73 protein-coding genes, 3 rRNA genes and 1 riboswitch are annotated in these 97,095 nt (G+C 47.8%); of the genes, 4 read left to right on the top strand and 72 right to left on the bottom strand.

Annotated elements, in window-relative coordinates:
* Positions 1–218: ribosomal RNA gene (locus tag BM358_RS24645) — 16S ribosomal RNA — on the bottom strand; the annotation flags it as partial.
* 609 nt (positions 219–827) lie between these two features.
* On the opposite strand from BM358_RS24645, the gene BM358_RS24640 reads away from it, so the two are divergent.
* Entirely contained in the window at positions 828–1,862 is a 1,035-nt protein-coding gene (locus BM358_RS24640) for an alpha/beta hydrolase (protein WP_028542498.1), read from the top strand.
* A gap of 108 nt (positions 1,863–1,970) precedes the next feature.
* Here the strand turns inward: BM358_RS24640 and BM358_RS24635 are convergent, their stop codons facing one another.
* The 45 genes from BM358_RS24635 to pth all read right to left on the bottom strand — a co-directional run bounded on the left by BM358_RS24635 (position 1,971) and on the right by pth (position 72,975).
* Complete coding sequence (locus BM358_RS24635) at positions 1,971–25,697, bottom strand: non-ribosomal peptide synthase/polyketide synthase (RefSeq protein ID WP_028542499.1); 23,727 nt, start codon at positions 25,695–25,697, stop codon at positions 1,971–1,973.
* 93 nt (positions 25,698–25,790) lie between these two features.
* Positions 25,791–26,198 carry a 3-hydroxyacyl-ACP dehydratase FabZ family protein gene (locus BM358_RS24630; RefSeq protein ID WP_025721676.1) on the bottom strand — a complete coding sequence of 136 codons (408 nt, stop codon included), beginning with the start codon at positions 26,196–26,198 and terminating at the stop codon, positions 25,791–25,793.
* Between the two features lie 4 nt (positions 26,199–26,202).
* Entirely contained in the window at positions 26,203–27,444 is a 1,242-nt protein-coding gene (gene fabF / locus BM358_RS24625; RefSeq protein ID WP_028542501.1) for a beta-ketoacyl-ACP synthase II, read from the bottom strand.
* 23 nt (positions 27,445–27,467) lie between these two features.
* Positions 27,468–29,168 (bottom strand): thiamine pyrophosphate-binding protein, encoded by a 1,701-nt coding sequence (locus tag BM358_RS24620; protein WP_028542502.1) that lies wholly within the window; start codon positions 29,166–29,168, stop codon positions 27,468–27,470.
* The gene (locus BM358_RS24615; RefSeq protein ID WP_028542503.1) at positions 29,165–30,388 is read right to left on the bottom strand and encodes an aldehyde dehydrogenase family protein; all 1,224 of its coding nucleotides are present in this window, start codon (positions 30,386–30,388) and stop codon (positions 29,165–29,167) included. The genes BM358_RS24620 and BM358_RS24615 overlap by 4 nt, the downstream gene beginning before the upstream one ends.
* A gap of 44 nt (positions 30,389–30,432) precedes the next feature.
* Positions 30,433–31,893: a class I adenylate-forming enzyme family protein gene (locus tag BM358_RS24610; protein WP_028542504.1), complete on the bottom strand. Its 1,461-nt coding sequence runs from the start codon at positions 31,891–31,893 to the stop codon at positions 30,433–30,435.
* A 12-nt stretch (positions 31,894–31,905) separates the two neighbouring features.
* Positions 31,906–32,676, bottom strand: a complete 771-nt coding sequence (gene fabI, locus BM358_RS24605) for an enoyl-ACP reductase FabI (RefSeq protein ID WP_013308164.1) — start codon at positions 32,674–32,676, stop codon at positions 31,906–31,908.
* A gap of 466 nt (positions 32,677–33,142) precedes the next feature.
* Positions 33,143–33,676: a hypothetical protein gene (locus BM358_RS24600; RefSeq protein ID WP_025719307.1), complete on the bottom strand. Its 534-nt coding sequence runs from the start codon at positions 33,674–33,676 to the stop codon at positions 33,143–33,145.
* Positions 33,677–33,970: 294 nt separating this feature from the next.
* Positions 33,971–35,308: a TrkH family potassium uptake protein gene (locus BM358_RS24595; RefSeq protein WP_023986461.1), complete on the bottom strand. Its 1,338-nt coding sequence runs from the start codon at positions 35,306–35,308 to the stop codon at positions 33,971–33,973.
* Between the two features lie 90 nt (positions 35,309–35,398).
* Positions 35,399–36,919, bottom strand: coding sequence for a lysine--tRNA ligase (gene lysS, locus BM358_RS24590; RefSeq protein ID WP_023986460.1), 1,521 nt, complete (start codon positions 36,917–36,919; stop codon positions 35,399–35,401).
* Between the two features lie 110 nt (positions 36,920–37,029).
* On the bottom strand, positions 37,030–37,506 hold the full coding sequence (gene greA / locus BM358_RS24585; RefSeq protein ID WP_013308160.1) for a transcription elongation factor GreA: 477 nt from the start codon (positions 37,504–37,506) through the stop codon (positions 37,030–37,032).
* 214 nt (positions 37,507–37,720) lie between these two features.
* Complete coding sequence (dusB, locus tag BM358_RS24580) at positions 37,721–38,749, bottom strand: tRNA dihydrouridine synthase DusB (RefSeq protein WP_023986459.1); 1,029 nt, start codon at positions 38,747–38,749, stop codon at positions 37,721–37,723.
* A gap of 45 nt (positions 38,750–38,794) precedes the next feature.
* Positions 38,795–38,995 (bottom strand): helix-turn-helix domain-containing protein, encoded by a 201-nt coding sequence (locus BM358_RS24575; RefSeq protein ID WP_177235837.1) that lies wholly within the window; start codon positions 38,993–38,995, stop codon positions 38,795–38,797.
* Positions 38,947–39,495: a 2-amino-4-hydroxy-6-hydroxymethyldihydropteridine diphosphokinase gene (gene folK, locus BM358_RS24570; protein ID WP_023986458.1), complete on the bottom strand. Its 549-nt coding sequence runs from the start codon at positions 39,493–39,495 to the stop codon at positions 38,947–38,949. Before folK ends, BM358_RS24575 begins: the two co-directional genes overlap by 49 nt.
* Before the next feature lie 9 nt (positions 39,496–39,504).
* Positions 39,505–39,867: a dihydroneopterin aldolase gene (gene folB, locus BM358_RS24565; protein ID WP_023986457.1), complete on the bottom strand. Its 363-nt coding sequence runs from the start codon at positions 39,865–39,867 to the stop codon at positions 39,505–39,507.
* 457 nt (positions 39,868–40,324) lie between these two features.
* A complete protein-coding gene (gene folP, locus BM358_RS24560) occupies positions 40,325–41,191 on the bottom strand; it encodes a dihydropteroate synthase (protein ID WP_023986456.1) in 867 nt (288 codons plus the stop codon).
* The gene (locus BM358_RS24555; RefSeq protein ID WP_028542505.1) at positions 41,188–42,084 is read right to left on the bottom strand and encodes an aminotransferase class IV; all 897 of its coding nucleotides are present in this window, start codon (positions 42,082–42,084) and stop codon (positions 41,188–41,190) included. Before BM358_RS24555 ends, folP begins: the two co-directional genes overlap by 4 nt.
* Positions 42,085–42,087: 3 nt before the next feature.
* Positions 42,088–42,663, bottom strand: a complete 576-nt coding sequence (gene pabA / locus BM358_RS24550) for an aminodeoxychorismate/anthranilate synthase component II (RefSeq protein WP_013308153.1) — start codon at positions 42,661–42,663, stop codon at positions 42,088–42,090.
* A 5-nt stretch (positions 42,664–42,668) separates the two neighbouring features.
* Positions 42,669–44,291 (bottom strand): anthranilate synthase component I family protein, encoded by a 1,623-nt coding sequence (locus BM358_RS24545; RefSeq protein WP_028542506.1) that lies wholly within the window; start codon positions 44,289–44,291, stop codon positions 42,669–42,671.
* 126 nt (positions 44,292–44,417) lie between these two features.
* Positions 44,418–45,356: a cysteine synthase A gene (cysK, locus tag BM358_RS24540; RefSeq protein WP_028542507.1), complete on the bottom strand. Its 939-nt coding sequence runs from the start codon at positions 45,354–45,356 to the stop codon at positions 44,418–44,420.
* 239 nt (positions 45,357–45,595) lie between these two features.
* Entirely contained in the window at positions 45,596–46,540 is a 945-nt protein-coding gene (locus BM358_RS24535; protein WP_028542508.1) for a peptidyl-prolyl cis-trans isomerase, read from the bottom strand.
* A 20-nt stretch (positions 46,541–46,560) separates the two neighbouring features.
* Positions 46,561–47,445 (bottom strand): Hsp33 family molecular chaperone HslO, encoded by an 885-nt coding sequence (hslO, locus tag BM358_RS24530; protein WP_028542509.1) that lies wholly within the window; start codon positions 47,443–47,445, stop codon positions 46,561–46,563.
* 219 nt (positions 47,446–47,664) lie between these two features.
* Complete coding sequence (locus BM358_RS24525) at positions 47,665–48,432, bottom strand: type III pantothenate kinase (protein ID WP_023986451.1); 768 nt, start codon at positions 48,430–48,432, stop codon at positions 47,665–47,667.
* Positions 48,433–48,438: 6 nt separating this feature from the next.
* Positions 48,439–49,329 (bottom strand): carboxylating nicotinate-nucleotide diphosphorylase, encoded by an 891-nt coding sequence (gene nadC, locus BM358_RS24520; RefSeq protein WP_023986450.1) that lies wholly within the window; start codon positions 49,327–49,329, stop codon positions 48,439–48,441.
* Entirely contained in the window at positions 49,319–50,932 is a 1,614-nt protein-coding gene (gene nadB / locus BM358_RS24515; RefSeq protein WP_028542510.1) for an L-aspartate oxidase, read from the bottom strand. The genes nadC and nadB overlap by 11 nt, the downstream gene beginning before the upstream one ends.
* A gap of 277 nt (positions 50,933–51,209) precedes the next feature.
* On the bottom strand, positions 51,210–53,249 hold the full coding sequence (gene ftsH / locus BM358_RS24510) for an ATP-dependent zinc metalloprotease FtsH (protein ID WP_028542511.1): 2,040 nt from the start codon (positions 53,247–53,249) through the stop codon (positions 51,210–51,212).
* A 97-nt stretch (positions 53,250–53,346) separates the two neighbouring features.
* Entirely contained in the window at positions 53,347–53,886 is a 540-nt protein-coding gene (hpt, locus tag BM358_RS24505; protein ID WP_023986447.1) for a hypoxanthine phosphoribosyltransferase, read from the bottom strand.
* A gap of 47 nt (positions 53,887–53,933) precedes the next feature.
* Positions 53,934–55,382 carry a tRNA lysidine(34) synthetase TilS gene (gene tilS, locus BM358_RS24500; RefSeq protein ID WP_028542512.1) on the bottom strand — a complete coding sequence of 483 codons (1,449 nt, stop codon included), beginning with the start codon at positions 55,380–55,382 and terminating at the stop codon, positions 53,934–53,936.
* Between the two features lie 66 nt (positions 55,383–55,448).
* A complete protein-coding gene (locus BM358_RS24495) occupies positions 55,449–56,387 on the bottom strand; it encodes a protein kinase domain-containing protein (RefSeq protein WP_023986445.1) in 939 nt (312 codons plus the stop codon).
* Positions 56,371–57,120 (bottom strand): vWA domain-containing protein, encoded by a 750-nt coding sequence (locus tag BM358_RS24490; protein ID WP_023986444.1) that lies wholly within the window; start codon positions 57,118–57,120, stop codon positions 56,371–56,373. Before BM358_RS24490 ends, BM358_RS24495 begins: the two co-directional genes overlap by 17 nt.
* Positions 57,121–57,246: 126 nt before the next feature.
* Positions 57,247–59,754 (bottom strand): stage II sporulation protein E, encoded by a 2,508-nt coding sequence (gene spoIIE, locus BM358_RS24485; RefSeq protein WP_028542513.1) that lies wholly within the window; start codon positions 59,752–59,754, stop codon positions 57,247–57,249.
* A gap of 292 nt (positions 59,755–60,046) precedes the next feature.
* A complete protein-coding gene (locus BM358_RS24480) occupies positions 60,047–60,253 on the bottom strand; it encodes a hypothetical protein (protein ID WP_028542514.1) in 207 nt (68 codons plus the stop codon).
* 6 nt (positions 60,254–60,259) lie between these two features.
* Positions 60,260–60,784 (bottom strand): S1 domain-containing RNA-binding protein, encoded by a 525-nt coding sequence (locus BM358_RS24475; RefSeq protein ID WP_014279051.1) that lies wholly within the window; start codon positions 60,782–60,784, stop codon positions 60,260–60,262.
* Between the two features lie 123 nt (positions 60,785–60,907).
* Positions 60,908–61,237 (bottom strand): FtsB family cell division protein, encoded by a 330-nt coding sequence (locus BM358_RS24470; RefSeq protein ID WP_013308137.1) that lies wholly within the window; start codon positions 61,235–61,237, stop codon positions 60,908–60,910.
* A gap of 4 nt (positions 61,238–61,241) precedes the next feature.
* The gene (yabQ, locus tag BM358_RS24465) at positions 61,242–61,820 is read right to left on the bottom strand and encodes a spore cortex biosynthesis protein YabQ (protein ID WP_023986441.1); all 579 of its coding nucleotides are present in this window, start codon (positions 61,818–61,820) and stop codon (positions 61,242–61,244) included.
* Positions 61,817–62,101: a sporulation protein YabP gene (gene yabP / locus BM358_RS24460; RefSeq protein ID WP_013368685.1), complete on the bottom strand. Its 285-nt coding sequence runs from the start codon at positions 62,099–62,101 to the stop codon at positions 61,817–61,819. Before yabP ends, yabQ begins: the two co-directional genes overlap by 4 nt.
* 179 nt (positions 62,102–62,280) lie before the next feature.
* Positions 62,281–62,559 (bottom strand): RNA-binding S4 domain-containing protein, encoded by a 279-nt coding sequence (locus BM358_RS24455; protein WP_016818913.1) that lies wholly within the window; start codon positions 62,557–62,559, stop codon positions 62,281–62,283.
* Positions 62,559–62,831, bottom strand: a complete 273-nt coding sequence (locus tag BM358_RS24450; protein WP_007428028.1) for an HU family DNA-binding protein — start codon at positions 62,829–62,831, stop codon at positions 62,559–62,561. Before BM358_RS24450 ends, BM358_RS24455 begins: the two co-directional genes overlap by 1 nt.
* A 333-nt stretch (positions 62,832–63,164) precedes the next feature.
* Entirely contained in the window at positions 63,165–64,664 is a 1,500-nt protein-coding gene (gene mazG / locus BM358_RS24445; protein ID WP_028542515.1) for a bifunctional methyltransferase/pyrophosphohydrolase YabN, read from the bottom strand.
* A 159-nt stretch (positions 64,665–64,823) separates the two neighbouring features.
* Positions 64,824–66,482 carry a putative polysaccharide biosynthesis protein gene (locus BM358_RS24440; RefSeq protein ID WP_028542516.1) on the bottom strand — a complete coding sequence of 553 codons (1,659 nt, stop codon included), beginning with the start codon at positions 66,480–66,482 and terminating at the stop codon, positions 64,824–64,826.
* Between the two features lie 141 nt (positions 66,483–66,623).
* The gene (gene spoVT / locus BM358_RS24435) at positions 66,624–67,166 is read right to left on the bottom strand and encodes a stage V sporulation protein T (RefSeq protein ID WP_023986438.1); all 543 of its coding nucleotides are present in this window, start codon (positions 67,164–67,166) and stop codon (positions 66,624–66,626) included.
* A 167-nt stretch (positions 67,167–67,333) separates the two neighbouring features.
* On the bottom strand, positions 67,334–68,452 hold the full coding sequence (locus BM358_RS24430; protein WP_023986437.1) for a peptidylprolyl isomerase: 1,119 nt from the start codon (positions 68,450–68,452) through the stop codon (positions 67,334–67,336).
* Entirely contained in the window at positions 68,436–71,963 is a 3,528-nt protein-coding gene (mfd, locus tag BM358_RS24425; RefSeq protein WP_028542517.1) for a transcription-repair coupling factor, read from the bottom strand. Before mfd ends, BM358_RS24430 begins: the two co-directional genes overlap by 17 nt.
* A gap of 134 nt (positions 71,964–72,097) precedes the next feature.
* Complete coding sequence (locus BM358_RS24420) at positions 72,098–72,328, bottom strand: anti-sigma-F factor Fin (RefSeq protein ID WP_013308128.1); 231 nt, start codon at positions 72,326–72,328, stop codon at positions 72,098–72,100.
* A gap of 86 nt (positions 72,329–72,414) precedes the next feature.
* The gene (gene pth / locus BM358_RS24415; protein WP_023986435.1) at positions 72,415–72,975 is read right to left on the bottom strand and encodes an aminoacyl-tRNA hydrolase; all 561 of its coding nucleotides are present in this window, start codon (positions 72,973–72,975) and stop codon (positions 72,415–72,417) included.
* 74 nt (positions 72,976–73,049) lie between these two features.
* On the opposite strand from pth, the gene BM358_RS27230 reads away from it, so the two are divergent.
* The gene (locus tag BM358_RS27230; RefSeq protein WP_023986434.1) at positions 73,050–73,250 is read left to right on the top strand and encodes a hypothetical protein; all 201 of its coding nucleotides are present in this window, start codon (positions 73,050–73,052) and stop codon (positions 73,248–73,250) included.
* Between the two features lie 68 nt (positions 73,251–73,318).
* Here the strand turns inward: BM358_RS27230 and BM358_RS24405 are convergent, their stop codons facing one another.
* The 13 genes from BM358_RS24405 to BM358_RS24345 form a co-directional block, all read right to left on the bottom strand.
* Positions 73,319–74,272 carry a ribose-phosphate diphosphokinase gene (locus tag BM358_RS24405; protein WP_013308125.1) on the bottom strand — a complete coding sequence of 318 codons (954 nt, stop codon included), beginning with the start codon at positions 74,270–74,272 and terminating at the stop codon, positions 73,319–73,321.
* A gap of 59 nt (positions 74,273–74,331) precedes the next feature.
* Positions 74,332–75,729, bottom strand: coding sequence for a bifunctional UDP-N-acetylglucosamine diphosphorylase/glucosamine-1-phosphate N-acetyltransferase GlmU (gene glmU / locus BM358_RS24400; protein WP_081819233.1), 1,398 nt, complete (start codon positions 75,727–75,729; stop codon positions 74,332–74,334).
* 345 nt (positions 75,730–76,074) lie between these two features.
* Positions 76,075–76,362, bottom strand: coding sequence for a septation regulator SpoVG (spoVG, locus tag BM358_RS24395; RefSeq protein WP_007428016.1), 288 nt, complete (start codon positions 76,360–76,362; stop codon positions 76,075–76,077).
* A 175-nt stretch (positions 76,363–76,537) separates the two neighbouring features.
* On the bottom strand, positions 76,538–77,365 hold the full coding sequence (gene purR / locus BM358_RS24390; protein ID WP_013308122.1) for a pur operon repressor: 828 nt from the start codon (positions 77,363–77,365) through the stop codon (positions 76,538–76,540).
* A 181-nt stretch (positions 77,366–77,546) separates the two neighbouring features.
* Positions 77,547–78,401, bottom strand: coding sequence for a 4-(cytidine 5'-diphospho)-2-C-methyl-D-erythritol kinase (gene ispE, locus BM358_RS24385; protein WP_013308121.1), 855 nt, complete (start codon positions 78,399–78,401; stop codon positions 77,547–77,549).
* A gap of 144 nt (positions 78,402–78,545) precedes the next feature.
* Positions 78,546–78,725: a small, acid-soluble spore protein, alpha/beta type gene (locus tag BM358_RS24380; protein WP_007428013.1), complete on the bottom strand. Its 180-nt coding sequence runs from the start codon at positions 78,723–78,725 to the stop codon at positions 78,546–78,548.
* A gap of 162 nt (positions 78,726–78,887) precedes the next feature.
* Positions 78,888–79,169 carry a biofilm formation stimulator Veg gene (veg, locus tag BM358_RS24375; protein ID WP_013308120.1) on the bottom strand — a complete coding sequence of 94 codons (282 nt, stop codon included), beginning with the start codon at positions 79,167–79,169 and terminating at the stop codon, positions 78,888–78,890.
* Between the two features lie 201 nt (positions 79,170–79,370).
* Entirely contained in the window at positions 79,371–80,267 is an 897-nt protein-coding gene (gene yabG / locus BM358_RS24370) for a sporulation peptidase YabG (protein ID WP_023986432.1), read from the bottom strand.
* Positions 80,268–80,322: 55 nt separating this feature from the next.
* Complete coding sequence (gene rsmA / locus BM358_RS24365; RefSeq protein ID WP_023986431.1) at positions 80,323–81,207, bottom strand: 16S rRNA (adenine(1518)-N(6)/adenine(1519)-N(6))-dimethyltransferase RsmA; 885 nt, start codon at positions 81,205–81,207, stop codon at positions 80,323–80,325.
* Positions 81,208–81,214: 7 nt separating this feature from the next.
* A complete protein-coding gene (gene rnmV / locus BM358_RS24360) occupies positions 81,215–81,760 on the bottom strand; it encodes a ribonuclease M5 (protein ID WP_013308117.1) in 546 nt (181 codons plus the stop codon).
* Positions 81,761–81,906: 146 nt separating this feature from the next.
* A complete protein-coding gene (locus tag BM358_RS24355) occupies positions 81,907–83,055 on the bottom strand; it encodes a 3D domain-containing protein (protein WP_028542519.1) in 1,149 nt (382 codons plus the stop codon).
* Between the two features lie 271 nt (positions 83,056–83,326).
* Positions 83,327–83,609, bottom strand: a riboswitch (cyclic di-AMP (ydaO/yuaA leader).
* Positions 83,610–83,810: 201 nt separating this feature from the next.
* The gene (locus BM358_RS24350) at positions 83,811–84,581 is read right to left on the bottom strand and encodes a TatD family hydrolase (RefSeq protein WP_023986429.1); all 771 of its coding nucleotides are present in this window, start codon (positions 84,579–84,581) and stop codon (positions 83,811–83,813) included.
* 42 nt (positions 84,582–84,623) lie between these two features.
* A complete protein-coding gene (locus tag BM358_RS24345) occupies positions 84,624–85,907 on the bottom strand; it encodes an HD domain-containing protein (protein WP_023986428.1) in 1,284 nt (427 codons plus the stop codon).
* 331 nt (positions 85,908–86,238) lie between these two features.
* Here BM358_RS24345 and BM358_RS24340 point away from each other — a divergent pair, with 331 nt between their 5' ends.
* Positions 86,239–86,493 carry an AbrB/MazE/SpoVT family DNA-binding domain-containing protein gene (locus BM358_RS24340; RefSeq protein WP_007428005.1) on the top strand — a complete coding sequence of 85 codons (255 nt, stop codon included), beginning with the start codon at positions 86,239–86,241 and terminating at the stop codon, positions 86,491–86,493.
* 124 nt (positions 86,494–86,617) lie between these two features.
* Here BM358_RS24340 and rsmI read toward each other — a convergent pair whose 3' ends face one another.
* The 10 genes from rsmI to BM358_RS24290 all read right to left on the bottom strand — a co-directional run bounded on the left by rsmI (position 86,618) and on the right by BM358_RS24290 (position 94,635).
* Entirely contained in the window at positions 86,618–87,499 is an 882-nt protein-coding gene (rsmI, locus tag BM358_RS24335) for a 16S rRNA (cytidine(1402)-2'-O)-methyltransferase (protein ID WP_023986427.1), read from the bottom strand.
* Positions 87,496–88,251, bottom strand: coding sequence for a tRNA1(Val) (adenine(37)-N6)-methyltransferase (locus tag BM358_RS24330; RefSeq protein WP_023986426.1), 756 nt, complete (start codon positions 88,249–88,251; stop codon positions 87,496–87,498). Before BM358_RS24330 ends, rsmI begins: the two co-directional genes overlap by 4 nt.
* Before the next feature lie 90 nt (positions 88,252–88,341).
* Positions 88,342–88,716, bottom strand: coding sequence for a DNA replication initiation control protein YabA (yabA, locus tag BM358_RS24325; protein ID WP_025722558.1), 375 nt, complete (start codon positions 88,714–88,716; stop codon positions 88,342–88,344).
* A 27-nt stretch (positions 88,717–88,743) separates the two neighbouring features.
* Positions 88,744–89,544, bottom strand: coding sequence for a PSP1 domain-containing protein (locus BM358_RS24320; RefSeq protein ID WP_013308110.1), 801 nt, complete (start codon positions 89,542–89,544; stop codon positions 88,744–88,746).
* A 138-nt stretch (positions 89,545–89,682) separates the two neighbouring features.
* On the bottom strand, positions 89,683–90,678 hold the full coding sequence (gene holB / locus BM358_RS24315; protein WP_023986424.1) for a DNA polymerase III subunit delta': 996 nt from the start codon (positions 90,676–90,678) through the stop codon (positions 89,683–89,685).
* Positions 90,679–90,925: 247 nt separating this feature from the next.
* A complete protein-coding gene (locus BM358_RS24310; RefSeq protein WP_013308108.1) occupies positions 90,926–91,369 on the bottom strand; it encodes a YaaR family protein in 444 nt (147 codons plus the stop codon).
* A gap of 197 nt (positions 91,370–91,566) precedes the next feature.
* Positions 91,567–91,896 carry a cyclic-di-AMP receptor gene (locus BM358_RS24305; protein ID WP_007427998.1) on the bottom strand — a complete coding sequence of 110 codons (330 nt, stop codon included), beginning with the start codon at positions 91,894–91,896 and terminating at the stop codon, positions 91,567–91,569.
* 74 nt (positions 91,897–91,970) lie between these two features.
* A complete protein-coding gene (gene tmk, locus BM358_RS24300) occupies positions 91,971–92,618 on the bottom strand; it encodes a dTMP kinase (protein WP_013308107.1) in 648 nt (215 codons plus the stop codon).
* Positions 92,619–92,721: 103 nt separating this feature from the next.
* Positions 92,722–94,305, bottom strand: a complete 1,584-nt coding sequence (locus tag BM358_RS24295; RefSeq protein ID WP_028542520.1) for an aminotransferase class I/II-fold pyridoxal phosphate-dependent enzyme — start codon at positions 94,303–94,305, stop codon at positions 92,722–92,724.
* Positions 94,306–94,449: 144 nt separating this feature from the next.
* Positions 94,450–94,635, bottom strand: a complete 186-nt coding sequence (locus BM358_RS24290; RefSeq protein WP_023986422.1) for a sigma factor G inhibitor Gin — start codon at positions 94,633–94,635, stop codon at positions 94,450–94,452.
* A gap of 400 nt (positions 94,636–95,035) precedes the next feature.
* On the opposite strand from BM358_RS24290, the gene BM358_RS24285 reads away from it, so the two are divergent.
* Positions 95,036–95,563: a hypothetical protein gene (locus BM358_RS24285; protein WP_023986421.1), complete on the top strand. Its 528-nt coding sequence runs from the start codon at positions 95,036–95,038 to the stop codon at positions 95,561–95,563.
* Between the two features lie 373 nt (positions 95,564–95,936).
* Here the strand turns inward: BM358_RS24285 and BM358_RS24280 are convergent, their stop codons facing one another.
* The 3 genes from BM358_RS24280 to BM358_RS24270 all read right to left on the bottom strand — a co-directional run.
* Complete coding sequence (locus tag BM358_RS24280) at positions 95,937–96,356, bottom strand: hypothetical protein (protein ID WP_013308104.1); 420 nt, start codon at positions 96,354–96,356, stop codon at positions 95,937–95,939.
* 234 nt (positions 96,357–96,590) lie between these two features.
* A 5S ribosomal RNA gene (rrf, locus tag BM358_RS24275) occupies positions 96,591–96,707 on the bottom strand.
* Between the two features lie 152 nt (positions 96,708–96,859).
* Positions 96,860–97,095: ribosomal RNA gene (locus BM358_RS24270) — 23S ribosomal RNA — on the bottom strand; the annotation flags it as partial.

The raw sequence follows: 97,095 nt of genomic DNA, 5'->3' as shown, positions 1-97,095 counted from the left end.
CCGTCTTTCCTCCTTCTCCCATGCAGGAAAAGGATGTATCGGGTATTAGCTACCGTTTCCGGTAGTTATCCCTGTCTTGTGGGCAGGTTGCCTACGTGTTACTCACCCGTCCGCCGCTAGGTTGATTAGAAGCAAGCTTCTAATCAACCCCGCTCGACTTGCATGTATTAGGCACGCCGCCAGCGTTCGTCCTGAGCCAGGATCAAACTCTCCATTAAAGACCAACCGAAGTTGGTTTATAGAAAAGAGCGATAAGCTCATTTTGAAACTGACGAGATAAAAATATCTCTTGTTTGATTTTGCGAACAAAATCGTTTACTCACTCGTTGTTCAGTTTTCAAAGATCAAACATTCTTTTTCGGTCGATTCAGTTTATCACTTCATCAACTCTTATATCATATCATCTCCGAACCAACTTTGCAAGCACTTTTTTAAATCTTTTTTTGTAACACTCGCTCGCAATATTGTATTTCTTGGCCGGAATTAGAGTATACCACTCCGCATATTTAAATGCAACCGTTTTTTAATAAATTGTTTTTACTATCATTATTGTTGTAATGACATCCTGTGTACTCTGTACTTTTGCTAAATGGACTTAGTTATCTGCATCCAAGAACGACGTGAGATCCATTCAATGATCTCGAATACGCGTGTTGCTCATTACAACTCAAGTGCATATTCTGCTTTTTCTTTAATATTGATGATTTGACAAAGAAAGGATGGGTAAAAAAGATAAGGAGCTAGCAACAAACCATGCGATAGCAGCTTTGTTTCACGCAACTTTAGGTAATGATTAATTATAACTGTATAGAGGAGTAGATTTACTAATGAAGCAACGAAGGCGAACATGGACGAGAATTGTGTTTCTTATCATCTCTTGCTTACTGCTTTTCGTGATCTCAGGATTTGTGTATGAGTGGATTGCATCCAAAAAGGATAAATCACAATACCCACCTCCGGGGGAATTGGTCGATGCCGGGGGTTATCGACTCCATATTCGTAAACTCGGTAACGGCTCTCCAACAATATTGCTTGAATCAGGGAGCGGGGAAAGTAGCCTGTCATGGAGAGATATTCCCGAAAAACTGTCATCATTCGCCACTGTTGTATCCTATGACCGGGCAGGCTATGCCTGGAGCGAGGAGGCTGCTACTCCACGAACCGGGGAAAACATCGTTCGAGAGCTTCATGTCGCCTTAAAAAACGCAGACATCCAAGCTCCTTATATTCTGGTAGGCCATTCCCTTGGAGGGATGTACTCAAGACTGTACGCGCAGACATACAAAGACGAAGTGGCAGGATTGGTTCTGGTGGATGCCAGGCCTGAAAATGACGCTCGCCGGACAAATGAGATCTATGCCAAGGAACGGCCTAAAGTCAATCCCTCCCCGTTAATATCCATTCTCCTAGAAAAGTCAGGGGCTTTTCGCCTGTTCCCCAATTTAATGCTAACGGGTCGGGTCGAATATCAAGATAGAAAATCTTTTGTGAATATTGTCGCTTCCTCTAAATACTTTCGATCTGTTGCGGAGGAGGGTGATCTAGCAAGCACTACCGAAGATGCCATACGGGGACAGCATCTGGGTAACCTCCCTGTACGTGTAATTGCCCGGGGCATTCAACAAGATTTGACTCAGTTCGGTATTAGTAAACGCGGAAATGATCAGATCGAACAAAGCTGGCAAATGGGACAGCGCGAGATGCTTAACATCTCTACAAACAGCAAATTTATTGTTGCCAAGAAGAGCGAGCATATGATCATCCATGATCAACCGGAGCTTGTCATCCAAGTCATCCGTGAACTCATCATCGACACAAGACACTTTCAGTCAACCATGTCTAAAGCATACACAGATGATTAGGGACTTTATATGTTAAACAGCATAAAAAAATAAAAGACGCCCGAGTTCCTTCTATATAAAGGAATCCGGGCGTCTTTGCTGCCTAACACTTATTATGCTTGATTGAGCTTAGGACAAAATGGGCTTATTTTTAGATGGGGCCTCTGCGACCTTGCCAAGTATCTGTCTCAGTACTTTAGCATTTTCCCCAATAAAACCGGAATCAAGCAGCACATCATGCGTTCCGATGACTTCGTATTCTTTGTATTGACCAAGTGTCGCCTGTTGCCATAACAATTTATCTAATGATGTATCCGGACCAATACTATCATCCTCTGCAATTAGAGCATGGATATTCGCATGAACTTCACCTGAGTTAATAAGCTCATCGCGGTAGACGGAGTAAACCAACATTTTGTCCATGACTCGCTCCCTGTCCACTGGATCGGCGAGGAATGCTTTGTACTGGTCCCTAATGCTGTCCAGTACCATCTCGACAATCTCTTCAAGCTCCTCCGGTGTCGATTCATCCTTGGACATCTTTCTCATAGCATCTACCATAATAAGGTCGCTAACATGGTGACCTCGGCTTTCCATGGCTTTAGCTACCTCGAAGGCGAGATTTCCTCCAAGTGAGTATCCCAGGAATATATACGGACCCTCTGCTTGAATATCCACGATGGCATCGATGTATCGATCCAGCATATCTTGACCCTGGAAACGATCGCCGATAAATTCCATCCCGTACACCTCGCAAAGCCCTTCCAGCTCCTTGGCCATCTCATAGTACCCCAGAGAGTGGCCTACCCGTGGAGGGAAGCAAAACACTTTGAGCGTTCCTTTCCCTGGGAAGCGGATAATTTCCATTTCCTCTTCATTAGCAGCAGTTGTTGCCTGCAGCTTGGAAATTTCATGCGCCATTTCTTCCACAGTCGGCAGATTAAACACGACTTGGAGTGGGAGCTGGACGCCCATACCGGACGAGATCCTTTGGATCAAGCCCAATACTTTCAGGGAATGGCCCCCAAGTTCGAAGAAATGATCCCTGATCCCGATTTCCTGTACGCCGAGCACCTCGGACCAAATTTGAGCGAGCTCTACTTCTGTCTGCGTACGCGGCGCGATATACTCCGCTGTGCTCCGCAGAAGTGTTTCCGGTGCCGGTAGCGCTTTGCGATCCAATTTGCCATTCGGATTCAGCGGCATTTGTGCCAACTGTACGAAAGCAGTCGGAATCATGTAGCTTGGCAGCTCGCTGGCCAGTGCCTCGCGTAGTACGCCGGCTGCAAGCCCCTCTTCGGCCACAAAGTATGCACAAAGCTGAGTACTTCCAGTAGAATCAGCCAGTGCAAGAACAACCGCTTCCTGCACAGATGGCACTTTCAAAATTTGTGCTTCCACTTCTCCCAACTCAATGCGGTAACCCCGGATTTTTACCTGATGATCGATCCGTCCCAAATACTCAATATTCCCGTCTGGCAGCCATCGGGCCAAATCGCCCGTTCGGTAAATTCGCGCTCCCGGTTTGTACGGGTGAGGAATGAACTTCTCTGCCGTCAGGTCCGGCTGGTTGAAATACCCCCGCGCTACCCCTTCGCCCGCAATGCAGAGTTCTCCCGGTACCCCCACAGGTGATACCTGAGAAGCGCTGTCCATCATCCATACTTGGACGTTAGCGTACGGTTTGCCGATCGGCACATGCGTTAGGGCCGCAGTCTCAAGGTTCGTTGTATACCGAGTCGCATATACGGCTGCTTCCGTAGGACCGTAGATGTTTTCCAGTACTGCGTAAGGAGATACTTTATAATACTCTTCCACAAGTTTGGCAGGCAGCGTCTCGCCGCAGGCAAACAGGTATTTCAGAGTAAGGAATCCTTGGGTGCCGCTTTCTTTCAAGTATTGAACGAGCACACTGAGCATCGACGGCACCAAATTGAGATGCGTGATACGGTTCGTATCCACGGCCCCTAGCAGTGCCATCGGGTCTTTGTCCACGCCTTGTGGCAGGATCACGAGAGCCCCCTCTCCAAAGAACCAGCAGAACAGCTCCGGCACGGAGAAGTCAAAGGTAAATGTCGTTTTGAGCAGGAAACGGTCGCCTGCCAACATCGGATATTCAGCTTCCAACTGACTCAGCGTATGGACGGCAGCGCGATGTTCAATCATTACCCCTTTCGGCTTGCCGGTTGAACCTGACGTGTAAATGATATACGCCAGATGCTCCGGCCCCGCAATTGGCTCCAGATTCGAGCTATCCGCATGATACGCCTGCGGATCATCAAGTGCCAGGATCGTGCCAGTGAACGGAAAACGATCTTTGAGATGGTTCTTCGTCAGCAGAAGCTTCGCTCCCGAATCCTCCAGCATGTGGCGAATACGATCTTCTGGAAACTCCGGATCAATCGGTACATAGGCCCCGCCAGCTTTTAGAATGGCATGAATGCCAATGATCATCTCAAGCGAACGCTCGACCATGATGCCGACTGGTTGGTCCGGTCTGACCCCTTGGGCACGCAGCGTACGTGCAAGGCGGTTCGCCTGCTGATGAAGTTCTCCATAGGTAAGCTCCGTTTCACCGTAAATAAGTGCTGTACAATCCGGTGTGAGTGCTGCTTTTTCCTCAAATATACCGTGAAGGGTCTGCTCACGCGGATAAGGAGCTGCTGTATCGCCCCACACCTCTATAATCTGCGATTTCTCTTCTGGCGTGATCAGCTCCAGCTCATCAATACGGATAGCAGGTTGAACAGCAACGCTTGTCAGAATTCTCGTCAAGTGTCCTTGAATTCGTTCCACGCTCTCCCGATCATAGACGCGGGCATTGTAACGGTACAAGAACTCTAGATTACGACCCGGTAGCACAATGAGGTTAAAATCATAATTCGTCTGTTCAAACATCTGAACATCCGTAATTTTGTATTCAGCCTCTTCACTGGCAATTTTCTCTTCCAAATGCTCTTCTACCGGGTAATTTTCGAACACCATAATATGAGAAATCAAATCTTGCTTTTGTTCGCTCTGTGCTTGAATCTCATAGAGCGGATAGGAATCATAAGCATGTCCTGCCAAATATAATTCCTGCTGTCTTTTCATCACATGGGAGAACGAATCGCTTCCCTCGGCCTGTACCCGAACCGGAACTGTATTAATGAAGAGACCGATCATGCTTTCAATACCCGGAATCTCGGCAGGTCTTCCCGATACCACACTTCCGAAGACGATATCCTGGCTTCTATTGTAGCGCTGCAGCACGATTCCCCAGGCTGCTTGCATCAGCGTATTCATCGTCACCTGATGCTGTTTGGCCACCTGTTCCAGGCGATCGGTCAGTTCCGCATCCAACGTGAATACCAGCTTCTCCGACACGTAGGCTTCTGCTTTTGCCGATGGCTGTGTGATGGCTTGTGGCAGCTTCGTCTGCTGCTCGTAGCCTTCTAGGTACCCTCTCCAGTAAGAGGATGCCTCTTCCTCGCCTTGCTTCTCCAACCATTGAATATACTGGCTGTACGATACAGCTGCAGGAAGCTCAGGTTCCCTTTGCTCACGCAGAACCCCATACGTCTCAAACACTTCCTGGAGCACAAGCGGCATACACCAGCCATCCAAAATGATGTGATGAGAGCTCCACAGCAAATGGTAAGCCTCTTCTGCTGTACGTAGAATAGCAACACGCAGCAATGCTTCTTCAGCAAGATTAAAGCCTCTTGCTTTGTCCTGAGCAGTATAAGCTGCAAGACGCGCTTGAATTTCATCGGCTTCCAGCTCGTGCAGATCCTCGTATACGAAGTCACATGCTCTTTCTTTGAACACAATCTGAATAGGGAAATCGCCCCACCCGGCATGGAAATTGGTTCTCAATATGGCATGCCGTTTCATCAGATATTTTAAGCTGCGTTTGAAATCCTCAGGATAGAATGCTCCCTGAATTTCAAACTTGGCCTGCTCAAAGTAGACTTCCGAATGAGGCTCCAGCAAGCTGTGGAACAACATTCCTTTTTGCATCGGCGTCAGTTTATACATATTTTCAATACTGCCGATATGCCGTGTCTGCTCTTCTAACTCCTCGATTTTTTCCAAGCTGATATCTTTGAGGAGTACATCGCTTGGTGTAAGTTCTGTTCTTTTCTTACTTACGCAATGTCCAATGACTTCGCTGAGACGGTTCTTCAGAATGTCAACAAACTTAGCCACAGACTCCCCGTGGAACTGATGACGGTTATAGCTGACCGAAAGTTGAAGCTGTCCTTCGGCAATCAGTCCATTAATGTTCAATGTCTGATGCTGCACCATCTGCTCACTGACCTCAGGTCCTACTGAGTAAGGCGATACTTCCATCGTCCCTCCTGCAAGATCCTGGTCGAACTGTCCCAAGTAGTTGAAGGTAATCTCAGGTTCAGCCGAGAAGGAGGACACACCAGAACCGCCGTTTAAATATTTCAAAATACCATATCCGACACCTTTGTTCGGGATACGACGCAAGCCTTCCTTAATGTGCTTGATTCTGGCGCCGATCTCCAATTCCCCTCCCATCTCAAGGGCGACAGGGTATTGACTTGTAAACCAGCCTATTGTGCGAGTAATATCCAGTTCCGGCACAATAGGCTCCCGCCCATGTCCCTCCAGAAGGATGCCTACACGTTCGATTCCCGTCCACTCGTGAACAGCCATACCCAGAGCCGTCAGGAGCAGATCGTTAACCTCCGTATTGTAAGTGCGGTTCGCTTCTTTCAGGAACTGCTCTGTCTCTTCTGGTGACCATCTCACCGTGACAGCCTCACTGTCTTTGATGAGAAGAGCGCCGTCTACCTTGTCTTTTGGAAGAGGGGCAAAGCCATCTCCCTCTACCTCTGCCCAATAGCTGCGTTCTTGTTCAGCCGCCGGGCTGTTTGCAAATTGTGTGATTCCCTCAACCCATGCACGGTACGAATCCGTCTTCTGTGGAAGCTTGACCGCTTCTCCACGTACTGCCTGCTCGTAGCCTTCCTGCAGGTCCTCAAAGAGAATACGCCAGGATACGCCATCCACAGCCAGATGATGAATAACGATCAACAGATGTTCGCCTTCCACACAGCGGAACAGACCCAGTCTAAAGAGAGGTCCATCCTCCAGAGAGATGCTACGCTGAATGGCTTCCGCACCTGCTTCTATCGCTGAAGCGGGGTCTGTTTCATCCCGCAGGTCATGGATTTGGAGACTATAGAGTTCTCCCTCACCCACGCTCCGGTTCCAGGCCTCCAACCCCTGCTCTCCTTGGCGGAGCACCAGTCGTAAAGCATCATGATGCTCTGCAATTTTCCGAACAACCTCGGCGAGCGCATCGGTATTGAAGCCATCCCGTCGGTACAACATGACCGACTGATTAAAGTGATGCAGATCCATAGACTGTTCATGGAAGAATCTGTGCTGGGCAGGCCCCAGTCTTACCGCTCCGTGTACCTCGCTTTGATCCGCAATTCGGCTGACCACACTAACGCGCTGCGCCAACTCTGCAATTGTCGGATAACCGAACAAATCCTTCATTTCAAGCTTATAGCCTGCTTGGAGAAGCCTTGAGGATACTTGAATGGATTTGATCGAGTCACCTCCAAGCTCAAAGAAATTATCATGTATGCCGACAAGCGGCACGCCGAGTACACCTTGCCAGATTGAAGCCAAAATGTTCTCCACATCCGTCCGCGGAGCGGTAAAGTCTGCTCCCGCCTTTATACCCGAGTTCGGTTCAGGCAGTGCCTTGCGATCCAGCTTGCCATTCGGTGTCAGAGGCATCACGTCCAGTTGGACGAAGTAAGACGGAATCATATATGCAGGCAGTCCGGCAGACAGTTCGTCTCTCAGCTCGCTGACAGACATTTCGCGATCAGCTACGAAGTAAGCACACAGCGATTTCTGCCCATGAGCATCTGCCCACGCAACAACGAGAGCTTCCTCGACAAGTGGAATGTCCAGCAGCTTGGCCTCAATCTCACCAAGCTCAATACGATAGCCCCGTATTTTAACTTGATGGTCAATGCGTCCAATGTACTCAATGTCTCCATTAGGAAGGCGACGAGCCAAATCCCCAGTGCGATACATATTTCCTTCCGAAGCGAACGGATTTCTAATGAATTTATCTGCGGTAAGCTCAGGACGGTTCAGATATCCACGGGCTACCCCGTCCCCGGCGATGTACATTTCGCCCTCCACGCCTAACGGTACGAGACGAAGCTGATCATCCAGAATATGGATGAATATGTTGTCGGACGGCAACCCAATCGGTACGGATTCCCGTGTATCCTTCGCAGGATCGTACAGGTGAATCATGCAGCCGACGACGGTTTCGGTCGGACCGTATTCATTGTAGATTTTGATGTTGCCACCAAAGAGGTCGGTAATCGTTTTGGACAAATGTGTGGTCAGATTTTCTCCGCCCACAATGAGTTGCTGAATACGACTTTCCGCTGGAATGGTCATGTCTTTTATCAGACTGAGATGCGTTGGCGTCAGCTTGAGAATATCGACCGCATTTTCGCGCAAAATATGCTGAACAACCTCCGCTTTATCTATACCATCATAAATCCGCACTATTCCTCCGTTTATTAACGGAGTAAACATTGATGTCATCGTCAAGTCAAACGAAATGGATGAATACAACGGGAAATCCGTTGGTTTCCCAGCACAATAGACCTTATTGGCCCACCAGATGTAGTTCACGATCCCTTTGTGGTTAATCATGGTTCCCTTCGGATTTCCGGTTGTACCCGAGGTATAGATTAAGTACACCAGATCGTTTCCTCCAACAGGAATATTGGGATTATCCACCTCGGTTCCGTAGATGTGCGGGGAATCCAATTCCATAACCGTTCCCTCAAAAGAGGCCAACTTAGTCAGGTGGCTCTGTGTGAGCAGAATTTCAGCGCCAGAATCCTTCAGAATATACTGAATCCGCTCCTGCGGATATTCAGGATCAATAGGTACATAGGCTCCACCCGCTTTGAGTACACCCATGATGGCGACAAGCAGCTCTACAGACCGATCTGCCAACAGACCTACCACTTGTTCACTCCGTAGTCCTTGGTCTATCAAGGTGGAAGCTAGTCTGTTCGCCTGCTCGTTCAGCTCCCGATACGTGATCTGGATGTCGCCGTTTACTGCCGCAATCTTATCCGGCGTACGGACCACCTGTTCCTCAAACAAGGTGTGCAGCCCCTGATCACTTGGATAGGTATGGGCCTTGCCGCCCCAGTCAAGCAGGTTCATCCGTTCCTCAGATGTTACAATCTCCAGTTCCTGTATCGTCGCCTGCGGACGAGCAGCCACCTGGTCGAGCATCTGCAACAAGTGTCCTCCGATTCGTGCAATGCTTTCTTGCTCGTAAACCGAAGCATTATAGCGAATGCAGACCTTGATGTCTTCGCCTGGGATTACAACCAGGTTAAAGTCATAGTTGGTTTGTTCAAACATGGTGAAGTTGGCGACTTCGAGATTGTCCTCCGTTTGATTCCCCGATTGCTCCACCTGCTCGTCGAGCGGGTAATTTTCAAAGATCATAATATGAGAAATCAGGTCCTGCTTTTGGGTTGTTTTCCCCTGAATCTCATACAGTGGATAGGTGTCGTAGGCACGACCAGCCAATGACTGTGCCTGTGTACGTTTCATCACCTCGACAAAGGCTTCGTCTTTGGATGACTGTATACGGATAGGTACTGTATTAATGAACAGACCCACCATATTTTCGATCCCTGCAATCTCAGCAGGTCTACCCGACACAACGCCGCCGAAAACGACATCCGAGCTGGCATTATAACGTTGGAGAATCAGTCCCCAAGCTGTCTGCATGAGTGTGTTGACTGTCACGTGATTGCGCTTCGCAACAACATCCATTTTACCGGTCAAGGATGCACCCAGATGGAGAACATGCTCATTCAGAACATAGCCCGCCTCTTTGGCTTGAGATTTCGTTTTACCTTCCGGCAATACAGTATTCCCGTCATAATCTTCGAGATATTGGCTCCAATACGTTGAAGCTTCTTGATCATCCTGTGCATCAAGCCACTCGATATAACGACTATAGGGCTGAGCTGGCGGCAGGACAGGCTGTATTTGCTGTTTCTTGGCAGAATAATAATCGAACAGCTCCTGTGTAATGATCGGGATACACCAGCCATCCATGACAATATGGTGGAAGCTCCACAATACAAGACAGCTTTGATCCTTCTGCAAGACGGTCACTCGCATCAGCGGATCTTCTGACAAGCTGAACCCCTTAACCATATCTTCAGCAATATAAGCCTTGATTCGGGCTTCTTGTTCCTGCATAGATGCGTCGCGCAAATCTACGTAGTGCAGAGGGATTAACCGTTGCTTAAAGACAACTTGCAGCGGTACATCAGCAATGTTGTTGTAAAAGCCGGTACGTAGTATGGCATGTCGTTGCACCAAAGCCTGGAAGCTCTCGAAGAAGATATCTACATCGAAGCTACCACGCAGCTCAAACGTTGCCTGTTCAAAGTATGAAGAGGAGTCCGGCTCCAGCAGGCTGTGAAACAGCATTCCCTTCTGCATTGGCGTCAGCTTGTACACATCCTCAATCTCTCCGATATGAGCCGTCTGCGCCGTGAGTCGATCAAGCTGCTCCAATGTTAATCCTTGGAACAGAACATCACTTGGTGTAAGCTGTGTACGCTCCTGAGCTACACAATGACGGATGACCTCACTAAGGCTTGACTGTAATAATTCAGCAAAATGACTCACCGTCTCCTTACGATACTGCCTGCTGCTGTACGTAATCGTCAGTGATAGCTGGCCTTCGGCAATCATGCCATTCACATCCAGAGCATATTGCTGTGGTGTGAGATCGCTGAGCGCTTTACCAATTGAATGTGTGGATAGGCTAAGGGCATTACCCTCCAAATCCTGATCAAACTGCCCAAGATAATTGAAGGAAATTTCCGGCTCCACGCCGAATCCGACACTTTTCTCCGGTGCCATATACTTCAGAAGACCGTAGCCGATTCCTTTATGCGGAACCTCTCGCAAATTCTCCTTGATGCGCTTGATTCGCGCAGATACTTCCTGTCTGCCTTGCAGGTTCAGCAGAACTGGATACTGGGTTGTGAACCAACCCACGGTACGGGTAATATCCAGGTCTGGTACGATTATTTCCCGTCCATGTCCTTCAAGATTGACCAAAATCTGCTCCATGCCTGTCCAGCGCTGAATGGCTGCCCCCAGAGCAGTCAAGAGCAAGTCATTCGTCTCCGTATGATACGCCCGGTTCGCTTGTCGCAACAGCAGGTCAGTTTCCTGCGCAGACCACGTTACCGTAACCGATTCAGTATCCCGAATGGTGCCCGGCTTCTGATCCTCATCCTTCGGCAGTGGAGCCAAAATCGCCTCCTCGATCAGCTGCCAGTATGCACGCTCCTTGTCCAGAGCAGGCCCTGCTGCATACTTCGTCGCTTGCTCAGACCATACAAGATACGAATCGGTCTTTTGTGGAAGGACGATTGCTTGTCCATTCCATGCCTGCTCGTACCCCGCTGCAATGTCCTCAAACAGGATGCGCCAGGATACGCCGTCAACCAAGAGGTGATGAATGACAATCAACAAATGATCGCCATCGTCACAATGGAACAGGCCTAGCTTGAACAGTGGGCCACCTTCCAAGTCAAAGCTTGCCTGAATGGCATCGGCTTGGGCCTGAACCGCAGCTGTCTGGTCTTCCGCCTGCCGCATATCGGCAATGTCCAATGTGTAGAGCTCGCCTTCGTCCGTTCCCCGATTCCAAGCTGCGTATCCAGCTTCTGTAGGCCGGAAAACCATGCGCAGCGCGTCATGATGGATCGCAATTTGGTCCATTGTCAACCGGAGTGCAGCCTCATCAAAGCCGTCTTTCCGATAGAGCATGACGGCATGATTATAATGGTGCGGCTCCGCTGTATGGCGTTCAAAGAACCAACGCTGAATTGGCATTAACTCTGCTGCACCTTTAATTTCGCCCTGTTCCGCTATACGTCCAGCTGCCTTAAGATACGGGCTTAGCTCGGCAATTGTCGGATATTTAAAGAGATCCTTCATCTCTAATTTATATCCAGCTTGGAACAATCTCGAGGACACTTGAATCGCCTTGATGGAGTCACCACCCAGATCGAAGAAATGATCATGGATGCCGACCTGCTGCGCTCCCAGCACACCTTGCCATACGGAAGCCAAAGCTTCCTCAGCTGCGTTTCTCGGCGCTTCATAAACCGCCCCAGTCTGCACATTGGCCTCTGGAGCCGGAAGCGCTTTGCGATCCAGCTTGCCATTGGGTGTCAAAGGCATCTGTTCCAATTGCATAAAGTAAGATGGAATCATATAAGTCGGCAGTTCGGCAGCCAAGGCTTTTCTCAACTCGCCTACCGTCAGCATCTGATCGGCAGTGAAATAGCCGACAAGCACTTTTTGTCCACTTCCATCCTCCCGGGCGAGCACAACGGCCTCCCTTACAGACGGAGCATGGAGCAGCTTCGCTTCCACTTCGCCCAGCTCAATACGGTAACCACGGATTTTAACCTGATGGTCAATGCGTCCCAAATACTCCATGCTTCCATCCGGCAACCAGCGTGCCAAGTCACCCGAGCGGTACATGCGCTCGCCCGCTTCAAACGGATGAGCGACAAACTTCTCTTCCGTCAATTCCGGTCGGTTCAGATAGCCTCGCGCCAGACCTACGCCCGCCACATAGAGTTCACCCGGAATGCCAATCGGCTGTGGACGGCGTTGTTCATCCAAAATGTACGCTCGCAGTGTCGGAATCGTGGTGCCGATATTGCTGCGACCCTGTTCAATTTCCAACTCTGTAATTTCCTTGTAGGTTACATGCACGGTCGTTTCGGTAATGCCGTACATGTTAATGAGCTGCACTTGCGGATACTTCGTTCTCCAGTCCTTGAGCAGGGCCGGGGCTAATGCCTCTCCACCGAAGATAATCATACGGAGGCTCAGTTCTACCGCCTGATGACAGAGCTCTTCCTGTAGCAACTGGTAGAAGTACGTCGGTGTCTGGTTCAAAACGGTGACCTTCTGATCCTTAAGCAATTGCAAGAAACGATCTGGACTCTTCGCGGTAAGCGATGGAACGATGACCAACCGTCCTCCGTTCAGCAATGCTCCGTACATTTCCCATACAGAGAAGTCAAAACAGAATGAATGGAACAGTGTCCACGTATCCTGAGGACCAAAGTCAAACATATTTTTATCATTAAAGAGCAAGCGAACTACATTTTTATGCTCGATCAGCGTTCCCTTTGGCTTGCCTGTCGTGCCCGATGTGTAGATGACGTAGGCAAGATGCTCCGGTCCGGCTGCAGGCTGCAGGTTTGAGACATCTTCCTTATAGGAAGCCGTTTTATCCAGACTTACGATGTCCCCAGCGAAGGAGACACGTTGCTCCAGATGCGCTTGTGTCAGCAGTAGCTTGGCTCCCGAATCCTCAAGCATAAAGCGAATGCGGTCCTCTGGATATTCAGGGTCTACAGGGACATAGGCCCCGCCTGCCTTCAAGATGGCTAAAATTCCAACCACCATTTCAAGAGAACGATCCGCCATGATTCCAGCCAAACCGTCTGGTTGCAAACCACGTTCCCTCAGCGTTCTGGCAAGTCCATTGGCCCGCTCGTTCAGCTCGCTGTAGGACAGGGCTGTATTTTCACATACGACTGCCACTGCATTCGGAGTACGTGCAGCCTGTTCCTCGAACAGCGCATGGATCGTCTTGTCACGAGGATAATCTGCCTTGGCTTCGTCCGGCGCTTTCATCAGCCTTGATTTTTCCTGAGGTGTCACGATATCAAGGGATGACAACGGCATTCCCGGATTGGAGACGGCTTCCCGAATAAGCTGTACAAAGTGGCCTGCCATCCGCTGGGCAGTCTCTTGTTTGTAGATCGCAGTCGCGTACTCAAGCGTGCAGTTCAATACCCCGTCTGCTTCACTCACGGTCAGCGTGAGATCGAACTTGGCAGCCGGATGTACATTATCGTAAGGAGTGAAGCGCAATCCTTCTATTTCTTGTTCTCCCTGCTCGATATTTTGCAGGACAAACATGGTATCAAATAGCGGGTTACGGCTCAAATCACGCTGAAGCTCCAGCTTTTCTACCAGCTCCTCGAACGGGTAATCCTGGTTTTCATAGGCCCGCAGCGCTGTTTCCTTCACTTCCTGCAGATAAGCCTCGAAAGGCTTCTCTCCTTCTGGATAAGTACGAAGTGCCACTGTGCCGACGAACATACCGATGAGGCCTTCGAGTGTCGCATGGGATCTTCCTGCCACAGGTGAACCGACAATGACATCTTCCTGACCTGTGTACTTGTGCAAGAGCGCTGTATAGGCTGCCAACAGTACCATGAACAGAGTGGAACCCGTTCGGGTAGCCAGCTCCTGAAGTGAAGCACTCAGAGAAGAATCAATTTGGAAGTCGATTCGATCGCCCGCAAAGCTTCGCACCGCAGGACGAACTTCATCCCCTGGCAAATCCAGCACTGGCAAGCTTCCGCGGAAAGCATCCAGCCAGTAAGCTTCCTGGGCCTTAAGACGCTCGCTTCCGAGCTGCTCTTGCTGCCATACAGCATAGTCTGTGTACTGGATCTGTAGTTCAGGGAATACGTCCTCCTCTTGGTAGAAGCGGAGAAACTCTTCTATGAGAATATTCATAGAAACCCCATCTGAGACAATATGATGCATGTCAAACAATAGTAAATGGCGCTCATGTGCAATTCGAATAAGGCCGACCCGCAGCAATGGAGCTACACCTAAATCAAAAGGACGGACAAACTGCTGAAGGGTAGCTCCTGCCTCTTCCTCGCTCAACTCCGCATATTCCACAGTAAACGGAACATCCGTCAGGAGCTGCTGTACAGGTTCACCGTTCACGGTCACAAAACGAGTACGCAGCGAACCATGACGATGAATTAGACGACGGAATGCCTGCTCTAGCCGTTCCCGATCCAAAGCTCCCTCAACGGTAAGGATACCCGGCATATTGTAGCTCAGCTCTCCACCTTCCAGCTGACTTAGAATAAACAGTCGTTTTTGGGCCGAGGACAATGGATAATGCTCTCTTGCTCCCGCTGTAGGAATTTCTTCGAAATTCAGCGGTGTATAGCCCTCAATGGCACGAGCCAATCCTTCAATAGTAGGAGACTCGAACACTGCTCTCAGACTAATCTCGCGATTCATTTCCTTGCGAATTCGTGAGACTAGCAGGGCTGCACGCAGTGAATGACCTCCAAAATGGAAGAAATTATCCTTCACTCCCGCGCTCTCTACACCCAGCACCTCTTGCCAGATTTCGGCTAATTGAATTTCCACAGGTGTCCTTGGAGCCTCAGATGAAGCCGCTGCCCATCCACGCTCGCCCTGCAGCGCTTTTCGATCGATTTTTCCGTTCGACGTCAGAGGCATATCCTCCAGTTGTATGAAGCGGGAAGGGACCATATATCCAGGTAATATCTCCGACAGGACGGCCCGAAGCTCGGATACCTCAAGTTTCTGAGCAGCTACGAAATAAGCGACTAGATCTTTGTAGCCGTCATCGCCCTCTACAGCCATGGCTACGACTTCCTGAACGGACGGCACTCTGAGCATTTGTGCTTCTACCTCGCCTAGCTCGATACGGTAGCCGCGGATTTTGACTTGATGATCTATTCGGCCTAAGTACTCGATGGTTCCATTCGGTAACCAGCGAACCAGGTCACCCGTCCGATACATACGCTCTCCTGGAGCAAACGGATTGTCCACGAACTTCTCATCCATTAACTCAGGCCGGTTATGATACCCCCGTGCTAATCCGATACTCGAAATGCATAGCTCTCCAGCTACACCGACAGGTTGCAATCTAAAATGGTCATCCAAGATGTACACACTATGGTTAGCAATAGGTCGTCCAATAGATACAATATCCGTTGCTTCCTCACTGTCCGGGACAGACCAGATTGTGGTGCATACGGAGTCCTCCGTTGGGCCATAGCCATTAGAGTAACGTACATGCTTCCTCCACTCTTCGATCAACTCGACCGATGCGGCCGATCCAGCGGTTAGCAGGCACCGCAGTGTTGGCAAACGCTCTGGATCAAGGTGGATAGCGTAAGCGGGTGGCAAAGTCGCTACCGTAATCCCCTTATCGTTCATGAACTGCTCGAACAGGGCATGATCTAAAATATCTTCTGTAGAAGGGATGCACAGAACACCCCCATGGCTCAGCGCCGTTAAAATTTCCGAAACCGATGCATCAAACGACAGGCTTGCAAACTGAACGATCCGATCCTGCGGTGTAACTTCGAAGTGTGCCCCATATACGTTTGAAAGATTTGGTAGTCCCCGATGCTCGACTAATACGCCCTTAGGCTGACCGGTCGTACCTGAAGTATAGATCACGTAAGCCAGATCATCCGGGCCAGCAGTATCCTCCAAATTCGAGGTGTCGGCATCATAGGTCGATGATTCATCCAGCAGCAAAACATTTTCCGTCCATCCGAGATGCTCCAAGAAATGGGCCTGTGTAAGGATTAGCTTCGCCCCGGAATCTTCAAGCATGTAACTGATTCGTTCTTTCGGATACTCTGGATCGATTGGAACATAGGCACCCCCGGCTTTCATAATGCCGTAGATCCCAACGATCATTTCGAGCGACCGTTCAGCAATCAGTCCCACCAGATCTCCCGTCTTGATTCCCTGAGTACGGAGCCTTCTGGCCAGTCCATTGGCTTTTGCATTGAGCTCGGCATAGGTCAAACTCTCGTCCTCGAACCAAATGGCAGTCGCATCCGGCGTTCGTCCCGCCTGTTCCTCCAATAGCCCGTGGAACGTGTTACAGTGCTCGTAAATGCCTTTTGTATTTCCCCATACGTTCAGAATCTGTTCTCTCTCCTGCGGCGTGACTAATTCTAGTGCATCCACGGAAATAACAGGGTTCTCTACAATTTGTTCCATAAGGTGAACCAGATGGCCCTTGATTTGCCCAATTGTCACTTGGTCATAAACAAGTGCATTGTACTGGAACAGCAATCTCATCTCTTCGCCAGGGAGGACAATTAAATTAAAATCATAATTCGTTTGCTCAAGAAGCTCCGCTTCCTCAATCTCAAAGGCAGCCTCGCCACCACCCAGACGCTCTACCTCCTCCTCCACAGGATAGTTCTCAAACACCATAATATGGGAGATTAGATCCTGCTTCTGATCCGTCTGAGCCTGAATCTCAAACAACGGGTAGGTGTCATACATATGAGAAGCCATATATTGTTCCTGCTGCTGCTTCATCAGAACGGTGAAGGGGAGATTCTCCTCTGTCTTCACACGAACGGGAATCGTATTGATGAACAAACCGATCATCCGGTCAATGCCCGGAATTTCTGCTGGTCGGCCTGATACTACACTTCCGTACACGACATCCCGGCTACCGTTATAGCGTTGAAGCGCAATGCCCCAGAGGGACTGCAGCAATATATTCATCGTGACATGAGCATCCCTAGCCACCTTTTCAAGGCGCTCAGTCAATTCCCTGCTGAGAGGATAATTCAGCTTTTCTGCTACATAGCCTTCTCCCTTACTTGCTCCACCGACTTGAGGTAAAAGCGTCTGCTGCTCGTAACCGGCCAGATATCGGCTCCAATAGTTGGACGCAACTGCTTCATCCTGCTGTTCCAGCCATTCGATATATCGACTGTACGGATGGACCTCTGCCAGCTGCGGCTCTCTTCCTTCCAGGAGGGCAAAATAGTGTTCAAATACCTCCTGCGTAATTAACGGAACACACCAGCCATCCATGACGATGTGGTGAAAGCTCCATAAGAGGCGGAAGCTCTCTTCATCTGTTTGTAAAATGGATACACGGAGAAGCTCGTCTTCAGCTAGGTTGAAGCCCTGTGCTTTGTCCTTAGCACCAAATGTCTTCAGGTAAGCTTCGCGCTGCGATGCATTCATCTCACGCAGGTCTTCGTACACCAATTTAGCGCCTCTGTGTCGAAATACAACCTGCAAAGGCTCGCTGCCCCATCCGCTGTAAAAGTTCGTGCGCAGGATGGCATGACGCTCCACCACGGCATCCAGACTGTGTCCGAATGCAGTCGGATCAAAGCTACCCTTAAAGTCAAAGGCAGCCTGCTCAAAATAAGCACCTGTATGCGGCTCAAACATATCATGGAACAGCATGCCCTTCTGCATCGGCGTCAGACTATATACATTCTCAATATCGCCTATGTGGCTGGTCTGCTTAGAAAGCTCCTCCAGATCGGCAATGCTTAGACCCTTCGCAAGCACGTCGCTTGGTGTCAATACGGTTTTTTCTTGGGTTACGCAATGCTGGAGAAGCTCTCGCAGGCTTTCTTCAATATATCCAGCGAGCTGTTCCATCGTAGATAACTTATACTGTTTTCCGTTATAAGTAATCGTCAGAGTCAGGGCTCCGTCCGTCACCATGCCATTGATATCTAGCGTATAGGCTGGTTCCTCCAACAAGCTTTGGGCGCTTCCGGTCGGATAAGGAGAAATCTGCAACGAGCTGCCTTGCAAATCCTGATCAAATTGCCCCAAATAGTTAAAAGAAATCTCAGGCTGCAAGCTGAAGCTGTCTTCATCCAACTGACTTGCCATCGTTTTAAGCAACCCGTAGCCAATACCTTTGTTCGGAATTCGGCGCAGCCCTTCTTTCACAGACTTGATCAAGGAGGCCACTTCTGGGTCATCCCCCAAGTCTAAAATCACCGGGTATTGACTTGTAAACCAGCCGACGGTACGGGTGATGTCGATATTCGGTATAATCGGCTCACGACCGTGTCCTTCCAGATTCACAGCAACCTTTCCGATGCCAGACCATTTGGATACCGCCATGCCCAGAGCAGTCAATAGCAGATCATTCGTCTCTGTTTGATAAGCACGATGGGCTTTTCTCAACAATTGGTCGGTTTCTTCTATAGTCCATTGTGCTGTTATTACTTTGCTATCCTGTAAAAGAAGGCTTTCCACAGCCTCATCCTTCGGCAACTGTTCGAGTGGCTGATTCTCCAGCTCCCTCCAATACGCCCGATGAGTCTCCATTTCAGGACCTTCCGAATAACGAGCAAGGGCGTCTCCCCAGTCACGGAAGGAATCCGTCTTCTGCGGGAATGTCAGCGCTTGTCCTTGAATCACCTGCTCATAGCCTGCTGCAATATCCTCGAACAAAATCCGCCAGGATACTCCGTCCACCACCAAATGGTGGATCACGATCAGAAGATGGTCTCCATCCTGACAATGGAAAAGTCCTAACTTCAGCAGCGGACCTTCTGCCAGATTGATACTGCGCTGAATGTCATCCGACAGCGATGTAATGGCTGCAGCCGGATCGGATTCATTCCGTAAATCAGCGGTGAACAGGCTATAAAGCTCTCCTTCTTCAAGATCACGATTCCAAGCTTCGTAGCCATGCTCTGTCTGACGGAAAACCATGCGAAGGGCGTCATGATGCTCAGCGAGTTTTCTTAGCACCTGATGCAAGGCCTTTTCCTCAAATCCCTGTTCACGATACAGCATAACCGCTTGATTGAAGTGATGAGGCTCTGCCTGCTTCCGTCCAAAGAACCACTGTTGGACTGGAGTCAAGCGAGTCGTTCCACGCACAACTCCCTGTTCAGCCATATGCACAGCCGTTTGTATTTCAGCGCCTAGCTCGGCAATGGTTGGCGATTTGAACAGCTGTTTCATCTCTAACCGATAGCCGGCCTGCAGTAACCGTGACGACACCTGAATAGCTTTTATGGAGTCTCCACCCAATTCAAAGAAATTGTCATGGATACCCACCTGTTCGGCACCCAGTACCCCTTGCCAGACAGATGCCAAAGCTTCTTCAGCCGGTGTACGAGGAGCTGTATACTTCCGTCCTGTATGCGCGCCTACTTGAGGAGCCGGCAGAGACCTCCGGTCCACTTTTCCGTTTGACGTTAATGGCATACGGTCCATCTGGATAAAGTAGGATGGAATCATATAGCCCGGAAGTACCTGCGATAGGGAAAGACGTACTTCGCCTGCCGTGAGCGTACGATCCGCCACATAATAAGCGCAAAGCTGCTTCTCTCCAAGCTCATCCGCGCGAACGACCACTACGGCGTCGATTACCGACTCCACCTTGGCCAGTTGGGCCTCGATTTCAGGGAGTTCGATGCGGTAACCACGTATTTTGACCTGCTCATCAATTCTTCCTTTAAACTCCAAATTCCCATCTGGAAGCCAGCGTACCAAATCCCCAGTTCGGTAGCAGGGTTCTCCGTCCTTAACAGGACTAGGAACAAATTTCTCTGCTGTGAGATCAGGACGATTGAGATATCCGCGTGCTACACCTTCACCGCCGACAATGAGTTCACCCCAAGCACCAATAGGCTGTAATTGCAGCGATCCATTGACCACATAAGCGGTCGAATTACTAATTGGGCGACCAATCGGCACACCCCCTTCGGCACGACCTGGAATCTTGTAGGTGGTGGAGAAGGTCGTATTCTCTGTCGGACCATAGCAATTGATAGGGACAAGATCAGGATTAGCCTCAATTACACGATTCATATGAGATAGAGACAGTACGTCACCGCCGACTAACAATGCTTTTAGCCCTCTGAACAGGTACTCATCCTGCAGGGAAAGCTGATTGAAAAGGGGTGAAGTAAGCCACAATGTTGTAATCCCGTACTTGGCAATAGCCGCTTTGAGCCTATCAGCAATCAGAATGTCGTCATTCTCTACGAAATAGAGCTGCCCACCGTTAAGCAACGCTCCCCATATCTCAAATGTAGAAGCATCAAAGGCCACGGCTCCTGTTTGCAAAATTCGTGTGGATTCATTCAGCTCCACATAGTTGGTCTCTTTGACCAGACGGACCACGTTCCGGTGTTCAACCATAACGCCCTTCGGTCTACCCGTCGTACCCGATGTATAGATGACATAAGCAAGCCCCTGCGATCCCTGAGCCGTCTCCGGCTGGGCAGGCTCAGCAGCATAAGCCTCTTCACTGCTAAGATCGACAATTGGTATACCGTAGTCTACACTTATAAGCTCGCCCTTTTGCACCAATAATAGCTTGGCGTCGGAATCATCAAGCATATAACGTACCCGATCTTCCGGGTAATCAGGATCAATCGGCACATAGGCTCCACCTGCCTGAAGCACCGCGAGCATACCAATGACCATCTCAATGCTTCGTCCGCCCATCACGGCCACAGGCTGCTCCCTCAACGTTCCCAAACGACGCAGTGTTTGGGCCAGTCGGCTCGCCTTGTCTTCCAATTCAAGGTACGTTAGCTGGACATCGCCGAATACAAGCGCCGTCTGCTCTGGTGTACGCTTGACTTGTTCTGCGAACAGCTCATGAATGGTCTTGTCCCTTGGATAAGGAGCCGATGTCGCATTAAATACTTCAACGATCTGTACTTTCTCCTCCGGTGTGATCATTTCAATCTCGGCCAGTTGCAACTGAGGATTGGCCGAGACTGCGTGCAGAACCCGGAGCAAGTGCGTTGCAAGTCGCTCTACACTTTCACGCCGATATAAAGCCGTACTATACTCGAGGCCAAAGGCTAATTTTGATCCCTTCTCCTCTACATTGAGGGACAGGTCAAACTTGGCTGTGACGGTGTCCATCAAGTAAGGAGTAAAGTGCACTCCGTCCATATCCTGCTCTTCCTGCTCGGTATTTTGTAATACCAATAAGGTGTCAAAGAGCGGATTGCGGCTGACATCACGTCCTACGCCCAGCTTTTCGACCAATTTTTCAAAAGGGTAATCCTGATGCTCAAACGCCTTGAGCGCCGTTTCCTTGATTTCCAGAAGATAATCCTGAAAGGTTTTATCTCCTGCCGGGTAGCTGCGCAAGGCCAGTGTGTTGACAAACATTCCGATGATGCCCTCAAGCTCAGCCTGCGGTCTTCCGGCTACTGGAGAACCTACGACGATGTCCTCCTGTCCTGTATATTTGTGCAGTAGTACCGAATAAGCGGCCAGCAATACCATATACAGTGTAGTACCTGTACGGGATGCAAGCTCTTGTATCGCCTTATTTCCAGACTCATCCAATGTAAAATCAATTCGGCTACCCTCGAAGCTCCGAACTGAAGGTCGTTGGAAGTCTGTAGGCAAATCCAATACCGGCAACTCTCCTTCAAAGGATTGCAGCCAATATTTCTCAAGATCTTGCCATTGGTTCTCTGACTGTTCTCGTTGCCATACGGCATAATCCTTGTATTGGATGTGCAGTTCTGGTAGCTGTTCTCCTTGATACAAATGAGTAAGTTCCTGTATCAATATTTGAATAGAAACCCCATCTGAAATGATGTGATGCATATCAAACAGCAACAGATGACGCTCCTCCTGGAGCTTCACCAAGCTAACACGCAGTAATGGAGCCTGGCTCAGATCAAAGGCACGAATAAAGTTGTGAATGAGCGTATCCGTCTCCTCCACCGAAGCCTCTGTATAGTTCAACGCGAACGGCACATTCCTATGCACACGCTGAACAAGCTCTCCATCCTGCATATAAAAGCCGGTTCTTAGGGATTCATGACGCTGGATCAGTGCCTGGAACGCGGACTCCAGCCGCGTGCGATCCAACGGTCCATCCACTGTGAAGGCCCCTGGCATATTGTAGCTAAGCTCTCCCCCATCCATCTGTCTCAGCACGTATAACCGCTTTTGCGCTGAGGACACTGGGTAAGCTTCGCTTTCCGTTGCCTGTGGGATGGATTCGTACAGGGTCGGGATGTGTTTTTTCACAAGTTGCGCCAAGGATTCGACCGTAGGTGACTGAAACACCTCACGCAGCGAAATGCTACATCCCAATTCTTTGTGAATCCGTGAAACGAGCACTGTTGCCCGCAAAGAGTGACCACCAATTTCAAAGAAATTATCTCTGACACCGACGCGGGCAACTCCCAAGATATCTTGCCAGATGAGTACCATCTGAGCTTCCACAGCAGTTCTCGGAGCCAAATAAGCCTCGCCGGATTGTACGCTGCTTTCAGGAGCCGGCAACGCACGGCGATCCAGTTTGCCATTTGGCGTAAGCGGCATTTGCTCCAGCCGGACAAAATAAGAAGGAATCATGTAAGCGGGGAGTTCCGCTGCCAGCTGAGACCGCAATTCCCCCGGCGAAAGATCACTGGAGGCTACATAGTAGGCGCACAGCAATTTTTGGCCCTGTTCGTCATCCCGTGCGAGGACAATCGTTTCTCGTACGTTCGGAGCCTTGAGAATTTGGGCTTCTACCTCGCCAAGCTCAATTCGGTAGCCGCGAATTTTGACCTGATGGTCGATCCGTCCCAAATATTCAATATTGCCATCAGGCAACCAACGAGCAAGATCCCCAGTTCGGTACAGCCGCTCTCCCGCCCGATACGGATGCTCAACGAATTTCTCAGACGTCAAATCCGGCCGATTCAAATACCCACGGGCAAGACCGTCCCCTGCAATGTATAGCTCTCCCGGAACCCCAACAGGCTGCAGCCGTCTTTGCTCATCGAGAATATAAGCGCTAAGTGTGGGGATCGTTCTGCCAATATTGCTTTTCCCCGCTTCAATCTCATGTTCCGTGATTTCCTTGTAGGTGACATGGACTGTTGTTTCCGTAATTCCGTACATATTAATCAGCTGCACATCAGGATACTTGACCCGCCAGTTTCTCAGAAGAGATGGACTTAAGGCCTCTCCACCAAAAATGATTTTTCTAAGGCCAAGCTCTGTCGAAGAGTGCGTTAACTCTTCCTGTAGCACCTGATAAAAATACGTTGGCGTCTGATTTAAAATGGTGACTTGGTTGCCTTTCAACAACTCCAGGAAAGCTGCTGGGCTCTTGGCTGTGAGAGATGGAACAATCACCAATTTCCCTCCGTAAAGAAGCGCTCCGTACATCTCCCAAACGGAGAAATCGAAGCAGAACGAATGGAATAGCGTCCACGTATCCTGAGAGCTGAAATCAAATAGATTTTTATCGTTAAAGAGCAGTCGAACTACATTTTTGTGTTCAATCAGCGTGCCCTTTGGCTTGCCGGTCGTACCCGACGTGTAGATAACATAGGCTAGATGGCTTGGTCCCGAAATACTCTCCAGATTGGAAGCATCTCCTGTATACGTTGTAGCTTCGTCCAAACTTACAAGCTTTCCGTCAAAAGTGGTGCTCTCCCATAGATGACTTTGGGTGAGCAACAGACGGACCCCTGAATCCTCCAGCATATAATGGATACGTTCCTCGGGATAATCAGGGTCAATCGGTACATAGGCACCACCTGCTTTCAAAATGGCCAACATCCCAATGACCATCTCCAAGGAACGGTCAGCCATAATCCCTACGAGCGTATCTGCAACTACTCCCTCGGAGCGCAAATATCTCGCAAGCTGGTTAGCCTGCTCGTTTAGAGCTAGGTATGTAATGCTCTGCTCGTCCATCTGAACGGCTACGTGATCTGGCGTGCGCTCGGCTTGTTCCTCGAATAAGCCATGGATGGTCTTCTCACGTGGATAATCGACTGCAGCGCCTTCCGAAAGAGCCAAAATGGATTGCTCTTCTGGTTCACCCAATAAGTTTACCTCTGCGATAGAAAGCTGAGGTGAATGAATGATCTGCTCGGCGATCGTAAGCAACTGGGAAACCATGTCCTTAACTTCACTGCGTTCAAACAGCTCCGTCCGATAATCGACATCCAGTACCAGTTCGCCTTCATCCAGGATCTCCACGATATGAAGCACGAAATCGTTCACTTCGTCCCCGCAGAAATCATAATCCGTCAAAATGCGCACATCATCCAAATCAACCCAATTGATAAGACGATATTCCATTGAAACGCCAAAAAGCCGCTGAATATCCTTGTTACCATGCATTTCTCTAAGATCCTGAATTAACTGATTGTACGGATACTTCTGATGCCGCAGGACTGACATCTGATCTCTGGCTACATCCTGCAGGAAGCTCAACACATCCATATCCTTTTTGACGTATGTTCTGGCAGCAGCGGTGCTGACAAACATACCTATCTTTTGCTTCTCTTTTTTGTTCCCCCGGTTAGCGAACGAAGTGCCAATCACCACATCCGGCTGATTCGTCATTTTGTGTATGTAGATATACATCGCACCCATGAAGAACTGGAACAAAGAAATCCTGTTCTGTTGGCAAAATGCTTGCAGCTCGTGATATAGCACTTCTGGTACGGTAAAATGCTCCCGAACGGCGTGGGTGCTTAAAGATAACGGATTATATGACTTCCAACCCGTAAGCTCAGGCAAATCAGAAAATTTATCCAGCCAGTAAGCCTTATCCTTTTGGTATCTGTCAGAAAGTTCGTATGCATTCTCATCTGCAATATATTGAATATACGAGCAATCGTCGCCCAGCTTCGGTTCATTTCCTTGAATTAACTCCATGTAAAATGTTGTCAGCTGATTGCCATAGACCACCATTGATATTCCGTCAGAAATAATATGGTGCATCTTGATATTAATCCAATACTCTTCCTCGCTAATCTTCACAATTAAAAACTGGAAGAGCTCAGATTCCAGCAGGGGCAAAGGTTTGCTTTTGTGTTGCTCAAGTAAGGCTTCCACCTCAGATACACTTTCATAGTGGCTAAGATCCAGGCACTCCAGCTGTCTCTCTTCATAAGGAACGACGTACTGCTGAGGCACTCCATCCACTGAGGTAATACGGATGCGGAACGCATCATACTGTTTGATAATCAAATTAATGGACTGCATAAAGGCAGCAATATTGATGTGCCCCTTCATCTTAGCTGTACCGGAAAGCTGTGACACTGACGTATCTGGGTAGAGTAATTCGGTATACCATATACGCTTCTGCGCATTTGTTAAATCATATAACTGCATGTCATTCATCTCATTCACTCCTATTCCATGATGTGAATATCCTCCCGCTGCACCTGGCAGTCAGGAGGACAAAAGGACAGTTTAAAGTGCGCTTCCACCCTGTCATTGATCCAGTGAAACAATTTCTTCCGCCTCAACCACCAATCGATCCCCTACGGAAGCCCGACCGCTTCCAAGAATATAGCCCCGCCGACGCTTGATCACTTCAAAATAAAGATCAATTCGGTCCCCAGGCTTGGCCAAGCTGTGGAATCGAATTCCATTGAGGTTAGTCAGGTATGAAATTCCTTTTTTATCAATCGCAGCGAATGCCGCTAATTGTGCAAGCGACTCCACAATCAACATAGGAGGCATGTATGGGTTAGTGTCAGTAATGAACCACTCACTCCAGGTGACAAGCTTGTATCCCTTCGCCCATTGCGACGTTTCGTACCCGGTCACGCCATCCAACAGAAGAAATGGGTACCGGTGCGGAAGCACATCCGGGATATGGATTAGCTCTTCGCTCACAGGCTTATTCCCCTTCCCACTTGCGAACAGCAAGGCAGACGTTGTGCCCTCCGAAACCAAATGAATTGCTAATCGCCGCGCGGACCTCGCGTTCCTGATATACATGCGGCACAAAATTCAATTCAGGAGCTTCAGGATTGTAGCAATTGAGTGTCGGTGGTACTTTGCTGTGAATCATACTCTGCACAGTCGCAATTAATTCGACTGCCCCTGCACCGCCCATTAAATGGCCAGTCATGGATTTAATAGACGATATCGCCAATTGGGGGGCATGCTCCCCGAATACTTTTTGAATAGCGTTAATCTCCATACGGTCATTAAATGGCGTACTCGTACCGTGGGCATTGACATAGTCGATTTCCTGCGGTGTCAAGCCGCCATCCTGCAGTGCGATGTTGATCGCTTCTGCCGGGCCGGAGCCAGAGGGATCTGGAGCCGTGATATGATACGCATCAGTTGTGCATCCGTAACCCACAACTTCGGCCAGAATGGTGGCTCCGCGGTTCAAAGCATACTCCAACTCCTCCAGCACCAAAACTCCTGCTCCTCCACCGATGACGAATCCATCGCGATCCACATCAAACGGACGACTAGCCTTCTGCGGCTCTTCATTACGTCTGGAGAGAGCATGGATATTCGCAAAAGATGCCAGATCAAGCTGACTAAAATTGGCTTCTGCTCCACCAGCAACCACAACATCAGCCGTGCCGTACTGGATCGTACGTAATGCCTCACCAATGGCATTACTTCCTGTGGCACAAGCCGTAACCACAGCAAAAGAAGGCCCCTTGGCTCCAATAGCAATGGAGATTTCACCAGGTGCTGAATTAATCATCATCGAGGAAACAAAATAAGGAGAAACTCTTTTGGGACCAAGCTTTGTTAATTTCCCATAGTTCTCCTCTATAACGTCGAGGCCGCCTGCTCCAGAGCCGACAATAACCCCCACGCGACTTGCATTCCGCTCATCAATCACTAATTTTGATTGCTCCACTGCCTGCCGGGCAGCCGCCAAAGCAAACTGAGTGAACTGTGCGACTTTATTAGCTTCCTTCTTGCTCATATATTGCAATGGGTCAAAGCCCGTAACCTGTGCACCGATCTTTGTCGGAATGTCCGCTGTATCGAAAGCAGTGACAGGTCCGATTCCGCTTTTTCCTTCCAACAGTGAATTCCAGAAATCCGTAAGATTAAGCCCGACCGGCGTTACGACTCCCTGTCCAGTCACTACAACACGTCTTCTCACTGTATCCACGTCCTTCGTTGAAATTAATTCTTGGAAGCCTGTTGCTCGTAGAGAGGAAAGTCGCCATACACATGACTGATTTTTTCATGCACATCCGCAAGATCAGCATATACCTCGACGACCACAAGCTTGTTCTCCTGATACTTTTGCCAAGCAAGCTGAAGCTGTTCCCGTGCCTCTCCCTTACTCCGAATTGCAAGGCTTTCCACAAACTCATACTGAGGAATTTGAATTCCTGTCTTGGCCGCCTCAGAAACAAACGGGAGGGACCGCCCTGTGAGATGTTTATAATTCATCTGATTCTGCAACCAACCATAGCCACCATTATTGAGTACGATATAGATTAACGGTATTTGATACTCCACCGCCGTCATAAAATCCGAACAGAAGAGATTGAACGCACCGTCACCTACAAGTGCCACTACTGGACGTTGTGTCGCCACGCTTGCTCCCAGAGCAGCCGCCGCACCGAATCCAAGACTCGTTTGATCACTAGGAACAATCGAAAGAGAACCGTGGGCAAAGCGAAAATATGGATAAAAATAGGACCACATATCCTGCAATCCATTCTCTTGAAGAAGCACCAGATTTTCAGGGAACTCCGTCTGAATCATGTCCAACAGCTCAGGAACGTGGATTCCAGGGGTCTTTTTCAGCTCTTCCAGATAAATAGCCCTGTGAGAAAAAGCCTCCTGTTTACAACTCCCAATCGTTTCAAGCCACACTCCATCAGGCTCCTGCCCACGTCGTTCAAGCCACTGCTCCACCGCTGCATATCCATCACCGAGCACCTTGATACCCTTGTATTCGTGTGCAAAATCCTCCAGATTTACATTAACTTGAATCAAAGGTGTATCCTGTAGCAAAATATCCCACTCGAAGGTAGCCGTTTCTTCCAATCGACTGCCCAGTGTGATCACCACATCAGATTCCTTCCAGATTTGTCTTAGACTGAGATCTGTATAGAGTCCCGCAACACCACAGAAGAGTTCGTGGTCTTCATCAACTACACCCCGTCCCGAGGCGGTTGCGAACAAGGCCGCTCCATGTTGGTTAGCGAACCGCTCAATCACATCACCTGTACCTGACTTCATGCCGCCTCCGACTAGAATGAGTGGTCTGCGGGCGTTCTCAATAATTCCCCACGATGCATCCAACTCCCGACGAGACGGAGAGCACGACAGCTTTTCTGGTGGGGTAAACTGAAGCCCTGTTGGCACAGGCTGGTCCATCAGGTTTTCAGGGAGTTCGATATAGACAGGACCCGGTGCTCCATTGATAGCCAAAAAGGCAGCCCGCTCCATCGCCCATACAAGCCGATCCACATGCTCGACACGATAAGCCCATTTTACGAGTGGCTTCACGAGTGAGATTTGATCGGCTTCCTGAAAGGATCGGGTACCCAGCTTGTCTCCGCCAGTGCCAAGCGCCAAAAGCAGGAGCGGAGCGCCCAGGTTCTTGGCCTCCAGTAGCCCTGTGAGTGTATTACTGAGCGCAGGGCCTTTCCCCACAACGCATACGGACATCTGGTTAGTGGTGAGCGCATAACCTGCTGCCATGAACACAGCATTGCGTTGATCCTTGCACAGAATAAAATCCATACCGGATGAGGGGAGTGACGATACGATTTTGAGATCATCACTTGGTAATCCAAAGAGATGCTGAACCCCAGCCGATTTTAAGTAGCCAATGATGGCATCCCAAGGGAATAAACTCGCAGTCATACCAAACTCCTCTTTTCCGACAAATATTCTGCGACAATTTCTGAAATCAAGATCGGCTTCGAAATGAGCTTGAAATCGTAAAAAATATAGTTCGACATCGTGCCATAGCCACCAAAAGGCTTATTGCCTTGATCCACATCCTCAAGCGTCTGATTAATGGTCAGCGTGTGCTTCTTTCGCAGAACGTCCGCCAGGTGACTAGACCCGTATAAGCTGCAACCCATTGCTCGTTCACTGAAATAACTGGAGGAAATACGCTTGATCAGCTGCTCGTCGTCTCGGTAGCTAACCACGTTGAAGACCGGTGAAAAATACTCAATAATCTCCAAATCCTGATCTAGCTCGCTATATACAACCGTTGGCTCCATCTTTTTCGTACGGAAATCAATGCCACCGCCGTAGATAATAAACTTATCGTTCGTATTAAAATATTCAGAAACTGAGTTCAGCGCATCTTTATAGAAAATAGGGGAATAGTTTGCGTTCGGATCATCGTTGGCTCCAAACACAAGTTGGTCAAGCCGCATAATCAGCAGGTTTTTGAAGCTCTCTGTCACATCTTGATGTACCAGAATGATGTCGGGTCCCAGGCAGTCCTGTCCTGAGTTGAACAGTCTCATTCGGATTACATCGGTAACCGCCAGTTCCAGATCAGCATCGGGTCCGATGACGAAAGGATTGATCCCTTGTCCATAGAAGATGTAGAGTTGGTCTTTTCGGATTTGTTTTTTGATCTTCTCCGCATTGACATAGCTCCCGGTGAACACCACAATATCAGCTGGCATAACCGAATTTTCCATAAAAACCCTTTGACTGACCTTACGAATATAGATGGGTAATCCGTGTACAGCCTGAAGCTTTTCATGCAGCATGTTGACGTACTCGTTTACGTGAGAAGAAGGGCGAAAGTCTATATTTTCAACGTACAGGGACGGAATCAAGAGGTATAATGCATAGGAGTACAAAATGACGTTGGAAGGCATGAATACAGCCATAGATCGTTGCCAGCTTGGCTGATAGGTCTGCACTTCTTGCAGAGCACCTTGAAGTGTGAGGATCGTGGAGTCAATTTCTGCATTGGCGGCCCGATAGGATGAAAATTGCGTGAGAATATCCATCACTTCCTGCCGATTTTCAATCAAATAATTGAGGCATTTCAGAATAGATTCATGCCTTTTCAGAAACAGTGTGTTTTCTGCCAGTTCTGGATTTATACTCATGGCACATTCTCCCTTTCCTGTATGCAGTTTTGGTATATATCTTGTTATGCTTTGCGAGAAGCAGCTTTCTCTAGAGCAACACGCTCCATCTCCAGACGATCTACTTTTCCATTGCGATTTAAAGGAAAATGATCGAGCGGAAGCAAAAGATCGGGAAACATGTATGAAGGGAGTACCTGACTCATCTCTTTGCGGAGCACAGGCACGACCTGTGAGGAATCACTTTCGATGAATGCGACAAGCAATGTCCCTTTAGCCTCATCCTCCAAGGTGATCACGCAGGATCGGTAACCTAGCGAACCAATCCGATCCTCAATATAGACAGGAGATACCATATAGCCCATCCGGTTGACCGTCTTACCGCTGCGACCAATGACATACAGCATTCCGTCATCCAGATAGCCCAGATCCCCCGTCTTGAACCAGCCGTCCTGTAGAACCGATTGCGTCAAGTCTGGACGATTCAAGTAACCTTCCATGCGTCCAGCACTGTGTATCCACACTTCGCCTACGATACCATCCGCCTGCTGGTTGCCTGTAGAATCTAGTATTTTCAGATCCACACCAGGTAATGGTAGACCACAACCCTTCGGACATTCTAGCGTCCCCAGTGTAACGTTGCCCAGTTCAGAAAGGCCGTAACCATTCAGGAGGGGCTGTCCAAATATGTTGTTAAATTTCTCTTCAAGGTCTTGGGTAAGTGGGGAACCGCCTACGCACCACATGCGTACCGGAGCTTCCTTGACCATTTCCAGTTGTTCGGGTTTTCGGTTTAGCATACGCAACAAGGTGTAAAAAGCAGAGGGGTTAGCGTCTACGACCGTCGCCCGGTCTTTCGTAATACTTGCAATGACGCTCCAGAGGTTTTTGGGATTGCAGATGATGAGAGAACATGAGGTTAACCACCAGGAGAAAATAAGTGAGATTCCATAAAAATGAGAAAAAGGCACAACGGGGAGCATATGGTCAGACGGTAGGTAGTTCATGGCGTGTATGGAATGCCTGATATTCTCCATAAAAGCTGAACCAGCTTTCACGATTCCCTTGGGTTTTCCCGTCGTACCTGAAGAATACAGAATGAGCGCATCTGGCCTCTCGCACCACTTGTTAAAGTCGAGGGCTTCAAGCTTTGGCTCTCCCACCCAATCCGGGTGTACTGCTTCTTCTTGAATCAGATCTTGAATTAGAATAACGAGAGCATGAGGAAGTTCTAAATCGGAATCCGTAAGGATGCAACAGGCACCCGCTTCATCATAGATTTGGGCCACCTCATCGAGCACAGTCTGCTCGTCCACCACAGTCACCGAAACAGCAATATTGCACAGGGAGAACAGAGACACAACAAACCAATAGGAATTGGCCGCTTTCAGAATCACTCTACCGTCTTCGGGAATTCCTCTGAGCGTCAACATCCGGGAGAAGATCGTAACGTCTCGCTCCAGACGCTCCCTAGTCATAATTCCTTCAGGTGAGATAATACGGCAATCCGTATGCGTAATAAGCACAACGTTCCCTCCTTACATCCCCGTAATATGGTATCCAGCATCTACATGGATAACTTCACCCGTAATGCCTCTCGATAAATGGGAAAATAGGAATAACGCCGTATCTCCGACTTCCGACGTATCAACCGTCTTGCGTAGGGGCGTAGTTTCTTCAATATGTTTGAGCATTGTGTTAAAATCTTTAATGCCATAGGCAGCCAAGGTCCGTATCGGACCAGCGGAAATCGCATTTACGCGAATGCCATATGTGCCCAGATCATTCGACAGATAGCGCATGCTGGCTTCCAGTGAAGCCTTCGCCACACCCATAACGTTGTAATTTTTGATCGCTCGTTCTGCGCCAATATACGTCATGGTGACGATACTTCCACCCTCTGTCATCAGTGGGTATACTCGACGGGAGACAGCAGCCAGAGAATAGGCACTGATTTCTTGTGCAACGGCGAATCCCTCACGAGAAGTGTCAACGAACAAGCCATCCAAATCCTCAGCCTTAGCATAGGCGACACTGTGAAAATAACCATGTAATACGCCTACTTTTTCTTTTAGAAAATCCGCCAATGCATCAAGCTCTTCATTGCTTTGAACATTACAAGGACAGACCAGTGCTCCTGGAATGGTTTCAACGAGCTTTAGTACCCGCTCTGCAACCCTCTCATTTTCGTAAGTAAAAATGAGCTGTGCTCCTTCAGCAGCTAAAGATTGAGCTGTCCCCCAGGCAATACTCCTGTTATTAGCCACGCCCATAATCAAAATGTTCTTACCGCTCAGTAGTACTGCCACAGAAACCACCTTTCTTTTTTACATTTTTAAACAAAATAACAACTTAACTGCGTATGTCTACATTTATAGACATATGTAATCTTTCCTGGAATATTATCGCGTTAATTGCCAAACTTGGATAGGCGACGTTTTAGGCAAATCACAAAATTTATTTTAAAATTTGTGGAACACATCTTGCATGCTGTCTGTCATCTCACAAAAAATAGTTGTGTTGCTTCCGTTGGTCTGTGTTCAAATCGAAAGGGATACATGTGTGTGAAAAAAGATAGCGAGGCAAAAATAAGGTGACTGTCAAAGTAAGTTAAACATAAAATCCTCATATTTTTGTAAATATTTACATTCCAACAACGGACTCACCCCATTTACCGGAAGTAACCACTTCATTTTCACCAACAATGAGTCTTCCGATTTGAACATCCTGAGTGACCAGCCAGATTTTATCTAATCTAAGTGTAAAGCTTAACCTCTATAGACTACGCTTTTGTTTTTTGGGAGCTAAAGTATAGCTAAAGGAGACAACAAAGTCGATTGCCAGAACGATCGCCCATGTTTGCATAATGCCCTCCAAAGACACCGTACGCTGCGGATCATCAACATACACAATGATTGCGAGCAACAAAGCATTACCTATAGCCCAGCCCAAAAGGTGAAGCAACCAACCTATCCGTTCCTCTTTTGCATGAGCAGCACCATACTTACGTTCAGGCTTGGGTCCCTTACCAAACCAATGGGAGAACCGTACATCCGCCCACTTAATTAACCTATGACCAAATGCTACTGTAATACCAAAATAACAGGCCGCCAAGCCAGTAGCAGTCGTAATCTCCATGCCACTTTTCACCGTGATGAACACCGCAATCAGTAACAGGATATCAATAATGGGGGTAAATAGTAAAAGAAGACCGCCTAATTTCTTCAAGCCAAACATATACCTTGCGATCAAGCCTGCAACAACAAAAACCCAAAATAAAACTTCAGCACTAATAATAAATAAATACATAATAGATGATTCCTTTCAAATTAGAAATTGGTATTCACCTCAACTATCCCCCTTTCATGCCCACTATCATACAATATTATACATAATATTCCTAGTATTTTGTCTATAATTACATAAAAGGAAACAAATAGCCGTTTTTTTCTGCGAAAATCAGTATCTGTTCAGCCCATTTCGTCTTGTTCTCAAAATGGGCATTTTACATGATATGCTACCCATAAAGAATTATGATAATCTGAAATGAAAAAAGATGTACCTATGCTAATCAGCACGGGTACATCTTTTTTTACAGATACACTATCCAATTACAATATGACCTTCGGGACGACGGTACAATGTCTTGGTCGAGCGTGGACGAATGGCATAGGCAATCGTAAGAGGACCAATCCGACCAATAAACATAGTCACACAAATAATCAGCTTGCCTGCGTCAGACAATCCTGGCGTCACTCCTACAGACAACCCTACCGTTCCGATTGCGGAAGCAGCCTCAAATGCAAGGGAGAGAAATGGCGCATCCTCTGTCATTAAGAGCAGTATAACCACAATCGAGAATATAAATAGGGCCAGTACAATAATGGTCAGCGCCCGCATCATGATATCTTTGGGGACCCTATGACGGAAAAACACAATTTCCTTCTGTCCTCGCATGACGGCGATTAGCGCACCTACCATAAGCAGAAACGTAGTCGTTTTAATTCCTCCTCCCGTGGAGCCCGGAGAAGCACCGATAATCATCAGCAACATAATAAAAAACTGACTTGCCTGCCTTAACCCGCTGATATCGACTGTGCTCGTACCTGATGATCTCGTGGAGACCGATTGAAAGACAGCTCCATATACTTTGCCTTCCCAGTTCAGCGCACCCAAGGTTCGTGCATTGGTAAACTCAAAAACAAATAAAACCAGCGCACCAACCACAATGAGCACTCCCGACACGCTAAGCACCATTTTGGAGTGTAGAGACAGTCTCCGGGTACGGCGAAAATCGAACAGATCGCTAAGTACAAGGAAACCCAAGCCTCCTGATATAACGAGCACAGATGCAATCATATTGAAAACAAAATCTCCAGCGTACTGTTGGAAGCTAGTCCCGAACAGATCGAATCCCCCGTTATTAAAGAGGGATACGGAATGGAATATTCCATAATATATCGCTTGTCCGACAGGCATCTCTCGCATCCACCGCAAAGCTAAGACGACGGCAGCTATCGCCTCAATGGTAAAAGAAAAGATCAGCACCTTGCGAATAATACGCACGATCCCTTCCATGCTATCGGCATTAATAGCCTCCTTAAGCAGCAACCGATCCTTTAACGATAATCGCCGCCCCAACAACAGCGCAAACAAGGTCGCTAAGGTCATAAACCCCAGCCCGCCTAGCTGCATCAGCACCAAAATGACGGTTTCGCCAAACATCGTATACGTTGAATCGACGTCAACAACGACCAGTCCTGTGACGCAAGCGGCTGAGACGGACGTAAAAAGCGAATCAATCCAATGCGGAGCATGACCACTATGATTGGCAACAGGAAGCATCAGTAGCAAAGTACCCAATGCAATAATCAATAAATATCCGATGACCAATATAAAAGGAGGCGATGCGAACCGACTAAGCTTGACGCTGCGTTTCATTAGAGTATTCTCTCCATCCGTTCTTATGAAAAAGAGGAACAAGACACGGGAAGCCCGGCTGATCCTCTATATTCATAATGTTATGTTATTCTACTGTTGGTTACGCATATGCGGGAAAAGCAGCACATCGCGAATGGAAGGCGCATCTGTCAGCAACATAACCAAACGATCGATGCCGATGCCCAGTCCACCTGTTGGTGGCATCCCGTATTCCAAGGCGCGGATAAAGTCATCATCCATTTCATGCGCCTCGTCGTTACCGTGCTCACGTTCCAGCAATTGTGCTTCAAAACGTTGGCGCTGGTCGATTGGATCATTCAGCTCAGTGAACGCATTCGCATGCTCACGAGCAACCACGAACAGCTCGAAGCGATCCGTAAACCGCGGATCTTGTTCGTTTTTCTTGGCCAACGGCGAAATTTCAACCGGATGTCCAGTAATAAAGGTAGGTTGAATAAGCGTTTCCTCTACGAACTGCTCAAAGAATGCATTCAGGATATGGCCAAATGTCATATGCGGTTCAACCGAAACTTTATGCTCTTTCGCAAGGCGATGAGCTTCTTCATTACTCATCTGCACGCTAAAGTCTACGCCTGTTACTTCTTTAACAGCATCAACCATGGAGACTCTGCGCCATTGCGGCGTCAGATCCACTTCCTGGCCTTGATATTGAATATGCTGTGTGCCCAGTACTTCCTGCGCAATATGTGCAACCATGTTTTCCGTCAATTGCATGATATCTTTATAATCAGCATACGCTTCATACAGCTCAATCATCGTAAACTCAGGGTTATGGCGGGTCGAAATACCTTCATTACGGTAAACACGACCGATCTCATATACTTTCTCCATTCCGCCGACAATTAGTCGTTTCAAATGGAGTTCAATAGCAATACGCATATAAAGCTGCATGTCCAATGCATTATGGTGCGTAACAAATGGCTTCGCCGCCGCCCCGCCAGCAATGGAATGTAATGTTGGGGTTTCAACTTCCAAATAGCCGAGCGAATCGAGATAACGACGCATGGATTGAATAATACGGGACCGTGTAATGAACGTTTTTTGTACTTCAGGGTTCATAACCAAATCGACATACCGCTGACGGTAACGCAATTCAACATCCTTCAGGCCATGATATTTCTCTGGTAATGGATACAAGGATTTGGACAAGACCTCAATATCCAGCACTTTGATTGTCGTTTCGCCCGTTTTGGTCTTGAAGAGCACACCCTTAACACCAACAATATCACCCAGATCCAAAATACCAAATGCTTTATATTTGGATTCAGGTACCGTGTCTTGACGAACATAAATTTGAATACGTCCGCTAAGATCCTGTATATGAGCAAAGCTGGCTTTTCCCATAACACGTTTAGCCATAATACGGCCTGCTATGCTAACTTCAATATTCTTTTCTTCCAGTTCTTCCTTAGTCAAACTGTCATACTTGCTCAGTAGTACGCCCGCTTCAGCCGTGCGTATGTATTTGCGTCCAAAAGGATCAATGCCCAATGCGCGAAGCTCGTCCAATTTGGCACGACGAATTTGTAATAGTTCACTTAATTCCTCGCGATTTTCTTGTGTTTCCTGGTTAGTAGTTTCATCCGACATGGTGCTAAATCAGCTCCTTCAATATGAATAGACGGGCCGGGGTCCGTCCGGGTGTAGAGAAAAAAAGCTTCCACAAGGAAGCTTTTACATTAAATTCCAAAGTCCGTGTCTTATTTCTTGATATCCACGATTTTATATTGAATAACGCCTGCTGGAACGGTGACATCCACAACAGTTCCCTTTTTCTTACCGAGAATTGCCTTGCCAACCGGACTTTCATTCGAAATCTTATTCTGTAGCGGGTCGGATTCGGCGGAACCTACGATAGCATACTCTGTAATATCTCCGAATTCCAAATCTTCAACGGTCACAGTTGCACCTACTCCCACAACATCGGTGTCAATTTCATCACTATTGATAATGCGGGCATTGCGTAGCATCTTTTCCAACGTAATTACACGGCCTTCAATAAAGGCCTGCTCATTCTTCGCATCCTCATATTCGGAGTTTTCACTAATATCTCCGTATCCGATGGCTACCTTAATCCGTTCAGCCACTTCGCGGCGTTTGACAGACTTTAAGTTCTCAAGCTCATCTTCGAGCTTTCTAAGACCTTCCTGTGTCAGAATGACTTCTTTATCGCTCATCTTAACCGATTCTCCTGTCATGGGAAAAGTTTAAAAGTGCATCGGAATGCACGCTTTCAAAACATAATATGCCACTCTGAGGGAATGAGAACATTTCCTGCTGTTGTCTTGAGAGCTGCACACAATTTGTAGCATACATCAAGATTTTATACTGAACGATTATAGGGCAAGCAATTGGAAAAGTCAATCGCGTGCGCAGGCCGGAACAGCTTCCTTATTGCGCAACAGCAGCAGGAGAAGCAGCACTTGTAGAAGGCTCATCGTTTTCTACCATGTGCAATTGAGATACAAATTGATCCAAAATACGTACCATATCGTCGCGCTTTGTTTCTTCCATAATGACATCCTTAATACGTGCAGAACCTTTAAACCCCTTGAGGTACCAAGCCAGATGCTTGCGCATTTCACGGACAGCTACCGCTTCACCCTTCAATGCAACCAGACGATCCATATGCAGAATGGCAATGCGGATTTTTTCTTCCGGTGAAGGATCGGGCAACAGCTCACCTGATTGCAAGTACTCAATCGTACGGTAGAGCATCCACGGATTCCCCAGAGCACCGCGTCCGATCATAACGCCATCACAATTGGTCAGATCCAGCATGCGGCGGGCATCTTCCGGTGATGCCACATCACCGTTTCCAATTACAGGAATGGAAACTGCTTCTTTAACTTCTTTTATAATATCCCAATTCGCATGTCCCGTATACAGTTGCTCCCGTGTACGGCCATGTACGCTAACGGCCTGACCTCCGGCACGTTCAACAGCGCGAGCGTTCTCTACGGCATAAATATGCTCGCTATCCCAACCAATACGCATTTTCACGGTAACCGGCTTGCTTACCGATTCCACTACCGCCGATACCATTTCATAAATCTTGTTTGGATCGAGCAGCCAACGAGCACCTGCATCACATTTGGTCACTTTGGGAACCGGGCAGCCCATATTGATATCAATAATATCTGCATTCGTTTCCTGATCTACCACCTTCGCTGCTTCCACCAAAGATTCGCGGTCGCCTCCAAAAATTTGCAAGCTAAGCGGCTTCTCGCGCTCATCTACAAACAGCATCTCACGTGTACGCTTGTTGCCGTGAATGATGGCCTTATCACTAACCATCTCTGCACATACCAAGCCTGTACCGAACTCCTTGGCGATCAAGCGAAAAGCAGGATTGCACACGCCTGCCATGGGTGCCAAGACGACTTGGTTTTTCATTTCAATATCGCCGATTTTCAACATATCTGTTCACCCCTTTATTCCTTCTTTTATATCGTATACTTATCGTCATTCCGTCAGTTCCCGGACTTCAATTTCTAGCGTTTGGGCGATGATGTCCAGCATGTCTGGGTCTACTCTACGATTGCCTCGCTCCACAGCACCTAATACAGTCAAAGATATACCAGTACGTTCTGCCAACTCCTGCTGTGTGAACCCTTTTAGCTTCCGAAAGGCGCGGAGTCGTTGCGCCAGCTGCATGTTTTCCAAAGCTGTATGCCGTCCTTTCCATCCACAGAATTCAATGCAGTATGCACGATACTGTACAGACCGGACGGATCTTGGTTCGGAACGATATCAGCCAAAGGAACCAGCACAAAAGCACGCTCCAACATACGAGGGTGAGGAAGCTCCAAATCCGGTGTAGCCAGTTGCGCCGCTTCCATCCATAACAAATCCAGATCAATGGTTCGTGGCCCATTAGGAATGTGTCTTACTCTCCCCAGACGACTCTCCACCTCCAGCATATATACCAGAAGCTCCTCTGGAGCAAGTGTTGTAGATACGGCTACCGTCATGTTCAAAAAAGAAGGTTGATCCAGATACCCAACAGGCTCTGTTTCGTACAGGCTGGAGCACCGAAGCACCCGTATACCCGGATGTTCGTCCAGCGCCGTAATGGCTTCATACAGGGTATGCTCGCGCTCCCCCAAATTAGCCCCTAAAGCAATATAAGCCTCTGATGCCTCAGAGGTCGAATGTGCATTCATGTATCGTTCCTACTTTCTTGCGCGATAAAGCTCAACCGTCACGCCTTGAAAATGAATATCAAACGGCGGATGCGGCTTTGTGACTTTGACAGTCAGTGCATTGACACTAGTATAAGTGTCCAGTAGGGAAGATGCAATACGTTCGCCCAAAGCTTCAATCAATTGGTAAGATTCCTTTTCTACAATATCTTTAACGGTGTAATGCACCTCGGCGTAATTAACCGTTTTGTCCAAAGCATCCTGCTCACCCGCTTCACGCAGATCAAGCTCCAGTTCCAAATCAATATAGAAACGTTGTCCCAGCTTGCGCTCCTCTGGAAAAACGCCATGATATCCGTAATACTCCATACGATGCAAAACCATTTTATCCATCGTGGGTAGCCCCCCTGTTTTTTATTAGATTTTCTCAATAAGCTCAACTTAAAAGTTTCGTATCGTGCCACTGCGCAGTCGGATGGTGCTCCCCATCGCCACCGCCCCCAGATTTCTTGAATAAAACCTATAACCAAGGTAGAAATTCGGGGAAGTGATGCTTCCGAAGCGAGCTTTCCTACGGAAAGCTTTTAAAGCGACCGCTTTGCTTGTACAGCACCATTCCGCCTACTCCGTTCTCGTTCTACTTGATCTATTCTTCTGTTCACCTTACACAATAAATAACTCCCTAAAAAAACAGTGACTTTATGGCGCGTTGTAGCGGAATGAAGGATTTGAATCCGGAGAAGCGAAGCGCTCGCCTTTGCAACGGGATTCTAACAGTCATATGTTTACCAATTCAAAAGAATCCCGTTGCAACAGCGATCGCAGGATCAAATCATTCATGAAGCGTCTTCTAACCACCATAACTCAGTGCATTTTTAGACCCGTACACCATCGCATCACACATACGTACGGTGCGCTTGATTTGCGCCACATCGTGTACACGCACAATCTGGCACCCTTGAGCAATGCCAAAGGCAACGGTAGCCGCCGTGCCCTCCACCACATCATTCACAGGCAAATCCAGTGCTGTACGAATAAACCTTTTGCGCGACGTAGCCAATAACAGCGGAAAGCCCAGCTGACTCAATGTATCGAGAGAAGTCATGGCATGAATATTTTCATCGTAATCCTTGGCAAAACCGATACCTGGGTCTAAAATGATCTGTTCCTCACGTACCCCCGCATCCAGCGCTAATCGGATACTTTCTTTTAAATCGGACAGCATATCAGAAACCAAATCACTATAGTTACGGTCATGACGATTATGCATCAAAATGACCGGGCAATCGAATTCCGAAGCTACACGTGCCATATCGGGGTCTGCCTTAAACCCCCACACATCATTAATGATATGTGCGCCAGCCTCAAGTGCCTGCCTGGCTACCTCGGCTTTGTAAGTATCTACAGATAACGGAATGTGCGGTGCGATACGATGGATAGCCTGAACGACCGGAATGACCCGAGCCAGCTCCTCTTCCACACCTACTGGATCATGACCCGGGCGAGTAGACTCCCCACCAATGTCAATGATATCCGCTCCATCTTCCACCAGCTTCAATGCATGTAAAACAGCAATCTCGGGACTATAATGTAATCCTCCATCGGAAAATGAATCCGGGGTCACATTCAGTATACCCATGATCTGTGTGGAATGTCCGAGCGTAAGCTCGGCATCCCCCATTCGGTAACTACGTTGATAAAGGGTCGGTATGTTCACTTGATCCCTGCTTTCTGTCTATAATCGTGCAACAGCAAAGCTGTTATGGACCTGGGCTGCGTCAAGGGAACCGATAAATGGTTCGTTGCTCCTCCCGGCTCCAACAACAAATCCACGGCCCGTATTTCTTGTATAGAGTTGGTCATAAAAATTTCATCAGCCTGTTTCAGCTCGTCCCAGCGGTACAGGCCTTGCTCACAAGGAATGTCTCGCAGATGCGCCAGCTCCAAAATGAACTCACGCGTAATGCCTGGCAGAATCCCTGTAGACAAGTCAGGGGTATACAATGTATTGTTCCGCACAAAGAACAGATTGCTGACCATTCCTTCTGCCAGAAAACCATCCGCCGTAAGCATCATTCCTTCAGCCTTATAACGGACAGCCTCGGCATACTGCTGAAGTTCCCGCTTTGCAAGAATATTATTCATATAATGGAGCGACTTTAAGCGAACCTCACCCTCTGGAGTATTTCTGGGAGTTCGCAACAACTGAAGCGCCGATGGGGAAGTGGATTGCCCGGTTTGTGTATTGGTAGAGGGCAACGGTTTAGCGAACAGAATATGATTAGGACGCGTATAGTCCCCTGTCGGCAAGCCTAGCACCTCTTCGCCCGCTGATACGGTGTAACGGATATAGGCTTCATCCAGTCCATTCGCCACCATCAGATGTTGGATGTGTCTCGTAAGTTGCTCCTCATCCGGTTGAAAAGGAATGCCGAGCATTCGGCAACCTTCCTGCAGTCGATATAGATGCCGATCCAGCAAGAATGGGACACCCTTGTAGGTGCGGAATGTTTCAAACAAGCCCATTCCGTATAAAAAGCCGTGATCACTTACGTGAATCACGGCTTTTGCGGCTTCCGTGAGGACGCCGTTGACTCCGATATATTTCATGAATCAGACGCCTACCTTGCGTTTTAGGAAATTGCGTAACAGTTGATGCCCATAATCCGTAATAATGGATTCTGGATGGAACTGAACTCCTTCTACGGCAAATTCTTTATGCCGCAAACCCATAATTTCACCTTCTGCGGTTTCCGCGGTAATCTCTAGACACTCAGGCAGACTCTCGCGCTCCACCAGCAATGAGTGATACCGGGTTGCTGTGAACGGAGAAGGCAAGCCTTCAAATACTGACGTATTGTGATGAAGAATCGGTGATGTTTTACCGTGCATGAGTCGTTCAGCCCGGATAACCTTACCGCCAAAAGCCTGTCCGATGGCCTGGTGGCCGAGGCAAACGCCAAAAATCGGAATGCGACCTTTAAAATGGCTGATCACATCCAGTGATATCCCTGCCTCATTCGGCGTGCATGGACCCGGCGAGATCAAAATATGCTCTGGTGCCAGCTCTTCTATGCCTTTCACATCAATCTCATCGTTCCGCTTTACGGTTACTTCTTCGCCAAGTTCACCTAAATATTGAACAAGATTGTACGTAAACGAATCATAATTATCAATCACCAAAATCATACGACTCACCCTCCTGTGATACCGCTTCTGCTCAAAGCGGCTTCTTCTTCACCACATTGTACCGCCTTCATGACAGCTCTAGCCTTGTTCCGACATTCCCGATATTCCCTGTACGGGTCTGAATCAATGACGATCCCCGCACCTGTCTGTAAATAGGCAGTGCTGCCTTTAACAGCTAGTGTTCTTATTATAATATTTAATTCCATATTGCCGTTATAGTCAATCCATCCAAGGGACCCTGTATAAGGCCCCCGACGAACGGGCTCTAATTCTTCAATAATTTCCATGGTGCGCACCTTGGGTGCCCCGGTAATGGTTCCGCCTGGAAAGGTAGCAGCAATTACATCTATAGCTGTACGACCCGAGGCTAATTTTCCTTCAACCTGAGAAACCAGGTGCATAACGTGCGAATAGTATTCGACCGTCAGCAGTTCAGGCACATGCACCGATCCGTATTCGGCAATCCGTCCGATATCGTTACGCTCCAGATCGACGAGCATAATATGCTCGGCGCGTTCTTTTTCGCTTGATAGAAGCTCTGCTGCCATAGCGGCATCTTCATCCGGTGTTAGCCCTCTTCTTCTCGTACCTGCAATTGGTCTGGCGCTCACACGTCCATCCTCCAGCTTCACCAACAATTCCGGCGAGCCACTAACGATCCGTAAATCTGGCATACGCAGCATACCCATATAAGGGGAAGGATTCAGCAGACGAAGCCATTCATATATATTTTCAGGGAGGGCTGTAAGCGCACGTTGCTGACGAATCGATAAGTTGACCTGGAATACATCCCCTTGGGCAATGTATTCCTGCACACGTTTCACGGCTTGTTCAAAATCTTGTTGGTTGAATGCCGCTGTCCAGCCTTCAGATTCAAGATGAGCAGCCTCTAACCCTTCTTCGGCGAGCCTAGCACAACGACGAGGGTACGCAGGATCAATCTCTCCTGCATTTATGATGTTATTCCACTGAGTCAGCATACGTTCTGCACGTTGGGCAGCTTCCGCGTAATGCTCGCAAAGTATAGGATTCGGCCCATCCAGCATAACGCGATTGGTCAAATCGGTATCACTGCTGACTTTATCGGAATGCGCAGGAGCGGGCATATGAACAGCACAATATATGGAGGATTTTTCGTGATCGTAAATCCATAGCTCATCCACCCTCATCCATACATAATCAGGTATGTCTGTATCGTCTGCAGCTTGAGATGGCAAACGCTCCAACGAGCGAGCTACATCGTAGCCAAGATAACCCGCAAATCCTCCAGAGAAAAAAGGCATGCCAGGTACACGCGGCGCACGGTAAGGAGCGATCCAGTTGCTCATGACTTTCAAAGGTTGACCATGCATATCTCCATGTTTCCCGCTTTGCAAATCAGTCCAAACTGCATGTTCTCCCTTGCCCTCCAATATAGCAACCGGATTTAAGGCCAGATAGGTGTACCTCCCACCTTTAGCGCTCTCCAGCAAAAAGGCATATGGCGACGAATCCTCCCAAGCCTTCCGCCACGATGACGGTAGCCCCCCCACGGGTAATGGGTACTCAGCAATATAGGGAAGTATGCTCCAGCCTTCCTCCTGCCAAACCTGCCACTGCGCCTCCGTCACTCTAGCTGTCGATTTCATCCGTGTGTGCTTCCCCTTCCCTACTTTTCAATAAGTCTATATTCTCTCCTTAAAAAGAAACCCCCACCCCCCTGCAACAGGGAAATGAGGGAATCCTTACGTATAGTATACACAATTACGACATAATTACAGCTCGAAATTGTATAGTGGTGTGCTCAGGTAACGTTCTCCATTACTTGGAACAATGACAACGATCCGTTTACCCTTGCCCAATTGCTTAGCAAGTTTCAAAGCCGCATGAACAGCTGCGCCAGATGAAATACCGGACAAAATGCCCTCTTCCTTGGCCACTCTACGTGCTACCTCGAAAGCTTCATCGTTTTCTACATGAATAATTTCATCATAGATATCGCGGTTTAAAATTTCAGGAATAAAGTTGGCACCAAGTCCTTGAATTTTGTGGGGTCCTGGCTTACCGCCTGCTAACAGTGGGGAAGAGGCAGGCTCTACAGCCACAACTTTAATATCAGGGAATTCTTTCTTAAGCACTTCTCCGGCACCAGAAATGGTTCCGCCAGTACCTATTCCCGCTATAAAAGCGTCCAGAGTTCCGCCAATGGAACGAATGGCTTCCACAATCTCAGGACCGGTCGTTTCACGGTGAATTTTGATATTAGCTTTGTTCTTGAACTGCTCAGCAGCAAAATATTCCGGATTTTCACTCAGCAATTCTTCCATTTTCTTAACGGACCCGTTCATGCCTTCTGATCCTGGTGTTAGCACAAGTTCGGCTCCATAAGCACGCAACAAATTACGACGCTCTATGCTCATCGTTTCTGGCATAACGATTACTGCCTTATAGCCCTTCGCAGCAGCAACCATAGCCAAGCCGATTCCTGTGTTACCGCTAGTTGCTTCAATAATCGTACCGCCTGGCTTAAGCAGACCTTCACGTTCAGCTTCTTCTACCATGCTAATCGCAATACGATCTTTTACACTGGAGCCTGGGTTCTGATATTCCAGTTTCAAATAAATTTCGGCGCTATCTTCCGGTACGATCCGGTTGAGCCGAACGAGGGGAGTTTCCCCGATAAGTTCGGTGATGTTATTAACAACTTTAGCCATGATAATTCCTCCCTGACTGTAGATGATGTATTAAAAATTGCGAAATCATTTTGTAGATCATTCTTAGTCAATCACTTTAATTCTGTACCGTTCATTTAATTTCCGATAAAAATAGTGGGTTTTATACGCTAATCATAACAATCTTCAATTCCAATGTCAATACGAGTGAGTAAGCCGCGATGCTGTCAACCCGCGTTATCAGCATCGTGCTTCCTTCAAACCAATATTCTTTCACTACGTTACAGAGCAGCGGAGGATGCATCTTTTCCAGATAAAATACGCGCTCCATATTTATCACGTAGACTCTTCTCGACCTCTTCCAAAGGAGCGGCCTGTGCAAGCGCAAGAGATCGGCGAATTTGCTGCCGGATCTGCTGCTTATCCGGAGAATTCTTCAACCGGACATCCTGTACATAAATGACAGCATAGCCATCGTTAACAGAGATCGGACCTGCAACATCCCCGGAGCTTAGCTCTCTCGCCGCCTTCATGATCGCCTCCGGTTGCAATGGATCATATTCATCCACCCATCCCAACTGCCCGCTGCTATCCTTGCCAAAAGGCTTACCTGAGTACTCTTGAATCAGCACATCGAAGCTCTCCCCCTGCTTGACCCGATCTAGCAACGCTTCTGCTTCCTCCGCATTATCCACATAAAGAGCTGCCAATTGGATCTGCTTACCGACGGCAAATTCCTCAGGGTGCTGTTCCCAATACTCGTCAATCTCAGCTTCCTGAACTTGAATACCCTGCGTGGCTATTTTCTCCAAACCAATCCGGTATTCCGCTTCATTCCGCAAGTCAACCGGATCTAAGCCAAACTGTCGCTGCATTTCATCAAAGTAGGCATGATCTGAGTCATACCCTTTACTATCCTGCTCCAGCACCTGCTGTAAATCCTCTTGGGTGATCTTGATACCGAGACGCTTGGTTTCAGCCTGCACGGCTTTACGATTCAACATTTGCAACAGCGTATTGGTTCCATATCGCTTTTTCAGTTCCGCTACCCACTGTTCCTCCGATATGCCTTCCTGACCCATCTCCGCCACAGTATGATCGCCGTCATCCTTGCTTACATCACCCGGCTTTGACAGCCCCCGAAGCATGATAAGACCACCCAAGGCGGCGACGCTAACGGTCAGAATAATGACAGCTGTCCATAATCCTTTTTCCCGTGTAGTCATCGCTTGCACCGCCCATCCGGTTAGGATTTGGCTTGATCTAACAGATTTTGCAATTCATCCTTATTAAACTGATAAGCCTCATTACAAAAGTGACATACGACCTCAGCCTGTCCTTCTTCCTCAATTAACTGCTCTAATTCGCTTTCTCCCAAACTGATCAATGTTTTTTCCACGCGCTCACGTGAACACTCACATTGAAAATGGATATCCAATTCATCGAGAATCCGAACGTCCGGCAGCATCCAGCGCAGCATTTCATCAAGTTCCAACCCTTGATCCAGCAAAGCAGTAACGGGTGGAATAGAGCTGACTGCATTTTCGATCGCAGTAATTTCATCATCATTCAAGCCTGGAAGCAACTGAATAATAAATCCACCGGCCACAATAACCGTGTTATCCGTATCTACCAGCACACCCAAGCCCACCGCTGACGGGGTCTGTTCCGATTTGGCAAAATAATAGGTAAAATCCTCACCCAGTTCACCGGAAATAATCGGAGTACTGCCGCGGTACGGTTCTTTTAACCCCAAATCCTTGATGATATGAATGAACCCCTCTGTACCTACGGCACCCGCTACATCCAGTTTGCCCATACTATTGCTTGGCAAATGCACATGCGGTTCAGTAACATAACCTCGCACTTCCCCTACAGCATTGGCATCAACGACGATTTGCCCAATCGGTCCATCACCTTTAACTTGAATGGTCAATCGCTCTTTTCCTTTTAGCATAGAACCCATAATAGCACCTGCTGTGAGGGTTCGCCCCAAAGCAGCGGTAGCCGTTGGATACGTATCGTGTCTTCTCCGCAATTCCTCTACCAATTGAGTTGTCCGAACAGCAAAAGCTCTAACCCTCCCATCCATGGCTGTGCCACGAATAAGTCGATCCTGCTTATTTTCCATATTGATATCCTCCCCTATTCACCAGGACAGCTATGCTGCTTATTTTCGTTAGTATTGCTCATCATTGAAGCATAATTTCCTACTATATAAACAACCTGCATCGACAGATCACGCGAATTGTTCAAAAACGTAACATATTTCAGTATAGACGAAAAACGCCGCTAATCCAAACCGATAAAATCATTCGGTTGGACTCAGCGGCAGCTTATACCCACTTTTTTATTCGGCGTTACGTTGGTAAATGATGCGCAATCCTTCGAGCGTCAACATCGGCAACACTTTCTGAATGCTCTCCGCCTCTGATGCGATTAGCTCTGCAAGACCTCCGGTAGCAATAACTGTAGGCTCCGCCTGCATTTCTTCCTTAATGCGCCGCACAATGCCATCCACTTGCCCAGCATAACCGAAGATAATCCCAGCTTGCATGGCATGAACCGTATTACGACCAATAACCTTTTTGGGTTTCTCCAACTCGATGCGGGGTAGCTTGGAAGCCCGTTGATACAGTGCCTCCGTCGAAATCCCGATACCCGGCACAATTACACCGCCCAAGTAGTTTCCCTTATCGTCAATACAATCAAACGTCGTCGCTGTCCCAAAATCCACCACAACCAGCGGCCCGCCGAACCGTTCGACAGCCGCAACAGCGTTCACGATCCGATCCGCACCTACTTCACGCGGATTCTCATAACGCAGGTTAAGACCGGTCTTGATTCCCGGTCCGACGATTAAAGGCGTTTTGCCTATGTATTTATCGCACATTTCTTCTAATACACGGACCAACGGCGGAACGACAGAGGAAATAATAACTCCCTGGATGTCATCCTTTAATACGCCACCCATACTAAAAAGATTATGTATGAGTACGCCGTATTCATCTGCGGTTGCCTGTCTGGAGGTACTGATCCGGTAATGGTGCAACAGCTCCCGCCCTTCGTATATCCCCAGAACAATATTGGTATTACCTACATCCACTACAAGAATCAATGGGTGTCACCTATCTTTCTTTGCGTTAAGGTCAAGGCTGATATCCAGGTTATGAAAAGAGTATGTCAGCCTGCCTACAGAGATCACATCTACGCCACTCTCAGCCATCTCACGCACTGTATCCAGCGATACATTGCCCGAGGCTTCTGTTTTGACATGTGGTGCCCGTTCCCGAATGAACCGAACGGCTTCCTTCATATCTGGGGCAGACATGTTATCCAGCATAATGATATCCGCCCCAGCTTCCAGGGCTTCCTGAACTTGTTTCATGTTTTCCGTCTCTACTTCAATCGTCATCGTATGCGGTATATTAGCGCGCGCTCGACTTACAGCCTGTTCAATCCCACCTGCACCCTTAATATGATTATCCTTAATCATAACAGCATCGTACAGGCCAAAGCGATGATTCGAGCCACCGCCTACACGCACAGCATACTTCTCCAGCAGCCGATGTCCCGGTGTTGTTTTACGTGTATCCACCAAGCGAGTGGACAAACCATGCAATTGATCTATAAAAGCCCGAGTCCGCGTGGCAATGCCAGACATCCGTTGGAGCAAATTTAACGCCAGTCGTTCTCCAGTCAAAATCGCATGGGTACTACCCGTCACTTCCGCCAAAACGCTTCCCTTTTCAATCCACTGTCCATCCGTCACCAGCGGAGTGAACGACAAGGAAGGGTCCACTACCTGAAATACAAGGGCAGCCACGGGTAAACCGGCAACCACGCCGCTCTCCTTGGCATGAATGACAGCCTTGGATTGGTGGCCCTGCTCAATCGTCCAGCGCGTGGTCACATCGCCAGAGCCCGTATCTTCTCGCAGCCAGCTGCGAATTTGTGCTGTCAGTTCTTCCTGATATCCACTAAACTCTCCATAAAGCTCGCTGTTAGATGTCATGAACGTACTCCTCCGTTATCCCTTGCTCACGTCTCTGCTGAACATGCTTTCGCCAGACGCTATCATCTGTCTCAGGAAAATCCTCGCGATAATGCGCTCCCCGGCTCTCCTCACGCAGCAGCGCACCATCTGTTACTAATAAAGCACAGGTGAGCAAATTGGCAAATTCGATCTCTTCCCGGCTAGCGATCACAGCCTCAAAAATAGGCATTTGCCCTTGCATCTCGTCTAATGCTGCTTTCAGCCCCTCGCCGTGCCGACGAACTCCAGCATAACGAACCATTGCTTCTTGCAGCTTATGCCGCTGCTCCGTGACGGATGAAGCCGGGAACTCTGTACGGTTATCGCTATAAGATATCAATGTATGGCCGACCAGCGGTGGCAATGAATGCAGTCGCTCAATAATCCTGCTGGCAAATACAATAGCTTCAGATAACGAATTGCTCGCCAGACGATTAGCTCCGTGAACTCCTGTAGAAGAGGTTTCCCCGCAGGCGAACAAACGCGCAATGGAGCTTTCCCCGTGTAAATTGGTCTGGACACCACCCATCATATAATGGGCAGCAGGCGCAATGGGGATCCAGTCTGTCGTCATATCCAAACCAAATGACAGACATGTCCGATAAATTGTTGGAAAACGTTGCTTCACCCGCTCTGGCGGCTCGTGTGTAATATCCAGGTATACAAACGCAGCTTGGGTGCGTTCCATCTCATGAATGATAGCACGAGCTACGATGTCTCTGGGTGCAAGCTCCTGCCGGGAATCATACTTGTCCATGAAGCGTTCTCCGTGAATATTGCGTAACACGGCTCCTTCTCCCCGTACGGCTTCGGAAATTAGAAACCTTGGAGCGCCCGGATGGCACAACGCCGTAGGATGAAACTGTATGAATTCCATATCCCGTACAATCGCCCCAGCACGATATGCCATAGCGATACCATCCCCGGTTGCAATATCCGGATTGGTCGTATACCGGTATAATTGCCCGCTACCTCCTGAGCACAAAATCGTTGCATTAGCGGTTATATACGACCTTTCCCCACCTGGCTTTTGGACGAGGGCCCCAATACACTCACCATGCTCCGTCAGCAGATCAATTACCATGCACTCTTCCCATACTTCGATATCGGGATGGGCAGCAACCTGCTTTGACAACGCACGAACAATTTCATAACCCGTAGCATCTCCATTTGCATGCAAAATACGCCGATGACTATGCGCTCCTTCCCGCGTCAACGCTAGTTCACCATCCACACGATCAAAGGCCGTTCCCAAACGTATTAACTCCTGAATGCCAACTGGACCTTCATGGACAAGCGTTCTGACCGCCTCAGATTCACACAGACCTGCACCAGCAATCAGGGTATCTTCCATATGATAAGCTGGTGTATCCTCGTCCGATGTGACAGCAGCGATGCCGCCTTGAGCATAACGCGTGTTGCTTTCCATCAAAGTCTTCTTGGTAATCAGCAACACTTTCCGATTCTCCGCAGCCTTAATCGCCGTATATAAGCCCGCAATGCCCGAGCCGATAATTAACACGTCGGCCTCCAATCGGGTCAATTCCGCTACATCAAAATCAACTAGATATCTTGGAATCATGCCTTCACCTGATTTCACAGAAGAATAGCGCACACCATAGGTTCTACAGTATGCGCTCACGTATATGTTCAAAATGATAGAAAGTCGATTGCAGCGGCTGTTGGCTTTTATAAGCTAAGAAGACGACAGCCGTTTATTTAACAATAAATGTACACAACGTTCCGGTGTCTGTCAAATCACGTTAGCAATAATCTTCCATTTAAAAAGCTCCGGAAAACCCATAATACCTGGTTCCCCGGAGCTTACATATACGCTTATTCAACTATCCATCGGATGATTAGGTTGTTGTCGGTGGGGTACCACCGGAGTTGCCCGAATTGTTATCATCCTCTGGCTTTTGCAGATTAGGGATATCATTCGGTTGATCCGTTGTATTCTTAGGCTCGTCATCCTTACCTTGAATACGTACACGGACGTCTCCAATGTTGTCGATCACAGGCTCACCATTTTCCGGTGTTCCTTCTCCCTCAGTCGTGCCACCATCCAAAGAACCTGTCTCGATCAAACGTTTGATTTGTTCAAGTTCCAAGGTTTCTTCTACCAGCAAGGTTTGAGCAATCAAATGAACCTCTTTGGAATACTTGGTCAGGAGTTCTCTAGCACGCTCATAAGATTCAGTGATGAAGCGATTCATCTCCTGGTCAATCTGATAAGCGATCTGATCACTGTAGTTCTGCTCATGACCGATATCGCGTCCAAGGAATACTTGGCCTTGTGAAGTACCGAACTGCATCGGACCAAGCTTCTCACTCATACCATATTCTACAATCATGCTGCGTGCAATGCTTGTCGCTTGCTGGAAGTCGCTATAAGCTCCCGTTCCGATCTCACCAATGAACAGTTCCTCGGATACGCGTCCACCCAACAATCCAGTGATTTTGTCCAGCAATTCCTGCTTGGTAGTCAGCATGCGGTCTTCCTTCGGAAGCATGATGACATATCCGCCTGCACGTCCACGTGGAATAATCGTTACCTTGTGAACCATGTCGGCATTTTCCAAGAAGAAACCAATAATCGTATGGCCTGCTTCATGATAAGCAACAATTCGTTTCTCGCGGTCACTGATTACGCGGCTGCGTTTTTCTGTACCTACGATAACACGGTCGATGGCTTCATCTACTTCTCGCATCGAAATATCTCTGCGGTTACGACGAGCCGCCAACAAGGCAGCTTCGTTCAACAGATTTTCCAGATCAGCGCCTGTAAAGCCTGTTGTACGTTTCGCAATTACGTCCAATTTAACATCCTTCGTTAATGGCTTGTTGCGAGCATGTACATACAATACTGCTTCACGGCCTTTAACATCTGGACGGTCAACCGTAATTTGACGGTCAAAACGTCCTGGACGAAGCAACGCCGGGTCTAAAATATCAGGACGGTTTGTAGCCGCTACGATGATGATACCTTCGTTTGCGCCAAATCCATCCATCTCTACGAGCAATTGGTTGAGCGTCTGCTCACGTTCATCATGTCCGCCACCCAATCCGGCGCCACGTTGACGTCCAACGGCATCAATCTCATCAATGAAAATGATACAAGGTGCGTTCTTCTTCGCGTTCTCGAACAAATCACGAACACGGGAAGCACCGACCCCGACAAACATTTCTACAAAATCAGAACCCGAGATGCTGAAAAACGGCACTCCGGCCTCGCCTGCAACAGCTCTCGCCAAGAGTGTTTTACCCGTACCTGGAGGGCCCACTAACAGAACACCTTTTGGAATACGAGCGCCCACAGCTGCAAACTTGCGTGGGTCCTTCAAGAATTCTACGACTTCGACAAGCTCCTGCTTCTCTTCGTCAGCCCCTGCCACGTCCTCGAACGTAACCTTCTTCTTCTCTTCGTTATACAGACGGGCTTTGCTCTTGCCGAAGTTCATAACTTTGCCGCCACCGCCCTGTGCCTGATTAAACAGGAAGAAGAACAACAGGAACATGATCACCAAAGGAATGATAGAAGTCAAAAACGTCAGCCAAATGCTTTCGCCTTCCATTTTCTTCTGCACGTATTCAAACCCGTTCGTTTCGCTGGCATTCACCAGTTCACTTAGTGCTTGATCCGTTGGTGGAACATATACGGAAAAATTGGTCGATTTAGCATTAGCCGGCTGCTTCTTATATGCACCGGTTACAAGATAGGCGTAACCGTCAAATTGGACCGTTACTTTAGAGATGTTATTAGCTTTAACCTCTTGCCGTAATTGGTCATATCTAGGGAGATCGGAGGCTTCGTTACTGTTGCTAACAAACTGAACGATACCCACCACAACTAAAAAAAGAATCAAATAAAAACCAGAATTCCGGATGAACCGATTCATCCCCTACCTCCTCTCGAGACACTTAAGTTATTTTACCATAGCCTGTAAGTCCTTCTCAACAAAGGGCCTTATTTAGTCCTAGGACTGGAGGCTGAGATTAGCTGGTGTAGATTTCCGGCTTTAAAATCCCTATGTATGGGAGGTTCCGGTAGTGCTCGGCATAGTCCAGACCGTAGCCGACAACAAACGCATCTGGAAGCGTAAATCCAGTATAATCTGCTTCAAGATTAACTGTCCGGCGTGCAGGCTTGTCGAACAAGGTTACGACACATACCGAATTGGCATTACGATTCTTAAGCAATTCAATCAAATGCGTCAGCGTCAGGCCGCTGTCGATAATATCTTCGACAATCAGAACGTCGCGTCCTTCCACAGATGCGTCCAAATCTTTAATGATTTTGATGATACCTGAGGATTTTGTAGACGCTCCATAACTTGATACAGCCATGAAATCAAGCTCCAACGGCACTGTAATGGATTTAACCAAATCAGCCATAAAGATAAACGCACCTTTCAGCACGCAAATCACCAATGGATTTTTTCCTTCATATTTTACGCTGAGCTGTGCACCCAATTCCTTAATTTTACTCTGAATTTCTTCTTCGCTGATCAATATTTCCTGAATATCATTCTGCAACGGTGTAAACCTCCTAAGTTTATACTATGAAAGCCGTTCCTGCGCAATTACCGGTGCCCCGGACTCTCTCGTCTTTGCCATGACATATATATAACCGAAGACGTGTGCTTTTGCACCGCGGCATGTACAGAACGTCGTACGCCCGGAATCCAGAGAATAGCCCCAGAGTGGTCGCAGACGATGGGAATAACGGAACGCATTGAAGGAGGTATTTTTTCATCAATAAAAATATCTTTAACCTTTTTTCTTCCGTTTAATCCCATTACATACATGGTATCTCCAGGTAATCGCGAGCGTACAGTCAAAGGCAGACTCAATTGATCTGCGTCGAACCACGCTTCCTCCTTATTCACCGGATGGTCCGCATCCGAATAGGAAGCCCTTCGCCACCGAAGTATACCACCTGCCTCAGGCAACTCTAGCTCACCGGAAATAGGCAATACACTTAGTCCATAGCACCATTCGCCCATAACGACTTGCGTACGGTCAAACAAAACCGCCTGGTCATATTCGCGGACTCCAACCGCACCGCCTCCCAAATCCAAACTCCATGTAGACGATGCCTCTTGGAGAAGTCTTAGTCGAACGGTCTCAATTTTACGAAAATCAAAATTTTCACTGTCCGAAGGCAGATAATTTAATATTAGTTTAATCAACCTCCGTTGTAAAGCAACGGATAGCTTACGGTATGAAGCGATGGGAAACATGTACCTGCCATTATCCAAGCGCACCATTTTCTCGTATGCCGACAGTGTGGATGCCTCCATAAAGTCATTTTCGTCAGCCATCGTTTCGGCCAGCCGGTTTAGGGACGGTGTCAGTCGCTCATTATATTGCCCCAAAAAAGGAAGCACATCCATGCGAATGGCGTTACGACGGTATTTGGAAGATAAATTAGTGCTGTCTATCACATAGGAAAGACCATAAAAGTTACAAAACTCAATCAGGTCAGCCTTGTACATACGTAGTAGCGGGCGAATGAGTTGCACATTTTTTTCCCTGCGCGCCAAACGCATACCCGCCAAACCTGCTGGGCCGCTACCACGCAGCAAGTGCAAGAGAACCGTTTCGGCTTGATCGTCGCCGTGGTGGGCCATTGCAATATGCTGCGCTTCCCACTTTGTAGCCGTATCATGTAAAAAGCTGTAGCGCAGCTCGCGGGCTGCTTCCTGTGGCCCCTTCCCGCTCTCCTTCATATAAGCGGGTACATCCACCCGAGCCATTTCAAATGGAAGTTCAAGCTTTCGGGCAATATTGCGTACCTCTTCAGCCTCCGCATCCGATTCCTCTGGTCTGAAGCCATGATGAACGTGAGCGCAGACGAGTTGTAAAGGCATATGTATAACGGATATTTCATGTAAAATGTGCAAAAGGGCCACCGAATCCGGCCCACCGGATACAGCAACCACAATGCGGTCTCCGGGGCTCCACAGTGAATGATCTCGCGCCAAGGCGAGCACTTCCTGTACAACACCGGTCGGTTTTGTTGTTCCCATTCACGACCCTCTTTTCTCCCGACCGTAAAAATGATGATCATCTGTTATCTTATGTAAGTCATGCTGCTACCTTAACGCAATCCAGAGCGCTCCGGCAAGCAGCAAAAGCGATACCGTAAAAGCATATCCCAGCCAGCGTGGGTTCCCTCTTTTGACCGACGATTGCCTGACATGTGCGGAAGCCAAACGTGACCAAGATCGGGCCGCTGCACGAGTATCGGAATATTCTCCACGCACCGCACCCAGTAGCCATTCGGCATAGGGGCGTAATACACGGCTGCGGCGAATGATGACCGTCAATTCTGCCGTATTACGCAACTGTGGCAGCCTGCTCGCAGCCGCCTTTAACGATTCGCTCTCCAATATATGAATCGTTAGAAGAGCGAAGGCAAACAGGTCATACTGGGAATCGGCATTTCGGCTGCCAGCATTCCAGAATCCCCTGTCATACCATTCTGTAAATTGTTTAACACTCCGACCAGCAAGAGACACCCCACCGTAGTCAATTAATTCAGCCTCTCCATAGGCATTGACCAAAATATTCTGCGGCTTCAGGTCGCCAAACACCCATCCTGCCTGATGGAGATCCGCCAGACGATTCAGTATACCGGTTCCAGCCACACCATACCATTCCGGCCCTTTGGCTGCCACAAAACGATGAAGCGGATCACCCTTAACATATCGCATAACATAAAAGGGGATTTCTCCGCTGCGTAACACTACATCATCCACCTCAAACAAAAAGGAAGGATTTCCATTTCGCTGAAGGGCGGCCTGAGTCCCCTGAGACTGCAATGTGGTTAGCACATTAATCTCTGATTGCAGATCAAGCGTGTTCTTCCCCATTTTCAGAGCAAATTGCCGATCGGCCTGTGCTTCTTTTACCAAATATACAGTTCCGTTCGCTCCCCGGCCCAGCAAGCGCTGGATGACATAGCTGCTCCGCTTCCACTTGCCCTTGATGACCGTTCCGGGTGCAAGAACGGGATCAGACGACGTAGTCACCGAGCATCCCTTCTCCTTTGCCATAGGATTCTTCCAGATCTTTCTGTTCTCCTAGTGTAACATATCGGTAATAATCAATCACTTGTAAAATGGCAGGACCTGTCGGTGTTGCCCCTTTCATCCGCAAGCGTCCAAATATCGATTTGATCTGGTTAAGCTCAGAGGTCCAACCGATATCCATGACTGCGTCTTCTCCCATTTTTCCGCCCGGAAAATGAAATACAGATATACGGCTGTGTCCGCTTCTGGACTGTAAACTGAGCAGCAAATCACGAATGCTGTCCTCTACAGCAGGCAGCTTGGGCTTCATGCTCGCACTTGCATCAATGAGCAAAGCAATCTCCAGGGTGCTTGTTTCTGTCAGCTCATCCATTACCTCAACCACTTGGGCTCGTTTTGCCGGAGGAAGTTCACCGATATGTTTGGCGCCACCCTCACCCAGAATGTGCGTTAACTCTCTATTAACCGCCTGCTGAATGGTTTGAACCACCGTTTTGCGCGTCATCATCTGCATGGTCTGAGCCAACTGCTTCGTCCCAACGATTTGGCTAAACCCTCCCCCTGCTTTAGCAATTTCTTGAATCTCCGCGCTGCCAAGCTCGCCAATAGTTCCATAATCTATGACTCCGGCGACGTTCACTGTAATACCTTCTCGTAAAGCTTGGGCAGCCGCCATGACTGGACTAACACCTACATTAGAGCATCCGTCTGTAATGATCAAAATTTGCTTCATCGTTTTTTGACCTCCGCTTCCTCTTAATCTATCCCGATAGATTCTATCTTTGCCTAATCCGGAACGATTCAAACGAAGGATGCGGATTTTTAAAAACGAATAAGGAATTTCCCGGGCAATGTCGGATTAGCTCACCGTCCGTGGACGTTCCAACCACCTCATGCCAGGTACATGGAGAGTTGCCCATTCTGGGCGGAAGTGATCTATTTTACTAACGACTACTGTCATATCATCATAGATTTGATTTTGTTGGTATCGAATAACCCTTTCTAGTAAGCAGTCGGCCAACTGCTGTGGATCTTCGCTTTCAATTTCCTGAATCATGCGTTTCATCCATATTTCCTTATTAACCGCATAACCCGGTGAGTCGTATATACCGTCTGTAATCATAATGAGAATATCACCCGGCTGGAGCTGCAGTGATACCAAATCAACTTCAATATCCTGTATAATGCCAATCGGCAAGTTGCTGGCAGATACGGGAATGACCTCCTCCCCTCTTTTAATAAAACTCGGCGTAGACCCAATCTTCATAAAGGTTGTCTGGGCCGTGTACTGATCAATCAGCGCCATATCGACCGTAGCATACATTTCCTCAGGTGATCGCAGCATCAGGACAGAGTTGACCGACTTGATCGCCAACTTTTCGTCCATACCCGATTGGAGTAATTCCTCCAAAATGTTAAGTGCTGCACTGCTCTCTTGCTGCGCGCGCTCTCCGTTCCCCATACCATCACTTAAAGAGACTGCAAAAGTCCCGTTCCCTAGCTCCATCATGCTGTAGCTGTCACCTGAGAAAAAATCGCCTCCTTTGGCGGCACTAGCTACTCCTGTAGCAATCTCATACGTTTTAGCAGAGCCAAACATGACTGTAGCCAAGCCTTGGCGGCGATCTGCCTCCGTTTCGCGCATCACAGCTATATGCTCGTCCAGTATGTCCGACAAAAGTGGAGCAATGATTTTCCGACATTCATCAAATCCCCTTGTATAGGCATGGACAATCTCAATTTCTACCTGACCTGCATCCAGGTTTATGATCTCAATGGATTGAATGGACAAGCCCAGTCTATCAAGAGCCTCTCGTATTTGCTCTTCCTGCCGATGCATGGTTTGCCCTTCCCGCTGAATTTCTCGCGCTAAATCCTCCATGATTTGTGATACACCCGATAGTTGGTCAGCAACAAGCTGACGACTATCGTATACTTGGCGCTTCCACTGCATATTATGTTGGTAGAGGCTATACTGCTGCTTCATCACTTGCAGGACAGCGCCCGTTTTAGCACATGCCTTGCTCCATTGCGGCGGGATCTGCTCCGGTTCCAAATCCGGGTTATCCTCAATGGCGCTCATCATTTCCGTCATATACTGATGAGTTTGCATAAACTTTCCATCCCAGCACTGCTCACACTTGAAGCAGGAGGCACATGTCCCTTCCGCCACCGCATTCATAAAGTGTTCGATTTCACCATCCGACTTCGTGCTCTCACTCGCAGATATCTGATGAAAGCTGCGGGATAGCTGACTGAATACACGAGAAAACTTCGTTACCCGCTCTGCGGTGAGGTCGCGGACCCTTTTGGCATACTCATGCTGAGATTTGGCGTGGTCCTGCGTACCGGGAACATAGGTAGAAACCGCTTTAAAGAAACTTTTTGGGGTCATTAAGAATAATAGAATTGCCGCACAGCTCTCCCAGGTTGACGTCAGCACGTCTCCGGTCCCGTCCAAATAGATTGTCAGGATTGAGGAGCCTAGCAGCATCCCAAGCGCAACAGCACCTTTTTTTCCTTCACGCAGCATTCCTGCCAGCAAACCTGCAAAAGCGAGTAAACTCATCTGCACAATTGCAGACATATTGGCCAAGCTTAAAATTAAGCCAGTAATTACACCGACCGATGCACCCAGCGAAGCACCTCCCACCAAAGCAAACACCAAGACCAAATATCGCGACAGTACATGATCGACAGACAATGAATGAACAGTCCATCCTACTGCTCCCGTCATCACAGAGGCTAATAAAATAATAAGACATAAAATTTCCTCATTCTTGAGCTGGCTTGTCTTCTTGCGGTACGTAAACAACGGTATGGCCTGCGTGAACACCAGCGTAAGCATAAAGCTGAGAACCGCATCCGTTCCCACAATGATAAGTTCATACCATGTGAAAGTTGGAGCCATCACGGCGTTAAATAAATTGACCATAAACACAGACAAGAAAACCATAAGCGGGGCATAGGATAATTCCAGACGGTCGAAGGTTCGTAGCCCGCGATACAGGAGATAAAATACCAGTAACTCACCACCAATCATAAATAACGATGGGTAAGGAGCTAGCAGGCTGCCTAACACAACTGATACAGCTACAGGCAGCATCAGATCACGCCGAAGAAACGTTATGACCGCAAAATAAGCGAGGGCAAAGGGAGAAAGCTCGTCCAAAATAGTGGCGCGTCCTAGTAGAACTCCCATAGCTGACAATAGCAGCATCCATCTTTGCGCCGTTACCCATTGCACCACTTTATGTGAATCCAGCCGTTTCTTGAGTCTGGAAGACCACCCTTCCGTACGCTCTTTGGATTTGGACTTTCTAGATTTTAACCCCGGAAAATGTACCACGTTCCATTTCTCCATCATGCGTCAGGCACCCCATTCATCAATTTGATGTTCCCATCTTAAACCGGAACGACTGAGAAAGTTTGTCAGAACCTCACGTCTTATTCCAAGAAATTTCCGACAAAAAAACGTTCTGCGCGAAAGGACAGAGCATCACTCTGAACATCAAGCTACGCCCGTATGGAAGCCGATGGAAGAAGCGTCCCGCTACTCTTTACATGACCTCTCGATGTCGTTCGTCCTGATGCCCAGACTAGCGATTTGCACAGAAGATAGACGGAAAACCGTTGGAGTTTGTCGGACGATTATGTCCTCACGACAAAAAAAACATCCACTTTCCAGCATCGTAGCGCTTATCTTCTTCGCCAAAATTGCGAATTTCATAAATGCCCGTACGACTAACCACTGGATTCAGCGCCGACAGCCGCTGCTTATCGCATCTGTTGTCGGTAGAACGCAAAAAAACCGTAGCAGTCTCTCGACTGTACGGTTTTCCGTGTATGATTGATACGGTTGTCAAAGTGAATTAAACACGCTTCGCGCCGCGTCCTCCGCGTTTACCTTCGGTGTTCTTTTTCAGCGACGAAATGCGTTCCTCACTATCTTTCAGGAAGCGTGACATTTTATCCTCAAATGAAGGTTTACCCGGTGCAGGCTTGAAAGAACGGCCTCCACGATCGCGGTTGAAACCACCGCCACCACCACCGCGTCCTTGACTTGGACCTGAACCTCCACCGCCGAAACGGTCGCCTCCGCCTGGTCCTCCTGTACGCTCCGGTCTTGGAGCTCTTGGGGGACGGGCTTCACTTGCCGGCTTGTCAATCGTTTGCTTAATGGAAAGTCCGATTTTGCCATCTTTGTCAACATTAATGACTTTCACCGTCACAACATCATTAATCTTCAGGTGGTCGTTAACATCCTTAACATAGTTATCGGCGATTTCCGAGATGTGAACGAGACCCGTGACACCTCCAGACAAATCCACAAATGCTCCAAAATGCGTGATGCCTGTCACTTTGCCCTCTAACTTGGTGCCCACTTCAATTGCCATAGAATAAAATGATCCTCCCTTAAAATATACAACCGATTTTTTTGCAAAAAAATCCCGCTGTGGTGATTTGATTATACAAAATGGCGGAACCAAGGTCAACTAAGCATTGGCCCGATAATGTTCCTATTTCTGATCTCCGATGATTGGCGTCTCTTCCGGTTTGTAAAGACCGTACTTGCTTCTGGCAATCTCGCCAATGTACTCAGGGTCCTTGAGACGATTCACTTCGGTTTGAAGCTGTTGTTCCGTTTGTGTAGCAGCTTGCTTCTGCTTTTCCTTCTGGGTGAGCTGTTCACTTCGATCGGCCATAATCATGCCTTGAGAAAAAAAGGTAAAAATTGCCCAACTACCAAAGGCGGCAAGCGATAGCAACCAAATCATGATTCGCCTGCGCCCGCCCGCGTTGGACTTGGACGTAGAAGATGAATGGCGATCTACAGACGAATTACGCATGATACTACCTCCTTCCAAACCATCTTTTCGCTGTGTTTTTCAGTCTGATACCCAGCTTTACGAGCAACTCTGGAGTCTTCCAGCGCGCTTTAAGCGGACCGATCAGCCATAGGATCGGCTTCCAAACCGGCATCAGGATGTATATCAGCATCCTTCCCAGGAACACAATAAGTGTCCATGTCCATCCGACCAGCTTGCGTAACAGCCGATACAGCGCTAACACCGGAAGAACAATCAGGATGCGCAGTATGCTGTTCACGATCAACGTCAGTCTGCGAACTATCTCTAATAACATTACCACAAAACGTTGGGTTGTAACACTAAAGGCCCAAAAATAGAGCCAAACCCCCAAAAGTAGTCCTAAAAAGACATAAAACCGCAGCTCACCGCGATTACTCGCGTATAGCACACGGAAAATAAACAAAGCCGAGGCCACCCAGTACAGCACGTCCAACATATGAACGCTCCAGCGGGCAAAATGAAAGCGGATGGACAGCACCCGGTAGCTGTCAAACACCACTCCCATGGCTATGCCCGACAACAGCATCCATGTCAATGTCAGCCATTGTGTGTAAGGGTTCATTTGAAGAGCTTGCCGAATAGGCTTTTTCCGTTTTTGGCCGGGGCCCCGGGCTCCAGGTAGACGAGGGAAGTAATCAAACCTTCAATGGACAACAGCCCCTCTTCTAGACTGAGGTTTTTGATATGTAAATGTTGTCCGCGAATGGTGAGATGGCCCAGCTCGGTCTGAAGCAAAAATTCTTCACTGTCAAAGCTCTCCACATTGCTGACGCCTGAAATATCGAGTTGCTTGCGGCTTTGCATGCGCAGATCATGGTGCTTGGACTTCCCTTGTTCAATCATGGCATGTACCCCTCCTTCTGTTCTTAGCTTATGAAGGGGGCCGTATGATTTAGAACCGCTTTTGCTGTTAATCAGCATATGATGGACGAAACCTCGTCATCTAAAGAAAAAAAAGCACTCCTTCATAAAATAATGAAGGAATGCTTTCATGTACAGTTGTGAGAAAATCAGATGTCTGCTTACCAGTTCAAACCATTGTCCCTGGCAATAGGCTCTTCCTTTACCAAAGTGTACATACTTGCAGCCTCGTCCTTGCGTGTAGTGTCGGCGAGCCGTTCCACTCGCACGGTCACCAGCTTCTGGCCAAACTGGACGGTAATTTCATCGCCTACTTTGACCGCACTGCTCGGCTTGGCTTCGCGTCCGTTCACCAGCACTCTCCCTTGTTCGGAGACGTCCTTGGCTACCGTACGCCGCTTAATCAGCCGCGAGACTTTCAAGAATTTATCAAGACGCATTAGTTAACGGCTTCTTTAAGCTTATTACCGGCTTTAAAAGCAGGAACGGTCGATTCTGGAATTTCAATCGTGTTACCGGTTTGTGGATTGCGGCCTGTACGGCTGGAACGCTTGCGTGTTTCGAAAGTACCAAAGCCGATCAGTTGCACTTTGTCACCGCTAGCAAGTGCATCTGTAATTTCACCAAGAACGCCATTCAATACAGCTTCAACGTCACGTTTGCTCAAACCGCTTTTGCTGGAAATATTGTTGATCAGATCTGTCTTGTTCATAAGATAAAAGCCTCCCAAATGTCAAAAAATAATCATCACGCTGCATGTCCATTTATGGAGCAGACGTGAGGTCCAACTGTGGCCGAAGCCCTCCTGAATGTCACTGTAACACGCTTAACTATAAGCTACAGTTATTTTCAGAATTACTACAAGTTATTCTGGCTTGTCCGTAAAAATCCTGCAATGACAGGCGTTTTTTTATTCGACCCCAGTTAAGCCAACATCCTACTACAAAACTCTGCCCATTGGCAAGTCTTCACAAACTGGGCCTTCTTTCAACCCTGCATATGTCTCATTTTACTGTTCTGTGCAGCCAAAAGCGAATATGTGGAATCACGCTTTGCCAAGGAGCTTTTTTGCTTCCTGCCAGTAAGTCTCCATTTCATCTACGCTGCTGTCTTCGGGACGGCGTCCTTGCTCGCGTAATTTCTGCTCAATATACTGGAAACGGTCGACAAATTTGCGATTGGTGGCGGACAATGCCTCTTCCGGATCTACTCCCATGAACCGGGCTGCATTCACTGCAACAAATAATACATCGCCTAACTCCAGCAACTGGGCTTCCACGGCATGCCCTTCACGAACCGCTTCCTTCAGCTCAGCCACTTCTTCGTCCAATTTATCGAATACGCCCTCAATGCTATCCCAGTTAAAGCCTACCTTAGCTGCTTTCTTCTGGAGCTTGTACGATTTCATAAGAGCAGGCAGATCACGTGGAACCCCATCCAGTACGGAAGGGTCTGCTGCCGTCGTGCCTTTAAGCCGTTTTTCCTCAGCCTTCATCTGCTCCCAGTTTTGCAGCGCTTCTTCCGCATCATTCGTTTGATTGTCACCAAATACATGTGGATGACGGAAAATAAGCTTATCATTCAGCCCCTGGATAACATCATACACATTGAAGGTTCCAACTTCCTCTTCCATTTGGGCATGCAGCAAAATTTGCAACAACAGATCGCCCAGCTCTTCCTTCATATGCTCAGGGTCGTCCTCATCTATCGTTTCAATGACTTCATACGTTTCTTCGATCAGATTTTTGCGGATCGACTGATGTGTCTGTTCACGATCCCATGGACAGCCTTCCGGACTGCGTAAAATATCGACAATCTCGTGTAAACGGTCAAAAGAACGCCGTTTCAGCGCCTCATCTTCACTGCGAGGTATGTATACCAAGGATAGGTTCCCGTAGCCCTCTACTCGATCTAGCTCGTACAGCGGCACCTTGTGCACCGCTTCCTCGCCTTCCACCCCAAGAGCGTGACCGACGTACACCTCATAATCGTCAGGATACCGCTCCATCAGGCACAGCTTCACATCAGAAGCCGTGAAGGTGTCATACACCTGTCCGATCAGCGTATGCAACTGAGGCTGGAGCCAGCTGGCATCCAGTGTACCTGCGTCCAACAGTTGGAAACCCTCGATCGGATCAAAACCAAGACGCACAAAAGCTTCATCCAGGAAACTTTCGCCACCCAGAATGTTCAGTTCAATCCCTTGCGCAGGACAACGCTCCTTAAGCAACTGCACCGCTGCTTCTGCCACCATCGGATGACCGGGAACCGCATATACGATTTCGCTTCCGTCTACCGCCTTAGCAGCCATCGTAATCAATTGGCTGGTAATTTCCTCGTATACCTCTGGAAAAGACTCCTTTGTCTCATATAACTCGTCAAACGACTCAAAAGCCACTTCAAACTCATTCAGCACTTGAACCGCAGGATGCTCCTTGGTCCGCAGATAGAGCGCTGAAGCGCCCCGCATTTTGTTCAATATCCCTATCGTAAGCTGATCCGGATCTCCCGAGCCCAAACCTACGACCGTTAATGTTACGCTCATATCCAATCCTCCGTTTCGCAGAAACAAGGTTCGTGCTCGAAAAAATATACGGCCTACCCCCGCTTCCGCTTCCTTTGCTTTGGGACTTACTATACCACAAAGTTGTATAGGCTCATAAAATGGCTGTGCCACTTTCGCGCCCTAAGCCCTATGCCTGGGCTAAGCCAGTACACGCAGCCTGCGCAGCACGGCTGCCAGCGGGCGTCCGAGCTTGGGCACCGCCACAAGCTCGGCTTCCGTGATCAGCCTCAAGCGTGCGAGGCCGATCACGAACACAACGGCGCCTGCTGCTACGCCCAGCAGGCTCTCCGCGGCTGCCGTGGCGCGACCTCCGGCAGCCCATCCCAAGGCACCCAGCACAGCGCTGGTGCCCCACATCGCCGCCCCGGCCGCACCAGCCAGGGCGATAAGCAGTGCCGCCGGCTTGAGCACGCTGGCGGACCAGCTCCCACGCAGGCCTACCAAGCGAGCCAGCAGCACGATGTTGATCACCGCCGCCAGCAGATAGGCGACAGCCCCCGCAATGGCGGCTCCAGCCGTGCCTAGCTGCGGCACGAGCAGCCAGTTTAGCAGCGCCTTGGCTACTGCGGCCGCGAGCATCGCCAGAGCCGGCGCGCGAACCGCGCCAAGCCCTTGCAGCAGCGCAGCCGAGATGATGCTGAGCGTACCGCCTACGGCGGTTAGCGCCATCCAGCGCATGACCTCGCTGCCGGTGTCGTCCGCATACAGCATCACATTGACGGGCACAGCCAGCACGATCAGGCCTGTCGCAGCGGCTAGTCCCAGCAACCAAAACCAGCGCAGCGATTGCTCGCACTGGCGACGTGCCAGCTCCGTACCGCCGGTCACCCGCGCCTCAGCCAGCGATGGAATGAATAATGCCGACAGTGTGGTAGCAAACATCATGACTAGCTGTACCAGCGGCAGACCTCGGTTATACACGCCAAAGGCCACCATAACCGCAGTATCGTCCAAACCCTCCTGCTTTAACAAGCGAGGTACGGTAAAAGTGTCTACCAGGCTAATTAACGGAACGGCTAGCGCTCCAAGGCAAACAGGCAAGGCATAACACAGCAGCGCCTTTAGCAAGGCACCGTTGCTTTCCGCCGGGTGTAGCTCTCCAGTTTGTGCTTGCACTGTCGCCATGACCGTCCCTTGCCTTCTAAGCCTCTTCCTGTGATTTCGCCAATATAGCAACATGACGACCAATCCCGCTGCTCCACCTGCTGCTGAACCAAACACTGCTCCGGCGGCAATCATATCCGCCCCCGCTCCTTGCGACAGCATGAGCAGCAACAGCATAATCATCACGCTTACCCGTATCGCCTGCTCCGTCACTTGGGAGATAGCAGTCGGAAGCATATTTTGCAAACCTTGAAAATATCCTCTCAATCCCGCCATAACCGGTACGAACAAAAAGGCAAACGCCGCCGCCCTCACCGACGGAATAACGTGAGCATTGTCGATCCATTGACCAATGAGCGGCGCGCACGTATACATCAGCACGCCCAAGATCAATCCAAAGACACCCAAGACAAGCGAAGATAGCCGAGCAACACGTTGCCCCGCTGCCCGGTTTCCCACTGCCTCAAACTCAGCTACAAATTTGGATATTGCAGCCGGAAATCCAGCAGCTGCAATGGTAATGAACAGCGTATAAAAAGGATAAACCGTATTATAAATGCCAAACACGCCGTCGCCGCCGATATTCTGCAGCGGGATTTTTTGCACTGTGCCGATCAGCTTGCTCGCTACTGCTGCCAGTGTCAAAATGACAGCACCTCGTAGCAGCCGCGAAGCGGCGCGATTTTCCTGCATTCTCCGTCTCCACTCCCACCTGAAATATGCATCTTTCACGAGTCCTATTATACCGCCTCTTCTCCCGGAAAGAAAAAAAACCCTGTACAACGCAGGACGGCTTTCGCCATTCTGTACGTCATACAGGGGTGAAACGGGATGTTACTGTTCCATTTGTTTGCCCAGGAAGCCAGCGGCTGTTTCAGCCATTTTGATCTCCATTTCGGACATTTTTACATTTTCGTCCTTGTTCAACAATACAACGGAACCAATGGGATCACCACCGGAAACAATGGGAGCCGCCACAAAGGACGAGAGTGTTTCTTCGTGGTCTCGCGTTAGCTCATAGGAGCCGCTGGCTGTCTCCAGCACAGTTTTGCGATTATCCATACTACCTTCGATAATGCTACCGATTGGCTTGTCCAGAAACTCTTTTTTAGAGCCTCCAGCCACCGTAATAATGGTGTCCCGATCGGTAATCATTGTAATATGGCCCGTGCTTTCAAACAGGGACTCAGCATATTCTTTGGCGAAATCACCAAGTTCACCAATAGGTGAATACTTTTTCAAAATGACTTCTCCGTCACGATCCACAAAAATCTCAAGCGGATCTCCTTCACGAATTCTCAAGGTGCGGCGAATTTCCTTTGGAATAACTACCCGCCCAAGGTCATCAATACGGCGAACTATACCAGTAGCTTTCATTTCACATGTTGCCCCACTTTCTCAAGAAGAATTTAGTAAACTACTGACGGTATCGAAAGACGCTTCCACTCCCCCAGAAGCGGTCACGAAGAACGTCACGGTCATGGTGTTTATGGTGATATCTGACCATAGTATTCATCTGTTCCCAATTCCTTATGCATGTTCAGTTATTTACCTTCGTTTGTAGCTCCATCTTTGGCTGTTCCTGCATTGGTATCGCCCGTACCGTTTGTTGCTGCGCCCGGTGTAGTTGTGCTACCAGCACCGGAAGTTGCACCGCTTTTCTCTTGCGTAGCTGGTACCTTCGGCAGATTGATTTTCAAATCAAGCTTCGTCAAATCATTTTCGGTAAAGTTTTGGATACTTTCCCCGGCCAATTTATTTTTCAGGGCAGCCTTTTCGTTGTCTTTCAATTTATCAAACGTTGGCTCATTGCGGGACTCCACTTTGATCACGTGATATCCGTATTCCGTTTCCACTGGCTCACCGATTTTGTTAATCGGCTGAGTCTCAGCGGCCTCTTTAAATGCAGGTACCCATTGCGCTACGGATGCATTCTCATACAGGCCTCCGTTAGACGCAGAACCTGGGTCTTCTGAATACTTCTTGGCAATCGTCGCAAAATCCGCTCCTCCGTCCAGCTTCGCCTTCACTTCTTTGGCCAGCTTGAGGGTATCCTCTTTTTTGCGCTGTTTCTTCGTTTTAGGATCTTCGAAGTTAATTAATACATGACGCACGGTTGCTGTTGTGAATTGATCTTTATTTTTCTCAAATTCCTGTTTTAGCTGATCATCTGTTACTTTGTTGGTTTCGCTGTTGATTACCGTCATTACACGCGTGAAGTAATCTTTCACACCTTGTTCGGTCAGTTTTTTATCACTCAGAAATGTCTTGAACTTATCTTCTCCGACTGACTTTTTATACTGCTCCAGCTGTTCGTTCCCTTCTTTGGCACCCTGCTCCTTGGCTTTGTCGTCCGCTTTGGCCGCCAGAAGCTTGTACACCACTTCCTGCTTTACAATTTGCTCCCGTACCTGATCCGAAGCTAACGCAGCCTCATATTCCGGGTAAAGGAATTTCATCATGCTGATTTCTTGGTTGAACTCATTTTCGGTAATGGTTCCACCCTTATAGGTCACGACAACCTTGCTGTTGTCCTTCGGTTCATCCTTGACCTTGTTCTCATCCGCTTGCTTCGTACATGCTGCCAGCACGGATATAGCTAGCAGCGCTGCCATTCCCAAGGAGAGCATTCTCCAAGGTTTTCTTTTATTTAGTTGTGGCATTTTGCAGTTCCTCCTTCAATGTGAATGCTTCTTTCAATGCACTCAAAAATTGTTCCAGCAGTTCTAGCAACTGTGGATCATTTAGACCTTTGCCCTTTATGCGTGCGCTCATAGAAGTGCCCTGTTCAAATTGTACACGTCTTTCAAAGCGATTGCCAATCTCGGCAAGTTTAGCAGTCTGTACCGCCTGCTGACGCCCTTCATGGAATTTCAGCACTATATTGTCATCCCGTTGCACTATGGACTCGATGCCATACATGCGTCCATATACCTTGAGACGAGCCACGGCTAGCAAATGACGCACAGCCTCTGGCAGATCGCCAAATCGGTCGACCAGTTCATCCTCCAGTTCGGAAGCCTCGTCAAAAGTGCTGACCGCTGCAACCTTTTTATAAATCTCAATCTTCTGGATGCTGTCATAAATATAGTCTCCCGGCAGGTAAGCATCGACGCCTAAATCAATCGACGTACTCCAATTCCGATTGGACTGATCCTCTTCTCCAAGTACGCTGACTTTACGTTTATTAATTTCCTCAGCTAGCATCTGCGAGTAAAGATCAAAACCGACGGATGCGATGAATCCATGCTGCTCAGCGCCAAGCAAGTTACCCGCTCCACGGATGGACAAATCGCGCATTGCAATCTTGAACCCGGAGCCCAGCTCCGTAAATTCTTTAATCGACTGAAGGCGCTTCTCTGCCACTTCCGTGAGCACCTTATCCCGCTGGTACGTGAAGTAAGCATAGGCAATCCGATTGGAACGACCTACACGCCCACGTAGCTGATAAAGCTGGGATAGCCCCATTTTATCGGCATCATGCACAATGAGTGTATTCACATTTGGAATATCCACACCGGTTTCGATTATGCTCGTGCTGACCAGTACATCATATTCGCCATCCAGGAAATCCAAAATAGTTTTCTCCAGTTCGGTTTCGGACATCTGTCCGTGACCCACGCCCACCTTGGCCTCCGGTACGAGCGCATTGATCTCTGCAGCCATCTCCTGAATGCCCTGCACGCGATTATACAGATAGTACACCTGCCCTCCGCGTGCCATCTCGCGTTCAATGGCCTCACGAACTAGAGTTTGGCTGTGCTCAACCACATAGGTTTGCACTGGAAAACGGTTTTCCGGTGGCGTCTCAATGACTGACAAGTCACGTACACCCAGCATGGACATATGCAACGTACGCGGAATAGGTGTTGCCGTTAACGTCAGCACATCTACGTTCGTTTTCAGCTTCTTCAGCTTTTCCTTATGGGTTACGCCAAATCGCTGTTCTTCATCGACAATCAGCATTCCCAAGTCCTTAAACACCAGATCCTGCGACAACAGACGATGGGTACCAATGACAATATCGACCGTGCCTTGCCGGACCCCTTTAATCGTCTCATTCTGCTCTTTGCGCGAGCGGAAACGGCTCAATACCTGAATATTGAACGGATACCCTGAAAAACGTTCACGGAACGTCTCATAGTGTTGTTGTGCCAAAATTGTCGTCGGTACCAGCACCGCTACTTGTTTACCTTCAATAGCAGACTTAAAAGCAGCACGAATAGCAACTTCAGTTTTGCCGTAACCTACATCACCGCATAGCAAACGATCCATCGGGCGACTCTGCTCCATGTCCTTCTTAATCTCTTCAATGGCCCGAATCTGGTCACGTGTCTCATCATACGGGAACATATCTTCAAACTCTTGTTGCTCCGGTGAATCCTTTTCAAAAGCAAACCCTGGTGCCGACTGTCGTTCTGCATATAGCTTGATCAAGTCATCCGCAATATCCTGAACCGAGCTGCGCACCTTACTTTTAACCCGTGTCCACTCATTGCCACCCAGTTTATAAATCTTGGGTTCCTTGTCCTCTGAGCCGACATATTTCTGAATCAGATCAATTTGTTCAATCGGCACAGACAGCTTATCTCCACCCGCATAGAGGACATGCATGTAATCCTTATGGATACCGCCAACCTCCAGCGTGCCGATCCCCATGTACTTCCCGATCCCGTGATTTTGGTGTACGACATAGTCGCCCACCTTCAGCTCGCTATAGCTCTTAATCCGTTCTGCATTGTCCACATGCCGGCCCTGCTTACGAGCTTTCCGCTGCTTCTGGGAAAACATTTCACCCTCGGTAATCACTGCCAGATGAATAGACGGCATTTCAAAACCGCTTTGCAGATTGCCTATAGCCATCGTCGGCTCATCAATACCGTAATCTTCAAGCACTCTGCGCATCCGGTCCAGACGTTCATCTCCACTCGCCAGCATCATAACCTGTGTGCCTGCTTTGCGCCAACGATCCATCTCCGCCTTGAGCACATTCATTTGGCCATGAAAATCCTGCATGCCTCGGCAGATGAAGTTCAAAATATTTTGTGGCTGGGTATGAGGAACCTGACGGAGGAAAATCGACAGGAACAACGTCTGAAATCTCCGGTTGTACAGCAGATTGTCCGCGTCATCTGACAGTTCTAGCTGCGGTAACGTTTTACCGTTTTGAAGCAAATGCAGATTCCATTCTGACTCATCTCGTTCCAGTTGCTTGGCTGTTTCCAGCATACGTGCCGGTTCATCAATAATCAGAATCGTATCTTCCGGCATATAGTCTGCTAGGGTTTTACGTTCAGGATACAGCAGGGAGATATATTTATAGATTTCGTCAAAATACACATGCTCTCGCAGCAACTCAATTTCACGATGGATCTCTTCTTTCAGATGCTGCTTAGCTTGACGATCCGTCATTTTGCCCAGCTGCTCCTCCAACAAAATAGCAGCGGCATCCGCCGCCTGGTCCATACGCTGGTTATTCGCAATAACTTCCTTACACGGTGTTACGGTAACGTCCTGAACCTTCTCCACCGAACGCTGATCTTGCGGATCAAACTTACGGATCGAATCAATTTCATCGTCAAACAGCTCCACACGATAGCCCCAACGGGTTGTCATTGGATAAAAATCAATAATTCCTCCGCGTACGCTCATCTCTCCACGTGATTCCACACGCTCTACACGCTGGTATCCCATCTCGACCATATGTAGCAAAAACGCTTCCAGCTGAATCGTTTCGCCTTCTTTCAGCTCAATACGAGCCTCACGCCATGTTTCCGGAATTGGCAGTAAACGTCGGACACCAGAAAACGGCACGACAACAATCCCACGAAAACCCTGGGCGCAGCGTATCAATACATCAATTCGTTGGGACAATGTCTCTGGACTGGATATTGCTGCTTCAGCAGCTACCAGCTCATTAGCAGGATACAATAAAACCTGATCAGGAGAAAGCGCTTCCTGTAAGTCATCTGCTATTTTTTGAGCGGCAAACATATTGTGCGTCATGACCATTAACGGTCGTCCGGTATCTTCGGCAAGCGCGGCCATCAGTACCTGTCGGGAAGAGCCTGATAAACCTGATATCAGTTGTTCCTTCATTCCTGATGATATACCTGCTGCAATGGATGCATAATCAGCATCCTTCGTAAAAGCCTGAATAAGTGCTTGTAACAAAAAAGGCACCCCTTTATGCTTATAAATAGTTACATGTAAACCGAAAAAGAAGCCTCAGCAATGCTGCCAAGGCTCCATAAGCGGAATTGCCGCTTCACCTCTCAAGCTGGTACATCCTACCAGTTGAATACCTGTTATTGGAGCGGATTAACGAGCAGACTCAGCTCAGGATTATTCTCCAATGCCTGACTGCAATGCTCGCAAATGACTTTGACGGTCACTTCACCACCCGAATTATACGCTATTATATCTCTACGTTCGGCAGGGGTCAAGGAATGGAAGCCCAACCTTTCTTCGGTTATTGCCGCGGAATCAATTCGTCCCAAGAAAGTTCGACAATGTCTGCATACATAATTAACAATCATGTAATGTATATGCCTCCTGAAAGTTTTCTATACCTTTCAGTATGTCCAACAATCTTCCATTTAAGCCCGTCTGCCTGCGTCTGAACTTACTTGTTGAATTCAGCCATCGTCCGTTCAAACGGATGACTCAAGCTATGCTCTAAGGCGTTGCACGTGTCCTCGATCATTCCGGCCAGTAATTCTTTTTCCTTCTTGGGAAAGGTACCCAGAACATAATCGACAATAGCATGTCCAGGTTCCGGGCGGGAAATGCCCATACGTATCCGATTGAAGGACTGCGTGCCGGTATGCTGAATGATCGATTTAATGCCGTTATGACCGCCTGCGCTACCTTGATAACGCAATCTTATTTTACCGACTTCAGTATCCAGATCATCGTACACGACAACCAGATCTTCCATATCGGCCTTATAGTAGTCCATATAAGCACGTAGAGACTCGCCTGATAGATTCATATAGGTCATTGGCTTAATCAGTACGGTTTTTACGCCACCAATGTGGCCTTCTCCAATCAACGCCTTGCATTTGCTTTGGTTAATCTGGATGTTATGACGCGAGGCAAGAGCATCCAATGCCATAAATCCGACATTATGTCTCGTTTTCTCGTATTGGGGACCGGGGTTGCCCAATCCTACAATCCACTTCATAACCTTGACACCCTCTTTCGCAGTCTGTATTTTTTGGTAAAATAGTTGTATTGAATAGGAAGGTGCGTGCCGGTATGCTCAATCAAGGTGATATCCTCTTATATGACAGCCATTTTCTATATCATTTAAAACATTCCGTTCCTGTCCAGATATATGACGGGAATGTACATATTCAGATTGGCATCGTTGCGCGTTTTAATGAGCATTTCGTCGAAATAGAGGACACACTATACAATCGTCAACGCTTCACATTCATATCTCGCCCAGGCTTTTAGCCTGACATGCTGATAGGGGTTACCTTTTCCATATGGAAAAGGCAACCCCTTTTTTAATGAGCCAGCGCTTATTCGATTTCAAACAGTTTGCTGATCGACAATTCTTCATGCACACGGATGATAGCTTCTCCCATTAATGGAGCCACAGACAATACCTTCAGCTTGCTTGTCGGATTCGGGTGAACGATCGGGATCGTATCCGTCACAACCACCTCTTTTAATGGCGAATTCTCCAGTCTTTCCATAGCAGGACCAGAAAGCACAGCATGTGTACAACATGCATACACATCTTTTACGCCGCCTTCTTTAAGCGCATTTGCACCTAATACAATCGTTCCGGCTGTATCAATGATATCATCAATTAAAATAGCCGTTTTACCCTCAATGTTCCCGATGATGTTCATCACTTCACTGACATTTGGCTCTGGACGACGCTTATCAATAATAGCGAGCGGCGCACTCAGGAAGTCCGCCAGCTTACGCGCACGAACAACCCCGCCATGATCGGGTGAAACGACAATCGGGTTCTCAATTTGCTTGGAACGGAAATATTGGGCCAGAATTGGCGCTCCCAGCATATGGTCCACTGGAATATCAAAGAATCCCTGAATCTGCATCGCATGCAAATCCATGCTGATCACGCGGTGAGCTCCCGCTTTTTCAATCAAGTTAGCGACAAGTTTCGCTGTAATCGGATCGCGTGAACGAGCTTTACGATCCTGACGAGCGTAACCGTAATATGGCATAACGACATTGATACTTTTGGCAGAAGCGCGTTTAAGTGCATCAATCATAACCAATAACTCCATCAAGTTGTCGTTAACCGGCAGACAAGTTGACTGTACAATATACACATGGCAGCCGCGTACGCTTTCCGACAGCTTAACCTGGATTTCACCGTCACTAAACGATGTGGTATGGGATTCCCCCATTGGGATGCCGATGTAGTCCGCAATCTGGTGGGCTAACTTCGGATTGGAGTTACAAGTAAATATTTTGAGTTTGGAATCGCAATAAGTCATTAATAGAAACCCTCCGTGCTGGTTCATTCATTACAGATTCAACAGCTTGCTGATTAAGGTCATTCCGATCTTTTCTTCTTCGCTTTGGCACGTGCGCGGATTTTGTCCGCATATCCGGCTTTGTTCTCTTGACGTGGTCTGGCAATGGCCAGATCGTTATCAGGGACAGCATGTGTTACAGTGGAGCCTGCTACAACATAAGCACCTTTTCCAATCTTAATCGGGGCGATCAGATTCGCGTTGCTGCCAATAAAGGCATCGTCTTCAATTTCTGTAATGGATTTATTATATCCATCATAATTGACCGTTATTGCCCCGCAGCCAATATTTACGTTTGTACCCACCTTGGCATCACCGACATAGCTCAAATGAGACACCTTGGAATGATCTCCAATGGTCGCATTTTTCACCTCAACAAAATCACCAATTTTCACATGTTCGCCAAGCTTCGCGCCTGGACGCAGATAGGCAAACGGCCCCACAGAGGTACTGCTTCCCACTTCCGCTTCGTTCAACACCGAATGTTTTACCGTTGCGCCTGAATGGATAATCGTATTCTGAATCTCAGCCTGCGGACCAATCACACAATCTTCTCCGATTTGTGTTTGACCATGCAGCCATGTGTTCGGGTACAGTACCGTATCGGAACCAATAACAACCTCGCTCCCGATATAGGTAGAAGACGGATCAATGACAGTGACACCATTCAGCATATGCTTGCGGACGATGCGCTCACGCATATAGCCCTCAGCTACCGACAAAGCGACTCTGTCGTTAACACCGATGGATTCAGACACATCATCTGTCAAATACGCCTCAACCTGCTCACCTTCACCATGCAAAATACCAATGACATCTGTCAGATAATATTCCTGCTGTGCATTGGTGTTCGTTACCTTGTCCAGCGCTGCAAACAGCTTGGCATTGTCAAAGCAGTACGTTCCCGTATTGATCTCCCGGACAGCATCTTCCTCAGGTGAACAATCTTTCTGTTCCACGATCTTGAGCACGGCCCCGGAAGCATCACGGATAACTCGTCCATATCCTTTTGGGTCGTCCAACTCAGCGGTCAGAATCGTCGCAGCCGCCCCACGGCTCTCGTGCAGTTGCACCAAGCCCTCTAGCGTTTCCGCTGTGATCAAAGGAGTATCCCCACAAATGACAATGGTTGTACCTTTTTCCTGACCGAGCAAGTCCTTGGCTTGTTTGACAGCATGGCCCGTTCCCAACTGCTCTGCCTGAAGCGCATATTCTGCCGACGGTCCCAAATAAGACTGTACCGCCTCTGCTCCATGACCCACGACGACTACACTTCGGGACACACCGATTTCACGAACCGTGTCGAGCACATGCCCGACCATCGGTTTTCCGCACACCGGATGCAGAACTTTATATAATTTGGATTTCATACGTTTTCCCTGCCCTGCGGCAAGAATGACTGCCAACCTTTCCAACAAGTCCAACCTCCTATCCTGAAAATAACAGTTACCCCTTGGCTAAAACGTTAATTCCCAGATCAGATTTTGCTTAACTTTTCACAATCCTCCTGAAAAATAACGGCGAACCTTTGGTTAATGGCTATTTTTTCAGGCCAGCTTGTGCTGGACATTCATCCCCGGGACGCATCGCTGCCTAGTCCCTGTCTTATGAAAAAGCCGCTTCGGCAGCCCGGATGGCTCCAAGTTGCCTTAAAACTGACTGTTAACTCACTAAAGAATATATCTCATTCCAGACAAAAAGAAAAGAGAGCCACAGTTAGTGGCTCTCTTTTTCTTTTGTACCCCAATCCTGCTTTAGGCGAATTAAGCGCCTTCTTCAATAGCAACTTCTTCATCCACAGCTGCACGTTCGTACTCAGTCAATACAGCAGCTTGGATCTTCTCACGGGTTCCTGAAGATATCGGGTGAGCGATATCGCGAAACTCTCCGTCTGGAGTTCGTTTGCTTGGCATAGCTACGAACATCCCGTTATTACCGTCGATAACTCGGATGTCATGAACAACAAACTCATTATCAATCGTAATGGATGCAATCGCCTTCATTCTTCCTTCTGAGTTCACTCGGCGGAGTCTAACATCCGTAATCTGCATGTGTGTTTCACCACCTTTTTCCAAATAGGACTTGGTGTATACATTCCACACAGCAGTTCGAAATCCTTCTTTTTTTCGGCAATTCGTATCCTAAATTCAGGTAATTTTTTTGAAAAGATTTCTTTTCGACATATTTAGGTATTTTATGATGGATTGTGACAATTTACTGCCCTGTTCACTCATCAAAATAATTGCCCAGCTTGACTGTAATTTGCTTGCTTCGAGAATCGACTGCGGTCAGATTCGCCAGTGAAATATAATCGTGCAGCAGGCGCTCTTCGTTCTCCACCTCGCCTGATTCTACCAGCACACCTACACCGGCCACCTCAGCATCGAACTCAGCCAACAAGTCGACCATCCCCTGAATCGTGCCACCGGCCTTCATAAAATCATCTACAATGAGCACACGCGATTTCTCACGCATTGCACGTCTGGATAAAGACATCGTATGCAGGCTCTTTTGTGATCCTGAAACATAATTAATACTTACAGCCGAGCCTTCTGTCACCTGATGATCACGCCGTACGAGAACGACTGGCAAATTCAGCTGTGCTCCGGTTGCATAGGCAAGTGGAATACCCTTGGTCTCCACCGTCATAACCACATCAATCTGACGATTGGCAAAAGCGGTCGCGAATATTTTACCAGCTTCGTTCATCATCGCAGGTTGGCCCAGCAAATCGGACAAATACAGGTATCCTCCCGGTAATATGCGGTCAGGCTGCTCCAGTTGCGCACACAGGTCGTTCGCAAACGCAAGCGCATGCTGCTTGGAAAGCCTCGGGATCAGTTTGACGCCCCCTGCCGCTCCCGCCAGCGTCAGAAGCTCGCCAGTGCCCTCATCCTCAAATACTTCCTTGATGATGGCCAGATCCTCGCTTATGGACGACTTAGCTGCCCCGTAGCGATCCGCAAAATGAGTAAGAGGCACCAGCGTATGCGGCCGTGACAACAAAAATTGCGTCATTTCCACCAATCGTGAGCTTCTTTTAAGTTTTTTCACAACAATTCCTCGCGATCTATTCTCCTGCCGCCCGCTTTGTACAGTAAAGCACCGGCGGACTGGCCGGTTGCTGGCGGAATGTAAGTGATATAGTAAAATCCGAATATTTAATAGTAAATATATCATCTTCGTACGTATTTGTACAACAATTACCACTATAATAAGAAAAAATTATCTAAAATCAGGTCAAAAGTCGTACTGCATACACATCTTTACAAAACCCTCTTAGTCCATTGTAAATCCGTGGCACTTTGGCTTCCTTCGATACCAGTCCGAACACCGTAGGTCCACTACCTGACATCAGCACACCGTCTGCTCCTAAGCGGATCATGGAGCTTTTAAGATGCTCTACCTCTGGATACAGCTTTAGTGTTACATCCTCCAGTACATTCCCCAGCGCGTTGCATACATCGGTAAAAGAAGCGTTACGGATCGCATGCTCCATCTGGCGGGCAGACGGGTGGTGCGTAATCTGATCTGCTTTGACACGACCATACACTTCAGCCGTCGACACATTAATCGGCGGCTTCGCAAGGATCACCCAGCATTGTGGCGGATTCGGAAGTGGCTTGAGCAGTTCTCCGCGTCCGCTCGCTAAAGCTGTACCCCCTGTAATACAGAAAGGTACATCTGAGCCCAGCTCAGCACCCAGCACCCTTAACTCTGCATCCGAGATGCCAAGCTTCCATAGCTTGTTCAGTCCACGCAGCGCTGCGGCAGCATCACTACTTCCACCTGCCAACCCTGCCGCCACTGGGATATGCTTATCCAGATGGATGTGGACGCCCGTAGACACGTTATAACGTTCTTTGATCAGACGCGCAGCCTGAAAAGCCAAGTTCTTTTCATCCAATGGTATGTACCCGGCTTGACTTGAAATAATAATGGTATCACGCGGTAACTCGGACATTGTCAATCGGTCAGACAGATCGACCATGGTCATAATCATTTCGACCTCGTGATAACCATCGTCCCGCTTACGTAGAACATCAAGCATTAAATTGATTTTCGCCGGTGCTTTTTCATATATTTTCAAGGCGTTCACCCACCTTCAACTTTTCCCTCAAGACAGCTTAACATATTATATCAGACTCAGCGTGTCAAGTCATGAGGTTCAAAAAAGCGGAGATGACCCGGTCTAATCCCGGATATCCCCGCTTTTCATCAGCACCACCGATGGCTACGATTTGCGGGAAGCTGCCTGCTCGGCAAGTTGGATAGCCCGCTTGACCATATTGCCCGCATCCTTGGCTTTAATGCCTCCCCAGCCTTCTTCCTTGACCGTGTCGTAAAATCCAAGATCTTTGGCCAGCTCGTACTTTAGCTCCTCCGACATGACACTCCGTCTTCTTCGGCTCATACATACGCCTCCTTCGGCAATGGAATAAGGAAGATCATTCCCGGCTTAGTATGTGCAGAGATGTCATGCTTCATCCTGCTCTGTATATACAAAACGGCCCCGTCATTTGAAATGACGAAGCCGTCGTTAAACCTGCGAAGCTGGTATAAATCACGAAATTAATTAAGGTGTTTCAAAATATTCGACTACACTTGTATGGGAGTCGGGATCATATACGCTGACTTCCACCGACTCGGTAAGAATGTCAGCATAGCTGTAGGAGACACGTTTAAACGTCTGTTGCTCCTGATCCAGCTTGACGATAAAAACAGAAGGGTACGTTTCTTCCAAGACACCAGTTCGTTCGACGGTCTTACGGCGTCCGCCGTTAGCCCGCAGCAAAATTTTTTGCCCTACATGTGCGTCGAGACTGCGTTTGATTTCCAACAGCGTATTTTTAGCCATTGCCTAACGACCACCTCTTTCCTTGTCCATTATAACGAATTTTAGAGGGATTGTCAAATCAAGCTAAATATTATAACAACACGAAAAATAAGTTGTCAATTTAATTTTTTGCGAACAGGAATAATTTATATAAAAAATGACAAAAAGCCTCTGAAAGCAGAGGCTTTTTGTTCAGATTAATCCTATTGGCACATTTGAATCCTAGATTGCGGAAGGCGTTACTTTAAGCGTAGACAAATTTTCAAGCTTCGGCAGGCCGATGCGATAGCTTCCCCTAGTTTCAATTCCACCCACTCCGCGGCTGCCACTGATTGTCTGGTGAAACAGGTCCCCCATGTTGACCGTATCACGGATCGAAGTAAAGGCCGCCTTGGCAGCCACGTAAACGGGGTCCAGCGCGTGAATCAGGATACGCCCTGGTGAGCTGGCAAAGTTCGCTCCCGCACGTAGCAACGCTTCAAAATGGGACTGGCACGCCCCCGCTACAATCGTCAGCGAATCCAGATGACGTTCATATTGTCTTGCTACCTGAATCGCCGCCACAAAATTTTGCGAATTTTTATAACTTTTCAAGCTGTACAAATCATAAGGCTGTGGCTGCTTCAGCACACCGTCATGTCCGGTAATGACCACGATATCCGGACGGATACGGGGAAGCAGTCGGTACAACGTGTCCGCCATTGCCGATTCGTGAACGTGATGTCCCTCTGCAGGAACACGGAGCTGTTCATATAAACTGAGACATTTTTTCAAATAGCCGGGATCTCCATCCAGATGAAGAACCTTTCCCGGCATTTCAAAATACGTTGACTCGACCGGATCACTCCAGTCCCCAACCAGAGCTGCCTGACTACGAGCAGCTTGCTGCTGGCGTGCCCGTTGCAACAGATTAAGAGACTCACCAGCCTTAATATGGGCCTGCTGAGTCTTACCGCTAATCTGGTCTGCAGGCACTCTGACCAGATCGTTCACTGGGGAATCGGCCAGCAGCCGAAATTCTATTCCCTTAATGATCGCTTTATCCCGCTGGATGTCCTCAACACGAAACGTGACATCTCCGCCGTACGATTTCCGAACGACCAAGTCTCCTAAACTCATCACACTGTATCACCCCTCCTATATCGTATGGGTGAATGCACAGTTTGGTTCCAGCTTAGGATATACCTGCCTCCAACAGCACAGCGCTGAGACGCGCAAATTCCTCAATACTTAGCGTTTCTCCTCGACGGGAGGGTTCAATACCAGCTTGTTGCAACAACGGCTCCAGCGTGTCCCTGTTCTCTTTGGTGAAGAAACGGCTTTTTAAGTTATTGGAAATGGTTTTACGACGCTGGGCAAAAGCAGCATGAACCACTTCAAAAAAATGCTTCTCATCCACCACTTCCACTGGAGGGGCTTCCCGTACACGCAACCGGATGACTGCAGACTCCACATTCGGCTGGGGAATAAATACTGTATTCGGCACAATACAGACTAATTCAGGTTCGCTGTAATATTGCACCGCAATGCTCAGGCTGCCGTAATCCTTCGTTCCAGGAGACGCAGCCATACGCTCAGCCACTTCTTTTTGGATCATAACGACGATATTCTCCAAAGGGAGCTTGTCCTCCAGCAGCCTCATCAGAATCGGTGTAGTAACGTAGTACGGCAGATTAGCCACGACACTTACTTTGCTCACGTCTGCAAAATCGGTTGCGAACACCTCGCGCAAATCCAGCTTCAACACATCTCCATGACGTACCTTCACATGCTCGTAAGGGGCCAACACTTCTTCGAGAATTGGCAGTAGCCGCTGGTCAATCTCGACAGCGGTAACTGCCTTGGCCGATTGGGCCAGCTTCTCGGTCAAAGCACCAATCCCAGGACCGATCTCAAGTGCGCCCTTCGTCTCATCCAATCCGGCAGCATTTACAATCTTATTGAGAATATTCTGATCAATCAGGAAATTTTGTCCCAAACTCTTTTTGAACGAAAAACCGTGCCGTTGAATAATGTCCTTCGTACGCCGCGGTGTTGCTATATCTTGAATCCCTGTCATACGGATATCACAATCCTTCACTTTCAATTTGTGCCAGCGCCCCGGCAAATTCCTCGCGGCTGATCTGAAATACAGAGAGCCGTTTATGTAGCTGCTTTCCGTTACAATAACCAATACCCAGCACATTCCCTAAGGCCATACGGCGTGCAGCAGCATTGGGGTGGGTGATGAGTCCAGCATCAATCAGGTCCGCCCACTCAATCAGCGGGTCGGCGCCTTCCACTGTCGTATGGACCCGTGCAAGAGCGTGTCTGATCGCTTCTGGTGAGGCATTCTCCACGCCAATATCTCCTTTACGCGTCGCTTCTGCCTCGGGTATAAAGGCCTGCTTGCAGCCGGGTACCTTGGAAGCGATAATCTTACGGATGCGCTCCCCTGCATGATCGGGATCGGTTAAAATGATGACCCCCCGCCGCTCCTGCGCCAATGCAATTTTACGCAGCGTCATTTTATTAATGGCTGAGCCGCCAGTTTCTATCGTATCCGCTTCAACAGCGCGGCGAATGGCCACCGTATCATCCCGGCCCTCTACCACGATCACTTCCTTGATCATTTGCGTTTCCCTCCACTGCTACACAGCAAGCTATATTTATCTTTCCCTGCTTTTGAAAACAAAATAAGAAGAGGATATCCTCTTCTTAGCATGGCATAACTATGTTGTTAATACTATCGCATTGCCCTCAACATACACAACCTGTTTTAGTTGATTTCAGGCTTTACCGGTCCGATAACATAAACGGTTTTACCGTGCTTACGACCAAATTGGTTGGCTCGGCTCAAACTCTCATAATACACATCGATTTTGTGGCCTTTAATCGCGCCACCGGTATCCTCCGCACGGCGGAAGCCCACCCCTTCGATATACACCCACCAGCCGATTGGAATTACACTCGGATCGACCGCGATGGTGCGTCCTTCCGTGACACGTGCGCCGGATGCAGTACGTGTACCGATACCTGGCTCCTGTGAGGAATACGCCGTCATGGAGACATTTTGTAAAACTTTGCTATATTTAAAATTGACGCCTGCTTTACGGACAGCACTGCCCGAACTAACCGTTGTTGCCTTAACGGCATCATTGGGACCGACGGAAGCAGCCAGAACGACCGGTTTTTTCTTCGTTCCTACTGCAATGACTTTATCCACACGGTTCTGTGCAACTTCCTTGTTAACCAGCTGTTTGGATACCAACTTTCCATCATGATATACCTTTTGAACGTGCTGGACGACCACACCCGATTTGCCGCTTTGAATGACCCGATTATCGCCTTTATAAAGACTCGGATCGGCCGTTTTGATGACCTGATAAGGCACCTGTTTTTTCTGTTCGACCTGCTGTTTCTTCACACGGACGATTTTTATGTCCATGTTAGACGAAACAGAGGCATCCAACGCAGGATAAACTTTATCCGTTGATGATAATTTATAGCCCGAGGTACGAATGGCACCTTCTACTGTATTTTCTGTTGTGTACAGCTTTTTCGTCTCATTGCCTGAAGATACTTTGACTTGATTGGCACGTTTAATGACTACGCGATCGCCATCCTGTATTGCTCCATTTAGCGGCATGGAAACTGTATCATGCGGCTGAAGTGAAATGGAATGCTCGCTCAGCAAATCTTGAAGCTTGGATTCCCGGGTTTCTACCGCAGACGCCTTGCCATCGATGACAAAAAAGACTTGTTTTTTAGATTGCGTGTACATCAGAATTAAAATCATAATCGTTAGCGCGATTAGAAAAATAGCAACCAAAGCAGCCTGGCGCACATTCTCTTGCTTCCAACGCAATACGTAAGACATGCTGGATGAGCGTGACTCATGGGTATCCTTTTTTTGGAAAATGCCCATTTCCTCCGTCCTCCTTACATAGCCCGCCGTCTGGAGTAAGACATAGTTGAGATTTGACGTGACTATAACAGATTTTCTACAAGACAAGCCCAAACTGCGACTGTCCTGCACCATGTACCCGTCTTCGCGGCATGCTGTCCTCCCCTGTTTAACCACAGTATGATGACAGATTTTCTTTTATTCACAACAAAAAAAGCCAGAGAAAGAGACTAGAGAGCTCTTTCGTGGCTTCCGGCATGTGTGAATATGCGGGAAAACTCATGCACGAGATGGCTTCTCTCTTGTTACGCTTACGGGGTTAGCTGTCGGGTTCGGACGTAGAGAGTCGCCCTAGCTTGGGTCAACCGCTCATGGCGGTCGCCTTCACATTCACCCCGAAGACCCAGAAAGAAATCGAAATACGGCTCCTCCACCTATTCAATCCCATCCGGGGAAAGAATTTCGGTCGAGCCGGCTGGCGGAAGAGACGTTCCCTTCTTGCACATATGCCGGACGTACTGTAAGCCATATCGGTTCCCCCGTTCCCTGTAAAAGGGACTCAGCGAGACTGGTTCATGAAATGACTTGTTGATGTTTACATTCAAACAACAATTCACTGAAAAGATGATATCCTGTTTCTATGCATGTTGTAAAGCAGGTTTCAAGTACATTTTTTAAAATATTCGGTTAAAATATTGTAATATTCTCGAGTTTCCTGCAACAAATTCATGATTAGCTTCGTCTATCTCTTTATTTTGATCGATTTCTTCACTTTTTCATTGAATGTCAAATCGTTCCAGGGCATTTTGGGTCGTTATTGACACTAATTCCTCCACTGTAATCCCTTTGATTTGGGCTGCAGCCTCTGCTACCAGTCTCACATGTGCAGACTCATTTCGCTTCCCACGAAACGGATGAGGCGTCAGATAGGGAGCATCAGTTTCAATGAGCAGACGGTCCAGCGGCACCTGTGCGAGCACCTCTTTTGGCTGCTTGGCATTTTTGAACGTTATTGGACCACCGAAGGAAAGGTGAAATCCCATATCCAGCACCATTTTGGCAGTTTCCCAGCTACCCGAAAAGGAGTGCATGACTCCGCCAATCTCACTCGCTTTTTCCTCGCGCAAAATCTTAACAATATCTTCATGTGCATCCCGGTTATGGATAACAATGGGCATTTTGAGCTCACGAGCCAGACCAATTTGATTTCGAAACACCCGATGCTGCACATCCTTCGGTGATGTATCCCAATAATAATCCAGACCGATCTCTCCGATGGCTACAACCTTTTTATGACTGCATAACGATGCAATCCATTCTAGATCGCCCTCCTGCATTGTAATAGCATCCTGCGGATGCCATCCAACTGCCGCATAAATAAAATCATACGTCTCGGCCAATTTCATAGTGGATGGAATGGTCTCACGATTAAATCCGATATTGATCATCCGTGTTACTCCTGATTCGACAGCACGTGCTATAACTTCTTCACGATCTTCGTCAAATTGTGGCGCATCCAAGTGAGTATGAGTGTCGAATAAATCCAAGGTTTACATCTCCTTTTTTTACTTACATTTCTATATAGTTGTCTATTCTTTGACAAAATAATTCCTTATTTCGGCAGGAAGCCTGTCTTTTACCGCGTTCAATTTATTCTGGGGAAAATACATATGATATTTTCCTCGGTGAATACCACTTATTGAGCGCACAATTTCCGAAACTTCGGATATTTCACTCACCTCGCCCTGACGTCCAAGCAGTAAAATCTGGTTGTCCGTCGAGCCACCCTGCCGAAACACATCATAAGGAAGATCTGTCGGAAAATCAATTTCAAAATCATATTCAGGGTGCAAACCAGCCTCTTTCAAAGCTTCTCTAATACTGTCAATGGTATCTGTATCCATATTTTCAATCTCTACATATTTATACAATCTACGGTCCATAAAACGGCTGCTCAAATCACTTAAAATCTCGTCCTTTTCTCGTTTCCACTGGCTAAATACGGTCTGGATTAATGACTCGTCGAGCATCAGATATTGCTCTACTGTAAGCTCTCCTTTCAACAGATCCGGCAGCGGGTCCAGCAGAAAACCAAACTCATATCCGTTTTTAAACAATTCCTTTGCTCGCTTGAAAATTTTACGTAAAAGGATTTCCGAGCTGCGTGTTACAGGATGAAAATAAATTTGCCAATACATCTGGTAGCGTGACATTAAATAATCTTCTACTGCATGCATGCCTGATTCCTTCACAACAATTCTCCCATTATGAGGACGTAGCAGTCGTAAAATACGATCCAAATCAATTGTGCCGTAGTTGACACCTGTCGAATGAGCATCCCGCAACAAATAATCCATACGGTCAGCATCTAGCGGACTGGTTACCAAGTTGACAACGATTGGCTTATCATACGTTTTGGCTATAACCGCAGCCACCTTTTGTGGAAGCTTGTCGTCGACTTGCCGTAGCACGGCGTTGATCTTCGTGTCTCCCAGTACAATGCGGCATGTCCAATCCTCATGGTTCATATGAAAGGCTTCCTCAATTGAATGAGAAAATGGGCCATGCCCCACATCATGCAATAGGGCCGCACACAGAGCAACCAGCCTTTCCTCCTTCGGCCAATCTGGGAAATCTCCACGTTCAAATTGAGAAATAATACGTCTCGTAATCTCATATACGCCCAATGAATGTGAAAAACGGCTATGCTCCGCTCCATGAAACGTAAGATACGATGTGCCTAACTGCCGTATGCGCCGTAAACGTTGGAACTCCGGCGTGTTGATCAACCGCCATATCACAGTATCCTGAACATGGATGTAATTATGTACCGGGTCTTTAAAAACTTTTTCTTCACTGAGTGGCTGGTGCAAGATATCAGCTCCTTTAATATTCGGAATAATGGATTAAAATACAATAAAATCCTAAATGTTTTCCCTCATTCGACATTCTTTGTCGTAATATGTCGAATTATAGTTTTTCGACATTTCCAAATCGACAAACTGAATAAATCATCAATAAGATAAGGCAATACACATGAGTAAAGGTCTTTAATCTAAATACTTTTGCATAATCAGACTGTTACTACATTTTTAAGGTTGACTGTTTTGGGAATCGTTGGTATAGTAAATATCAGAAAAGAGAAAATTTTGTCGAATCATGACACTTATATTATTTTAAACGGCGAGAGGAGCCTGATTTATTATGATGAAATCCACTGGTATTGTAAGAAAAGTTGACGAGCTCGGACGTGTTGTTATTCCAATCGAATTGCGTCGTACCCTGGGAATCGGAGAGAAAGACGCTTTGGAAATTTATGTTGATGGCGAACGCATCATGCTTAAAAAATACGAGCCTGCTTGTATCTTCTGCGGCAATGCTGAGAACGTAATTTACTTCAAAGGGAAAATTGTTTGCCAAGATTGCATTTCTGAAATCCCAACACCTGTGACAAACTGAGAATTTTAGTATATAATAGACTTATCAGATATTGTTAATTCTAACCTTTTTCATATATACTCCTTGTTGCCTTCCACGGTTTGAACCCAACCGTTGGAAGGCCCTTTTTTGTTTAGACAGATATTCATAAGAGTGCGTTGTAAACATCTCTCTTGGAGATTGAACGATCTGTGGCTGTACGCTTCATTGCATCCTTGCGTGTAAGTCCCTCTGCCTCGTAATGTGCGACGTGGGACTCCAAAGATAAGGACTGCCACCACGCCTGACGTTCCTGTTCCTCTTCCTCTTCGTCTTTTCCTTCAACCACCAGGCAATATTCACCAATCGGTGGATTTCCCTCTAGTCTAGCAAGGCATTGCTCCACGGTTCCCCGAACCCATTCCTCATGCAGCTTGGTCAGCTCACGCGCAAGCACCACTTTGCGTGAACCTAATGTTTCCTTCAACACCATCAATGTCTTCACAATGCGATGAGGCGATTCATAAAAAATAATTGTGCCGTGAGATACCTGAAACGATAGCAACAGCTTCTCTAGATCCTTTTTCTCCCGTGGTGGAAAGCCAGCGAAGGTGAACCTTTCTGTATCCAGTCCTGAGGCAATTAAAGCCGATAGTGCCGCATTTGCTCCTGGGATAGGAATGACGCTAATTTCCGCTTCCAGTGCCAGCTTGACCAGATCCGAACCAGGGTCAGAAATGGCCGGTAGACCTGCATCGCTAACCAGTGCCAAATTTTTTCCTTCTATTATATAACGTATCAGTTCAGGCCCACTGGCAGCCTTATTATGTTCATGATAACTGAAGAGCATATCCGGTGTAATTTCGAAATGGGTGAGCAGTTTGCGTGTCTGCCGCGTATCTTCGGCAGCGATAATACTACATGATTTTAAGGTGTTAATCGCCCTAAAGGTCATATCGTCCAGATTCCCAATGGGTGTTGCAACAAGATACAACTTTCCCCGTTCTTCTTCGCTGGTACTAAAGCTTTTTTGTACAGCTGCTTTCACACAGAATCCCCCTTGCTTACTTCTCCATAAATATCTCTTATTTCCTGAGTATAATTCCCATTTTCCTGATATACAATGAGCGGAGGCAACAGACGAACCTCTGGTTTGCCGTCACGTAATGCTTCAACCAGTACCATATTGGCTTCCATATGAACTCGTGGGTGTACAAAACGTATTCGTTTGGGTTCCAGACTATGATTACGCATTAAGGTTATAATCTCACCCAATCGCTGCGGGCGATGAACCATGGATACTTTTCCCCCATTACGGACAAGCCGGGTGGATGCCTGAATGACTTCTTCCAGTGTACAGTTCACTTCATGACGGGCAATTGCCTGGTGAGGATTCAGCTTGATATCGCTACCATTTAGCGGCATATAGGGGGGATTCACGGTAATCGCATCATAAACACCATGTCCCGTGATGTGAACCAGCTCACGTAGGTCCCCTTCCCGAATCTGAATTGCTGCTTCTAATCCATTCAAGCTGACACTGCGTCTAGCCATATCTGCCAAGCGTGGTTGAATCTCAATTCCTTCAATAGACGCTTTTGTTCGTGTCGTTAGCAACAGCGGGACAACCCCATTGCCAGTACACAGATCCAGGATCTTTCCACGCTGTGGAATACCAGCAAAACGTGCCAGCAAGACCGCGTCCATCGAGAAGCTGAATACTTCATCACTTTGGATAATGCGCAAATTATGTGAAAGTAAATCATCAATTCGTTCAGACTTCTTTTCATTTTCGTCCATAATGCTCTCCCATCTTTTATAACCAAAATCGCTTTTCACTCATACTTCCTTACAAAAAAGCCGTAGGCATCTTGCTCCTACGGCTTGTTTTTATTTATTCAAAAATGACAGACAGAAGAGGCAATCGCCTTCCGTTCGCAAATGTCCGTAATACACGTTGCATATATGAAATCCTTCATGATACAGCCTTGCTAGATTGTCGTAGCCTTCGCCCACGACCTCACCCGTTTGCCCTTCATCCTTAATGACGATCGGAGGAGGAAGCTTCGGCTTGTTTGCCGTCTTTTCTTCTCCAGAGGTTTCACGTTTGAGCATCTTGCGCACCTGTTCGTTTTCAATCGTTAGTCGTTGATTTTCCTCCAGCAGCTCTTTTACTGCCAGTTTCAATTCACCCAGATCGCTATGCAACTGTCCCATTTGGGTTTCCATTTCGTGAATACGCGCAAAAACATTTAATTTATCCAAGTTTCCACCCCGAAGCAACCTAATGGTTTACTTGACGACTACATCGTCCATTGGAAGTTCCTTGACCTTACTGATCTCAAACAGTTGAACATGCACCGTGCGATGACCTGCATTCACACCTACGACTTTACCTTCTCCCAAAGAGGTGATAACCATCTTACCCACCTGAGGTAGCTCTTCTCGCATGCTTTCGTAGTTATCATGTTCAAACTTGAGGCAGCACATCAATCTCCCGCACAACCCGGAAATCTTCGTCGGATTCAGCGACAAACTCTGATCCTTCGCCATCTTAATAGATACCGGCTCAAAATCCCCCAGCCATGAGGAGCAACACAGAATACGTCCACAAGGTCCGATTCCGCCAAGCATTTTAGCCTCATCCCGTACGCCGATCTGCCGCAGCTCGATCCGTGTACGAAAAATACTGGCCAAGTCCTTTACAAGCTCTCGAAAATCCACCCGACCCTCTGCCGTAAAATAAAAAATGATCTTATTGCGGTCAAATGTAAATTCTACATCTACCAGCTTCATTTTAAGGCCATGGTCTTTAATTTTATTTAAACACGTGCCGAATGCATCCTTGGCCGCCAATTTATTCTCTTCTACAACAAGAGCATCATCATCCCCAGCAATACGAATGACTTTTTTTAAGGGCAGGACAACATCCGAATCATTTACCTCTTTTTTGCCCACTACAACCTTGCCATATTCAATACCGCGCGCGGTCTCTACAATGACGCAGTTTTCTTTCTCCACTGGAAGGTCCAGCGGATCAAAATAATAAGTCTTGCCCGCCTTCTTGAAACGGACACCCACTACACTATACAAAAATTAACCCCCTTGTATGCCACTAAACCTCATTTGAAGCCGACATTGTACGAATGGCCGCAATTGAAGTCTCACTGTCGCACAAACCGGGAACCTGGCGTCGCGGATTGTGCAGAGTGGAACAAGCGCGCCTTCCTGTTAGCCGGTGATAGAACCGCTTGTATCGGACAACCCAATCAGAAGCTGCTCCACGCATAATTGCCCGTTGACGTGAAAACGGAGCTTCTTCCTGCAATTCGCGGCCAAATCCATATAAGAGACCCATTGTTCCGTGCTGCGGGTGATTGCCAATTTGGAGACGGACTCCAAATGATCTATGAAAACAATGCTTTCGTGCCTTCCGTAACGGAAATGAAGCATATCCTTAAACCACAAATGAAACAGATGAAACAGAATATCCAGGTGTTCAGAAAGTCCAGTTTTAAAAATCTTCTGTTGAGCCAGAATAATAGACGAGCTCCCCCGACTCATGGACTCCTTCACTAATTGTAACACTACGTTTCTAATTTCTGCAAACCAATTCTGCTGGAGAATTTCTCTACATGATTCCAGTCCTGAAGCAATATGAACGACCGACCGGACAAGCCCTGCCGTATAGCCTTCCCCAATTAACGCCTGCATCATCACTTCCGGCTGTAAAGCGTGGAAAGGAACCTGCTGCGTCCGTGATTGAATCGTAGGTAGCAACGCCTGTCCATTTTCAGAAATGAGTATACCGACCACTGGAATCTGGGGCTCCTCCAAAAATTTAAGTAGGCTATTAGCAGCTTGCACTGTCATGGTATCCGCCTGTCGAATAATATATACCTTCGGATTGGAGCTTTCAGATTTGTAAGAAAATATACGTTGAAGCCCGCGAATCTGATCAATTTTAATCGTAGCTCCATCCGGCTCTACAATGTGCAAATCTGGATGATTCCCGTGCTCTACCTTACGGCACGACAAGCACTCCCCACATGCATCATCCGTCTGTCGCTCACAAAATAAAGCCTTAGCAAAGATCTGCGCCATGTTCATCTGCCCGCTTCCCGGCGGCCCGCTAAAAACATAGGCATGGTTGACCGTATGATTCCGTAGTGCACTTTGCAGCATTTTTTTGGCTACATCCTGGCCCATTATATGTTGAAAAGACATATTTCCTCACTTTCTCCACTGAAAACAACTGTGATCCCTCAGCAAACCGTTGTTCTTCCGGGCAAACTTTGTTGCTATTTTCATGATTCCAACTTCAAATCCTCGTTTTTCGGGGCAACTGCTGCTATTTCCGTATCACGTCTGCCCACATATACATAGTCAAAAATAATCTGCCAGCATGATCAGCAAGCAGATTATTTCTTCGTGGCAACAGCCCGTCTGTATTCATTTATAACATAAGTCTGCATTAAAATGAGAGATTAATCAGCAATCCTCTGATCTCACCGACCCCTTGCAAAAGCTCAATCTTGCCTTGTTCAGTTTCAAGCAGCTCATCCGCCATTTTGAGCAACAGCTCATCCACTTCATCAATCAGCTTATAACGTTTGCTGCGTCCCCGGCGATCCCAACCCTTTGTGTCCTTCATGGACACGCCTCGCCGAACTGTATCTTCCAAAAACCGTTTAACCAGCATCTTATAAGCCTTCAACTCACGAATCGTCATTGAACGTGCAAGACGATCTCCCTGCATTTGTATTTCCTTAAAGCGCCGATTCAATTCCTCCTGCGAAGCCTGCTCCCCATTTTGCTGCATAACGTCGGAGAAGCTCTTGGGCTGAATTGGCTTTGCACTCATTTCATTTGTAGACAATGTACTTTGTAAAGGGCGATAGCCCGGATTTATTTTCATATAAACCTGCTTTCTCCCCGGATGCTTCCACTTTCCCCCTTCATGAACAGTTCAAACTAGAACTCGGGGTTTCTTCGGCTTTCCGGGGACTACGCTGTAGCGCTGCCGTTTTAGTGGATCTGCCCTCACTCCCATCATGTGAGAAGATACAGGCGATTCCCCTATCATATCGGCAGAATAGGCCCTATTGTGTAGATTCAGAAATGCTCGAAACGGTCTACAGGCATCACGAATACCGTCGCTCCACCCACCTGCACTTCAACAGGTAACGGTAAATAGGAATCCGTCGTCCCGCTCATAGGGGTAACGGGTGTGACCAGCTGTTCACGAACCTTGCAACTGCTGCGAATGACGTTCATTAATGAGTCCACCTGATTGTCATCAACACCGATCATAAATGTCGTATTACCTGCACGCAGAAATCCTCCTGTGCTCGCCAATTTGGTAGCACGGAAATTAGCTTTCACCAGTCCGCTGGATAATCTATTACTGTCCTTATCCTGTACAATCGCAATAATCAGCTTCATCCTGTATTCCTCCTTCAAGTCATATTAGAGACAACCTTGTCCCTAGCTCAATTTTACCGTATATCCTTCGACAATTATATGCTAAAATTCTGAACAAACCGCTTTTTCAGCAAATCCTTCAATACTTGCTCCACCTGCTCTGGCGCCGGAGATGCATCAACAATTGTAATTCGCTCCGGAAATTTGCGAGCCAACTCCAAATATGCCTCTCGCACCTTATGGTGAAACGATATACTCTCCATGTCGAGGCGGTCCATTTCTGCTCCTCGTGACGCATTAATTCTTGCCAATCCCAATTCGGGCTCAATATCCAGATAAAATGTGGCATCCGGCTCCCAATCATCCACCGCGAAGCGATTAATTGAAGCTACCTCTTCAATTCCGATCCCTCTTGCAAATCCTTGATAGACCAAGCTACTATCCACAAAACGATCACATAATACGATAGCTCCCTGTTCAATAGCCGGCTTTACCTTCTCCACCAAATGCTGACGCCGCGCCGCCGCGTATAAAAGTGCCTCTGTTCGAGCATCCATACTGGTATGAGCAGGGTCCAAAATGATAGAGCGAATCTTTTCGGAAATTTCGATGCCACCCGGCTCCCTCGTCGTGATGACTGGATAGCCTTCTTCCTCCATAAACTTCGCCAGCCGTTGAATCATAGTTGTTTTACCGGAGCCGTCTCCCCCCTCCAGTGTGATAAAAATGCCTTTGCGATTCATGTTATTCCCTGCTTTCCTGCCTGAAAAATAAAAGTCACCCACAGGCTACGTATGCTTCTTTTATTCAGTCTTCTGTATTTGTTAAGTCTCTAGTATCTAATCTTTATTGTAAACGGAATACCCGAATTGTAAGCATACCTTCATCTGCTATCCCGTGCCACTTGGCTCCCAGCTCACGTAGACGACTCATCCGCAGTGCAATAGCTTCTGTGATTGTTTCTCCTGTATATAACAGCGGAATACCTGGAGGATACGGGATAATCATTTCAGCCGCTACCCTGCCAGCGGAATCCTCTACAGACACGTTCTCTATCTGATCCGGGCTAATCGGTCGAAGTCCAAACGGCACCGGACTAGAGTATCCCTTCATTCTATCATTGTTCCACGTGGAAAAATCTAATTCGAGTCTTTGCAGCTCTTTTTCCGTTGCCCCCGGCTCACCAGCCGTCTCCTTAAATCTTATATCATTATCTATATGCACAAGAGCCTGCAACAGGTGACTCGCATCCTTAGGCGTAGAGCCTAACGTAAACAATAAAACAACATGTTTTTCGTCGCTCATCTCTGGAGTACATCCATAAGTCTCCAACTCATGCTTGAGTCCAAACCCATCCAGTATCCCCCATGTATCATACAGCACCAATTTAAAAGGGTCCTGGGTTGAATATCCGCTTATTCCCTCCTCAGCCCTTTCTAGGACCTCAGAGATTCCCCTGTGAGCGCCTTTCCCCTCTAGTACCTGCTGTGTAGGTTCTAGCAAGCGAAAGCGTGGGAGCTGCTCCAGGCCCTTTCTAAAAGCATCTGCCGCCGCTAAGCCCACTGTAAAAGCATCCGCTCCATACGCCTCTATATACCATCTTGCCAAATCCAGTGAAGCCATTAACGGATAAGAAGGGCTAGAGCTCTGCACCATCGCCAACCGCTGACGAAGCAGTTCCCGATGGATTCTCTCTCCCTGCACATGTAACATGGCCCCCATGGTCATGGCTGGAAGCATTTTATGTGTCGACTGGACGACTACATCAGCCCCGCAGGATAGCGCAGAGGCTGGCAAACGAGGATGCAGCCCATAATGGGCACCGTGTGCCTCATCTACCAATAGCGGCACATGGGCTGCATGACAGGCCTTAGCCGTTGCCGTCAGGTCATGCCCCATTCCATAGTAATTAGGTAGTGTAAGTAACACCCCTTTAGCCGAAGGATAGGCCTTCAGTGCAGCCTTTATTGTATCCGTCGTTGGGGCAACCGCCAGTCCGCTTAGTGTATCTATTTCCGGATCCAGGAATACCGCGTTAGCCCCTGACAGCATGAGACCGTTCAGGACAGATTTGTGTACATTCCTCTGTACCAGCAGTAGATCTCCCGGCTCCGTACATACAGTTAAAATCATAGCCAAATTACCGACCGTGCTTCCTCCAATTAGCCAAAAGCTCTCCTCAGCACCAAAGCACTTTGCAGCCAGTCCCTGCCCTTCACGAATCACATCTTCTGGGTGATGCAAATCATCCAGTCCAGAAATTTCTGTCGCATCAATAGACATCACTTCTTGCAACAGAGACGCAATATTTTCATGCTCATATACTTGTCCATTTTTATGACCGGGTACATGGAAAGAAGCATTGCCCTGAGTCCGGTAACGTATTAGAGCTTCCATTAATGGTGCATGTACCGCCTTTTTCCCCATCATTCTGCAATCCTTCCAAACAAAGCTTTATATCTACCTTATTTTATCGTAAAATCAAGCGGAATCCTACTTTTACTCACAGAAAAAAAGGCCCGTATCGACAGACCTTGGAATGCCAATCCTTCAAAGACTAATTAGCAAAGGATATTATGCATTTTTCTGTACCCAGATTTGCTTTAATTGATCAATAAAAAAATGATATTTGGCATCAGTTGCATCCGTGTGCACCATTTCAGCTTCACACGTATCACAGATAAACTCGGAAACGATAAAAATGCCTTCATGCTTGTGCTGCCCGCATATAATGCAGCGGTGGCCGCCTTGATCATGCATATCCATCCCACCTTGTTTCTTTTACTATTAGTATGGGGCACTTTCTACTATTTTAAACCTTTTCATAGCCCAGTTCGACGATATACTCTATATATATTCCTTCTGGGCCATTATGGTGTTTGTACCCCGTATGTTTAAAAAACAGCCGTCTATGCCGATATAATAAGAAAAGCTCTTATGTATGGATACCCTTTCATCGGAGCTCTTGAACACTTCATCAGTGATAGCTTTTCCAGTAATTATAGAGTAGGCTAGCTAACACTGGATGTTGATCATTCTGTATTTCTACAAAAACGATTAAATGCTTATTTAAAGCGGCATGAGCGAAGTACCGTCCCTTTTTCCGGCTGTGGACGGGAAGCCACTTGTGATGCAGTAGATTAATGAAAGGACTGTTCGCATGACAGAGGAAACCGGAACCAAAGCTACCTACTATCACTACAAGCTCATTAAAAAAATCAGTATACCGCGTCAACTAATATGGAGTCACATCACATTACCTATTATTATGCTTCTCTTTCTGCTTCTTGCCTTTTCCTGGACTAGCGTGTTTTTGTTTGCTCTTGCCTTTTTCCTAACCTTATGGGTACACTTCGTAATCTCACGATCTGTCCTATACATCGGTGGCGGAACATCCTTCCGCAAACGCTGGGCATTCCATCGTAAATTACCTTGGCTAGGCTATATGACAGACCAGTATATAGGCTATAGCATCTTTCGTCGTGTGCACATACATACCCTCTGGATCGGTATCTGCTTATCAGCCGTATTCATTCTCTGGTCTCCACCAGCTTTTACTGTATCCTTACTCTTCTGGCATCTATGGCTTATTGCACCGCGTCTATACATCCTCAGTCGGCTTACAGGCGAGAGAAAAGATGGCATGTTGAAGTTTACCGATGAAGATGCCTCATATTATCAACAGTAAATCTAACCACTCATTATCTGTACAGATAGAAAATTCAGGTCTGAACTAACCTACACCCATATAGACCGAAGCAATAAAAAAGGAGCAACCTCAACCGGTTACTCCTTTTTTTGTGACTTAACAACTATAATCGTTATATTCGCTTATCAAGTAAACTTTTCCTCATCATTATCCTCGTTATTCATGTAGAGCATTTGATCAACATGCAAATATATAAAAGGAAGCCACTCCCTACTCAACGGCAGTTCTGAGTGCTTCCCCATATCCGATCTCTTCATTCATCGTTATACACAGCATACAATACGCTATGAGTTTACTAAAAATATGATCTACAATAAATCCTATGCTGCTTACTCGGTTGAAAACCGTGTTCCTAATTAAGATCCACGCTTTTGCTCTTCACAACAGCCTTTCTGTCTTTTGGAACCAATACAGTAAAAGAACCATCATGCACAGATAAATGCACCATGTGTTTATTTTTCTGAAACACCTTCTGATTCGAGGTGGATAAATTCGGTTCCTCAGTCCAGCCCCAAGCTGCAATCTCCTCTAGATAAGGAGCAGGTAGACTATCACTTTCCTTCAATGCTGGCAGTGCATAGCGAACATAGTCCATGTCCGAATTACTGCTGGCCCGATCGGTTTTACTAGCTTCTTTGGGAACCGGAAACGTCTTCTCATTGGCAGCACCCTCAAACGATGTCCAAGAAGGCTCCTCCTCCACGCACCCGGTAAGAATCGCGACAGCGACACTGAATAGCACCAATAGAGCAAGCCATTTATTTCGCCGCATGATCTTCCCTCCTTACCAGCCTGATTGACTATACAAAATCCTATGATGGAGTTTGCATAATTCTGCAATAATGCAGCGTGTGTGTATGGGATTCAATACCTATATTATACAGGGTTTACTCTTACATTCCGTAACAAAAATGTTACCTTCCTTTTGTAAGGATATTTCTAAAGTATACGTATATGCAAAAAAAGAACCATAATCTCAATGAGATCATGGTCCTCTTTACTTGTTGCTTGGCGACGTCCTACTCTCCCAGGACCCTGCGGTCCAAGTACCATCGGCGCTGGAGGGCTTAACGGTCGTGTTCGGGATGGGTACGTGTGGAACCCCTCCGCTATCGCCACCAAACATGAATTTGCTATGCAAATTCTATCGTACGGTTATTCGCTTCATCACTTATCGTGTGAATGAATAGCCATGCGCTTATTGTATGTCACTTGTACATACTTTCAAGGTTACACCCTGAAAACTGGATCCGAAACTCATTTGCGTTTTATTTTTAGGATAAGCCCTCGACCGATTAGTATTGGTCAGCTCCATGCATTACTGCACTTCCACCCCCAACCTATCTACCTCGTCGTCTTCAAGGGGTCTTACTAATTGGGAAATCTCATCTTGAGGGGGGCTTCACGCTTAGATGCTTTCAGCGCTTATCCCTTCCGTACATAGCTACCCAGCGGTGCTCCTGGCGGAACAACTGGTACACCAGCGGTACGTCCATCCCGGTCCTCTCGTA

The sequence above is a fragment of the Paenibacillus sp. cl130 genome, assembly GCF_900116035.1.
In the GTDB taxonomy this organism is placed as follows: domain Bacteria; phylum Bacillota; class Bacilli; order Paenibacillales; family Paenibacillaceae; genus Paenibacillus; species Paenibacillus polymyxa_B.
The sequence above is the reverse complement of the archived record's forward strand: the minus strand, read 5'-3'. Positions and strand labels throughout refer to the sequence as shown.

What these genes read in the sequence shown, in the direction of transcription:
- BM358_RS24640 (WP_028542498.1), top strand. Translation starts at nt 828, where the DNA reads ATGAAGCAACGAAGGCGAACATGGACGAGAATTGTGTTTCTTATCATC.
- BM358_RS24635 (WP_028542499.1), bottom strand. Translation starts at nt 25,697, where the DNA reads ATGAATGACATGCAGTTATATGATTTAACAAATGCGCAGAAGCGTATA.
- BM358_RS24620 (WP_028542502.1), bottom strand. Translation starts at nt 29,168, where the DNA reads ATGACTGCGAGTTTATTCCCTTGGGATGCCATCATTGGCTACTTAAAA.
- BM358_RS24615 (WP_028542503.1), bottom strand. Translation starts at nt 30,388, where the DNA reads ATGAGTATAAATCCAGAACTGGCAGAAAACACACTGTTTCTGAAAAGG.
- BM358_RS24600 (WP_025719307.1), bottom strand. Translation starts at nt 33,676, where the DNA reads ATGTATTTATTTATTATTAGTGCTGAAGTTTTATTTTGGGTTTTTGTT.
- BM358_RS24595 (WP_023986461.1), bottom strand. Translation starts at nt 35,308, where the DNA reads ATGAAACGCAGCGTCAAGCTTAGTCGGTTCGCATCGCCTCCTTTTATA.
- lysS (WP_023986460.1), bottom strand. Translation starts at nt 36,919, where the DNA reads ATGTCGGATGAAACTACTAACCAGGAAACACAAGAAAATCGCGAGGAA.
- greA (WP_013308160.1), bottom strand. Translation starts at nt 37,506, where the DNA reads ATGAGCGATAAAGAAGTCATTCTGACACAGGAAGGTCTTAGAAAGCTC.
- dusB (WP_023986459.1), bottom strand. Translation starts at nt 38,749, where the DNA reads ATGTTGAAAATCGGCGATATTGAAATGAAAAACCAAGTCGTCTTGGCA.
- folK (WP_023986458.1), bottom strand. Translation starts at nt 39,495, where the DNA reads ATGAATGCACATTCGACCTCTGAGGCATCAGAGGCTTATATTGCTTTA.
- folB (WP_023986457.1), bottom strand. Translation starts at nt 39,867, where the DNA reads ATGGATAAAATGGTTTTGCATCGTATGGAGTATTACGGATATCATGGC.
- BM358_RS24555 (WP_028542505.1), bottom strand. Translation starts at nt 42,084, where the DNA reads ATGAAATATATCGGAGTCAACGGCGTCCTCACGGAAGCCGCAAAAGCC.
- pabA (WP_013308153.1), bottom strand. Translation starts at nt 42,663, where the DNA reads ATGATTTTGGTGATTGATAATTATGATTCGTTTACGTACAATCTTGTT.
- BM358_RS24545 (WP_028542506.1), bottom strand. Translation starts at nt 44,291, where the DNA reads ATGAAATCGACAGCTAGAGTGACGGAGGCGCAGTGGCAGGTTTGGCAG.
- cysK (WP_028542507.1), bottom strand. Translation starts at nt 45,356, where the DNA reads ATGGCTAAAGTTGTTAATAACATCACCGAACTTATCGGGGAAACTCCC.
- BM358_RS24535 (WP_028542508.1), bottom strand. Translation starts at nt 46,540, where the DNA reads ATGACTACACGGGAAAAAGGATTATGGACAGCTGTCATTATTCTGACC.
- hslO (WP_028542509.1), bottom strand. Translation starts at nt 47,445, where the DNA reads ATGGAAAATAAGCAGGATCGACTTATTCGTGGCACAGCCATGGATGGG.
- nadC (WP_023986450.1), bottom strand. Translation starts at nt 49,329, where the DNA reads ATGACATCTAACAGCGAGCTTTATGGAGAGTTTAGTGGATATCAGGAA.
- nadB (WP_028542510.1), bottom strand. Translation starts at nt 50,932, where the DNA reads ATGATTCCAAGATATCTAGTTGATTTTGATGTAGCGGAATTGACCCGA.
- ftsH (WP_028542511.1), bottom strand. Translation starts at nt 53,249, where the DNA reads ATGAATCGGTTCATCCGGAATTCTGGTTTTTATTTGATTCTTTTTTTA.
- tilS (WP_028542512.1), bottom strand. Translation starts at nt 55,382, where the DNA reads ATGGGAACAACAAAACCGACCGGTGTTGTACAGGAAGTGCTCGCCTTG.
- BM358_RS24490 (WP_023986444.1), bottom strand. Translation starts at nt 57,120, where the DNA reads ATGAAGCAAATTTTGATCATTACAGACGGATGCTCTAATGTAGGTGTT.
- spoIIE (WP_028542513.1), bottom strand. Translation starts at nt 59,754, where the DNA reads ATGATGGAGAAATGGAACGTGGTACATTTTCCGGGGTTAAAATCTAGA.
- BM358_RS24475 (WP_014279051.1), bottom strand. Translation starts at nt 60,784, where the DNA reads ATGGCAATTGAAGTGGGCACCAAGTTAGAGGGCAAAGTGACAGGCATC.
- BM358_RS24470 (WP_013308137.1), bottom strand. Translation starts at nt 61,237, where the DNA reads ATGCGTAATTCGTCTGTAGATCGCCATTCATCTTCTACGTCCAAGTCC.
- yabQ (WP_023986441.1), bottom strand. Translation starts at nt 61,820, where the DNA reads ATGAACCCTTACACACAATGGCTGACATTGACATGGATGCTGTTGTCG.
- yabP (WP_013368685.1), bottom strand. Translation starts at nt 62,101, where the DNA reads ATGATTGAACAAGGGAAGTCCAAGCACCATGATCTGCGCATGCAAAGC.
- BM358_RS24455 (WP_016818913.1), bottom strand. Translation starts at nt 62,559, where the DNA reads ATGCGTCTTGATAAATTCTTGAAAGTCTCGCGGCTGATTAAGCGGCGT.
- BM358_RS24450 (WP_007428028.1), bottom strand. Translation starts at nt 62,831, where the DNA reads ATGAACAAGACAGATCTGATCAACAATATTTCCAGCAAAAGCGGTTTG.
- mazG (WP_028542515.1), bottom strand. Translation starts at nt 64,664, where the DNA reads ATGAGCGTAACATTAACGGTCGTAGGTTTGGGCTCGGGAGATCCGGAT.
- BM358_RS24440 (WP_028542516.1), bottom strand. Translation starts at nt 66,482, where the DNA reads ATGCAGGAAAATCGCGCCGCTTCGCGGCTGCTACGAGGTGCTGTCATT.
- spoVT (WP_023986438.1), bottom strand. Translation starts at nt 67,166, where the DNA reads ATGAAAGCTACTGGTATAGTTCGCCGTATTGATGACCTTGGGCGGGTA.
- BM358_RS24430 (WP_023986437.1), bottom strand. Translation starts at nt 68,452, where the DNA reads ATGCCACAACTAAATAAAAGAAAACCTTGGAGAATGCTCTCCTTGGGA.
- BM358_RS24420 (WP_013308128.1), bottom strand. Translation starts at nt 72,328, where the DNA reads ATGATTGTTAATTATGTATGCAGACATTGTCGAACTTTCTTGGGACGA.
- pth (WP_023986435.1), bottom strand. Translation starts at nt 72,975, where the DNA reads ATGAAGTGGATTGTAGGATTGGGCAACCCCGGTCCCCAATACGAGAAA.
- BM358_RS27230 (WP_023986434.1), top strand. Translation starts at nt 73,050, where the DNA reads ATGCTCAATCAAGGTGATATCCTCTTATATGACAGCCATTTTCTATAT.
- BM358_RS24405 (WP_013308125.1), bottom strand. Translation starts at nt 74,272, where the DNA reads ATGACTTATTGCGATTCCAAACTCAAAATATTTACTTGTAACTCCAAT.
- spoVG (WP_007428016.1), bottom strand. Translation starts at nt 76,362, where the DNA reads ATGCAGATTACGGATGTTAGACTCCGCCGAGTGAACTCAGAAGGAAGA.
- BM358_RS24380 (WP_007428013.1), bottom strand. Translation starts at nt 78,725, where the DNA reads ATGAGCCGAAGAAGACGGAGTGTCATGTCGGAGGAGCTAAAGTACGAG.
- veg (WP_013308120.1), bottom strand. Translation starts at nt 79,169, where the DNA reads ATGGCTAAAAATACGCTGTTGGAAATCAAACGCAGTCTCGACGCACAT.
- yabG (WP_023986432.1), bottom strand. Translation starts at nt 80,267, where the DNA reads ATGAGTTTAGGAGACTTGGTCGTTCGGAAATCGTACGGCGGAGATGTC.
- rsmA (WP_023986431.1), bottom strand. Translation starts at nt 81,207, where the DNA reads ATGACAGGGATTCAAGATATAGCAACACCGCGGCGTACGAAGGACATT.
- rnmV (WP_013308117.1), bottom strand. Translation starts at nt 81,760, where the DNA reads ATGATCAAGGAAGTGATCGTGGTAGAGGGCCGGGATGATACGGTGGCC.
- BM358_RS24355 (WP_028542519.1), bottom strand. Translation starts at nt 83,055, where the DNA reads ATGGGCATTTTCCAAAAAAAGGATACCCATGAGTCACGCTCATCCAGC.
- BM358_RS24340 (WP_007428005.1), top strand. Translation starts at nt 86,239, where the DNA reads ATGATGAAATCCACTGGTATTGTAAGAAAAGTTGACGAGCTCGGACGT.
- BM358_RS24330 (WP_023986426.1), bottom strand. Translation starts at nt 88,251, where the DNA reads ATGGACGAAAATGAAAAGAAGTCTGAACGAATTGATGATTTACTTTCA.
- holB (WP_023986424.1), bottom strand. Translation starts at nt 90,678, where the DNA reads ATGTCTTTTCAACATATAATGGGCCAGGATGTAGCCAAAAAAATGCTG.
- BM358_RS24310 (WP_013308108.1), bottom strand. Translation starts at nt 91,369, where the DNA reads ATGAAAATAAATCCGGGCTATCGCCCTTTACAAAGTACATTGTCTACA.
- BM358_RS24305 (WP_007427998.1), bottom strand. Translation starts at nt 91,896, where the DNA reads ATGAAGCTGATTATTGCGATTGTACAGGATAAGGACAGTAATAGATTA.
- tmk (WP_013308107.1), bottom strand. Translation starts at nt 92,618, where the DNA reads ATGAATCGCAAAGGCATTTTTATCACACTGGAGGGGGGAGACGGCTCC.
- BM358_RS24295 (WP_028542520.1), bottom strand. Translation starts at nt 94,305, where the DNA reads ATGATGGGGAAAAAGGCGGTACATGCACCATTAATGGAAGCTCTAATA.
- BM358_RS24290 (WP_023986422.1), bottom strand. Translation starts at nt 94,635, where the DNA reads ATGCATGATCAAGGCGGCCACCGCTGCATTATATGCGGGCAGCACAAG.
- BM358_RS24285 (WP_023986421.1), top strand. Translation starts at nt 95,036, where the DNA reads ATGACAGAGGAAACCGGAACCAAAGCTACCTACTATCACTACAAGCTC.
- BM358_RS24280 (WP_013308104.1), bottom strand. Translation starts at nt 96,356, where the DNA reads ATGCGGCGAAATAAATGGCTTGCTCTATTGGTGCTATTCAGTGTCGCT.